Origin of the sequence: Phnomibacter sp. (assembly GCF_036803085.1) — a bacterium.
In the GTDB taxonomy this organism is placed as follows: domain Bacteria; phylum Bacteroidota; class Bacteroidia; order Chitinophagales; family Chitinophagaceae; genus Phnomibacter.
This window is the reverse complement of record NZ_DAIRUZ010000005.1, coordinates 114,495-229,837: the sequence shown is the minus strand read 5'-3', so window position 1 is coordinate 229,837 and position 115,343 is coordinate 114,495. Positions and strand designations below refer to the sequence as shown.

Annotated in this window: 94 protein-coding genes, 4 tRNA genes and 2 pseudogenes (2 of these 100 cut by a window edge); 42 read left to right on the top strand and 58 right to left on the bottom strand. The window is 45.9% G+C overall.

Features of this window, described 5'->3' with window-relative positions:
* The 5 genes from V7Q13_RS12005 to rplK form a co-directional block, all read right to left on the bottom strand.
* Positions 1-3,736, bottom strand: the 5' portion of a protein-coding gene (locus V7Q13_RS12005) for a PKD domain-containing protein (protein WP_333800918.1). 1,679 nt of this gene lie to the left of the window's left edge; 3,736 of the gene's 5,415 nt are visible here — the first part of the coding sequence; its start codon is at positions 3,734-3,736; its stop codon lies off the left edge, out of view.
* 265 nt (positions 3,737-4,001) lie between these two features.
* Positions 4,002-4,376, bottom strand: a complete 375-nt coding sequence (gene rplL, locus V7Q13_RS12000; protein ID WP_333800917.1) for a 50S ribosomal protein L7/L12 — start codon at positions 4,374-4,376, stop codon at positions 4,002-4,004.
* Positions 4,377-4,503: 127 nt separating this feature from the next.
* A complete protein-coding gene (gene rplJ / locus V7Q13_RS11995; protein WP_333800916.1) occupies positions 4,504-5,106 on the bottom strand; it encodes a 50S ribosomal protein L10 in 603 nt (200 codons plus the stop codon).
* Between the two features lie 77 nt (positions 5,107-5,183).
* A complete protein-coding gene (gene rplA / locus V7Q13_RS11990) occupies positions 5,184-5,876 on the bottom strand; it encodes a 50S ribosomal protein L1 (RefSeq protein WP_333800915.1) in 693 nt (230 codons plus the stop codon).
* Between the two features lie 28 nt (positions 5,877-5,904).
* Positions 5,905-6,348, bottom strand: coding sequence for a 50S ribosomal protein L11 (rplK, locus tag V7Q13_RS11985; protein WP_333800914.1), 444 nt, complete (start codon positions 6,346-6,348; stop codon positions 5,905-5,907).
* Positions 6,349-6,672: 324 nt separating this feature from the next.
* On the opposite strand from rplK, the gene V7Q13_RS11980 reads away from it, so the two are divergent.
* The gene (locus V7Q13_RS11980) at positions 6,673-7,500 is read left to right on the top strand and encodes a universal stress protein (protein ID WP_333800913.1); all 828 of its coding nucleotides are present in this window, start codon (positions 6,673-6,675) and stop codon (positions 7,498-7,500) included.
* 49 nt (positions 7,501-7,549) lie between these two features.
* Here V7Q13_RS11980 and V7Q13_RS11975 read toward each other — a convergent pair whose 3' ends face one another.
* Positions 7,550-7,936 (bottom strand): DUF423 domain-containing protein, encoded by a 387-nt coding sequence (locus tag V7Q13_RS11975; RefSeq protein ID WP_333800912.1) that lies wholly within the window; start codon positions 7,934-7,936, stop codon positions 7,550-7,552.
* Positions 7,933-8,475 carry a shikimate kinase gene (locus V7Q13_RS11970; RefSeq protein WP_333800911.1) on the bottom strand — a complete coding sequence of 181 codons (543 nt, stop codon included), beginning with the start codon at positions 8,473-8,475 and terminating at the stop codon, positions 7,933-7,935. The genes V7Q13_RS11975 and V7Q13_RS11970 overlap by 4 nt, the downstream gene beginning before the upstream one ends.
* A 266-nt stretch (positions 8,476-8,741) precedes the next feature.
* Here V7Q13_RS11970 and V7Q13_RS11965 point away from each other — a divergent pair, with 266 nt between their 5' ends.
* The 5 genes from V7Q13_RS11965 (at position 8,742) to V7Q13_RS11945 (ending at position 16,726) form a co-directional block, all read left to right on the top strand.
* Complete coding sequence (locus tag V7Q13_RS11965; protein ID WP_333800910.1) at positions 8,742-10,931, top strand: DUF4954 family protein; 2,190 nt, start codon at positions 8,742-8,744, stop codon at positions 10,929-10,931.
* A 68-nt stretch (positions 10,932-10,999) separates the two neighbouring features.
* On the top strand, positions 11,000-11,977 hold the full coding sequence (locus V7Q13_RS11960) for a Gfo/Idh/MocA family oxidoreductase (RefSeq protein ID WP_333800909.1): 978 nt from the start codon (positions 11,000-11,002) through the stop codon (positions 11,975-11,977).
* A gap of 6 nt (positions 11,978-11,983) precedes the next feature.
* Positions 11,984-13,405, top strand: a complete 1,422-nt coding sequence (locus V7Q13_RS11955) for a sugar transferase (protein ID WP_333800908.1) — start codon at positions 11,984-11,986, stop codon at positions 13,403-13,405.
* Positions 13,406-13,450: 45 nt separating this feature from the next.
* Positions 13,451-14,470 (top strand): dipeptide epimerase, encoded by a 1,020-nt coding sequence (locus tag V7Q13_RS11950; protein ID WP_333800907.1) that lies wholly within the window; start codon positions 13,451-13,453, stop codon positions 14,468-14,470.
* 6 nt (positions 14,471-14,476) lie between these two features.
* Positions 14,477-16,726 carry a patatin-like phospholipase family protein gene (locus V7Q13_RS11945; protein WP_333800906.1) on the top strand — a complete coding sequence of 750 codons (2,250 nt, stop codon included), beginning with the start codon at positions 14,477-14,479 and terminating at the stop codon, positions 16,724-16,726.
* 112 nt (positions 16,727-16,838) lie between these two features.
* On the opposite strand, the gene V7Q13_RS11940 is transcribed toward V7Q13_RS11945, so the two are convergent.
* The 6 genes from V7Q13_RS11940 to V7Q13_RS11915 form a co-directional block, all read right to left on the bottom strand.
* Positions 16,839-17,324 (bottom strand): hypothetical protein, encoded by a 486-nt coding sequence (locus tag V7Q13_RS11940; RefSeq protein WP_333800905.1) that lies wholly within the window; start codon positions 17,322-17,324, stop codon positions 16,839-16,841.
* A 266-nt stretch (positions 17,325-17,590) separates the two neighbouring features.
* On the bottom strand, positions 17,591-19,837 hold the full coding sequence (locus V7Q13_RS11935; RefSeq protein WP_333800904.1) for a Tex family protein: 2,247 nt from the start codon (positions 19,835-19,837) through the stop codon (positions 17,591-17,593).
* Positions 19,838-20,033: 196 nt separating this feature from the next.
* Positions 20,034-20,483, bottom strand: a complete 450-nt coding sequence (locus tag V7Q13_RS11930) for a c-type cytochrome (protein ID WP_333800903.1) — start codon at positions 20,481-20,483, stop codon at positions 20,034-20,036.
* 73 nt (positions 20,484-20,556) lie between these two features.
* Positions 20,557-20,973 carry a type II 3-dehydroquinate dehydratase gene (gene aroQ / locus V7Q13_RS11925; RefSeq protein WP_333800902.1) on the bottom strand — a complete coding sequence of 139 codons (417 nt, stop codon included), beginning with the start codon at positions 20,971-20,973 and terminating at the stop codon, positions 20,557-20,559.
* Positions 20,974-21,047: 74 nt separating this feature from the next.
* On the bottom strand, positions 21,048-22,139 hold the full coding sequence (gene carA, locus V7Q13_RS11920; protein WP_333800901.1) for a glutamine-hydrolyzing carbamoyl-phosphate synthase small subunit: 1,092 nt from the start codon (positions 22,137-22,139) through the stop codon (positions 21,048-21,050).
* Between the two features lie 92 nt (positions 22,140-22,231).
* Positions 22,232-23,467 (bottom strand): ROK family transcriptional regulator, encoded by a 1,236-nt coding sequence (locus V7Q13_RS11915; protein ID WP_333800900.1) that lies wholly within the window; start codon positions 23,465-23,467, stop codon positions 22,232-22,234.
* A 200-nt stretch (positions 23,468-23,667) separates the two neighbouring features.
* On the opposite strand from V7Q13_RS11915, the gene nagB reads away from it, so the two are divergent.
* Positions 23,668-25,566, top strand: coding sequence for a glucosamine-6-phosphate deaminase (gene nagB / locus V7Q13_RS11910; protein WP_333800899.1), 1,899 nt, complete (start codon positions 23,668-23,670; stop codon positions 25,564-25,566).
* Positions 25,567-25,691: 125 nt separating this feature from the next.
* A tRNA-Arg gene (locus tag V7Q13_RS11905) sits at positions 25,692-25,765 on the top strand.
* Between the two features lie 110 nt (positions 25,766-25,875).
* On the opposite strand, the gene V7Q13_RS11900 is transcribed toward V7Q13_RS11905, so the two are convergent.
* A complete protein-coding gene (locus V7Q13_RS11900; RefSeq protein ID WP_333800898.1) occupies positions 25,876-27,234 on the bottom strand; it encodes a pyridoxal-phosphate dependent enzyme in 1,359 nt (452 codons plus the stop codon).
* A 124-nt stretch (positions 27,235-27,358) separates the two neighbouring features.
* Here V7Q13_RS11900 and V7Q13_RS11895 point away from each other — a divergent pair, with 124 nt between their 5' ends.
* A complete protein-coding gene (locus tag V7Q13_RS11895) occupies positions 27,359-29,191 on the top strand; it encodes an ABC transporter ATP-binding protein (RefSeq protein WP_333800897.1) in 1,833 nt (610 codons plus the stop codon).
* A 4-nt stretch (positions 29,192-29,195) separates the two neighbouring features.
* Here the strand turns inward: V7Q13_RS11895 and V7Q13_RS11890 are convergent, their stop codons facing one another.
* The 5 genes from V7Q13_RS11890 to V7Q13_RS11870 all read right to left on the bottom strand — a co-directional run bounded on the left by V7Q13_RS11890 (position 29,196) and on the right by V7Q13_RS11870 (position 35,108).
* On the bottom strand, positions 29,196-30,914 hold the full coding sequence (locus V7Q13_RS11890) for a GMC family oxidoreductase (protein WP_333800896.1): 1,719 nt from the start codon (positions 30,912-30,914) through the stop codon (positions 29,196-29,198).
* Positions 30,915-30,920: 6 nt separating this feature from the next.
* A complete protein-coding gene (locus V7Q13_RS11885; protein WP_333800895.1) occupies positions 30,921-31,523 on the bottom strand; it encodes a gluconate 2-dehydrogenase subunit 3 family protein in 603 nt (200 codons plus the stop codon).
* A 234-nt stretch (positions 31,524-31,757) separates the two neighbouring features.
* Positions 31,758-32,201: a group I intron-associated PD-(D/E)XK endonuclease gene (locus V7Q13_RS11880; RefSeq protein ID WP_333800894.1), complete on the bottom strand. Its 444-nt coding sequence runs from the start codon at positions 32,199-32,201 to the stop codon at positions 31,758-31,760.
* 914 nt (positions 32,202-33,115) lie between these two features.
* Positions 33,116-33,940, bottom strand: a complete 825-nt coding sequence (locus V7Q13_RS11875; protein ID WP_333800893.1) for a glutaminyl-peptide cyclotransferase — start codon at positions 33,938-33,940, stop codon at positions 33,116-33,118.
* A 25-nt stretch (positions 33,941-33,965) separates the two neighbouring features.
* Complete coding sequence (locus V7Q13_RS11870; protein WP_333800892.1) at positions 33,966-35,108, bottom strand: NAD(P)/FAD-dependent oxidoreductase; 1,143 nt, start codon at positions 35,106-35,108, stop codon at positions 33,966-33,968.
* Between the two features lie 74 nt (positions 35,109-35,182).
* Here V7Q13_RS11870 and V7Q13_RS11865 point away from each other — a divergent pair, with 74 nt between their 5' ends.
* Positions 35,183-35,941, top strand: a complete 759-nt coding sequence (locus V7Q13_RS11865) for a DUF4197 domain-containing protein (RefSeq protein WP_333800891.1) — start codon at positions 35,183-35,185, stop codon at positions 35,939-35,941.
* Here the strand turns inward: V7Q13_RS11865 and V7Q13_RS11860 are convergent, their stop codons facing one another.
* Positions 35,942-36,337: a DUF1801 domain-containing protein gene (locus V7Q13_RS11860; RefSeq protein WP_333800890.1), complete on the bottom strand. Its 396-nt coding sequence runs from the start codon at positions 36,335-36,337 to the stop codon at positions 35,942-35,944.
* Between the two features lie 66 nt (positions 36,338-36,403).
* Here V7Q13_RS11860 and V7Q13_RS11855 point away from each other — a divergent pair, with 66 nt between their 5' ends.
* Entirely contained in the window at positions 36,404-37,273 is an 870-nt protein-coding gene (locus V7Q13_RS11855; protein WP_333800889.1) for a sugar phosphate isomerase/epimerase family protein, read from the top strand.
* A 75-nt stretch (positions 37,274-37,348) separates the two neighbouring features.
* On the opposite strand, the gene V7Q13_RS11850 is transcribed toward V7Q13_RS11855, so the two are convergent.
* The 11 genes from V7Q13_RS11850 to V7Q13_RS11800 form a co-directional block, all read right to left on the bottom strand.
* Positions 37,349-38,824, bottom strand: coding sequence for a RagB/SusD family nutrient uptake outer membrane protein (locus V7Q13_RS11850; RefSeq protein ID WP_333800888.1), 1,476 nt, complete (start codon positions 38,822-38,824; stop codon positions 37,349-37,351).
* 21 nt (positions 38,825-38,845) lie between these two features.
* Positions 38,846-39,214 (bottom strand): hypothetical protein, encoded by a 369-nt coding sequence (locus V7Q13_RS11845; protein WP_333800887.1) that lies wholly within the window; start codon positions 39,212-39,214, stop codon positions 38,846-38,848.
* Positions 39,211-42,042 (bottom strand): SusC/RagA family TonB-linked outer membrane protein, encoded by a 2,832-nt coding sequence (locus V7Q13_RS11840; RefSeq protein WP_333800886.1) that lies wholly within the window; start codon positions 42,040-42,042, stop codon positions 39,211-39,213. Before V7Q13_RS11840 ends, V7Q13_RS11845 begins: the two co-directional genes overlap by 4 nt.
* 289 nt (positions 42,043-42,331) lie before the next feature.
* The gene (locus tag V7Q13_RS11835; protein WP_333800885.1) at positions 42,332-43,018 is read right to left on the bottom strand and encodes a 3-keto-disaccharide hydrolase; all 687 of its coding nucleotides are present in this window, start codon (positions 43,016-43,018) and stop codon (positions 42,332-42,334) included.
* Between the two features lie 5 nt (positions 43,019-43,023).
* Positions 43,024-43,428, bottom strand: coding sequence for a c-type cytochrome (locus tag V7Q13_RS11830; RefSeq protein ID WP_333800884.1), 405 nt, complete (start codon positions 43,426-43,428; stop codon positions 43,024-43,026).
* 23 nt (positions 43,429-43,451) lie between these two features.
* A complete protein-coding gene (locus V7Q13_RS11825; RefSeq protein ID WP_333800883.1) occupies positions 43,452-44,507 on the bottom strand; it encodes a sugar phosphate isomerase/epimerase family protein in 1,056 nt (351 codons plus the stop codon).
* A gap of 35 nt (positions 44,508-44,542) precedes the next feature.
* Positions 44,543-44,914 (bottom strand): GxxExxY protein, encoded by a 372-nt coding sequence (locus V7Q13_RS11820; RefSeq protein ID WP_333800882.1) that lies wholly within the window; start codon positions 44,912-44,914, stop codon positions 44,543-44,545.
* Positions 44,915-44,991: 77 nt separating this feature from the next.
* Positions 44,992-46,152 carry a Gfo/Idh/MocA family protein gene (locus V7Q13_RS11815; protein WP_333800881.1) on the bottom strand — a complete coding sequence of 387 codons (1,161 nt, stop codon included), beginning with the start codon at positions 46,150-46,152 and terminating at the stop codon, positions 44,992-44,994.
* Positions 46,153-46,185: 33 nt separating this feature from the next.
* Positions 46,186-47,610 (bottom strand): Gfo/Idh/MocA family protein, encoded by a 1,425-nt coding sequence (locus V7Q13_RS11810; RefSeq protein WP_157478187.1) that lies wholly within the window; start codon positions 47,608-47,610, stop codon positions 46,186-46,188.
* Positions 47,611-47,655: 45 nt separating this feature from the next.
* On the bottom strand, positions 47,656-48,321 hold the full coding sequence (locus tag V7Q13_RS11805; protein ID WP_333800880.1) for a gluconate 2-dehydrogenase subunit 3 family protein: 666 nt from the start codon (positions 48,319-48,321) through the stop codon (positions 47,656-47,658).
* A 146-nt stretch (positions 48,322-48,467) separates the two neighbouring features.
* On the bottom strand, positions 48,468-50,207 hold the full coding sequence (locus V7Q13_RS11800) for a GMC family oxidoreductase (RefSeq protein ID WP_333800879.1): 1,740 nt from the start codon (positions 50,205-50,207) through the stop codon (positions 48,468-48,470).
* A gap of 202 nt (positions 50,208-50,409) precedes the next feature.
* Between V7Q13_RS11800 and V7Q13_RS11795 the strand changes: the two genes are divergently transcribed.
* The 5 genes and pseudogenes from V7Q13_RS11795 to V7Q13_RS11775 all read left to right on the top strand — a co-directional run bounded on the left by V7Q13_RS11795 (position 50,410) and on the right by V7Q13_RS11775 (position 56,621).
* Positions 50,410-51,678: an MFS transporter gene (locus V7Q13_RS11795; RefSeq protein ID WP_333800878.1), complete on the top strand. Its 1,269-nt coding sequence runs from the start codon at positions 50,410-50,412 to the stop codon at positions 51,676-51,678.
* 21 nt (positions 51,679-51,699) lie between these two features.
* A complete protein-coding gene (locus tag V7Q13_RS11790) occupies positions 51,700-52,572 on the top strand; it encodes a hydroxypyruvate isomerase family protein (RefSeq protein ID WP_333800877.1) in 873 nt (290 codons plus the stop codon).
* A 50-nt stretch (positions 52,573-52,622) separates the two neighbouring features.
* Positions 52,623-54,302, top strand: a pseudogene (locus V7Q13_RS11785) (GMC oxidoreductase).
* A gap of 36 nt (positions 54,303-54,338) precedes the next feature.
* Positions 54,339-56,015, top strand: a complete 1,677-nt coding sequence (locus V7Q13_RS11780; RefSeq protein WP_333800876.1) for a GMC family oxidoreductase — start codon at positions 54,339-54,341, stop codon at positions 56,013-56,015.
* Positions 56,016-56,054: 39 nt separating this feature from the next.
* Complete coding sequence (locus V7Q13_RS11775) at positions 56,055-56,621, top strand: gluconate 2-dehydrogenase subunit 3 family protein (RefSeq protein ID WP_333800875.1); 567 nt, start codon at positions 56,055-56,057, stop codon at positions 56,619-56,621.
* Positions 56,622-56,689: 68 nt separating this feature from the next.
* On the opposite strand, the gene V7Q13_RS11770 is transcribed toward V7Q13_RS11775, so the two are convergent.
* The 3 genes from V7Q13_RS11770 to V7Q13_RS11760 all read right to left on the bottom strand — a co-directional run bounded on the left by V7Q13_RS11770 (position 56,690) and on the right by V7Q13_RS11760 (position 57,231).
* Positions 56,690-56,775: transfer RNA gene (locus V7Q13_RS11770), tRNA-Leu, on the bottom strand.
* A gap of 72 nt (positions 56,776-56,847) precedes the next feature.
* Positions 56,848-56,920, bottom strand: a tRNA-Gly gene (locus V7Q13_RS11765).
* A gap of 98 nt (positions 56,921-57,018) precedes the next feature.
* The gene (locus V7Q13_RS11760; protein ID WP_333800874.1) at positions 57,019-57,231 is read right to left on the bottom strand and encodes a hypothetical protein; all 213 of its coding nucleotides are present in this window, start codon (positions 57,229-57,231) and stop codon (positions 57,019-57,021) included.
* 124 nt (positions 57,232-57,355) lie between these two features.
* On the opposite strand from V7Q13_RS11760, the gene V7Q13_RS11755 reads away from it, so the two are divergent.
* Positions 57,356-58,516, top strand: a complete 1,161-nt coding sequence (locus V7Q13_RS11755) for a sensor histidine kinase (protein ID WP_333800873.1) — start codon at positions 57,356-57,358, stop codon at positions 58,514-58,516.
* Positions 58,517-58,585: 69 nt separating this feature from the next.
* A tRNA-Leu gene (locus V7Q13_RS11750) sits at positions 58,586-58,669 on the top strand.
* 89 nt (positions 58,670-58,758) lie between these two features.
* Here V7Q13_RS11750 and V7Q13_RS11745 read toward each other — a convergent pair.
* From V7Q13_RS11745 to V7Q13_RS11715, 7 genes and pseudogenes are all read right to left on the bottom strand, one after another.
* Positions 58,759-59,556, bottom strand: a complete 798-nt coding sequence (locus tag V7Q13_RS11745; protein ID WP_333800872.1) for a polysaccharide deacetylase family protein — start codon at positions 59,554-59,556, stop codon at positions 58,759-58,761.
* Positions 59,553-61,226: a sialate O-acetylesterase gene (locus V7Q13_RS11740; RefSeq protein WP_333800871.1), complete on the bottom strand. Its 1,674-nt coding sequence runs from the start codon at positions 61,224-61,226 to the stop codon at positions 59,553-59,555. Before V7Q13_RS11740 ends, V7Q13_RS11745 begins: the two co-directional genes overlap by 4 nt.
* Positions 61,227-61,483: 257 nt before the next feature.
* A complete protein-coding gene (locus tag V7Q13_RS11735; RefSeq protein ID WP_333800870.1) occupies positions 61,484-62,521 on the bottom strand; it encodes a glycoside hydrolase family 43 protein in 1,038 nt (345 codons plus the stop codon).
* Positions 62,522-62,544: 23 nt separating this feature from the next.
* Positions 62,545-64,014 (bottom strand): MFS transporter, encoded by a 1,470-nt coding sequence (locus V7Q13_RS11730; protein WP_333800869.1) that lies wholly within the window; start codon positions 64,012-64,014, stop codon positions 62,545-62,547.
* 33 nt (positions 64,015-64,047) lie between these two features.
* Entirely contained in the window at positions 64,048-65,160 is a 1,113-nt protein-coding gene (locus V7Q13_RS11725; protein WP_333800868.1) for an endo-1,4-beta-xylanase, read from the bottom strand.
* 26 nt (positions 65,161-65,186) lie between these two features.
* Complete coding sequence (locus V7Q13_RS11720; protein ID WP_333800978.1) at positions 65,187-65,819, bottom strand: hypothetical protein; 633 nt, start codon at positions 65,817-65,819, stop codon at positions 65,187-65,189.
* A gap of 441 nt (positions 65,820-66,260) precedes the next feature.
* A pseudogene (locus tag V7Q13_RS11715) lies at positions 66,261-67,075 on the bottom strand (glycosyl hydrolase 115 family protein); the annotation flags it as partial.
* A 26-nt stretch (positions 67,076-67,101) separates the two neighbouring features.
* On the opposite strand from V7Q13_RS11715, the gene V7Q13_RS11710 reads away from it, so the two are divergent.
* The 8 genes from V7Q13_RS11710 to V7Q13_RS11675 all read left to right on the top strand — a co-directional run bounded on the left by V7Q13_RS11710 (position 67,102) and on the right by V7Q13_RS11675 (position 78,763).
* Positions 67,102-69,084, top strand: a complete 1,983-nt coding sequence (locus V7Q13_RS11710) for a SusC/RagA family TonB-linked outer membrane protein (RefSeq protein WP_333800867.1) — start codon at positions 67,102-67,104, stop codon at positions 69,082-69,084.
* Positions 69,085-69,102: 18 nt separating this feature from the next.
* Complete coding sequence (locus V7Q13_RS11705) at positions 69,103-70,914, top strand: RagB/SusD family nutrient uptake outer membrane protein (protein WP_333800866.1); 1,812 nt, start codon at positions 69,103-69,105, stop codon at positions 70,912-70,914.
* Positions 70,915-70,998: 84 nt separating this feature from the next.
* Positions 70,999-72,597, top strand: coding sequence for an endo-1,4-beta-xylanase (locus V7Q13_RS11700; protein WP_333800865.1), 1,599 nt, complete (start codon positions 70,999-71,001; stop codon positions 72,595-72,597).
* A gap of 118 nt (positions 72,598-72,715) precedes the next feature.
* Positions 72,716-74,044, top strand: a complete 1,329-nt coding sequence (xylA, locus tag V7Q13_RS11695; RefSeq protein ID WP_333800864.1) for a xylose isomerase — start codon at positions 72,716-72,718, stop codon at positions 74,042-74,044.
* Positions 74,045-74,234: 190 nt separating this feature from the next.
* Entirely contained in the window at positions 74,235-75,722 is a 1,488-nt protein-coding gene (locus tag V7Q13_RS11690) for a xylulokinase (RefSeq protein ID WP_333800863.1), read from the top strand.
* Between the two features lie 78 nt (positions 75,723-75,800).
* Positions 75,801-76,400, top strand: a complete 600-nt coding sequence (locus V7Q13_RS11685; protein WP_333800862.1) for a DUF6498-containing protein — start codon at positions 75,801-75,803, stop codon at positions 76,398-76,400.
* 10 nt (positions 76,401-76,410) lie between these two features.
* On the top strand, positions 76,411-77,640 hold the full coding sequence (locus V7Q13_RS11680) for a DUF2130 domain-containing protein (protein ID WP_333800861.1): 1,230 nt from the start codon (positions 76,411-76,413) through the stop codon (positions 77,638-77,640).
* Positions 77,641-77,686: 46 nt separating this feature from the next.
* Entirely contained in the window at positions 77,687-78,763 is a 1,077-nt protein-coding gene (locus V7Q13_RS11675; RefSeq protein WP_333800860.1) for a DUF4421 domain-containing protein, read from the top strand.
* On the opposite strand, the gene V7Q13_RS11670 is transcribed toward V7Q13_RS11675, so the two are convergent.
* Positions 78,744-79,373, bottom strand: coding sequence for a 4'-phosphopantetheinyl transferase family protein (locus V7Q13_RS11670; protein ID WP_333800859.1), 630 nt, complete (start codon positions 79,371-79,373; stop codon positions 78,744-78,746). The two genes, V7Q13_RS11675 and V7Q13_RS11670, sit on opposite strands and share 20 nt — an antisense overlap.
* Positions 79,374-79,423: 50 nt before the next feature.
* Here V7Q13_RS11670 and dcd point away from each other — a divergent pair, with 50 nt between their 5' ends.
* Positions 79,424-79,960: a dCTP deaminase gene (dcd, locus tag V7Q13_RS11665; RefSeq protein WP_333800858.1), complete on the top strand. Its 537-nt coding sequence runs from the start codon at positions 79,424-79,426 to the stop codon at positions 79,958-79,960.
* A 126-nt stretch (positions 79,961-80,086) separates the two neighbouring features.
* On the opposite strand, the gene V7Q13_RS11660 is transcribed toward dcd, so the two are convergent.
* A complete protein-coding gene (locus V7Q13_RS11660) occupies positions 80,087-80,809 on the bottom strand; it encodes a head GIN domain-containing protein (RefSeq protein ID WP_333800857.1) in 723 nt (240 codons plus the stop codon).
* Positions 80,810-81,025: 216 nt separating this feature from the next.
* Between V7Q13_RS11660 and V7Q13_RS11655 the strand changes: the two genes are divergently transcribed.
* Positions 81,026-81,745, top strand: a complete 720-nt coding sequence (locus V7Q13_RS11655) for a pyridoxine 5'-phosphate synthase (RefSeq protein WP_333800856.1) — start codon at positions 81,026-81,028, stop codon at positions 81,743-81,745.
* 27 nt (positions 81,746-81,772) lie between these two features.
* Entirely contained in the window at positions 81,773-82,510 is a 738-nt protein-coding gene (locus V7Q13_RS11650) for a DUF5995 family protein (RefSeq protein WP_333800855.1), read from the top strand.
* Positions 82,511-82,643: 133 nt separating this feature from the next.
* On the opposite strand, the gene lon is transcribed toward V7Q13_RS11650, so the two are convergent.
* The 4 genes from lon to V7Q13_RS11630 form a co-directional block, all read right to left on the bottom strand.
* Positions 82,644-85,049, bottom strand: a complete 2,406-nt coding sequence (gene lon / locus V7Q13_RS11645) for an endopeptidase La (RefSeq protein WP_333800854.1) — start codon at positions 85,047-85,049, stop codon at positions 82,644-82,646.
* 133 nt (positions 85,050-85,182) lie between these two features.
* Positions 85,183-85,770: an outer membrane beta-barrel protein gene (locus V7Q13_RS11640; RefSeq protein ID WP_333800853.1), complete on the bottom strand. Its 588-nt coding sequence runs from the start codon at positions 85,768-85,770 to the stop codon at positions 85,183-85,185.
* A gap of 57 nt (positions 85,771-85,827) precedes the next feature.
* On the bottom strand, positions 85,828-86,871 hold the full coding sequence (locus V7Q13_RS11635; RefSeq protein ID WP_157478151.1) for a hypothetical protein: 1,044 nt from the start codon (positions 86,869-86,871) through the stop codon (positions 85,828-85,830).
* A gap of 56 nt (positions 86,872-86,927) precedes the next feature.
* On the bottom strand, positions 86,928-88,172 hold the full coding sequence (locus tag V7Q13_RS11630; RefSeq protein WP_333800852.1) for a metallophosphoesterase: 1,245 nt from the start codon (positions 88,170-88,172) through the stop codon (positions 86,928-86,930).
* A 91-nt stretch (positions 88,173-88,263) separates the two neighbouring features.
* On the opposite strand from V7Q13_RS11630, the gene V7Q13_RS11625 reads away from it, so the two are divergent.
* From V7Q13_RS11625 to V7Q13_RS11585, 9 genes are all read left to right on the top strand, one after another.
* Positions 88,264-88,944 (top strand): metal-dependent hydrolase, encoded by a 681-nt coding sequence (locus V7Q13_RS11625; protein WP_333800851.1) that lies wholly within the window; start codon positions 88,264-88,266, stop codon positions 88,942-88,944.
* Between the two features lie 36 nt (positions 88,945-88,980).
* Positions 88,981-89,781, top strand: coding sequence for a ParA family protein (locus tag V7Q13_RS11620; RefSeq protein ID WP_157478145.1), 801 nt, complete (start codon positions 88,981-88,983; stop codon positions 89,779-89,781).
* Between the two features lie 75 nt (positions 89,782-89,856).
* Positions 89,857-90,780: a ParB/RepB/Spo0J family partition protein gene (locus tag V7Q13_RS11615; RefSeq protein WP_333800850.1), complete on the top strand. Its 924-nt coding sequence runs from the start codon at positions 89,857-89,859 to the stop codon at positions 90,778-90,780.
* A gap of 13 nt (positions 90,781-90,793) precedes the next feature.
* Positions 90,794-91,429: a DUF5683 domain-containing protein gene (locus V7Q13_RS11610; protein ID WP_333800849.1), complete on the top strand. Its 636-nt coding sequence runs from the start codon at positions 90,794-90,796 to the stop codon at positions 91,427-91,429.
* A 13-nt stretch (positions 91,430-91,442) separates the two neighbouring features.
* Entirely contained in the window at positions 91,443-92,159 is a 717-nt protein-coding gene (gene dapB, locus V7Q13_RS11605; RefSeq protein WP_333800848.1) for a 4-hydroxy-tetrahydrodipicolinate reductase, read from the top strand.
* A gap of 230 nt (positions 92,160-92,389) precedes the next feature.
* Positions 92,390-93,373, top strand: coding sequence for a 6-phosphofructokinase (gene pfkA, locus V7Q13_RS11600; RefSeq protein ID WP_333800847.1), 984 nt, complete (start codon positions 92,390-92,392; stop codon positions 93,371-93,373).
* 55 nt (positions 93,374-93,428) lie between these two features.
* Entirely contained in the window at positions 93,429-94,919 is a 1,491-nt protein-coding gene (gene pyk / locus V7Q13_RS11595; protein ID WP_333800846.1) for a pyruvate kinase, read from the top strand.
* 5 nt (positions 94,920-94,924) lie between these two features.
* A complete protein-coding gene (locus tag V7Q13_RS11590) occupies positions 94,925-95,617 on the top strand; it encodes a 2'-5' RNA ligase family protein (RefSeq protein ID WP_333800845.1) in 693 nt (230 codons plus the stop codon).
* An 83-nt stretch (positions 95,618-95,700) separates the two neighbouring features.
* Positions 95,701-97,620 (top strand): CocE/NonD family hydrolase, encoded by a 1,920-nt coding sequence (locus tag V7Q13_RS11585; RefSeq protein WP_333800844.1) that lies wholly within the window; start codon positions 95,701-95,703, stop codon positions 97,618-97,620.
* Between the two features lie 80 nt (positions 97,621-97,700).
* On the opposite strand, the gene V7Q13_RS11580 is transcribed toward V7Q13_RS11585, so the two are convergent.
* From V7Q13_RS11580 to rpsO, 6 genes are all read right to left on the bottom strand, one after another.
* Positions 97,701-98,144 carry a hypothetical protein gene (locus tag V7Q13_RS11580; RefSeq protein WP_333800843.1) on the bottom strand — a complete coding sequence of 148 codons (444 nt, stop codon included), beginning with the start codon at positions 98,142-98,144 and terminating at the stop codon, positions 97,701-97,703.
* 153 nt (positions 98,145-98,297) lie between these two features.
* On the bottom strand, positions 98,298-99,107 hold the full coding sequence (locus V7Q13_RS11575; protein WP_333800842.1) for a M48 family metallopeptidase: 810 nt from the start codon (positions 99,105-99,107) through the stop codon (positions 98,298-98,300).
* 101 nt (positions 99,108-99,208) lie between these two features.
* Positions 99,209-99,862, bottom strand: coding sequence for a glycerol-3-phosphate 1-O-acyltransferase PlsY (gene plsY / locus V7Q13_RS11570; RefSeq protein WP_333800841.1), 654 nt, complete (start codon positions 99,860-99,862; stop codon positions 99,209-99,211).
* 115 nt (positions 99,863-99,977) lie between these two features.
* Positions 99,978-100,814, bottom strand: coding sequence for a 50S ribosomal protein L11 methyltransferase (gene prmA, locus V7Q13_RS11565; protein WP_333800840.1), 837 nt, complete (start codon positions 100,812-100,814; stop codon positions 99,978-99,980).
* Between the two features lie 74 nt (positions 100,815-100,888).
* Entirely contained in the window at positions 100,889-103,045 is a 2,157-nt protein-coding gene (locus tag V7Q13_RS11560; protein WP_333800839.1) for a polyribonucleotide nucleotidyltransferase, read from the bottom strand.
* A gap of 174 nt (positions 103,046-103,219) precedes the next feature.
* A complete protein-coding gene (gene rpsO / locus V7Q13_RS11555; protein WP_157478125.1) occupies positions 103,220-103,492 on the bottom strand; it encodes a 30S ribosomal protein S15 in 273 nt (90 codons plus the stop codon).
* 123 nt (positions 103,493-103,615) lie between these two features.
* Between rpsO and V7Q13_RS11550 the strand changes: the two genes are divergently transcribed.
* Positions 103,616-104,782 (top strand): glycosyltransferase, encoded by a 1,167-nt coding sequence (locus V7Q13_RS11550; RefSeq protein ID WP_333800838.1) that lies wholly within the window; start codon positions 103,616-103,618, stop codon positions 104,780-104,782.
* 2 nt (positions 104,783-104,784) lie between these two features.
* On the top strand, positions 104,785-105,963 hold the full coding sequence (locus V7Q13_RS11545) for a glycosyltransferase (RefSeq protein WP_333800837.1): 1,179 nt from the start codon (positions 104,785-104,787) through the stop codon (positions 105,961-105,963).
* Between the two features lie 2 nt (positions 105,964-105,965).
* On the opposite strand, the gene V7Q13_RS11540 is transcribed toward V7Q13_RS11545, so the two are convergent.
* Together V7Q13_RS11540 and V7Q13_RS11535 are read right to left on the bottom strand one after the other, a co-directional pair.
* Entirely contained in the window at positions 105,966-106,661 is a 696-nt protein-coding gene (locus tag V7Q13_RS11540; protein WP_157478122.1) for a cell division ATP-binding protein FtsE, read from the bottom strand.
* Between the two features lie 61 nt (positions 106,662-106,722).
* The gene (locus tag V7Q13_RS11535; protein ID WP_333800836.1) at positions 106,723-107,889 is read right to left on the bottom strand and encodes an AIR synthase-related protein; all 1,167 of its coding nucleotides are present in this window, start codon (positions 107,887-107,889) and stop codon (positions 106,723-106,725) included.
* A gap of 68 nt (positions 107,890-107,957) precedes the next feature.
* Between V7Q13_RS11535 and V7Q13_RS11530 the strand changes: the two genes are divergently transcribed.
* Complete coding sequence (locus V7Q13_RS11530) at positions 107,958-108,905, top strand: bifunctional riboflavin kinase/FAD synthetase (RefSeq protein ID WP_333800835.1); 948 nt, start codon at positions 107,958-107,960, stop codon at positions 108,903-108,905.
* On the opposite strand, the gene holA is transcribed toward V7Q13_RS11530, so the two are convergent.
* Complete coding sequence (gene holA, locus V7Q13_RS11525; protein WP_333800834.1) at positions 108,902-109,918, bottom strand: DNA polymerase III subunit delta; 1,017 nt, start codon at positions 109,916-109,918, stop codon at positions 108,902-108,904. The genes V7Q13_RS11530 and holA overlap by 4 nt on opposite strands.
* Before the next feature lie 115 nt (positions 109,919-110,033).
* Between holA and V7Q13_RS11520 the strand changes: the two genes are divergently transcribed.
* A complete protein-coding gene (locus V7Q13_RS11520; RefSeq protein WP_333800833.1) occupies positions 110,034-111,008 on the top strand; it encodes a hypothetical protein in 975 nt (324 codons plus the stop codon).
* A 64-nt stretch (positions 111,009-111,072) separates the two neighbouring features.
* Here the strand turns inward: V7Q13_RS11520 and V7Q13_RS11515 are convergent, their stop codons facing one another.
* Positions 111,073-114,510 carry a hypothetical protein gene (locus V7Q13_RS11515; RefSeq protein WP_333800832.1) on the bottom strand — a complete coding sequence of 1,146 codons (3,438 nt, stop codon included), beginning with the start codon at positions 114,508-114,510 and terminating at the stop codon, positions 111,073-111,075.
* Positions 114,511-114,648: 138 nt separating this feature from the next.
* Positions 114,649-115,343 carry the 3' portion of an ABC-F family ATP-binding cassette domain-containing protein gene (locus V7Q13_RS11510; protein ID WP_333800831.1) on the bottom strand. Its footprint extends 931 nt past the window's final position, so 695 of the gene's 1,626 nt are visible here — the last part of the coding sequence; its start codon lies beyond the right edge, outside the window; its stop codon occupies positions 114,649-114,651.

The window sequence follows — 115,343 nt, the reverse complement described above, 5'->3', positions numbered from 1 at the left end:
TTGTATCATTTCCGGCATGGGCAATGGGCAGTTCATTGGCTGCTCTTCTCACTAATATAACCACCGTATCTCTGCTTACAGCAGATTGATTATCGGTTGCAGACAACTCGAACTGATAAGTACCAGGCTGTAAATTATTGACGATTGTATTTGCACTGGCAGGTGTAGTGATAGTAGCTGTTACAGGGCCGGCAACCTGCCGCCATGCAACACTGCTAATGCTGCCATCAGTATCAGTCGCAACTCCATTGAGCGTTACACTTGAATCTGGTGCAATGATTGTTTGATCAGCTCCTGCATTCACGATTGGGACAATATTGCCTTGCAAACAAAAACTGTCCAGTATTCTTTCGCCAACCACTCTTGTGTACAGTAAATGGTGACCCATATTATTTACGTGAACGCCATCTACATTATATGCATCTACAATGGTACCATCGGGGTTAGCCAGATCCGTCCAGAAATCAATGGCTTTATTGCCAAAGCGTTGGTAGGTCCAGTCACGAACTACCATCAGGTTATTTCGTTGTCCGGCATTTAACGCTGTTCGGGGTTGTGTAGTGGTCACCCACACAGTAATACCTGCAGCATCAGTCAAGGCAAGTGTTCTTTCATAATTGGCCTGTTGCTCTGCCAGCGTATAATTCAGGGCAACATCATTGCTTGGTAAATTGATGATGATGATATCGGGATTGTAGCTTAATGCTTTAGTAATGTTGCGCAAGGTATCCGGCACAGGTCGGCCCTCTGGTGGTACAAAACCGTTAGGGTTGAGTAAATGATAGGTAGTACGACTTGATGTAGCAATATTGATAACCTCGTTTGCGGGGTTAAAGCTGCGGACATATTTCCGAAACTTACTTACCCAGTTACTATCTGGCACACTGGCACCTGTGCCCATGGCCGTGCTCGAACCCATCACTACAATACGAACCTGTTTACCACAGTTCAATGAATCAATAACAGCAGGCGGGGCAAACGGATTGGTGCCAATGAGTACATACACAGAATCTCTGCCTGATAACCCATCATTATCGGTTACGGTTAACTCAAACCCATACCTGCCTGTCAACGGGTTTTCTACAGTGGCAATTGCCTGATTGGCATTTACGATAAAACTTCCAGCAGGACCTTCAAACTGCTCCCAATGATAGTTACTGATGGTGCCATCAACATCTGACGAAGCCGACCCATTGAGGGTAAATGAAGTCAATGGAAGAGTGAAAGCTGCGTCTGAACCTGCATTGGCTGTTGGCGCCAGCGGGTCTGGTGGAAATACTGTTACCTGCATGGTATCCAAATCAGCAGCGCCACTATTGTCAGTTACCATCAGCTGCATTTCATAAGTACCTGCTTCCAAATTGCTGATAACAGGATTAACGATATTGGGATTGCTGATGCTGAACGAAGCGGGACCAGAAATTTTAGACCAGGCATAATTGGTAATGCTTCCATCCTGATCGTAAGAGGAAGCTCCGCTTAAAGAAACACTATTGGTTGGCATTGCAATACTTGCATCGGGACCTGCATTAGCTACCGGTGCCAAATTGCCGGTGATAGCTGTTGTTTCGGTCAGCATAAATCCATTCAGGTAACTGTATGTATTTACCCGGGCAATGGTCACCGTTATGTTACCGTTGCTCGTTGTCAGGTTACTGAAAATGACCCTGTTGGTTTTGTTGCCATCAGTAAGTACGGTTTGCGTGGTACCGTTTATGGTAAAGCGAGTGGAATTGCCGGTATTATTCCGGCTTGCATACAACTCTAATGCATAGGTTTTACCAGCAGCTAATCCGCTAATGGTTAGTGTACGGGACACGGTAGCATACGTTGTATACCGCAATACCGCAGGCGGGCACATGGTGCCGCCATAGCTGGCCCCATTGTCAGAAACGGCTTCGCTGTAAGAAAGAGTAGCACCTACTGCACTGGATGTGCCATCAGCGTAGGTTAATGCACTAATGCTTCTGTTACTAACCTTAGAACCACCCACGTTCCAGTTGTTCCATCCCTCGGTGGTTTGTGGGTTGGTACCACCAAACAAATTCACTTTTATTTGCTTGGTAACAACAGGTGGCGGGGCATTTACTGTAACCCTGATGGTATCAAATGCAACAGCTGCGCTATCATCTGTAACCCTCAGCTCAAAGCGGTAACTACCCTGTAGCAAGTTGCTAATGCCGGTTTGCACAGCATTTGTATTGGCAATATTTGCTGTGCCCGGCCCATCTATCTGACGCCATTGGTATTGAGTGATTACGCCATCAATATCAGCGGAGGATGAACCATTTAACGTACTGGTAATTGTGGGAAGCGTCAGCACCTGATCGGCCCCTGCATTTGCTATCGGTGCCACATTAGGATTTAAATTGACAACGGTAATCAACACCACATCTTTACTCACTCCACCTTCATTGTCTGTTACAGTGAGCTCCATTTCATAAATACCCTTGCGTAACTGACTGATTTGTGGCGTGGCAGAATTAGCAGCACTTATGCTGTATGATGTTGGGCCAGATAATTTAGTCCACTGATAATTCACAATTACGCCATCATTATCACTCGAATTGGTAGCGTTGAGCTGATAAGTGCTTGCCGGATATTCTATGGTTGCATCAGCTCCTGCATTGGCTTGTGGCAACAGGTTCGGGTTGGGATTGGTTACGGTAACCCGAACGGTATCGCGGTCAAACAAACCAGCCGCATCGGTTACCGTAAGCATGAAATTGTAAGTGCCGGCAACAAAACCGTTTACAGTAGTTGTAGCAGCAGCGGGAGTAGCTATAGTTTGACTACCCGGGCCATTCAGCTTCTGCCAATTGAATGTGAGCGTAGTATTCTCCGGATCGGAAGAAGCTAAGCCATTTAAAGTAACAGATGTTGTGGGCAAACTGATAGCTAAATCCGCACCGGCATTAGCATCGGGCGGATAATTGCGCCGGTAGCGCAGCATCCATTCATAAATATTATATCCGCCAACCTTATAAGCAGGGTTGCTGGCAAATACACTACTGTTGTTATGGGTTACACCATCAAATCGGGTGAGTATCGCCGGTATTGCTGGGTTAAAACTATTGATCCTGTTTACAAAATTGACCGACCATGAAACTGGCGAAGATTGATCGGCATTGCTATGCAAACTCCAAAATGGCAAGGATGCATTGGCAATGTTGTTGGCTCCTGCATCGGTGTATGGATTGATGTAAGGTGCAATCGTAACCATACCCGCCAGCCTGTTGGAGTTGGCGAGGCTGTTGGTGGCGTACTTTATTATTTGATCGGCCCCCATGCTATAGCCCATCAGGTAAATGCGGCCAGCATCAATTTTATAATTCTGTGCCAGCAAATAATTAATAAGGCTATTGATATCGCTGACACTTGCATAATCTCGCCACTGAGGGCTAATGACAATAAAAGAACTAGTTTGCCCATTGACAGTAAAACTGCTTGGAAACTGATTATTGTTGATGTAATAAGCTGCATTTTCACGGAGCACCTCATTCAATTCAGTAGTACCATTACCGTAGCTGCCGGCACCATGAAAACTAATCAGTAAAGGAAATTTCTGGCTGCTGGTGGCATAGCCTGCAGGCAGGTATTCATAGTATCCGCCGCAGTTGGCATTTACTGTTACACTACGTGCAATGTGCGTTTGTGCTTGGGCGTGAAGTACGGTACTACAAAGGAGTAGCAACAACACAACACGGCTACTGATAAACCGTATGGTATTTTTCATGAAAAAGAGAACTGGTGATTGCTTTGGTAAAAAAATTGACTCTTTACCGTCAACGGGCTCAGGGTTGGGTAAGGGGTCTATCGGGCTCTAAATTAGTTGCTTCCCCCCTTAATCGGAAATGAAATTTACTTGTTGAGACACCGAAATGTGGAAACTGGTTTCAATATTCGGAATGATTATACTTTTTTACACTGATACCTGAAGCCAAATGAAAAGCCCCGCCAAATGGCAGGGCTCTTCATTATTGAAATGTCGTTTAAACGAATTAAGCGATTTCAACTTCTGCACCAGCTTCTTTCAGCTTAGCAGCGATGTCTTCGGCAGTAGCCTTGTCAACACCTTCTTTTACAGGCTTAGGAGCACCGTCAACCAGGTCCTTCGCTTCTTTCAGACCCAAGCCAGTCAGGTCTTTTACTACTTTCACAACGTTCAGCTTGCTAGCGCCAGCGCTTTTCAGGATTACGTCGAAAGAAGTCTTTTCTTCTGCAGCAGCAGCAGCGCCACCACCGTCAGCAGCTACTACAACTGCAGCAGCAGCAGGCTCAATGCCGTACTCGTCTTTCAGAATTTGGGCCAGTTCGTTAACCTCTTTTACAGTCAGGTTAACCAGTTGTTCTGCAAATGCTTTCAAATCTGCCATGGTTTCTAATTTTTTCCGCCTTCATTCCGTAATGGTCCGGCGGAGGTTTTAAAAAAATTGTTGTACCCTCTTATAGCCGGGGGCATGGCTTATTGCGTTTCCGATGTGGAAAAACAGTCTGGGAGAATTACTCAGCAGCTGGTGCTTCGGGAGCAGCTTCAGCAGCAGGAGCCTCAGGTGCAACTTCAGGAGCAGCAGCTTCAACAGCGGCAGGAGCTTCTTCGGCAGCAGCAGCGCCGTTGGCTTCGTCTTTGTTGAGCAATGCGCTGAGTACACGCTTGGCCGGGCTTTGCAACAGACCGATTACTTCACCAATCAATTCATTCTTCGTCTTGATTTTGGTGAGGGCAGCCAGTTGGTTGTCGCCTACATAAATATCACCGTTGATGAAAGCAGCTTTCAATACGGGCTTTTCGCCTTTAGAAGCAGAGCGGAATGAGCTGATGATAACGGCTGGCTCCTTAGGGTTCTCAGAGAACATCAGGGCAGTTACGTTGTTCAGCGCTTCGTACACACCGGCATACTTTTCAGCATCCAGCGATTCGAGAGCTTTCTTAATTAAGGTGTTTTTTGCCACTTTCATTTCTACCTGCTTGTCGAAGCATACGCGACGCAGCTGGCTAACCTGGGCAACAGTCAGGCTTTCTGTATTGGTTACGTAGAAGTTGTTGTACTGAGCGAACTTGTCTTTCAGTACCTCAATCACGTCGTTCTTTTGTTCTTTAGTCATGTCAATTCGTTTTGAGTGTTTTCTGTACAACACTCCTCTTTGGCCTTCCGCCTTATCGGAGAAGGTTCGGAGGGGCCTTAGTGAATGAACGTTTTAGTATCAACAGGAATGCCGGGGCTCATAGAGCTGGCCAGGCTAATGCCTTTCAGGTAAGTTCCTTTGGCAGTAGAAGGCTTCAACTTAATGAGGGCGTTAATCAGTTCGTTGGTGTTTTCTGTAATCTTTTCAGGAGAGAAAGACACACGACCGATAGAGGCGTGAATGATACCAGCTTTGTCCACCTTGAAGGCAATTTTACCACCTTTCAGATCATTTACGGCACCAGCTACATCGTTGGTTACAGTACCTGTCTTAGGGTTTGGCATCAGGTTACGAGGGCCGAGAATTTTACCCAGCTTACCAATTTTAGGCATTACTGAAGGCGTGGCCACAATAACGTCGATATCGGTCCAGCCACCTTCAATTTTCTGAATGAACTCATCCAGACCAACATGGTCGGCACCAGCGCCTTTAGCTTCTGCTTCCTTATCGGGAGTGCAAAGCACCAGTACACGCTTGGTTTTACCAGTACCATGAGGCAGGCTTACAGTACCACGGATAGCCTGATCGGCTTTCTTGGGGTCTACACCCAAACGAACGTGCAGGTCAACAGAGCTATCGAACTTGGTACAGTTAATTTCTTTTACCAGTGCAGCGGCTTCGCTCAGGCTGTAAATTTTATTTTTCTCAACCTTGGCTTCCGCCACTTTTCTTTTCTTAGTCAATTTCATGATTCAAATCTTTTGAGGTTGATGAAAATTAATTTTCCCAGGGAGCTTTACCTTCCACATTCAAACCCATGCTGCGGGCAGTACCGGCTACCATTTTCATGGCGCTTTCGATAGTGAAGCAGTTGAGGTCTGGCATTTTGTCTTTGGCAATTGCCTCCACTTGTTCCCAGGTTACCTTACCAGCCTTTACACGGTTGCTTTCCTTAGATCCTTTCTGAATCTTGGCGGCTTCCATCAGTTGGATAGATGCAGGGGCAGTCTTAATTACAAAATCAAAAGATTTGTCGTTGTAAACAGTAATCAACACGGGCAGCACCTTACCCATTTTATCTTGGGTACGGGCGTTGAATTGCTTACAAAATTCCATGATGTTCAGACCCTTTGAACCAAGGGCCGGGCCGATTGGCGGCGCAGGGTTGGCTTGTCCTCCTTTACACTGGAGCTTCACATAGCCGGTGATTTCTTTAGCCATTCTAAAAACGTTTTTGGTGATAGCGTATCAGCGTTATTGCCAATACTCCCAAATTCAAGATCCGCCGAAGCTTGCACTACAGACGGATGACAAAGAACTTTTTGGGGCCGCAAAAGTAGGCATCCCATGCGTTATGAACAACTAATTCACCAAAAAAACTTTGACAACTACCCGAAACGCTGTAAATAAGAGTACCCACATCCTTTCAATGGCTCATTTTATTTAAATGAAAATAAAACCAACCTGACGAAGGTCATGCAGACACACAAGCGAAGGTGCTAACTTTAATACAACAAGCAATCCCAACTATTTCAAAGCTTTGATATGAATAAGATAATTGCCCCTGTCGACTTTTCTGATGTTTCTATTAATGCCGTACAATATGCAGCACAACTGGCAGCAGCCCTCAATAAAACATTGGTAATCACACATGTAGTACAATTACCCGTAGTGTATGGCGATGTGCCAATGCCCGTGGGAGAATATGAATCGCTGGTGGAGGAAGCCAAAGAAAAAATGGACGATTTGGTAAAGGCTCTGGAACAAACCACCCAAGGCCAGGCCATAATTCATACCGAAGTAAAAGTGGGTAGCCCGGTTTACGAATTGGTGCATAGCTGCAAACCCGATCAGGTGTACTGCATTGTGATGGGCACACACGGAGCCGGCAGTGTTGAACGCTTCTTTTTGGGCTCCACTACCCAAAGTGTAATTGCCGAATCGAAGTGTCCGGTGCTGGTAATTCCACAACATTTTGCTTTCCGTAAGCCATTTAAAGTGGGTTTTGCCAGCGATTTGAAGCAAGTAGTAAAGTGTACGCCAGTCAAAAAAATACTGGAAGTACTGCGGCAATGGAATGCCAGCCTCGAAATATTACATGTAGACCCCGACTATGCCGAATTTGAACCTTCGGTGATGGAGGAAGGCCTGCTGCTGGAAACCATGTTTGAGGAAATAAAACCCAAGTTCCAGTTTTTGCACAGCGGCTATATTGAAGAAAGCATATTGAACTATGCCGCCGACAATGAACTGGACATGCTGATTGTAACGCCAAAATCGCATTCATTTCTGGCCTCGCTGTTTATGCACCAGCACACCGACGACTTTGTACGGCAAGCTACCGTACCGGTGCTTATTCTCAAAAATGATTAATCGTTTGTTTATAATGTTTGGTAAAACCCGGTCATAGTTTGGTCGGGTTTTATTTTTTGAGTGCCGATGCCCAGGCTATTTGCAGCCAACCAATAATAAATGCAATACCACCAACCGGTGTAATGGCCCCCAGCCAGCTCAGGTTCATACGTGTTATATGGCTCAGGGTCATGATATACAATGAACCCGAAAACAGCCCGATACCGAGGTAAAAAGCAATGATGGCGTTATCAATGCGTTTGTTGGGTTTCATTCGATTGTAAATGCCTGCTACTATAAGTGCCAGCGCATGATACATATGATATTGCACTCCGGTTTGAAAGGTAGCCAGTTGTGGCGCTTCCAGTCTTTGTTTTAAAAAGTGTGCACCAAAAGCGCCAAAAGCTACAGCCAATGCAGCCAGCACAGCTCCCCAAAATACCGTCTTAGTTATCATGATGTTTGGTTGTTTTCCATGTGTTTCCAGTGTTGCTCAATTGCTGCACTCAGGGCTGGCAAATCGAGCACCAAATCTGTAATAATAATATGCGCCTGCTGGTACCAGGGCATTCGCTTTTCCATCAAAGTAGTTACAATATTATATGCATCTTCTTTGCTGGCAGCATTGGCAATAAGTGGCCGTTTGTGTTTTACCCGCCAAATTCGTTCTGTTATTTCCGCAGCAGGCGGGTGTAGCCACACTACTACCCCATGCTGTTTCATCCAAGCCATGTTGTCGAAAAAACAAGGAGTGCCACCACCGCAAGAGAGCAGCAAATTTGTTTGCTGGCCGGCAAGTCGCAGCTGGCGGGCTTCGAGCTCCCGGAAGTACAGCTCGCCATGTTGGTCAAAAACAGCTGGAATAGATTGACCGGCTGCAGCTACAATTTCATCATCTAAATCCTGAAAGCGCAGCGACATGGCTTCAGCCAATAACTTACCCCACACTGTTTTTCCAGCGCCCATCATTCCTATAAAAAAAACAATACGGTTCATGTAAATATGCAGGGTTACAGAGCGGCATCAAGCCTGATGCAGCACAAACATACGTACTGTGGACATTGCTGCATTTCGAAGCGAAAAGAATATAATGCAGCGGTTATGCTTTTCAGGAATGCAAACAAGAATCTGGGAGTATTCATTAAGTTTTGAACTGATTGTCAATACACTTTTATTTCTAAAATAATTAAAGAACTACTTTTGAAACTTCTTTAAAAACTACTTTCAGTACCAGCAACCGGCACTGCAAACCGTATAGCTATATGAACAAAATTCGCAAAATTCCATTGGCGCAATTGGGCTACGATTTTATTGAACCCGCCTACTTGCCCGAGGATCAGGATGAATACTACCTGCGCAATTTACAAAACAGGAGCGGCATCAATTACCGCCAGCTGAGTGCCTACGAAATAGAGGTATTGGTGCGCAACCGCAACACCTGTGACAACTGGAATAACTTTCTGGTGAGTGATGCCTTCAACCCCGAACTGGTTAAAAACTGTAAGTTTTACGGGCTTGTACGCATTGGCAAACTGGAACCCTATTTTCTGGAATACAGCCAGCTGAAAATTGCCGTAGGCCTTTACAACAGCACCATCATCAGTTGCGACTTTGGCGACAATGTAGTGATAGATAATGTGAACTACCTGAGCCATTATATTATTGGCAGCGAAGTGATTATTGTAAACGTAAATGAATTGATGACAACACCGCATGCCAAGTTTGGCAATGGGGTACTGAAAGACGGAGAAAGCGAATCGGTAAGAATATGGATGGAACTCTGTAATGAAAATGCTGGCCGCAAAGTACTCCCCTTCAACGGTATGCAGGCAGGCGACGCATGGATGTGGAGCAAGTACCGCAACGACCATGTATTGCTGCAAAAATTTCAAGAGTTTACCGAAAAAAGATTCGATACCAAACGGGGCTACTATGGAAAAATTGGCGACCGTACGGTCATTAAAAACTGTGCCATCATTAAAGATGTTTGGGTAGGCAGCGATGCCTATTTGAAAGGTGCCAACAAACTCAAAAACCTCACCATCAACTCTCAGGAAAATGCAGCATCACAAATAGGTGAAGGCTGCGAATTGGTGAATGGCATTGTTGGTTTTGGATGCCGTATTTTTTATGGTGTAAAAGCCGTTCGCTTCGTTTTATCCAATCACTCACAGTTAAAATACGGCGCCCGGCTTATCAATTCATTTTTGGGCCCCAACTCTACCATCAGTTGTTGCGAAGTGTTGAACTCACTCATTTTTCCGGCACATGAACAGCACCACAACAACAGCTTTTTGTGTGCAGCCACCATAATGGGCCAAAGCAATATGGCTGCCGGCGCCACCATTGGCAGCAACCACAACAGCCGCAGCCCCGATGGTGAAATGCAGGCTGGCCGTGGCTTTTGGCCGGGCTTGTGTGTAAGTTTGAAACACAACAGCCGCTTTGCCAGTTTTACCATGATTGCCAAAGGCGATTACCAATTTGAGTTGGATATTCCTCTGCCCTTTTCGCTGGTGAGCCAAAATACCGCAACCGATTCATTGCAAATAATGCCGGCCTATTGGTTCATGCACAATATGTATGCCCTGGCCCGCAATGCCTGGAAATACACAGACCGTGATAAGCGCATCGATAAAACCCAACACCTCGAGTTCGATTATCTGGCACCCGATACCATCAATGAAATGTTTACAGCCATTGCTTTATTAGAGCAATGGACTGGTGCTGCCTGGTATGCCCAAAAAGGCACTGCTGCCGATGAAAAACAACAGCAACGTAATGGTGCACAACTATTACACAACAACGATCCGATTCTTAACGTACTTCGTATTGAAGCCACCGGACTGGAAAACAGTAAACGAAAAGTGATTATCCTAAAGGCCGCTCAAGCATGGCAGCAATACCGGAAAATGATTAGGCTATATGGCATTTCACATATAATTAATGCCGTTGAACAAGCCGGCACATATAGAAAAGCCGCTAACCAATGGAAAGGCAAATTGAAACGCAGCAACGTAATTAATGTAGGCGGGCAACTGATACCTGCACAAGAGCTGGATTTACTCATTCAACGCATTCACAAAGGCACGGTAGCTGACTGGAACGAGGTACATGCTTTTTACGCAGAACAAAAAGCTAAATATCCTTCTTTCAAGTTGCAGCATGCACTGGCCAGTTTTGAAGCTGTGGCCGGCATGAAAATAATAGACCTGAAAGAAGCAGATTTCAAACTGCTGGTGCAAGAATACCTGCAGATAAAAGCTGACTTGTGTAAACGCATTGAAACCAGCCGTGCCAAAGATTATAGCAATACCTTCAGGAAAATGATGTACAACAATGAGGCAGAAATGAACGAAGTAATTGGTAAGCTGGAAGACAATGCCTTCATTTTACAGGAGAAAAAGGGATTGGCTGCCGAAAAAAGGCGGCTAAAACCCTGGTTATCGTAAGATACCCACGTGTATTGGGGAGATGCAAGGGAAGCCTATTTTTGCAGTTGTCACTTAAATATTGCAGTATGCTAAAGGTTGGTGTTTTTGGAGTAGGTCATTTGGGCAAGTTTCATTTGAACAACTGGAAAGAAATAGAGGGCGTGGAACTGGTAGGGTTTTATGATCCTAATGAGGAAATAGCAGCTGCTGTAATCAGTCAGTACGGTTTGCAGCGATATACAAATGCAGAAGCACTCATGGATGCTGTGGATGCTGTAGACATTGTGGCGCCTACCAATTTCCACTACGACCTTTGTACCAAAGCACTCCGCCGGCAAAAGCACATTTTTGTAGAAAAGCCCCTGGCAGCTACCATAGATGAAGCGAGAGAAATAGTAAAGCTGGTAAAAGAAGCCAAAGTAAAACTGCAGGTAGGCCATGTAGAACGCTTCAACCCCGCCTACCAGGCTGCCCGCCGGTACACCACTCAACCCATGTTTATTGAAGTGCATCGCCTGGCACAGTTCAACCCACGTGGTACAGAAGTAAGTGTGATTCTCGACCTCATGATTCACGACCTCGACATTGTGTTGAGTTTGGTAAAAAGCCCTGTCAAAAATATTTACGCCAGCGGCGTAGCGGTTATGACAGACACACCAGACATTGCCAACGTACGTATTGAATTCAACAACGGCTGTGTGGCCAACCTTACCAGCAGCCGCATCAGCATGAAGAAAATGCGGAAGATTCGATTGTTTCAGAAAGATGCATACATCGGCATCGACTTTTTGGCCCGCAAAGCAGAAATCATCAAGATTAAACAAGACAGCGACGAGAATGCTTTTTCTTTTGATTTGGAAACGCCCAAGGGAAAGAAAACCATTGCCATTGCCAATCCTCCTATCGAAGAAAACAATCCCATCAAACAGGAGTTGGAAGCATTCCGCGACGCCATTATCAACAATACAGCAACGCCTGTTTCAGAAGTGGATGGATTTCTGGCTATGGAAGTGGCGCAGCAAATTCTCGATAGCATTTCTAACACGACTGTCTTCGAAGGATAAGCAGTCATGCCGTTTCACAAACCCATATCGGTTGCTTGGTATGTATTTTCCGACTGGCTTTTTTCGCTGGTGGCATGGGTATCCTTTTACATCATCCGCCGATTCTATCTGTTTCACCGGCTGGATGTAGAAGGCTTGGCCAATGAGTCCACTTTTTGGTTGGGCATGGCATTTATACCTGTTGGCTGGTTGCTGTTGTTTGGCGCTACAGGTAGCTATCAAAAAACATTGTACGAAAGGTCGCGGCTCAATGAGCTCACCAACACCGCCATGCTGAGCGTTGTAGGTGTACTCATGATTTTCTTCGGCTTCCTCATTGATGATATCCGCAACCCTTTTGATCTCTCCTATTACTACAAAGGGTTTGCTGGCTTGCTGCTGTTGCAGTTTGTGTTTGTATTTGCAGGCAGAGCACTCCTGCTCACCAAAGTGAAACAAGAGATTCGCAGTGGTAAAGCCGGCTTTCATGTATTGCTGGTTGGTACTGATGAACAAGTACGCAAACACCACAGCTACTTGCAACCATTGGAAAAAACCATTGGCTGGAAACTCCGTGGTTATTTGCTGCCCGAAGGCCACAAACCGTTGAGCAATTTTTCGCCGGCATTGTTGGGCCATATTGATGAGCTGGAACTAATCATCGATCAATATCAGATAGAAAAAATCATTCTGGCTTTTGGTAAAATGGATTCTTCACTCACCAAGTCGTTGCTCGACAAACTGGCGGGTAAAGATGTAGAAGTATACATCATTCCGCAGGTGATTGACATCCTGACTGGTATGGCCAAAACCAGCAACCTGTCCTCTGGTCCGTTTGTGAGCATTCACACCGGCCTGATAGCCGACTGGCAGCAAAACATCAAGCGCATTCTTGATGTAACCATTGCGCTGCTGGCCAGCATAGGCCTGAGTCCGTTATTTCTTTTTGTAGCGCTGCGGGTGAAACTTTCTTCTCCCGGCCCTGTCATTTACAAGCAGGAAAGAATGGGCTACAAAGGCAAACCGTTTTTCATTTACAAATTTCGCTCTATGTACGCCGATGCGGAGGCCAACGGCCCGGCACTGTCTTACGATTTCGATCCCCGCATTACCCGCTGGGGCCGCATCATGCGCAAGTGGCGCCTCGATGAACTGCCACAGCTCTGGAACATTTTGAAAGGAGAAATGAGCCTTGTAGGCCCAAGACCGGAACGCCGTTTTTATGCCGAGCAAATTACTGCCCGTGAGCCGGCCTACAAATACATCACCCGTGTAAAGCCTGGCCTTACCAGCTGGGGTATGGTGCAGTTTGGCTACGCCACTTCTGTAGATGACATGGTGGAACGAATGAAGTACGACCTCATTTATCTGGAAAACATTTCGCTACTGCTCGATTTCAAAATCATGATACATACTTTCCGCATCATCCTGATGGGAAAAGGGAAATAACGACTACACATTTACGTCAAAGCATCAACCTTCAATAACCAACTGATGAAAGTACAATTTACCACTTCAAACCTGCCTTTTAAATATCCGTTTACCATTTCGAAAGGTACCAAAACACATCAGCCGGCATTGATTGTACAACTGGAGCATGTAGGCTACCGGGGCATTGGCGAAGCACCAGCCATTGCATACTACAACATACCTGTAGAAAAGATGATAGCAGACCTGACGGCGAAAAAAATGTTTGTAGAAAAGTTTGCCTTCACCGAGCCCGACCGCTACTGGCATTACCTGCATCACCTGTTTCCGCAAAATGGTTTTTTGGTATGTGCACTGGATATTGCCGCATGGGATATGTATGGCAAAATGAAACGCCAGCCACTGTATAAATTCTGGACGAAGGAAGTGACAAAAATGCCCCTCACAGATTATACCATTGGCATTGACAGTATTGAAAAAATGGTAGAGAAAATGCAGGAGAAGCCATGGCCTGTGTACAAAATAAAACTCGGCACAGATAACGACATCGCCATTATGGAAGCGCTGCGCAAACACACCGATGCCAAGTTTCGCATTGATGCCAACGCTGGTTGGACCGTGGAGGAAGCCTTGGAAAAAATCAATGTATTCAAAGACATGGATGTGGAGTTTATTGAACAACCGCTGGCCAAAGATGACTGGGAAGGCATGAAGCGTTTGTACAATGAAAGTCCGCTCCCACTGTTTGCCGACGAAGCTTGTGTATTTGAAAAAGATGTGGCCCTGTGCGAAGGCCATTTTCATGGCATTAATATCAAGCTCACCAAATGCACAGGCATAACGCCAGCCCTCCGCATGATTGCTGATGCCCGCAACCGCAACATGCAGGTGATGGTGGGCAGCATGAATGAATGCAGCATTGGCTCGGCAGCCATCGTACACCTCATGCCGCTGGTAGACTATGTAGATGTAGATGGCCCGCTGCTGCTGGCAGAAGATTTGGCCACTGGTTTGGAGTACAATTTTGGTAAAGTAGCCCTGCCGCAAAATCCGGGATTAGGCATAACTTCCCATTTGTTCCAATAACTATACATGCAACCAATCTTAAGGAAAGCCATGCTGCTGCTCACAACTTTGTTGTGCGTTACCCACTACTCATTTGCCCAACACAAAAATCACGGCATTGGCCTTACCCTCAGTGGTGGTGGCGCCAAAGGCCTTGCCCATATTGGCATACTGAAAGCCATTGATTCTGCAGGCCTCAATATTGATTATCTCACTGGCACCAGCATGGGCAGCATTGTGGGCGGATTGTACGCCGCTGGTTATAGTGCAGATTCCATTGAAAAAATTGCCCGCTCAATTCACTGGGAAGATTTGCTGAGCAACAGCATTCCCATGAACCTCTACACCATGGAGGAGAAAAGTGAGTTTGGTAAATACGCCATCGAAATGCCATTTACCAAAGGCAGTATTGGCTTGCCTTCCGGCTTTTTAGAAAGCCAGGAACTATGGCTCACGTTAGAAAAATATTTCTTTCCTGTTGCTGCCACACATGATTTCAAAAAACTAAGCATTCCATTTACCTGCGTAGCGGTTGATTTATTGAGCACCGAACCTGTGGCGCATACTTCCGGCAGCATTGTCAATGCCATTCGTAGCAGCATGGCCATACCCGGCGCCTTTTCTCCGGTTGATATTAAAGGGCGTAGGTATGTGGATGGTGGTATCATTCGCAACCTGCCGGTGCAGGAATGTATCAACCTGGGTGCGAAGTACATGATTGGTGTATCGGTGAGTGCTCCGGTACAAAGCCTTGATGAATTGAATAGTGCCGTGCAGGTGTTGTCGCAGGTGATGTTTTTGAACGAAGCGAAAGACAGCAGAGAGCAGGCAGAACTGTGTCAGTCGTTTATAAGCGTACCCATGGGCACGTACAACTCCGCCAGTTTTAGCAGTGCTGAAGACATCATTGAACTGGGCATTACAGAAGGCAGAAAATATTATCCTTTGTTCAAGCATTTGGCAGATTCACTCAAAGCAATTGATGCAAACTATTCGTTTCGGAAAAACAGATTGCCCAATGTATCATCTTACAAAATTGCTGCCGTAAAAGTGGAAGGTTTGGGCAAGCATGGTGTAGAAACATTCTTGCGGCAAATTGAAGGAAGAAATGAGCAAAGCATCAATTACAGCAAATTGCAAAACAATACCAGAGATGCATTTGCCTACCGCATGTACAAAAGCATTGTGTATGATGTGGAGCCAACCAAAGACAGTAGTTATGTACTGCAATACAAAGTAAAACCGGAAAGCGCCACCATGCTGAAAGTAGGTTTGAGTGAAAACAGTTTTACCCGCTTTGCAGTCAACCTCAACCTTACCACCCGCAATCAGTTGTTGCCTTCCAGCCGAACGATGGTATCGCTCAACATTGGCGATAATTTCAGGGGCTTGTTTGAGCACCTGCAAATGTTTGGATACCGCCAGCCGTGGTCCAACAGGCTGCAGGTGTACACAGAGTTTCAAGACCTGCCAGCATACAATGATTTACGCCGCATTGGACTGTACAAATACAAGTACGTGAGCATTGATGATCGTTTTCAGTTGTCAGCGAAACGCAAGTCGGCCGGCGGTTTCGGCATGCAATGGGAAAGCATTGTGGCCAAACCACAAATTGAAACCGGTACTTATTTCGACGGCCGCAACAACTATTTTCAGGCCTATGCTTTTTGGCAATACAACAACCTGATTAAACCATTGTATGCGGATAAAGGAACGATTGCAGAATTCAAACTGGGATATGTATTTGCATTGCAACCCCGCATCAAAGCGTTCAACAACGGGCAATTGATTGGTGATGTAAATCCATCGTTGTTTACTTACGGCAACTACCCCAGACTGACAGCCAACCTACAGAGTACGGCACAAATGAGCAAGCGTTGGAGTTGGGTAACCAAAATGCAGGCAGGCTTCAACTTCAGCAAGAATATTTCGCTGCTGAATGAATTTGTTGCTGGTGGCATCACAAACACCATGCGCAATCAAATTCAGTTTGCCGGGTTGAGAGAAGGCGAGTTAGACTCTGAGAGTTTGGTGGCTGTACACACTGGCCCCCGGGTACGGCCATTTGGTAGTTTTTACCTGAGTATAAATGGTGCTATTGCTCATTATGATTTTGTACAAAAAACATCACAAACAGTAAAAGCCGGATGGCTCTATGGCACCGCCATTACAGCAGCGTACCTTACGCCCATTGGCCCTGCAGAACTGAGTGTGATGGCTTCTTCCAAATCTGAAGGACTACGATTGTATTTCAACTTTGGCTTTCCGTTTAAGTAAATAAAAAAGCTTTGGCAATAGCACACAAATGTCCGGACACAGTCCGGCGGATTTAATAGACACCAGTGGCCCGCTGAGGCGGAACACTGGCGCCATTGGGGGGAGTGATTGTCTAAACCGCCCCTTTATCCTTGCAATAGCATATAAATTCATCAAACACCTTGCAGAAATAATCAAAAGGAACAACAGCATCATTCACAGGCTCCCCAAAATCGTTGCGCCATATTAAGCGAAGTTGGGAATCCTTATATAACACTACGCTTGAGCTTTGCGTATTTGTAAATTGAGGTGCAAGAAATGCATGTCTTCCTAAATGCTTCGTTTCATCATACCGTCTTTCATCTTCATCAAGCCTGAAATTAAACTTTGTAGTGTATGCAAAAACCTCCTCTGTACCCATTAAGTCAAATACAGGGAGGTAAAGGCTTTCCTTCTTTTTTACTATAGTCTGATAGTCTGTAATAGTGTCAGCCAAGGGTGCGGACTTTTTAAAATTACCTTTGGGCATGCCTTTCAGCCAAAGCCGGAGGAAAAACTTTTTGGGATGTTTCGTTTCTCCCAGTTCTATTGCAAATATTTCTTTATCGCCAAAAATCATGTTGTCACTCTTTTAAGTTTATTATTTAATTACCCGTCTGGCGCAAGTGTTCTGCGCAGCAGGCCACTTGTGCCGCTCTAATTATGCCAGATTGTATCAGCATTTTTATTCATCTGCCATGTCAACTTTTTATGCGACCAAGTCACTTCACCAAGGTATCTTTTTTTGGGGCTCGTGTACCACAAACCAAGGCGGAGTTTTCCTTATAAGTAAAAAAAAGCTGTTGTAAGTAACAACAGCTTTTTCAATATGCATGAAATCAATCCTTATTTCTTGAACTTGTTTTTCAATGCAGCCAATGCATCATTGATGTCCAAACTGCTCAGGTCTTTTTGCTGTGGCTGTGGTTGGCGCTGTTGCTTGTTGCCACCCGTATGTCCGCTGCGCTGCTGCGGGCCATTGTTCGGTTCGGTTTGTTTTATGCTCAAGGCAATGCGCTTTCTGCTCAGGTCCACTTCCAGCACTTTTACTTTCACTTTTTGCCCCAGCTTCAATGCTTCCGAAGGATCGCTTATGTAGCGGTTGGCGATTTCACTTACGTGCACCAATCCGTCTTGCTTTACACCAATGTCTACAAAGGCGCCAAACTTGGTAAGGTTGGTAACATTGCCCGGCAACTCCATGCCTACCTGCACTTCTTCAATGCTGTAGATGTTGGCAAACTCAAAACTCTCGGCAGTAGAACGAGGGTCGAGACCAGGCTTCACCAACTCTTTCAAAATATCATTCACCCGGTGTTCGCCATAGCTGGCGTATTGTTTGGCATTCACTTGTTTTACTAGTGATTCATTGCCTACCAAATCTTTCACCGTTACGTTCAGGTCTTTGGCAATGTTGTTGACAATCTCGTAACTCTCCGGGTGCACGGCACTATTGTCCAGCGGATTATCGGCCTGTGGAATGCGTAAGAAACCGGCACATTGTTCAAAGGCTTTGTCTCCCAGGCGGGCAACTTTCTTCAATTCGTTGCGGCTTGTAAACATGCCGTTGGCTGAGCGATACTCCACAATGTTTTTGGCAATGGTTTCACCAATACCACTTACGTAACTCAGCAAGTGGCGGGATGCGGTATTCAAATTCACACCCACCAGGTTCACACAACTCTCTACCGTCTGATCGAGTTTTTCTTTCAGGCGTACTTGGTTTACGTCGTGTTGGTACTGACCCACTCCTATGCTTTTCGGATCAATTTTTACGAGCTCGGCCAGTGGGTCCATCAGGCGGCGGCCAATACTCACAGCGCCACGCACCGTTACATCTTCCTGCGGAAATTCTTCACGGGCCACTTCGCTGGCACTGTACACGCTGGCACCATCTTCATTTACCAAAAACACGGGCAAGCCAAGGTTCAATCCTTTGATGAATTTTTCCGTTTCACGGCCGGCAGTGCCATCGCCAATCGCAATCACTTCAATGCCGTATTTGGCTACCAACTGGCGTACAGTATGTTCTGCATCGTACAGGCGGTTGTTTTCGTGTACGTAAATAACTGTGTTGGTTTTAAGGTCGCCTTTGTTGTCGAGCACCACGGTTTTGCAACCGGTACGATAGCCCGGATCGATGGCCAGCAAATGCTTGCCACCCAGCGGACTACTCAGCAGCAATTGGCGTAAGTTATCAGCAAACACATTGATGGCTTCTTCGTCGCTGCGTGTTTTCATGGCCATGCGAAACTCACTTTCCAACGATGGCTGCAGCATGCGTTTCCAGGCATCTTTCAATGCCTTTTTTACATGCACGGTTTCGTTGTGCATGCCTTTTACTACATGCTGTTCCAGCATTTCTACTGCTTGTTCTTCCGCAGGTTCAATGCTGATGCGGAGGAAGCCTTCCATAAAACCACGCAGCACTGCCAATGCCCGGTGTGCAGGCACTTTGGTTACCAGTTCGCTGTAGTCAAAATAATCTTTGTATTTGGCCGCTTCGGTTTCTTTGCCACTCACCACTTTGCTGATGAGCAAGCCATCTGTTTCAAACAAGCGACGCATTTTGGTACGTACCACCGCGTCTTCATTTACCTGTTCGGCAATGATATCTCTGGCGCCTTGCAAGGCTTCATCAATGGAAGCCACTTTTTCGTTGATGTACTTATTGGCTTCCGCTTCAATATCAGCATCGGCTTGTGCTAAAAGTAAATTGGCCAAAGGTTCTAAGCCATTTTCACGGGCTGTTTGTGCCTTGGTTTTGCGCTTCGGTTTATATGGCAGGTAAATGTCTTCCAGTTCATTGAGGGTGCTGGCTTTGTCAAGCGACTTCATCAGCTGTTCAGTCATTTTGCCCTGCTCTTCAATGGTTTTGATGATAAAGGCTTTGCGTTCGCTAAACTCCTTTTGAAACTTGGCTTCTTCCTGAATGGCCTGAATTTGCACTTCATCCAGATTGCCGGTTTGGTCTTTGCGGTAGCGGGCAATGAATGGAATGGTAGCCCCCTCGCCCAGCAGGCGGAGCACGGCTTCTACACTGGCGGGTTTCAGGTTGAGTTTGGCACACACCGGCCCAACAAATTCGAGCATGATTCAATCAATTTTAGGGCAACGAATGTATCGGAGCCGGGGCAAAAAGAAAAGGAAAATAGTTTTGCACAAAGCACAACTGTAGCATGATTTTGCAACTGAAAATTTGCATTGTAACAAGTAGATAGCCATCAACTAAAAGCCGGCCTTGCTTCAAGCAAAAACCGGCTTTTTATCATTCTATTATTCAAAGGAGCTACTGAACTATTTTTTGCAATGGCCGCTGCAAACTGTCTGGCACAGCGGGTTTGGGCGCAAATACAGGATGCTCTTCGCCACGGTGGCAGGTGTAGCAGGTAATAGCCACTTTGGGATTAGGCTGCGTCATATCCACCCCAAAATAATTGCTGTTTAAATCGTTCGTCATTTTCATCATATCACGTGCTTCTTTCTTTTTGTGTTTGGTATCTGCGGCATAGTCCCATTCTTTTGTTTCATTGTTGCGTACATGGCAGTAACCGCATTTCACATTCAAAGCTGCATTAAATCCATCCATGATGGCTTTCAGGTTTTCTTTCGAAATGTCTTTGGGCAAAATCTGCAGATTCTTGTGCTCAGGTGCCGGAGTTACTTTTCGGCCAAGCAGGTTTACCGATGCTACCAGTACTAACAACAGTAAGGTAACCAACGTTTTTTTGTGGTGCATAATGATGGTGTTTTGATAAGGTTAGAAGCACGTCAATATACAGCCAAAAGTATTTGCCCGAACAATGAAAAATTTAAGTGGTTAAATATTGTAAGGCTAATTCGTACCCTTTTAAACCAAGGCCAATAATGGTGCCTTTACATTTTGCACTTACATGGCTGATATGCCTGAAAGTTTCACGGGCTGCAGTATTGCTGATATGTACCTCTACCACAGGGGCAGGTATAGCGGCAATAGCATCGCCCAACGCAACCGATGTATGTGTGTAGCCACCGGGGTTGATTACAATACCTTGCACAGTAAACCCAACTTCATGCAAATAATTGATGAGCTCTCCTTCTACATTGCTTTGAAAATACAACAACTCAATGCCGGGATATGCAGCTTGCAACTGAGTGAAATAAGAATCGAAACTTTCGCTTCCGTACACTCCGGGCTCACGTTTGCCCAGCAGGTTCAGGTTTGGTCCGTTGATGATGGCTATTTGCATGCCCGAATGTAAGTTGCGATAAGCATAAAAAAAATTGACTCCCGAAGGAGTCAATGATGTATGTAAAGAAGGGGTTACATCATACTTACAAATTCATCGAACAGGTAGCGGCTATCGTGTGGGCCTGGCGTTGCTTCAGGGTGATATTGCACACTAAAAAAGGGCTTGTTTTTTACCCGGATACCTTCAATGCTATCGTCGTTCAAATTCACGTGGGTGATTTCGATATGATCGGCTTTTCTTACGGCATCGGGGTCTACACCAAAGCCGTGGTTTTGCGTCGTGATTTCACTTTTACCCGTTAGCAGATTTTTTACCGGATGGTTCAATCCTCTGTGGCCATGGTGCATTTTGTACGTAGGAATATCGTGTGCCAGTGCCAGCAACTGGTGACCAAGGCAAATGCCAAACATGGGCTTTTCCGCTTTGGTCAATTCCTTAATGGTATCAATTGCGTAGTCCATTGCAGCAGGGTCGCCGGGGCCATTGCTGATAAAAATACCATCGGGGTTAAAGGCCAACACTTCGGCAGCCGGGGTTTTGGCAGGAAATACTTTGGCATACACCCCACGCTCTGCCATTGAATGAAGTATGTTTCGCTTGCAACCAAAGTCGAGCACCGAAACTTTTTTAGGCGCATCAGGATTGCCAATGAAATATGGCTCTTCAGTAGAAACTTTTGAAGCAAGCTCCAAGCCACCCATGTGCGGCACTGTTTCCATTATGGCTTTCAACTCCTCCACCGATTTGCCATCGCTACTAATAATGCAGTTCATGGCGCCTTGTGTACGGATGTAGGTAACCAATGCACGGGTATCCACGCCTTCAATACCTACAATATTATTTTTTTCGAGATAGCTCTGCAGAGTATCCTGCGCCATCATGCGGCTAAACAGCTCTTCGAGGTTGCGTCCAATCAGTCCCCTGATTTTTACGCTTTCGCTTTCCACATCGGTATCGAGCACACCATAGTTGCCTACGTGTACACTATTCATAATGAGCACCTGGCCGTAATAGCTGGGGTCAGTAAATACTTCCTGATAGCCGGTCATGCCTGTATTAAAGCATATTTCGCCAGAAGTGGTGCCCAATTTGCCAAAGGCATAGCCATGAAAAACGTGACCATCTTCCAGCAGAAGGATGGCAGGTTGTGAAGAATGACTCATGTTGAGGGAAAAGTTTGCTTGCGATTAATTGGCTGCAAAAGTAACGGTTTCCATCAGGCAGGAAATCCTGTTTTTTAACTTATGAGGAAAAATTACACCAGCCCTACAATTTTGTCGCGTACCAGCAGGCAAGCCCCCTGCAAACCGGCTTTTTCAAACATTTCGCTGAGTACCACCTGTGTATCGGAATTGACCAATGTAAGTGAGTGCTGAATAAGCGACGTTTTAACCGGGAGCAACAACGACTCTCCCACCTGGCTAAGACTGCCACTTAAAATTATGAGTTGCGGATTGAGCAGGTTGATGGTAACCGCAAGGCCACGGCCAATTTTACCGGCAATATTGCCTATGCCTTGTATGGCCAGATTGTCGCCTTTTTGAATGGCTTCCACCACATCTTCCAGCTCCAACAGTTTTTTCCGCTCCAATGTGCGGGTAAGAATGCTGTTGCTGCCGGCCTTCATTTCGGCCACCAGCCATTCAATAAGAGCACGGCCCGATGCCTCGGTTTCCATGCAGCCTTTTTTGCCACAGAAACAAATTTTTTCGTTATCGAACAGTGGAATATGGCCCAACTCGCCTGCATAGCCAGAGGTACCAAAAAGGGGCTTTCCATTTACAAACATGCCGAGTGCCAGTCCATAATCGAGGTTGAGTACCAGCACTTCTGAGTGGCCACCATATTTACCAAAATGATATTCACCATAGGCCATGGTTCGGCTGTCATTATCCAAATACACCGGCATGCCAAACTCCTGCTCAAGGGTCTGCTTTACAGGCGCATCAGAAAAATGGTAAATGGTAAGTATTTCGCCTGTGCGAACGTTGATGCGCCCCGAAATGGAAACGCCCATACCAATAATTTTTTCTTGTGGTATACCGGTAATTTGAATAAACTGCCGCACTTGCTGCACTATTTCGTTAAGTGCATCGTTGGCTTCTTCAAAAAAGAAAGGAATACCATAACTGGCTTTAATGATGGTTTTATCAAACCCCATAATGCCAATATTGAGCTTGTATTTTTTTATTTCCAACCCAATAAAATAGCAACTATCGGATGCCAGACCATAAAAAGTGGCTTTTCTTCCCGGGCCTTCCGAACGTTTTCCTTTTTCGCACACAAATCCTTCGTCGGCCAGTTCATTCAACAGTTCGGTAGCCTTGGGCACACTAATGTTTAGCGACTCGGCAATTTCATTTATCGTAATTTCCTGCACATTACTGAGTTCGGCTATAATGCGCTTACGCCTGCCATGATCTTTAAAAGCTACGCCGCTAAGCTGGCTGCCACTAAAATGGCTGAGTATTTTGTTTCGAACTGGTGCCAATGAAATGCGTTTTTATAATTGTAAAAATAATATCAAAGACCGGCTGATTAATAAATTATTTTATAAGAAATTATTTTATTAATTCATTTTATCGTAAAGTGTCAGCTGTTTTTTTCAAATTTGTGTGGCTAACAACCTATTCAAAATATTAGACGCTATAATGCGTACATCGTTCGCTGAAACTTTAATCATCATTTGCTATGGTTACTTCTTACGAAAAAGTTCCTGTTCACATTTTTGACACGCCTTTGCAAGGCTCTGTGTTTGCTGCCGCACAAATAGCTCAAATCATTCGGGAAAAACAGCAGTCCGGGCTTTCGTGTGTATTGGGATTAGCCACAGGCTCCACGCCCATTACACTGTACAAAGAACTGGTAAGGTTGCACAAGCAAGAAGGATTAAGCTTTGCCAATGTGATTACGTTTAACCTCGATGAATACTACCCGCTGGAGCAAGAAGCCGTACAGAGCTACTGGAGCTTCATGCACCGCAACCTGTTCGACCATGTAGATATACCTGCCGAAAACATTCACATTCCTAACGGCGAGTGGAAACAAGAAGACATTAAGCAACATTGCCTTGCTTACGAAGCACAAATTGATGCCCTTGGTGGTATTGATTTGCAAATACTTGGCATTGGTAACAACGGCCACATTGGTTTTAACGAACCAGGGTCTAGTATTTACAGCAAAACAAGATTGGTGAATCTGGAAAACAGCACCCGGATTGCCAACAGCAAAGACTTTCAAAACATCAGCAAAGTACCCCGGCTGGCCATTACCATGGGTATCAGTACCATATTAAAAGCCCGCAAAATCATATTGATGGCTTGGGGTTTTAAAGCGGGTATTGTGGCCCGCTCTGTGGAAGGCGGTGTAACAGAGCAAGTACCGGCAAGCCTGCTGCAGCAGCACAACGACTGCCTGTTTGTGATAGACGCTCAGGCCGCCAGCGAACTCACCCGCATTAAAAGTCCGTGGATGACAGGCGAAGTAGAATGGACGCCTAAAATGATACGCCGTGCGGTAATAAACATGGCCCTTAAACTGGGCAAACCTGTATTAAGTCTCACCAATCATGATTATACCGAAAATGGCCTGGGCGATTTGCTGGTAGAAAAAGGCGATGCCTACGAAATAAACCTACAGGTGTATTATTTACTCCGCGATAGCATTACCGGATGGCCCGGCGGCAAACCAAATGTGGTAATTCCGAACCATCCTGAACGTTCATCTCCCTACCCCAAACGCAGCCTCATTTTTTCGCCCCACCCCGATGATGACATCATTAGCATGGGTGGCACATTTATGCGCCTGCAAGACCAAGGGCATGAAGTACACGTAGCATACCAAACCAGCGGCAACATAGCAGTAACCGATGAATTTGTAACCCGCTTTTTAGATTTTGCAGTAGGCTTCGAAGAGTTGTTTGGCATCAACAGCGAAAAGTCGAAAGACATTATGCAGGATGCCCGGCAATACCTGGCACAGAAAAAACCGAGCCAAACAGATACTAGTGAAATCCGCCAAATTAAGGGACTGATTCGCCGCTGCGAAGCTGCCGCCACCTGTCGCTATGTAGGACTAAAGGAAGGACAATGGCATTTTCAGAACCTGCCTTTTTATGAAACCGGCACCATCCAGAAAAACCCTATGGGAGAAGCCGATGTGCTGCTGACTATGGAATTGCTGCGCAAAATTCAACCTCAACAGGTTTTTTGCGCCGGCGATCTGGCCGACCCCCACGGTACGCACAAAGTTTGTCTCGATGTTGTGTTCGAATCATTAAAACGGATTAAGGCCGAAGGAGATGCATGGATAAACGATTGCTGGGTATGGTTGTACAAAGGCGCCTGGCAAGAATGGGACATTACAGAAATTGAAATGGCTATACCCATGAGCCCCGATCAGGTCATGAAAAAACGCTTTGGCATTTTCATTCATCAGTCGCAAAAAGACATGGTGCCATTTCAGGGAAGTGATAGCCGTGAGTTTTGGCAAAGGGCCGAAGAAAGAAACAGCAACACGGCCAATTTATATGCCAAATTGGGACTTACCCAATACGCTGCCATGGAAGCTTTTGTACGTTGGCACTTTTAACAAATGAGCCAAAACACCTGCCAGCATTGATTTTCAATAATGTCAGAAAAAAGATTCGGCAGAAATTTGAATTAATTTTTGGTTGTTTTGGTTGACCCCTTATTTTTGCAACCCCAAACGGGATTGGCTGCGTAGCTCAACTGAATAGAGCATCTCACTACGGATGAGAAGGTTTTAGGTTTGAATCCTAACGCGGTCACAAAGAACCACCTCTTGCAGGTGGTTTTTTTGTGACCAAAAGCCACTACACGCAAAATAAAAAGCGGATATTTTCCAATACCCGCTTTCACACCAATACATGAAGAAATTTTATTTCGCTAAGCTATTGATGACATCGTACTTGGTAACGATGTGATAGCTACCCGCTTCGTCTTTCGACAATACAGCACCGTTTTCACGGGTGATTAAACTACTCAATCTTTCTACAGGCGTATCATAGGAAACTTCTGGATAAGGATGCTCCATCACAAACTCAACAGATTGGTTTTTCAAATCGGGATCGCTGAAAATTTTATTGAACAATCCTTGCTCACTGAGCGAACCAATGTTACGGTCGTTCTCCATCACAGGAATATTTTCAATATCGTATTGCTGCATCAGCGCTACAGCTGCAGCAACAGTATCGATTGGATGCACAGTTATCAAACGCTGGCGGCTACGGCCACTTACAATGTCTTTAAAGGTTTTTACATCCAGGAAACCACGTTCCATCATCCACTGATCGTTGTACACTTTACCCACATACCGGCTGCCATGGTCATGAAAAATACATACCACCAAATCATCTTTTTTCAAACGGTCTTTCAATTGCAGCAAGCCCTGAAAGCAACTGCCGGCACTGTATCCGCAAAACAAGCCTTCTTCACGTGCCAGTCGGCGGGCTTGCACGGCACCGTCTTTATCTGTCACCTGCTCAAAGTGATCTATCACACTCATGTCGTAGTTCTTAGGCACAAAATCTTCGCCAAAACCTTCGCTGATGTACGGATGTACTTCATTCATATCCACCTCACCAGTGCGGAAATATTTGGTAAGCAATGAACCGTACACATCAATGGCCCAAATCTGAATGTTGGGATTCTTTTCTTTTAAATATTTAGCAGTACCCACGATGGTACCACCGGTACCTGCTGTACAAACTAGGTGCGTAATCTTGCCTTCTGATTGTTCCCAAATTTCGGGGCCGGTGCTTTCGTAGTGTGCCTGCCTGTTCGACAAATTATCGTACTGGTTCATATACACACTGTTGGGGATTTCGGTTGCCAATCTTTTCGCTACGCTGTAATAACTCCGAGGATCTTCGGGCATCACATTGGTGGGGCACACAATTACTTCGGCGCCAACTGCCTTTAGAATGTCGGCCTTTTCTTTACTCTGTTTATCAGTCGTTACAAAAATGCATTTGTATCCTTTTACACAAGCGGCCAAAGCAAGGCCCATGCCCGTATTGCCACTGGTACCTTCTACAATGGTACCACCGGGTTTCAGCCGGCCGTCGGCTTCGGCATCTTCCACCATTTTCAATGCCATACGGTCTTTGATACTGTTGCCAGGGTTGAAATAATCAACCTTGGCCAGCACCGTACAAGGAAAGTCTTTCACCACCTTGTTCAGCTGAATCATCGGGGTATTACCAATTGTTTCGAGAATGTTTTTTTTCCAGGCCATAGCAAGCAATTTTTTCGTTCTGAGGGAAGGGCAAATGTAGGTTTTCGCATCTAAGTGGCAGCAGCTGGTTGAACACAGCGGGTTTTCAAATCGTTAACACCGGCACCAATACCTTTACGCCCTCATGAAGCACCTGAAAGCCGTCAATAAATATTTCTGGAAGTACCGCAACCGATTGTTGGCTGGTGTGCTGTTCATCATCATTTCCAACTATTTTGCCATTCTGGCGCCACAGATTACGGCGTACGTGGTAGATAAAGTGCAGCTGCTGCTGCCCGGTGCTACGGCCCGTCCGCTCAGCCGCCAAACCGATCCGTTGGTCAACATTTTCACCGATTGGATGGAAGGGCTTAACTGGAGTTTTGGCAGCATCGTCACCATGTGCGGCGTCACCATTTTGGTGCTGGCACTCATACGTGGTGTGTTCATGTTTTTCATGCGGCAAACCATCATTGTGATGAGTCGCCACATTGAATTTGATCAGAAAAATGAAGTGTTTCAACATTACCAAACACTGGATGCCGGCTTCTTTAAAAAACATACAGTTGGCGACCTGATGAGCCGCATGGCCGAAGACGTAAGCCGGGTAAGAATGTACACCGGGCCGGCTATCATGTACCTCATCAACCTTATCACGATTATTGTATTTGCGCTGTACAATATGCTGGCCAAAAATGCCGAGCTCACTTTGTACACGCTGGCTCCGCTGCCCATTCTGGCGTTTGTGATTTATTATGTCAACACCATCATTCACAACAAGAGTGAAAAAATACAATCGCTATTGGGCGACCTCACCAGCAATGCCCAACAATCGTACAGCGGCATTCGGGTCATCAAGAGTTACGTGCAGGAAAAACAGATGGCAGGTTTCTTCAATCGCAACAGCGAATTGTACCGCGACCAGGCCATTGGATTAGCTAAAGTGGAAGCCGTGTACTACCCTTCTATTCAACTGCTCATTGGCCTCAGCACCTTGCTCACCATCATGATTGGCGGCTTGTATTTCCTCAACGGAAAAATTAGCGAAGTAGGCATCATTGTTGAGTTTGTGTTGTATGTAAACATGCTCACGTTTCCCGTAAGTGCCATTGGCTGGGTAGCCAGTATGATACAACGGGCATCCGCTTCGCAAAAGCGATTGAATGAATTGCTCCAATACAAATCGAACATTGCCGAAGGCCATGATGAAAACATTGCCACTGCTGCGGTGGATGTGGAATTCAAGAATGTTTCTTTTCGCTATGAACATACCGGCATTCAAGCCATCCAATCATTTAACCTGCATATTAAAGCTGGTGAAAAAGTGGCCATCATTGGCAAAACAGGAAGTGGTAAAAGCAGTTTGGCGGCGCTGCTGTTTCGCATGTTTGATGCCAACGAAGGCGAAGTACTGCTGAATGGAAAAAATGTAAAAGACTATACGCTGGAAGCCTTACGAAAGCAAATCAGTTATGTGCCGCAGGAAGTATTTTTGTTTAGCGATACCGTGGCCAACAACATTCGATTTGGCAACAATGAAGCCAGCCTGGACGATGTGAAAAATGCGGCCCGCATGGCAGTGATTGATACCGAAATTGATCGCTTCGAAAAGCAGTACGACACCGTGGTTGGCGAACGTGGCGTTACCTTAAGTGGTGGACAAAAGCAACGCATTTCTATTGCCAGAGCATTGCTTAAACCAGCATCACTCATTGTACTCGATGACTGCCTGAGTGCCGTAGATGCCAGCACTGAACAAGCTATTCAGCAAAACCTGCAGCAATATCTTTCAGATAAAACAGCCATCGTCATTACCCACCGCATATTCAGCCTGTTCAGCTTCGATAAAATTGTGGTAATAGATGATGGCCGTGTGGTGGAAATCGGCACACATGAGGACTTACTAAACAACAATGGCGCATATGCTGACATGTACCGGCAACAGCAACTCCACGAAAAATCAGATTTGATAGCTTAAGGCATTACAACTTTCCGGCCTTCATTTGCTGCACTGCATAGTCGCAAGCACGTGCCGTTAGTGCCATGTAGGTCAGCGATGGGTTTTGCCATGCAGAAGAAGTCATGCAAGAGCCATCGGTGATAAACACATTGGGTACATCATGCATTTGATTGAATGCATTGAGGGCAGATGTTTTGGCATCGCGACCCATCCGTACCGTACCCATTTCGTGCACACAAGCACCACCGGGTGAGTTGTAATCAAATTCATGAATGTTTTTGAAACCCGCTGCCGACAACATGTCTGCTGCACTCGCCTTCATGTCTTTGCGCATGGCCAACTCATTGCTTCCAAATTCAAAATGAATACGCACCAATGGCAAACCCCACTGGTCTTTTTCAGTGCTATCCAAAGCCACGGTGTTGGTTTCTTGTGGCAATGTTTCGCCCCAAGCCCCCAACCACATGGTCCACAAACCAGGGGTACTCAGTTGTTGTTTGAAAGCTGCACCAAAGCCCGGCAAACCCGGCAGTTTGTCTTTCCAACCCTGCCGTTCGCCATCACCCTGATAGCCGTACCCCCTGATAAAATCAGCATGTTTGGTAGCGGGGTCAGGCAAGTTGCGAAAGCGAGGTATGTAAATACCGTTGGGCCGGCGGCCTTTGTAGTAGCGGTCTGCAAAACCATCAAACTGTGCTTCTGCTCCCACTCTGAAATGATGGTCCATTAGATACTTGCCAACTACACCACTGCTGTTGCCCAAGCCTGTAGGAAAAGCAGCACTGGTGCTACGCAATAAAATTGCAGTAGTAGCAATCGTTGATGCATTCAGGAAAATAATGCGGGCAAAAAACGCTTCCGTTTTGTTGGTTTCAGTATCAATAATGCGAACGCCGGTAGCCTTTCCGGCTTTGGTATCATACAACACTTCCTGCACAATGGCATTGGGGCGCATGGTTAAATTGCCAGTTGCTGCTGCGGCCGGTAACGTTGCTGCATTGCTGCTGAAGTAGCCTCCAAAAGGACAACCCCGCATACACAAGTTTCGGTATTGGCACGGGCCGCGGCCTTCCCAACCTTTGGTAAGATTGGCACTACGACCAATGGTAACAAACCTTTCAGAATAACGCTTTTGTATTTGCGCTTTGAAATGTTTTTCCAGCACATTCATTTCCATGGCGGGCAAAAACACCCCGTCGGGTAAATGTGGAATGCCTTCGGCTTGGCCGCTGATGCCGGCAAAGGCTTCTACATAATCATACCACGGAGCCAGGTCTTTGTAGCGAATAGGCCAGTCTACCGCAATGCCATCTTTAGCATTGGCATCAAAGTCCAAATCACTAAGACGGTAGCACTGTCGGCCCCAGGTAATACTGCGGCCGCCAACCTGATAGCCCCGTACCCAATGAAATGGCTTTTCCTGAATGTAGGGATGCTCTTTTTCGTTGACAAAAAACTGGCGGGTGCTTTCATCAAACTGACCGCTTTGAATGGGATTTTCTTCGCGGTCAGTGTTTGTCAAATTGAGCCGGTGCGTAAACTCCCAAGGGCTCATGGAAGCAGTGGAATAATCGCGGATATGTTGCACATCGCGGCCTCTTTCGAGTACGAGTGTTCGCAATCCTTTTTGGCACAGTTCTTTAGCAGCCCAGCCGCCGCTGATGCCGCTGCCAACCACAATAGCATCGAAATACCTGTCTGAATTGACAGTGCCTTTATTGATGTGTAACGTGTCGCCCATAAAAAATTATTGAGTAGCCCAGGAATGTTGCCCCGGTTGCAAGGGTGCATCTGCGATGTAAGCTCCGGGAATATAATCGTACGCCAGGCCTTGTGTGGCACCAACTTTGCTAGTGCACCAAGCCGTAACCGTTAGGTTTTTGAGTGTGGTAAAAAATGAATCGCCCATGAGTTTGCGCTGCGCTTTGCCCAACATGCCAGCAGCTGGTTTACCCTTGGCTTCAAAATGCTGTAGTACGGCAATTCTTCTTTCTACCGATAGCGCTTCAAATGGCGTATCATATTGGCTTTGGCAGTAATCTTTCAAAGCGTCGAGCCCATCGATAAAACGGTTTTGAGATGAACGATCTGTGCAGTCTTTGATGAGGATGGCAATGATGGCTCCGCAACCGGCAGCTTTGGCCCCGGGCGTATCTGTTTGCGGAATTATGGTTTCGGCTAACTCATCGAGCAGGGGTATTTGCGCATCGATGGAAGAGAGTTTGGGATGCTTGCGGATTTGGTAAACCGTAAAGCCTCCCCATGCTGCGGCTAAGCCTGCAATACCAAGCGATAACCGTTTCACAAATACACGGCGGTTACCGGTAGCTGTTTTGTTGGGTGTAAGCATGTGGTGTAGGATTATCAGGTGTACAGTATGCAATTTACGCCATGCTGCTGATACTGCATGGACATAAAAAAACCACCCGGTTGGGGTGGTTTTGTACAACATGTGATCCGGATTGGATTCGAACCAATGACCTACTGCTTAGCTTACCTGCTACAGCTTTCGCTGCCCACACCATGGGTGCGGTTTGGGGTCTGGACTATATCTTCACCATTGCAGGTGTACCACGTATAGTCTCTACGGAACCTTTTTAAAATCATCAGCCAGGTGTGTTCCTTTTTGCTGATGATTCACAGATGCATTTACCCTCAAAGCAATTGACTCTCCATATTCAAGTGGATTGAAATAATAGCAAGTATCTGTTTGCGGACAATAAACGGCATAGATTGACACCAATGCTTTATTGACTTTTTTAGTATTTACTCCCTTTGCAGTGCTGTAAGAATTACGAAACGGAATTTCGATAACTCCTCGTTTGTTTACAGCCCTGTACTTCACCTGAACCGTTTTGAATTCACCATTTTTATAAATGGCCAAATCAAAAGGTGCATGTTCGGTTTCGGGTACCAATACCAGATATCCTTGCAGGAAGAGATCAAGCTTTGCCTTCAATACACCGAGATCGCCTTTGTTTTTAGTGTGATGGGTTATCATCTTTCCAAAATACAAAGTGAAACTCAAGTTTCCTCGGGGTTGGCATGATGACGAATCATCGAAGCGTTCACCGATACAGTGGTATCCACTTACGGAGTTTTGTTTCCTACCGTAAGGCTCCTATTCATTAAAGGCAGTTGCTCTATCCAGCTGAGCTACCGGACCATATTGTAAAGAACTATTGAAACGGCCTTCGCTGTTTCGGGTGCAAATAAAATGGATTTTGCTGAAAGGGGGCTATTGGGACGCGGATTTTCACAGAGAGGAACGGAGGAGCACAGATATTTTTTGTTGGGGACACGGATTTTGCGGATGAAAACGGAGTAACACGGATTTTGATACAAAAGATGAATACTCCAAAGCCCTGAAAGGGCGACGATATTACAGCCGCGGGTGGAGCCCGTGGGATAAAAGCATCACACAACCATCAAAGCCCTGAAGGAACGATATAATTTCAGTAGCCTTTTTTAGAAATGGAGTAACTCATCGTCACAGGCCGGGAGGCCTGCGACAGACGCGGATTTTGCGGATGAAAACGGAGTAACACGGATTTTGATACAAAAGATGAATACTCCAAAGCCCTGAAAGGGCGACGATATTACAGCCACGGGTGGAGCCCGTGGGATAAATGCATCACACAACCATCAAAGCCCTGAAGGGGCGATAATAATTCAGTAGCCTTTTGTTGTGATAGAGTAACGTATAGTCACAGGCCGGGAGGCCTGCGACAGAGGCCATTTTTTTATGCGGCCGCAGATGCACGGATTTATTGAACGTGTGGGAATGCCAGGATGTATACAGTAGCTGATGGGCTGCCCGATGGTAGCGGTAGCTGCCCCGCTGCTGACGATTGCACCTTAAACCTGCCTTGCGGGGCACTACAAGCGGACAGCGGGAACTGTAGCCGATGCTTGTACAGTTGCTGACAGCCCCTCGCCTGCTTACTGCAATTTGATTTCGAAGAGCTTGGGCCAGTATTTGCCGGTGATGAAGAGGCGCTGACCGGCAGAATCGTAAGCGATGCCATTGAGCACGTCGGGGGCCTTTGCATCCATGGGATTGCTGGTAATGCCCGACTTGCTTTTGAGATCGGAAAAGTTGAGCCGGCCCACAATTTGCCCGCTGTTGGGGTCAATTTTTACGATATCATCCGTCTGCCAAATGTTGGCGTACACAAAGCCATTGATGTATTCCAGCTCGTTAAGATTTCCCCTGGGCCCCATGGCATCGGCCACGCCAATGCGTTTGGTTTCCTGAAAAGTGGCAGGATTGAGAAAGTACAAATTGCTGGAACCATCGCTGACGATAAGCTCGGTACCGTTGTGGGTAATACCCCAACCTTCGGTTTTGAGCGGAAATTCTTGCAACAACTTGAGGGTGGAAACGTCGTACACAAACGCTTTCTTGTTTTGCCAGGTGAGCTGGTAAATTTTTCCGTTGAGAATGGTGATGCCTTCGCCAAAAATATCGGCGGCATTTTTCACTTCCTTGCTCACTTTGCCTGTGGCCAGGTCTACATGGCGAATGTTGCTTTCGCCGAGTTGGCCTGTGCCTTCTACCAAATGATTATTGTACCACACAAGGCCTTGGGTAAATGCACCGGCATCATGCGGATAAGTATTGATAAGTTGGTAGTTGATGATGGCTGGCGCATTGTCGGCCACAGCAGGCTCAGTGCTGGTGCCGGTATTCGCATCGGGGTTGGCACAGGCTGCCAGCAGCACCAAAGCTGCAGCAGTAGTACGACGAAAGAAAGCATTGTTCATGTGGTAAAATTAAGAAGTAGCTGCATCAAGCGTTTGTTAAGAGGCTGCGAACTACTTGAGCGGCAAACACAGGGGTAATAGCCACGCCCATGCCATTGCAACTCATAGCGCCCCAAACATTGGGTGCCAGTGCCTGCAACACAGGCTGTTTGCTTTCGTTCATGGCCATGAGTCCACCCCAACGGTAATCGATTTGTGACAGGATATTTTCTGCTGTAAAATATTGTGGTAAATGCCGAATCAGGAATTGTTCAAGCTGCTGTTGAATGACCTCACTGGTGCCGGTATCGAGGGTTTCTTCGCCGGCAAAATCGGCATTGCGGGCTCCGCCTAGTAAAATGCGATTGCCCAAATGCCGCCAGTAATAAAAGCCCTCATCGAAGTGGAAGGTGCCATGCATTTTCAAACCATCTAATGGTTTAGACACCAGCACTTGTCCACGGGCAGGCTTAATGCCCAGCTGTGGCAGCATGCTGCTTAAATACGCGTTGGTGGCAATCACCAATTGATGAAACGGCATGCTGCCAATGGCTGTTTCCAACACGTTGTGCTGCCCGGGTTGCCAACCCTGATGCTGCAGGCCATACAAACATTGAACGCCTTTTTCTTGCGCCAGTTGTAGCATGGCTTGTACCAGTTTGCCACTGTGGACCGCCCCTTCCAGCAGGTTGCCAGCCATGCCAGCAAAACCTTGCAACTGCATGCTGTGCATGTGTTGGTGCATGGGTGCAAAAGCTTGTGGCGTACCCATGATGGGTGCCAGCCAACCATTCAATTCATGCAGTTTGTCGTCAAAATCATCGGGCCATTCGGTGTAGCATTCAAAGCCGCCACATAGCTCCAGCCCAATGCGTTCATCGCCTAGTCTACTGCGCAAATGTTGTATGCCTTTGTAGCGCATTTCCACTACTTGCAGCATGGCATCGGCGCCATTGAGTTGCGCATCGTAGAGCATTTCGCTGGGGCTGCCAAAGCAGGCAAAACCGGCATTGCGGGTGCTGGCACCAGTGGGTATGGGAGCATGATCGATGAGTATCACCCGCTTGGCAGGTTGCTGTTGTTTGTATTGAATGGCCATCCATAAACCGAGCAAGCCACCACCCAAAATGAGTACATCGGCTGGTTGTAACCAGGTATCTTTTTCCCAAAAGGACACGGCATGTGGCATACGTGCAAATTTCGTTAAAGTAACAGCAAGGCTGTAAACCAATGCGCATATTTACGTTTCAAACAAGAAAAAACATGCGGCAAATTTTGACACTGTTGATGATGGGCATTTTGGTGAGTACACAACTGCCAGCACAAAAACTAAAAGACCTGCTGAAAAAACCAACCAGTGACAGCAGCAAACAAACGGTAGAAAGCCTGCTGAAAAAAGTAACCGGCAGCAAGGATAGCCTGACTACAACCGATGTGGTGAGTGGATTGAAACAAGCACTGGAAATAGGGTCGCAAAAAAGCAGCAACCTGCTTAGTAAAACAGATGGTTTTTTTGCCAATGCCGCCGTAAAAATATTGCTGCCCGAAGAAGCCCGGAAGGTGGAAAAAACATTGCGCAATTTGGGCATGGGCAAGCTGGCCGACGATGCCATTTTGAGCATGAACCGTGCCGCAGAAGATGCTGCCAAATCTGCCGCTCCTATTTTTAAACAGGCCATTGTAAACATGAGCTGGCAAGATGCATGGGGCATATTGCGAGGCAGCGATACGGCCGCAACTGCTTACCTGCGAGGCAGCACCAGCAGTGCATTAACGGAAGCATTCCGACCAGTAATTGCACAATCCATCGACAAAGTGGGTGCTACCAAACATTGGAATACGTTGTTTACCAACTACAACAAATTTGCCAGCAAAAAAATCAATCCCGACCTCACAGCGTATGTAACCGAACAGGCTTTGCGGGGCATTTTCATACAACTGGCGCAGGAAGAAAAAGACATTCGCAAAAACCCGGCAGCAAGAACAACTGAGTTGTTGCGAAAAGTATTTGGTAGTAAATAGTCAGAAATGTTTGTTGCGTAAAAAACTGCGCTTTTGTTGCCATGCTTCTACCTGCCAGGCGGCAGCGGCATGCAACACTTCTGACACCGACTTGCGTTGAATATCTTTCATCTCAAACAGGGAAATACCAGCGACCATATTGCGGCCGTTTTGTTGCAGTTGCGGATAAGCCAGCAACAAATCTTTGCCACGGCAAAAGCACAATTCTATGCCACCGGTTTTGCGCAGGTAATTGATGTAACAGAACATGCCGTGATAATGATAAAACGGAATCTTGAAACTGAACTTTTCCTGTACCTGCGGCATTGCTGTACAGATGAGTGACCGCAGCTCAGCAGCTAATGCAGACTCCACTTCGGGCAGTGATTCGATGTATGAGGAAACTTTGTATTCCATTTTTTGAGTGACTTCGGTGTGGCTCCCTTAATTTTAAAAGTATAAAACCTCGAAAACAACGGCCATATGAACAGAAGAAAATTTGTACAGACCACCGCGTTGGCATCCTTCGCCTTTGGATTGTCTGATGCATTGGCATTTGCCCCTAAAAAAATGAAAATCGGCATTCAACTCTACAGTGTGCGGGATGAGTTGAAAGCTGGTCTCGACAGTGTGATTGGCAGACTGGCCGGCATGGGTTATCAGCAAATAGAAATGTTTGGCTATAATGATGGCAAATATTTTGGCAACGACATGAAAGCCACTGCTGCCATTCTAAAAAAGTATGGTGTCACCAGCCCCAGTGCACACATTGGCCTGGCGGATTTCTTACATAAAGGCAACGACGATGTATGGAAGAAAGCGGTGGATGATGCCAAGCTGATTGGCAACGATTATTTGGTAGTACCCTGGCTGGAGGAGCAATACCGCAAAACACCTGATGATTATAAAAAGCTGGCAGCCCGTTTGAACCGTGGTGCTGAATTGTGCAAAGCAGGTGGTCTCAAATTTGCCTACCACAATCATGCTTTTGAGTTTGACACTTTGCCCGGTGGTGGTAATGGCTATGATATTATCCTGAATGAAACCGATGCATCCATGGTAAAAATGGAGCTCGATTTATACTGGGTGAAAAATGCCGGCAAAGATCCGATTGCCATGTTTGATGCACAGCCCGGCCGCTATGTAATGTGGCATGTAAAAGACATGGACAAAAACAACAAAGACAAACAAACCGAAGTAGGCAACGGCAGCATCGACTTCAAAGCCATTTTTGCTAAAGCCAAACAATCGGGATTGGAATACTTTTTTGTAGAGCAAGAAAACTACGCCGTGTCTCCCTACGACAGCGTAGAAAAATGCATCCGCTATGTAAAAGGCAATCTGGTGAAATAGTTTTTATTTCTTGTTCCATCAACAAAAAGTGTCGCCCCAAACGGAGCGACACTTTTTTGTTGATGCAAGTAATGATTACAACGGATTTTGTTCCAATGCTTTGTTGGCATTGATTTCATCCTGAGGGAACAAAAATTCCCATTGTACATCACCCACCGGAACTGTCTGAATTTGAATCAGTGCAATCAAATGGTTTGGAATACCAACTCGGCTCATAGGCAAATTCAAACGCTTCAAATCTGTAAATCGGAAACCTTCGCCCCACAATTCTACCCGACGATTGAACATGATTTCATCAATCAATGTCTGACCTGTACTGGTAGATTTAACGTAGGCTGCATCTCTGTTTTTAACGAGAGTGAACAATGCATCTTGTGCCAGTCCGTCTTGTCCTGCACGGGCACGTGCCTCTGCTTCGATCAGATACATTTCAGCGGCACGCATGTACACCACATCGCCATTGCTGGTAGAACTACTTTGTGCCAGATACTTTTTATTTTGATAAGGCACCCGAGCACCACCGGGAGGAATAGGTACAGTAGCACCTGTCAAATCCCAACACTGCTTACGAATATCAGTGGTAGGTATTTGGTTCCACAGATTGGCGTTGATAGCACGGGGCTGAGTACGCAAAACGGTAGAATTAAAGTTAGCACTCATGTAAGCGAAATAGCTGTAGAAGAAAGTGTTGTGGTCATCTATCTGACGGCTACCCCACAACCACTCCTGGTTGTTTACATTGTTGAAACCAGACAAGTATTCAGCATTCGTCATCAATGGGAAACCAACACGTGCTGCAGCAGCGTTTGTTGCAGCTTCGGCCCACTTGCCTTGTGTAAGGGCAACACGGGCTTTTAAACCTTTTACCACGTTTACATTGAAGTTGCTTTTAGCAGCAGAACCTGTACGAACATAACCGGCCAGCAATGTTTCAGCATCATTCAAATCTTTATTGATTTGTGTATACACTTCTTCAACAGTTGCTCTTGGCTGTCCTTCCAAAGTGTTTGTCAGCAACAAAGGCACACCCGGTTGAGTATTGTTACCTGCCGCATTGTAGCGCTTGCCCCACAACTGCACCAACTGGTAATGTGCCCATGCACGGTAGGCCAATGCCTGACCTTTGATGGGGTTCTTATCAACGTCGGCGCCTGGCACCTGATCCATGCCATTGATGAGTACGTTGGCGTTAGAAATAATACGGTAGTAATAACGATATACATAACGCAGGAATCCATCGTTGGCATTGCGGTGCGTCGTCCAACGCAACCAACCGATTAAACCGGTTGATCCATTCGCCAGCGGATACACAATGTCTTCTCCCAGCAAATCGCGGAAGATGTTGTTTGACCCTTCGCCAGCCTGGCCTTGAGCGTCATACTGCACATACATAATGCGGTGAATACCGTTGAGAGCAGCTCGGGCGTTTTGCACACTTGCCAACGCATCATCAGCACTTACTGCTGTAGTTGGAAAAGTGTCCAAGTATTCTTTTTTACAAGCGGTGAGGCCAATAGATGCAGCCAGCACTGCCGTAGCTATATATTTCATGTGTTTCATATACAGTACGAATTAGAGGTTAAGAGAAATACCAGCAGAAATGATGCGGGCTGGAGGATAAGCATTAGATGTAACGCCGCTGAAAGCTTGCTGGTTGTTCATACCTACACGCTTCGAGCTGAAGAATACATTTTCTGCAGTTGCAAATACCGTAGCACTTGAGATTCCTGCTTTGCTCATCAATGATGCGGGCAGTTGGTAGCTCAGGTTGATGTTGCGCAGGTTGATGAAAGAAGCATCAGTTAACCAACGGGTAGAAGCTGCATTGAAATCGGTACCACGGCCTGCATCCATACGAGGCACATTGGTTACGTCGCCGGGCTTCTGCCAACGCTTCAACGCATCTACATGCAATGCACCACCGTAGTTGCTTACACTCATAATAGAAGCATAGAGCTGATCATACGTTTGGCCACCAACCTGATAGCTGAACAATGCACTAAGGGTAATGCCTTTGTAAGTAAAGCTGGTATTGAAGCTTCCATAGAAATCAGGTACGGCTGTACCACTATACTCAATCGAGCATTGTTTACGTTGGTCGTTACGGTATCTACACCGCCACTTTTGTTAGCAATATAACGCATGGTGTTGGCGGGTGTACCAGTAGTACTGATAGGCAGGTACAATGCAGAACCATCAGTAGGATCTACACCATAGTACTGACGCAGCCAGTAGTCATAACGAGACTTGCCAGCCATCAACTTCTTAGTACCGTCAATAATTTCGGTTTGACCAACTGGCATTTTAGTGATTTCATTGTTGATGGTTGTGATGTTGAATGTCACACTCCAGTTGAAATCTTTCTTACGAATTACATCGGCATTCAATTGCAATTCAATACCCTTGTTCACCATGGTGGCTGTGTTCTGCGTTACAGACAATGCACCACTACTCAAGGGCTGAGGTACGGCATACAGCAAGTCGCTTGATACACGATTGTAGTATTCGATAGAACCACTGATGCGGTTTTTAAACAATCCGAAATCGAGACCGAGATCAAATTGCTTGTTTACTTCCCATGTCAAATTTGGATTGAGGAAAGATGTTTGGCTTTGCACAATACCGGGCTCGTTAGCGTTATTGGCAAAAACATACAAACCTTGGTAAGCATAGTAACCAATACCATCTGCATTACCTACCACACCATAAGATCCACGGAGTTTCAGGTTGTTTACCGGTGTAATGTTGGCCATGAATTTTTCGCGGCTGATGTTCCAACCACCGCCAACTGACCAGAACGTACCCCAGCGGGCATTACGTGCAAAGCGAGAGTTACCATCGCGGCGGAGGCTACCAGTGAGGTAATATTTTCCTGCATAGTCATAAGACAAGCGAGAAAAATAACTTTCGATACGATAACGGTCAAATGCCGATGTCAATGAGTTGATAGTAGTAAAGTTGTTCAATTCAGTATTGCCAGAAAGGCTTTGCCCCTGCTTAAATCCGTTCAAATCTGTTATTTGCTGATTGTAGCTTTCATGACCGGCCAATACATCTACTTTGTGCTCACCAAACTGCTTATTGTAGTTGAGCAACTGGCTGGCTACAACAGCCAAGTTGGTGCCGCTTTGACGGCGGCTACGACCAGCTGGAGCACCATCACCCACTACAGTATTGTCGAATGACGCATCAGTTTGGTTTTGCAAATCCACCGCAAAGTTGTTGGTAAACTTCAGGTCCTTAGTAATGATGATGTCTACATAGTTACGGGCACTGAAAGCAGAACGACGGAAGAACTGATCGTTCAATTGTGTTTCTGCCAATGCATGACGACCAGCGAAGCCGCCACTCGGACGGTTAGGAATACCTAAGCCACTACTACCGAGGTTACCCAAATCCCAAAAACGGTTGCCAGTTGCATCCAGCAGGTATTCACCTGTGGTCATGTTGTGAGCAAATACCGGATAGATGGGGCCAATGTTGCGGCTAAAGAAGAATGGGTTTACAAAGCTGGTGCTTCCATCATCACGGGCAGTGTTGCTTTCTGTGTAGTTACCAGAAAAGTTCAAACCAGTTTTAATCCACTTCAACGGCTGCACATTTACGTTGGCACGAAGAGTGTAACGTTCAAAGTTTGTCTTCAAGGTATAACCGTCTTCACGCAAATAGCCCATACTTACGAGGTAATCGGCTTTATCTGCACCACCGCTAATATTGAGGCTATAATCCCGACGGGTACCACGACGCATTAGGTCTTTGGTCCAATCCAAATCGTCGCCATAAATCAGCGATGCGTTAGGATTGATCAAACCATCTGTTCCTACAATTTGGTTAGCTGCTACGTTGAAGGGATTGTACGCTAGCAAACCGGCAATGCTTGTACGACTGGTTAATCCAGAAGCTACACGACTGGCAGAATCGACAGAAATACCAGTGCCAGTAGCCGGATAAACTAAGGAGTTACGGTATGATTCCCACATCAAAGGATAGTACTGAAATGCATTCACCATTTCATACTCTTTCAAACCACGGGAAGCAACGCCTTCCATAGCACGGAGGCTGATTTTGGCTGCGCCTTTTTTACCTTTTTTAGTGGTAATGATGATTACACCATTTGCTGCACGTGAACCGTACAATGAAGTGGATGATGCATCTTTCAATACAGAAATGCTTTCAATATCATCGGGGTTGAGGTTGCTGGTACCGCCAATGTAAGGCACACCGTCAATCACGTACAATGGATCAGACGATGCAGACAAAGAGCCGAAACCACGTACACGAATGGCTACACCGCTACCGGGCTGACCATTGGCAGATGTAGTAATCAAACCAGGCACATTGCCTTCCAAAGCACCAGTGGCATTGGTGATGGGACGACGTTCAATTTGCTTGGCACCGATGGTAACTACAGAACCTGTGAGTGCTTCTTTTTTAGTGGTACCATAGGCTACAACCACTACCTCATCGAGGTCACGTGTTTGTGCTTGCAGTGTCACCATAAATGCATCTTTACCTGCGAGGCTTACTTCCATATCGGCAAAGCCAACGGAACTAATAACAATAGTCTTGGCAGTTGCAGGAACACTTAAGCTAAAGTTTCCTTCTGCATCAGTCGATGTTCCTCCCTTCGTTCCTTTAACTGTAACAGTTGCACCTGCAATGGGTGCACCTTCTGTACCGGTTACTTTACCGGTAATTGTTCTGCTTTGTGCTATGGCCGATACCGTAAGTATGGCAAAGCCTAACAGAAGCACCAGGTACTTTCTCATAAGTTTGATTTTTTGGTTAACGATAATTTTCTCTACACACTACAAAACAAAGCATGCCACTACTTTGCCATTGCATCAACCTTCAAAATAAAGCATTAAGACGATTTAATAATCAGCTTCTTTCGTTGAACGGCTTACGATTGTTGAAAAAAACAGGTTTGTCAACAACTATCTGTAACAAATTGGAATAGTAATATAAACAACAGCTATACAAATAAGTTTTTTCAGGTATATTAAAAGAGTCTGACGCCCTTCGGTGCCAGACTCTTATAATTATTTCGATGATGATTTACAGTTGCCTTATCTGAATATTTCTGAACCACACCAAATCGCCGTGGTCTTGCAGGCCTATTTTACCTTGGGTAAATGAGCCGAAGCCAGGCATGTTTTTAAACTTACTGTTCGCAATCATTTGTGCCCATGATGCATCATTGTATGTGGTTTCAACAATTACCACAGCATTCAGCTTGAAGGTAAGTTTGCCTTTGTTGCAAATAATTTCTGCAAGGTTCCACTCGCCTACTGCTTTTACCGGTTCAGATGAAGAGGCAATCATATCATACAAATCACCGGCACGGTGCTTGTGAATTTTGGCATCGGCATGACGGTCGTTGTCGAGCACCTGCATTTCAGGCCCCGTTTTCCACGGATGACTGTACTGTTCTCCTTCCTGTACAAAAAACATAATGCCGCTATTACTTCCTTCGGCTACTTTCCATTCCAGTTTGAGGTGAAAGTTTTCGTAAGCATTATCAGTAACAATATCGCCGCCATCTTTTGCAGCAGGGTCGAGCATTAATACACCATCTTTTGCTTGCCAGCCTTTGCCAATGGTACCGGGCTTATTGAATTTGTGCCAGCCATTGGTGGTTGTGCCATCAAATAAAAGCTTGAAACCCTTGTCGGCCTTGGGTTGTGCATACATACTCAGCTGCAAGCACAGCAAAGAGAATAATGTGGTGGTGATTTTTTTCATGTAGTTTATTTATTGAGCAGCAGTACGTATTTCACCATCTGCTTGGCATCGTCGATTGAAACGGTAGGGTGCGGCGTCATAGGAATTTGGCCCCAGTTACCCGATCCGCCTTTGATGATTTTTTCGGCCAACATGGTTACGGTTGCATCGTCAGCATTAGCATATTTTGCAGCTACTTCTTTGTAAGAAGGACCGGTTGATGTTTCGCTTACTTTATGACAGGTAAGGCAATCAGATTTTGCCACCAAAGCCAAACCGTTTTTGTAATCGGGATTTGAAGAAAGATCATTGGCCGCAGGAGCTGAAGCTTCGGGTTTTGCAGCGGTTGTCGTTGTTGTATTGCTGTTTTCATTACCACCACAGGCTGTCATCAAAGCAGCCACTCCTGCTACAAAAAGTATTTTTTTCATCGTGAAATTTTTAGGGTTTAAAATTAACTCAATCCGAGGATTGAACGGTTTAATTGTTCGTTGGCACCGGTTCCTGCAAAATCATCAAAGGCTTTATCTGTTACCCGGATAATATGGTCTTGAATAAAGATGGCTCCTTCTCTGGCACCATCTTCCGGATGCTTGATGGCACACTCCCATTCCATTACTGCCCAGCCTTTGTAATCGTAAGCAGCCAGCTTGCTGAAAATGCTTTTGAAATCAACCTGACCATCGCCCAAACTGCGGAAACGGCCCGCCCTGTTGATCCAGCTTTGATAACCACCATATACGCCTTGCTTACCGGTAGGGTTAAACTCGGCATCTTTCACATGAAACATTTTGATGCGTTCATGATAGTGATCAATATAGCTGAGATAGTCGAGACACTGCAACACAAAATGCGACGGATCGTAGAGCAAACAAGCCCTTTGGTGATTGCCCGTGGCTTCTAAAAACATTTCATAAGAAACACCATCGTGCAAATCTTCACCCGGATGAATTTCGTAGCAGAGATCAACACCCTGTGCATCAAACTCGTTGAGGATAGGCAGCCAACGATTGGCCAGTTCTTTGAAGCCTGTTTCTACCAAACCTGCAGGTCGTTGTGGCCATGGGTATACCGTGTGCCACAACAATGCACCGCTGAATGTGGCATGTGCATTCAACCCTAAATTGGCCGATGCTTTGGCTGCGTATTTCAATTGCTGAATGGCCCACTCAGTTCTGGCTTTGCTGTTGCCCCGCACCGATTCAGGTGCAAAGCCATCAAACATCGCATCATAAGCAGGATGCACTGCTACCAATTGGCCTTGCAAATGCGTACTGAGTTCTGTAATCTCCAGGCCACATTCGTTTACAAGCCCCTTGATTTCATCGGCGTAGGTTTTGCTTTCGGCAGCTCGTTGCAAATCAATACAACGGCTATCCCAACTCGGAATTTGTACGCCCACAAAACCCAAACTTTTTGCCCATTGGCAAATGCTTTTCAAATCATTAAACGGCGCCACATCGCCCATAAACTGAGCCAGAAAAATGGCCGGTCCTTTAATCGTTGTCATAGAGTTTCTCGCACAGAGGCACAGAGAAATTGCTATCAGTTCTTGAGCCTCTTGATACCTTGTTTTAAAAGTTCTTCATTGAAGTTGATGAGTAATCCTGTATTTATACTTGTCAATTTGAGGTAGGTCAAAAGCTGTTTAGCATGTACAGGAAGGAGTGTTTCGATAGACTTAATTTCAACAATCACTTGTTGGTCAATAATTAAATCTGCTCTAAATCCAATACCCATTTTTATGCCATCTAAGTAAACAGGAATTTCTTTTTGTCTTTCTATAAATAAGCCAAGTTGATTGAGTTTATACCACAACATCTCTTCGTAAACAGATTCAAACAAACCTGGTCCGGTTTTTCGATGAATGTCTATGGCCTGTTCAATGATGAGTGCAGTAAGATCATTTGTTTCCATGACCTAATTGTGTGTTTGTGTTTATACAAAAAAACTCTGTGCCTCTGTGCGAAACATAAGTTCTGTGCGAAAAATCATCACACTTCAAACACCGTCCACTTCTGTTCACTTTGCGAGGAAGCCACCACATTTTCAATGAAAGCCATGCCACGTACCCCTTCGGTAGTACTGGGGAAATCAAGACATTCTGCAGCTGGTGTCACGCCATCCACATCCGCTTGCACGGTGAGGGCAAAGTTGCGGTAGAGGTTGGCAAATGCTTCCAGATAGCCTTCCGGATGGCCTGCAGGAATGCGGGTGTTATGCTTGGCAAAGCTACCGTTGTAGCCAGCACCTGTACGGTAAATTTCAGCCGGTTTATCCAGCCATTTCACCAGCAAAGTATTGGCATCTTCCTGTTTCCATTCCACCCCCCCGAGCTCACCATACACCCGAATTTTAACGGCGTTTTCTTCGCCGGCAGCCACCTGCGATGCCATGAGCACCGCACTGGCACCATTGTTCATTTTCATCAGCACGGCACCATCATCATCCAACAAGCGGCCTTCTACCAAAGTGTTGAGGTCTGCACAAATATGTGTGGTTTGCAAACCGCTCACATACTCTGCCAAATTGAATGCATGGGTACCAATATCGCCCATGGCACCTGCCTTACCCGACCGCTTAGGATCGGTACGCCAGCTGGCTTGTGCCTGACCCGTTTTTTCCAGCAAGGTACTCAGCCAACCCTGCGGATATTCCACATAAATTTTACGCACTTTACCCAAAGCGCCACTGGCCACCAGTTGTCGAGCCTGCTTCACCATAGGATAACCGGTGTAGGTATGACAGAGCAACAAACGCTTGCCGGTTTCCTGCACTTTTTGCTGCAGCTGCTTGGCTTGTTCCAGCGTAAATGTGATGGGCTTTTCAATTACTACATGAAAGCCTTTTTCTAACGCCATTATGGCGGGATCAAAATGCACGAAATTGGGTGTAACAATGCTCACAAAATCAATGCGGCCTTCGGCTTCGGTTTTGGCTGCTTCGGTTTCCAGCATCACTTTGTAATCGGTATAAATTCTATTAGGCTGCAGGTACAGCATTTTACCCGATTCGATGGCCACATCTGGATTCACACTCAAAGCACCCGCAACTAACTCCACCTGACCATCCATGTTCATAGCCAAACGATGCACGGCACCAATAAAGGCATCTTTACCACCGCCAATCATGGCCATTCTTAATTTTCTATTCATATCTACGATAGCTTAAATGAATGAACGTTATACTTATAAACTCCAGCCGGCACGGTATTCTCTTTTCACAAACTGGTTGGCTGGCTCAAAGTTGGTGATGCGCATATTGGCAGCATCCCAGAGCAATTTCTTGCGGCCGAGGTATTTGTCTTCCCAACCTTTGGCAGCAGGGTTCTTCATCATCCAACTACGGATAGCTAGGTTGGCAATGAGTACACTTTCGGTAAATGGTCCGGCAAAGTCGAAATGTGAACTGGTTTGTGCATTGCCGTAGCCCGCAATACATGCATTCACCCACTGTTGATAATGGCCTTCGGGCACACGGGCAATGGTAGACGCTGGCAGCTGAATGTCTTTCATTTTTTGAGTAGGCAACAAACGCGGATTGGCGCCATAACAATCGGCCAGAATCTTTCCTTTGGTGCCTTCGAAAATGATACCGCCATCCCAGTTGCCCATGGGTTCATCAGGCAATAATTCTTTGGGTCTTTCTGGCAGTAAACCACCATCCATCCAGGTTACTTTGATTTCACCTTTACCATCTGTTCTGGGGTAGTTGATGTGAATGATGGAAGACGGCGGACAGCTATCTACATAGCCGGCTTCTTTCCATGCATCTACAAATTGGTTGGGCACGGAGCATTCTACTTCGTTGGGAAAAAGAATGGGCAAAATGCGGTAAGCCGGATCCAGAATATGACAGGCCATATCGCCCAAAGCACCGGTACCAAAGGCCCACCAGCCACGCCAGTTGAAAGGATGATACGCAGGATTGTAGTCTGTCCACTGAGCAGGTCCTAGCCACAAATCCCATTTCATATCTGCAGGTACATCGTGCTTGCCACTGGGTGTTGGCATGCCTTGTGGCCACACAGGACGGTTGGTCCAGGCATATACTTTGGTTACCTCTCCTATCAAACCAGACTGGTACATTTCCTGCATACGACGAACGCCATCGCCACTGCCGCCCTGGTTACCCATCTGTGTAACGACCTTGTATTTACGTGCTGCTTCAGTAAGCATACGGGCTTCGTAAATATCATGGGTCAATGGCTTTTGTACATATACATGCTTGCCCATTTTAATGGCAGCCATGGTGGCTACAGCATGGGTATTATCGGGTGTTGATACTGAAACAGCATCAATGTTCTTACCTTCCTTCTCCAGCATTTCTCGGTAGTCAAAGTAAAACTTCGCCTGCGGAAAACGCTTTACAGAACCTGCAGCCTGCTTCACATCTACATCGGCAAATGCTACAATGTTGGCCCGGCCACCTTTGGCAAACTCAGATAAATCGCTGGCCCCTTTGCCACCAGCGCCAATGCCGGCAATGTTGAGTTTATCGCTGGGCGCTACATAGCCACGGCCTAGCACATGACGAGGCACAATCATAAATCCTGCACCGGCTACGGCCGTGTTGCGGATAAAATTTCTTCTGGATGATTTTTTGGAAGACATGCGGTTATTTAAAGCTGTTTGGAGTTATGTAATTTACAATCGTTGTTATGTTGTGGTAAAACTGATGCACTCTTTGAGTTCCTTTTCTGTGTATGCCAATCCGTATTGTTTCAACACATCGTCGGGTACGCCATTCCATTGGTTGGGTTGATTGCCCACATAGCCAATGTCTTTTACACCTATTTCAGAAGTGTAAAAACCTGTAGCTGTGAGATTACGCATCAGGTTAAAAAATGCTACCCCTTGTGCCATGGCAGGTTTGGCTTTGTTTGGATACGCTATGGCATCCACCACTTCAATTTGTTGTGAGCTGCTGCATTCCACAAATGGTTTTTCATAGGTCTTGAGGCAATGCAAATCGAGCCAGCGCAATCCACCCCGCATGGGCGTTTGATGCTGCGGCATGTCTTTTACAATAAACTCAATAAACGCAGGTACACCGGCTTGCGATGCACTGCCGCTTACTTCATCGGCAGGTATAATTATATCGGCCAGCACCGTGATGGTTTTCAACTCATGATCGGTAAAAAACTTTTCCTTCATGAGCTGTTCATCGTGTGCCTTTTCTTCCTTCATTCTGTCGTAGGTAAATGTGCCTACGGCAGTGGCATTATCCGCTGCTTTTCTATCAGCAGGCTTGCAGGCATCAATCAGCACGGCGGTGCTCAGCGAACCAATGGCCAATGCTTTGAGTGATTTTCTTCTATCCATGATGTTGATGTTAGATGTTGGATGGCTGATGTCTGATTTTCGTTTGTTGTTGAGCGTTTGCGTTCTTGATGTTCGTTTACTTGTTTTCCAAGTTTGCAAATGCATCAAATCAATTCCTGTATTCCTTTAGCACATTAGCCAATTGCTTACAGGTTTTGCTTTTTCATTTCATCAATAATGTATTCGCTGGCCCGCATGCTCAGGGCAAGAATAGTCCACGTAATGTTTTTATCGGCTTGTGAGGTAAAGGCGGCACCATCTACCACAAACAGATTTTTACAATCGTGTGCCTGGTTCCATTTGTTCAGCGCAGAGCTCTTGGCATCTGCACCCATGCGGGCCGTGCCAGCTTCGTGAATGATTTTACCCGGCGTTTCCAAACCCCAATTATTGCTTTCATCGTCATCGGCTCCCCAAGTAATCACAGCACCCATGTTGTGCATGATTTCCTTAAAGGTTTCCTTCATGTGCTTGGCTTGCTTTATTTCATGCTCACTCCATTTCACATTAAACTTCAATACGGGAATACCATATTTATCTACCACGCTGTTATCTATCTCACAGTAGTTGTCGTAGCGTGGAATGGCTTCCCCACGGCCAGCCATGCCTACGCCTGCACCATAGAAAAAGCGGAAATCTTCTTTCAGACTTTTGCCATAACCACCGGCTTCTTTCTGTACACCTTTCACAGCAAATTTTCCGTTCATGCCTTCGATGCCAAAGCCAAAACCGTATGCGGGTTGCTGCATGCCGCCCCAGTATTCAATGTGATAACCACGTGGAAAATCAAGCTTCTTGTTGTCGCCCCACCAAGGACTGTACACATGCATGCCACCTACACCATCTTCATTGTAGCGTTTGCGATCAAACAATGAGGGCAACACACCACCCATGGCAGCACCAGTACTATCGTGCAAATAGCGACCTACTACACCGCTGCTGTTGGCCAAGCCATTCGGGTGACGATCGCTTTTAGAGTTGAGCAGCAACCGAGAACTTTCGCAGGCACTGGCGGCGAGTATCACCACACGGCCATTCACCTGATATTCTTGCAAGGTTTCTTTGTCTACATAACTAATGCCCGTAGCCAATCCTTCTTTATTAGTAAGTACTTCACGGGCCATGGCATTTACCACCATGTCTACATTGCCTGTTTCAACTGCAGGCTTCACTAATACAGAAGAAGAAGAGAAATCTCCATGCACGGTACAACCACGGTTGCACTGAGCACAATAAAAACAGGCACCACGCTTGTCATTGACTTTTTTGGTGAGGATAGACAAACGAGATGGAATAACCGGCACGCCTGCACTACCTGCAGCTTTCTTCAGCATCAATTCGTGCAGGCGGGGTTTCGGTGGTGGAAGAAAAATACCATCCGGGTCATTTTCCAAACCTTCGTTGGTACCAAAAATGCCGAGTAGTTTATCAATCCTGTCGTAAAAAGGTTTCACGTCTTCGTAGCCTATTGGCCAATCATCGCCCAAGCCATCAATGCTTTTTCGTTTAAAATCTCTTGGGCCAAAACGCAGCGAAATGCGCCCCCAGTGATTGGTACGGCCACCCACCATGCGGGCCCGCCACCAGTCCCAGCTGGTGCCGTTGGCTTTTGTGTAGGGTTCTCCATCTATTTCCCAACCCCAGTAGCTGGCATCAAAATCGCCGAATGGACGAAACTTGGTACTGGCACCACGGCGTGGACTCTCCCATGGGTTCTTGAGTTGTGTTACATTTTTTGCAGGATCGTAATCAGGGCCGGCTTCGAGCAAACACACTTTCAATCCGGCATTGGCCAGCACATAAGCAGCCATGCCGCCACCTGCACCTGAGCCTACAATCACTACATCATATTCTTTTGCAGATTTCTTAATCTGTAATTCTCCCATGGCTTCTGTTTATTAATCGTCGAACTAAAATAGGTATTTAGGGTAATGCCGATTGTTAACGAAAAAAATTAATTATCGCGGCTGGCAGAAAAGAAGGACCGAAAAGGTTTGCAGAAAAAACTGTGGAAAGCTCATAACAGATGGTTTTCAATAATCCCTATTTTTAGCACTTCACGATTCCATCTCATCGCAACGATTCATTATGCCTACCACCATTCAAAAACAGCAACTTTTTGTTGCCAGTTGTTTAGCATTACTTGTTACGTCTTTATCCTTTGGCATTCGGGCCGGTATTTTAGGTCAACTTGGTACCGAGTTTCAACTCAATGCATCTGAACTTTCCACTATTGCCGCCACTGCCTTTTGGGGCTTTCCGCTGGCAGTAATTGTGGGTGGTTTTGTAGTAGATATTATTGGCATGAAGAAATTGCTGGTAGCAGCTTTTGTGTTTCATCTCGCAGGTATTTTGCTAACCATTTTTGCCGGCGGATTTTGGAGTCTCTTCATTTCTACGTTGCTAATTGGCATTGCCAACGGCACAGTAGAAGCAGCCTGTAACCCGCTGGTAGCAGCCATTTACCCCGATAATAAAACCACCAAGCTCAACCACTTTCACCTCTGGTTTCCTGGTGGCATTGTCATTGGCACCCTCATTGTATTCTTCCTTAGCAAAGCGGGTATTGGTTGGCACATACAGGTAGGCCTCATGATTATTCCGACATTATTATATGGTTTCCTGTTTTCAAAACTGCAGTTCCCTGTTACTGAAAGAGTAGCCAGTGGCGTAAGCACTGCCGATATGTATAAGGCCTTGCTCAATCCGTTGTTTTTGTTCATGATGGTATGCATGCTTGGCACAGCCATCACCGAACTCTTTACCGGCCAGTGGATTGAAGTGCTGTTGAAAAACGTAACGGACAATGCATTACTGATTCTCACCATCACCTCGGGTGTAATGGTAGTGGGCCGCGGCTTGGCCGAACCTGTAGTACACAAATTATCACCCACAGGCGTGTTGCTCATATCTGCCATTCTTGCCACAGCAGGCCTGTATTTGCTGGGCCACAGTGCGGGTAACATGGTATATGCTGGCGCTTTGGTATTTGGTATGGGTGTTTGCTATTTCTGGCCCACCATGCTTGGTTTTGTAGCAGAATATTTACCCAAAACAGGAGCTGTTGGCCTTAACCTCATGGGTGGCGCCGGCATGTTTGCTGTATCTATGTATACCATGGTAATGGGCAGCAAATACGACAGCCTGTTGTTGCAAAAACTACCTGCTGGCAGTTCCCTCGCCGATTATACCGCCGCCCCTGCAGGCAGTGAAATGGCCAATGCATTGGTAGCTGCAAAAACCGCCGCCGGCCCTGAAATCATCAACCTTACTTTGATGATTCCAGTAGCACTGGTCATTGCTTTTGCAGGCTTGTTTATTTATATGCGGGGCAAAAGCAAGCCTTCACTTTCTTAAGCTTTTTCAACATCTTGTATCATGAGCAGTCGCAGATCTGTTATTAAAAACATTGTTGCCGGCACGGCAGGTATTGGCCTGCTCGGCGCTTCGAAGCAAGCATTGGCCAAAGCCATGGAAGACCAACCACTCAAAGGCAATATCAACCACAGTGTGTGCCGCTGGACATATGATTTTTTATCGCTGGAAGAGTTGTGCCTACTAGCCAAAGAAATCGGTATTAAAGCCATTGATTTGATTGGCCCTAAAGATTGGCACATCCTCAAAAAGCACGGCCTCGACAGCAGCATGTGCAATGGTGCCGAAATCAATCTGGTAGATGGTTGGAACAATAAAGACAATCACGCCAAGCTTATTCAGAGCTACACCGAACATATTGAACTGGTGTCGAAAGCCGGTTACAAAAACCTCATCTTCTTTACCGGCAACCGCCGTGGCATGGATGATGAAACAGGCTTGCAAAACACAGTAGAAGGCCTTAAGAAAATTGTGGGCCTTGCCGAAAAGAAAGGCGTGGTGTTGCAGTTGGAATTGTTCAACAGTAAAATCAACCACAAAGACTACATGGCCGACAAAAGCGCCTGGGGTGTAGACATGTGCAAACGTATTGGCAGCGAAAACATAAAGCTGTTGTACGATATCTACCACATGCAAATCAATGAAGGCGATGTCATTCGTACCATTCAGGACTTCCATCCCTACTTCGGTCATTATCATACTGCAGGCGTACCGGGCCGTCATGAAATTGACGATACACAGGAACTGAACTATCCTGCCATTATGCAAGCCATTGTAAAAACGGGTTACAAAGGCTATGTAGCACAGGAGTTCATTCCTGTAGCTACAGATAAAATTGCTTCGCTGAAAGACGCCATCCGGCGTTGCGACGTGTAAACTCATCCATCAGAAAAACTCATCCAGAAACCATAAACAGTAAAACGGACATGGCAGAAAATACCTACGATGCAATTGTAGTGGGCAGCGGAATCAGCGGCGGCTGGGCAGCCAAAGAACTCACCGAAAAAGGATTAAAAGTGATTATGTTGGAGCGTGGCCGCAATGTGGAACACGTGAAAGATTATGTAAACACCAATAAAGATCCGTGGGAGTTTCCGCACCGCGGTGGTCGTACACAGGAAATGGTAGACAACTACCCTGTGCTAAAACGTGATTACCCGCTCAACGAAATGAACCTCGATTTTTGGGCTAACGAAAAAGATTGCCCTTATGTAGAAATCAAACGTTTCGATTGGTTTCGGGGGTATCATGTTGGAGGCCGTTCTCTTACCTAGGGCCGCCAGAGCTATCGCCTGGGCGATTTAGATTTTGAAGCCAATGCCAAAGATGGCCATGGTGTTGATTGGCCCATTCGGTACAAAGACATTGCTCCATGGTACAGCTATGCCGAAAAGTTTGCCGGCATTAATGGCAACCGCGATGGCTTTCACACCCTGCCCGATGGCGACTACCTGCCCGCCATGGAAATGAACTGTGTAGAAAAAGACGTTGCTGCAAGAATTAAAGACCACTACAAAGGCCAACGGGCATTTATCATGGGCCGTAGTGCTAACCTCACGGCGCCACATAATAATCGCACCAATTGCCAGTATCGCAACAAATGCTGGCTGGGTTGTCCGTTTGGTGCTTACTTCAGCACCCAAAGTGCTACCCTGCCAGCAGCCATGGCAACGGGCAATCTCACCCTTCGTCCGTACAGTATTGTTACCCGCATTTTGTACGACAAAGACACGCAGAAAGCAAAAGGTGTAGAAGTACTGGATGCTGAAACCAACAAAACTTATGAGTACTATGCAAAAGTTGTTTTTGTGTGTGCATCAGCATTTAACAGTACCTGGATACTCATGAATTCTGCAACTGACATTTGGCAGGGCGGCCTTGGCAGTAGTAGTGGAGAACTTGGTCACAATGTAATGGATCATCACCTACGTGCTGGCGCCGGTGGCCGGGTAGAAGGCTACGAGGATAAATATTATTTTGGTAAAAGGCCGAATGGCATTTATGTTCCCCGATATCAAAACGTAAATGGTGACAAACGTGCTTACCTGCGTGGCTTTGGCTACCAGGGCGGCGCCAGCCGCAGTGGCTGGAGCCGCGAGGTGGCCGAACTCAACATTGGTGCCGCCTTTAAAGATGCACTCTGCGAACCCGGCAACTGGAGCATGGGTATTGGTGGCTTCGGAGAAATTTTGCCATACCACGAAAACCGCATTTTCCTCGATAAAAATGTGAAAGACAAATGGGGCTTACCTGTATTGGCATTCGACGTTGAGCTGAAAGAAAACGAATTGAAAATGCGGGAAGACATGAAAAATGATGCCGTAGAAATGTTGGAAGCCGCTGGCGTAAAAGACGTAAAAGGCTACAATGGTGATTATGGCTTTGGCATGGGCATACATGAAATGGGTACAGCCCGCATGGGCCGCGACCCCAAAACAAGTGTGCTCAATGGCAACAACCAGGTATGGGATGCCAAGAACGTGTTTGTAACGGATGGTGCATGTATGACCAGCGCAGGTTGTGTAAACCCATCACTCACATACATGGCACTCACAGCCCGTGCTGCTGACTTTGCTGTAAACGAACTAAAAAAAGGCAACCTGTAAATATTCAAGTTCTATACTCATCACTCATTTGCATTTATGCCAGAACAATACGACGCCATAGTAGTAGGAAGCGGCATCAGCGGAGGCTGGGCGGCTAAAGAGCTCTGCGAAAAAGGGCTGAAAGTATTGTTGCTGGAGAGAGGCCGCGATTTTAAGCATGTAGAAGATTACAAAACAGCAAATAAAGACCCATGGGATTTTGAACACCGCGGCCGCACTACGCAAGAGCAACGCGAAGGCTACCCTGTTTTACATCGAGGCTGGGCTGCTTCGGAAGCAGTGATGGATATGTGGGCCAATGAAAAAGATTGCCCGTATGTTGAGGACAAACCATTTACCTGGTGGCGGTCATACCAAATGGGCGGTCGTTCGATTTTGTGGGGGCGGCAGAGTTATCGCCTCAGCGATGTAGACTTTGAAGCCAACGCCAAAGATGGCATTGCCATCGACTGGCCCATTCGTTACAAAGACCTTGCCCCCTGGTACGATTATGTAGAAACATTTGCCGGCATTAGCGGTAGCAAAGAAGGCCTGCCGCATTTGCCAGATGGCCAGTTTTTACCTCCCATGGAGCTGAACTGTGTAGAGAAAGACGTGGCTTCAAGATTGAAGGATTTTTACAAAGGCAACCGCCACTTAATCATTGGCAGAACCGCCAACTTAACTGCACCAATACAAGGCCGTACACAATGCCAGTTTAGAAACCGTTGCTGGGAAGGCTGCCCATTCGGTGGCTATTTCTCCACCCAATCTTCTACCCTTCCTGCTGCTGTAAAAACGGGCAATCTTACGGTGCGGCCTTGGTCTATTGTAACCAAAGTGCTGTACAATAAAGACACCCAAAAAGCAACGGGTGTAGAGGTAATGGATGCTGAAACCAATCAAACAGTTGAGTTCAAATCGAAGCTGGTATTTCTGTGTGCTTCGGCACTAAACAGTACTTGGGTATTGTTTAACTCAGCTACTGATGTATGGCCCGGTGGCCTTGGCAGCAGCAGCGGCGAACTGGGCCACAACGTAATGGATCATCATTACAACCTTGGCGCCAGCGGCTCAGTAGAAGGCTTCGAAGACAAATATTACTATGGCCGACGAGCCAATGGTTTTTACATTCCCCGTTTCACCAACCTTAACAGCGATACACGCAAATATCTGCGTGGCTTTGGCTATCAGGGTGCCACCAGCCGCAGTGGTTGGAGCCGCGAAATAGCGGAGCTCAACATAGGAGCCGGCTTTAAAGAGGCATTGTTGGAGCCGGGTGGCTGGAACATAGGCATGACAGGCTTTGGAGAAATTTTGCCCGACCACCGCAACCGCATTTATCTGCATAAAGAAAAGAAGGATAAATGGGGCTTACCCGTACTGGCCATGGATGCAGAAGTACAACAAAATGAGCTGGACATGCGCAAAGACATGGTAGCAGAGGCCAAGGCCATGCTGGAAGCAGCCGGAGTGAAAAATGTACATGGTTGGAACAACGGTCATGCTATGGGGCACGGCATACATGAAATGGGTACAGCCCGCATGGGCCGCGATGCCAAAACAAGTGTGCTCAACGAATGGAACCAGGTGTGGGACTGTAAAAATGTATTTGTAACGGATGGCGCAGCTATGACATCGAGTGCCTGCCAAAATCCATCACTCACTTACATGGCTCTTACTGCAAGAGCTGCCAAATATGCCTTTGAAGAATTAAAAAAAGGAAACCTCTGATTTAACATTCATCTCTACAAAACAATAAACAATTTTTATATGGACAGAAGACAAGCCCTTCAAAATGTAGCCCTGCTGCTCGGTGGTACCATTGTAGGTGGTAGTTTGTTTTTGCAAGGCTGCAAAACTGAAACCACAAGTACTGATGGAGCCCTGCTCTCAGATGAGCAGATCAAATACCTCGATGAAGTAGCAGAAACCATTTTACCCAAAACAAATACACCGGGCGCCAAAGAAGCCGCTGTAGGTGCATTTATGGCAGTAATGGTGAAAGATTGCTACACCAAAGCACAACAAGATGTATTTGTGAAAGGGCTGGCTGATATTGAAAAACGAAGTGAAGCTGAATTTAAAAATGGCTTCCTGAAAATTACACCTGAACAACGTACAACACTGCTCACTGCATTGGATAAAGAGCAGAAAGACTATCAGGAGAAAAAAGAAAAAGATGCGCCTTCGCATTATTTCCGGATGATGAAAGAACTGACCCTTCTCGGCTTTTTCACCAGCAAACCTGGTGCAACCCAAGCATTGCGCTACATAGCAGTGCCCGGCAAATATGAAGGCTGTGTAGACTACAAAAAAGGAGACAGAGCCTGGGCATAGTCATGCTGCAGATAAAGCATAAGTATAAAACGAAAAAAGCCTTCCACAATGGAAGGCTTTTACGTTTGTGCCCCAGACGGGAATCGAACCCGTACTCGCTTTTCGGCGAACAGGATTTTAAGTCCTGCGTGTCTACCAGTTCCACCACCAGGGCGTGGTGTTTGTTTTTTAGAAGTACAATTGTACGCTAAAAAAAACACCCCGCAGTTGCGAGGTGAAAAAAAAGAGCGGAAGACGAGATTCGAACCCGCGACCCTCACCTTGGCAAGGTGATGCTCTACCAGCTGAGCTACTTCCGCATATTGCATTTCACTTTCGTGAGGTGCTTTTTAAGAACTGTCCCGTTGTTTTTGGGAGTGCAAAAATAGGAGTCTGACTATTTCTGCCAAATTTTTTTTTACGACTTATACTTTGGCGTGTACTGGGTGCTTTCAGGAATTTCTACACGTGGCTTTCCCTTATAACTTGTAGAATACATATAACCGCTGCAACCAGCTACAAAAGCCAGCAAAGTTGCTACTTGCAGGTAAAACAAAAAGCGGGAAGACTTTACCCAGTTGGTACCAAATTCCTTATCGCTTGAAGCCTGATGCTCTTGGTGATGCGCCATAGTTGATTCGATTTCGGTTGCAAAAATAAGGGGGTGATTGTGAAATTCGAACAAGGATATTCACTTATGCACAGTAAATATTTTCCAGCCCTGTGCCACCTGCATTTACAATTATCTTAGGCCCATGATTAACCGGTTACTCAATTGGCGCATTTTCTTTTTTGTGGTAGCCATGGTTATTGTGGGCGTTACTGTTTTTTACACCCGCTACCTGGCCAATAAAATATTGCTGGAAGAACGGCAACGGGTAGAAGAATGGGTGCAGGCTAACCGAACCATGCAGCAAAGCGATGCACCGGGTTCCATTGCATTAGCCAACATGGTGATCATCAACAATGAAGACATGCCGCTGATTGCAACAGATGAGAACGGCAATATTGTAGATCATCGAAATCTCGATTCCATTCAACTGCAGCGCAACCCCGGCTACCTGAAACAGCAGTTGGCCAAGCTAAAAGCCGAACACTTACCCATTGATTGGGAAATAAGCGATACCCCGCAAGTGGTTTATAAAGTATACTTCGGCAATACAGCTTTGTTAAATGAAGTGCAGTACTATCCACTGGTACAGTTATTGGTGGTGGCATTATTCATCATTTTATTGGTGGTGTTGCTCAATACGCACAGCCGCAGTACGCAAAACCAATTGTGGGCCGGCATGGCTAAAGAAACGGCGCATCAGATGGGCACGCCTATTACGAGCTTGCGGGGTTGGGTAGAAATGCTGAAAGAATCGGAAGTAAACCCTGAAGTGGTACAGGAGTTGGAAAAAGATGTAGAACGGTTGAAACTGGTGAGTGACCGTTTCAGTAAAATTGGCTCTCAACCCAAACTTGAAACCACCAACCTGGTGGCTTTGCTGGAAGAAATGGTGAGCTACATGAAACGCAGGGCCCCGGGTAAAGTGCAGTTTGAATTCATTAGTCCATCAAAAGAAATTTTAGTGCAGGCATCTCCTACCCTTATCAATTGGGTGATGGAAAACCTGCTGAAAAATGCCCTCGATGCCATGGATGGTACAGGCTCCATACGGGTACACATACAAGAGCAACCGCAGCAAGTAATAGTTGATGTAACGGATAGTGGAAAAGGCATTAGTGCGGCTAACCTGTCCCGTGTATTTGCCCCGGGTTTTACTACCAAAAAGCGTGGCTGGGGACTTGGCCTTACGCTCAGCAAACGCATAGTAGACCAATACCACAAAGGTAATTTGCACGTAAAACAATCGGAGCCGGGCGTTGGCACCACTTTTCGGATGGTGCTACCCAAAGGACTCGCTGAATGATGCCGGAAAAAATTCTGCAAAATCATTTTGGATGATATTGCGGCTACACTGATATTTGCAGCCCGAATTGCCCAGGTGTTGAAATTGGTAGACAAGCCACTTTGAGGTGGTGGTGCCCGCAAGGGCGTGCTGGTTCGAATCCAGTCTTGGGCACATAAAAAGTCTGTACTACTTGTACGGACTTTTTTCTTTTAGGTGATTAAGACTATCCGTACATATTTCAGGTTGTTTTATTAGTTGTATTACTGCTCATTTTGTTTTTTGATAAATGCTGCTACCTCTATGAGCGGCGCTACCCACAACTGCTTTTCTTGTTGCTTTAGGTACGAGAGAAATTCCCTGTGGGCAAGCAACGAAACATCTAAGTTGTTTCCACCCCCAACTCCATGAAATAAAATCACCAGCAAACCCTGTTTTTCGATGGCTTCATCTACCCATTCTTTCATTGAAGTAGCCGAATGGTTATTTACCATGTAGCAATCAATATTGTACACATCTATTGCATGAAGAGGATGAATAGCATGCCGTACTGCCCTTGCTGCAACAAAATCTTGCTGCATTCCTTGTAAAAAAAGTGAATCGCCAATTTTCATATCGCCACAAGTGAAAGCAAAGGTTCGCTCCTTTTTCCCATCAATGGCATGCAAAAAAGTATTGGTCATTCGAAGTTCGTCCTGCATTCTTTTTATGCTATACTGGCTAAGGTCATATTCTTTGGGCACCCATTCTCTACCAGAGGTGTTGCCTACACAAGGATGAAATAATGCATGATTGCCCAGTTCGTGCCCCGTGCTTGCAACACGCCTCCACTCTTGCAGTCGATTGGCAACACAGGCAGACCCTGCAGTTATATAAAAAGTTGCCTTCAGCCCTAATGAATCCAACACCGGCAATGCATTATCGAGGTGTTGATCAATTGCATCATCATAGGTAATCACAACAGCAGCACGTTTACCCTTCCATGCAGTTTGTGCAAAAGCAGCTGGAAATTGTAAGATTGTTATACAAACAATGCTGAAAAATGCAATCATTTTATTCATTGCAATTCAATTTGAAACGGTGAAGCCGGCAATCCTTCCTTGTTATACAATACTGCACCAGTTGGATTATCTGCGTAGGCATAAAAAACCTTTTGGGCATTGTTCACATCTACACCTGTTAATACAACTTTTCTGCCCACTATAGAAGCCGTTGCCTTTGTTATTGTTCCCGACTTGCTTTGTACAAAAAAATGAGGCGAATCATTTCCATTGAACAACAAACCACTACCCGTAGACTCAAATTGCAACCTGATGTTTTTCTTTTTTCGAATTGCCTTTTGTATTAATGGGCCTGTTGCAACTAAATGCTTTTCTTGATAAAAGTTCTTTCTGGCCTGTAAGGCTAAACGTATTCCTACATCCGCTTTATTCTCCGGATGTATATCATTCCATTCACCTAAGTCAATTGTAACAACCATTGCAGTTTGGGCAATGCTTCGCAAATTCAATTGCTGCTGTCGTAATCCAGCCCATTCACTCCGAAGCTGTACAGTATCGGCAGCCTCCATGAAATTTGGTAACTGTACAATTAAAAATGGAAGCCTGTTGTGATTGAATGTATTTCTCCAATCATGAATAAGTGCCTTCATCAGCAAACCATATTGCTCAAAAGCAGAAGCGTTACTTTCTCCTTGATACCAAACCACTCCCTTAAGGCCATAACGCTGCAAGGGTGCTATCATTGCATTGTATAAACCACCGGGCTTCCAACGAACCTGAGTAACTGGAGGTGCTGGCTGCGATGCTGTAGCACCAATCCTGTATTTCCATTCTCCGTTGAGTTCTATGGTGTCATAAGCTGTTGTTAATTGATACACTTTATCAGGCACAAAGCCCCCTAATTTGCCGTTGCAATGCACCCTTATGGTTATTTCATTTCGACCAATCCTTAGCACATTTGCAGGAAGCTCATACCGCCTTGCAGGATATTGATAGGTGGTGTTTCCAACAAATAAACCATTGACAAAAACAGAGTCAGCATCTATCATCCTTCCCAACTCCAGCTTAGATGGTTGTGCCATCATTGAAGCAGGCACTTCAATTTCTTTTTTACACCAAACAACTCCGGGCAACTTACCCGGCATAATTTCATGCCAATAGCCAGGCACTATAACCGTGTTCCATTCATGATTGATTGCAGCATGTTGCCAATTATTCTTTAGACCTTCATCTGCTTGTGTTAATGCTTCATTCCATTGTCGTAAAGCCAGTTGTTCCTTTTGTTCTAACCCTGATACATACGAAGCATTTTTAAATTGCTGTAACTCATTCCATGCATTTGGAAAAGATTGTAGTGCATTTTCACTTATCCATGCTTCTGCAGGTGTACCGCCCATTGCGGCATTGATGATGCCAACAGGCACATTATACTGCTGATATAAAGACTTTGCAAAAGAATACCCGACAGCAGTAAACTCCTGCAGGTGTGAAGGCGTCGCACTCACCCAGTTTCCCGTTGGAAAATCATTCCAAGGCCTATCGAATGCATAGTTATCCGGCACTAAAAAATGGCGAATAAAAGGAAAGCTATCATGTGCAATTTCTTGAGCATACCGGTATTTTAACCGGCCGCTCATGCTTTGCTCCATATTGCTTTGACCGATACACAACCACACATCGCCTACGAGTACATCCTTTATCAAAATTTCATTTTCCCCTTTAATATACATACTGAAAGGGCCACCTGCTTGCTGTGCAGGCAATACTATTTCCCATTTGCCAGCCGCACTAGTAGTAGTTTGAAATGTACGATTGTTGAAAGTAACAGCAACAGCTTCTCCTGCATTGGCCCAACCCCAAATATTGAGTGGTGCGTCTCGTTGCAAAACCATACTGTTGCTAATTAAACGTGGCAGTTTAATAGCAGCATTTACTGTTGAGATAAAAAAACCAAACAGTAAGAACATTAACCATCGTTTTTTCATTTTCAGGATTTATGGTATGGATGAATCGTTTTGATAAAGCCAAGTTCATCATACTGTAGTTCAGCCACTTTTACACAACGCAAATGTGTTACCCCTTTACTCAAAATACTGTCATGGTAAAACAAATACCACTTACCATTGAAAGAAACGATAGAATGATGTGAAGTCCAGCCAACTACTGGTTCCAAAATACGGCCGGCATAAGTAAACGGGCCGTAGGGATTATCACCAATAGTGTAACACAACAAATGTGTATCACCGGTTGAATAAGAAAAATAGTAGTGGCCGTTGTATTTGTGCATCCATGAAGCTTCAAAGAATCGCCTTTCATTATCGCCAGCCAAAAGGGGTGTACCATTTTCATCAAGAATAACAACATCTTTCGGCTGCTCTGCAAATGATAACAAATCATCACCAAGCCGGGCAATTTTGCCACATAAAGCTGGCTCATTATCTTTTGGCAAGTATGCAAAAGGACCCGCCACTTCGTACAAAAAAACACCCGTTTGCCAACGCTGCAACTGACCACCCCAAATACCACCAAAGTACATATACGCACTTCCATCATCATCAATAAAAACTGCAGGGTCAATTGAATAGCTCCCTTTAATTGGACAGGGCTCAGCAACAAATGGGCCTTCAGGCGCAGAACTCCTTGCAACACCTATTCTGAATATACCTTCTTTGTCTTTTGCAGGAAAAAAAAGATAATAAACACCGTCCTTTTCATTAGCGTCAGGTGCCCATAATTGTTTGTCAGCCCACGGCACATCTTTCAAGTGCAAAGCCACGCCATGATCGGTAGCCTTGCCATGCGGATCATCCATGGACAACACATGATAATCTTCCATCGCAAAATGACTACCCAAATCATCAAATGGAATATCGTTTTCTACATCATGCGAAGGATAGATATAAATTCTACCATTAAAAACATGTGCGGAAGGATCGGCCGTAAAAATATGCTCCACGACTGGTTGTGAAATTGCTTCAGCATTTAGTTTGTTAAAATCAATATGATCAATTGTTGCTTCTGGCATAAAATAAATTTACTTGAATACAATCAGGCTTTTTCTCTTTTCAGTTTCAAATCACTTTCAATTTTAGCTTCCATGGCTTTGTTAATTTCATATCCGAACAACAAAACTGCACCAACAATAAAAATAAATGCAGGTATTACACTTACCATGAGCTTAATACCATGTACTGCATCATTGGTTTGCGCTTCAGCGTCTGCTACATAACCGAAAATATCGAGCAACCAAGTGGAAATAGCGCCACCAATACTAAGACCTACTTTTAATCCGAATATCATAGCAGAAAAAATAATTGCTGTTGCACGTCGTCCATTTTTCCACTCACTGTAATCTGCTACATCTGCAATCATTGCCCATAGCAAAGGGATGGTAATGCCGTAAATAAAACCATGCGCTGTTTGTGCCACAAAAACGGCTGCAACAGCAGTATTTGAAAAGAAATAAATGACAAAAATGCACATGGCAGACAGCGCCAGAAAAATACCGTACACATTTCGTTTTCCTAGCTTATCAGCCAACGACTTTGAAAAAAGAATGCCAATAATCATGGCAATAGTACTGGCTGCACCCGTAAGACTGGCAGCAGCAAACGGAGCACTGCCCGGCTTTTGAAACTCTTCAAATGCAGTTGGGGTGAAAACATTACCTAACCAATGAATGAGTTGTTGAAACCCCATGTTGTTCAAAAAACTAACCTGACTCTCCTCCGACAGGTAATACCGGAAGAAGTAAATATTCATACCACCTTTAAGTGCAAGTGTTATAAATACGAGTATGGTTAATGCAAGCATTATTAACCAAGGCTTGTTACGCAATAAATCACTCAAGTCTTGTGTAAGTGGAGTTTTCTGTTCTTGCGGCGGCACAATTCTTTCACGTGTGGTGAGAAAAGTAATCAGAAAACAAAAAACACCAGTGATGGCAAACACCAACATCACTTTCTGAAAGCCAGCAGCTTTATCGCCATCGCCTACTGATAATGCAATAGGCAGCAATAAAACCTGTATGATAAACTGTGCTACCATTACCGCTACAAAGCGATAAGAAGATAAGCTGTTGCGATCTTTCATATCTCCGGTGAGCACTCCACTCAATGCAGAGTATGGAAGATTGTTGGCGCTATAAATTATCACCAACAACAAATAGGTAATTAAAGCATAAACCACTTTGCCACTTTCATCAAAATCAGGTGTAGAAAATGCCAGTAAAGAAATAATACCAAACGGAATTGCCGTCCACAATACCCACGGGCGAAACTTACCCCAACGGGTACTCGTTCTATCAGCAATGGCACCCATGATGATATTGAAAAAAGCACCCACAATACCTCCCACCAACATAACGATACTGGCTTTTGATGCAGGGATTTTATAAATATCAGTATAGAAAAAAGCCAGAAATGCCATGAGTGTTTGAAAGATGAGGTTGGCAGCCAAATCTCCAAGGCTATAGCCTATTTTTTCCAGTACGGACAATTTTTGCGGTTGAGCAGTCATATGGTGCTTTTACAAGGTGGAGTAATGTGCTACTTAATGCTTAAGAGATAATACTGCTTCAAATGCAGGTTTGGGTGTAAGCGTTCTATCAAAAAGCAAAGGATAGTTTGTGCGTCCTCTCACTGGCCAATCATTTAGCCAACTTTGCCCATCATCTACACCCCAAAGCGTAACGCGGGTTACTTTGTCTTTATGCTTTAAAAACAATCGAAATAAATTCTCGTAATCCTTTGCCTGCTGTACCAACACATTTGCTGGTATTCCATTTGCATACGGATTGAGAGAAGGATCTGTCGCCATGCGCTGGTTTACATCGGCACCTTGAAAATTGCGGGGCAATACTTCGATATCTAATTCGGTAAACATCACTTTCACGCCTAAAGCAGCGTAGGCCTCAATACTTTCTTCAATTTCTTTCAAAGGCACTTTTCCAACATGCCAATGTCCTTGAATGCCCACACCATCAATTCTAACACCTGCTGCCTGAATTTTTTTAATGAGCTGAATGCATCCATTGCGTTTAGCCGGTTGCTCATTGTTATAATCATTATAATACAACTCAGTATTGGGTGCCGCTTGCTGGGCCAATCTGAATGCCTCCGTCACATAGTCTTCGCCAAGTTTCTCCAAAAAAACAGACTTCCGCATAGTACCATCTTCATTCAATGCTTCATTCACTACATCCCATGAAAATATTTTTTTATCGTATCTGGACGCAATAGTTGCAATGTAATTCGTAAAGAATGTGCGAAATGAATCAACACTATTTATTTTTCTGGCAAAGGGTGAGAGCTGACTATGCCATATCAAAGTATGACCGTTTAACTCCATTTTATTCTTATGTGCAAAGGCCACGAGCTTGTCTGCTACCGTAAAGTCATAGGTATCCCATGCCGGGTGTATTACTTCACTTTTCATTACATTTTCCGGCGTAAGTGCATTAAACTGCTGCTTGATTAATGCTGTCATCTTTGGATCTCGTTCTTCTATCTGAGCTGTATTCAAGGCAGCGCCAATCTTAAATTCATTCTTATACGCATCCTTCAGAGTAAGCGAGTCACTTGTGCTTTTTTTGCTGCTACTGCATTGAAGAAAAATAATTGAAAGAGGTGCAAAAAAAAAGATTCTGCAGAAGCTCATTTTCATAGCAAGATATTTTTAGTAGTGAGTTTTTAATTATTGATTGTTTCTGGTGGGCCAAGAAAAGAAGGTTTCTGTCCGCCGAAGTCGAGCACCAATTGTTGCACAACAATACCTGGGTGAAGCACTTTCAATTTCACAACTTGCTTTCCGGCTTTTTCTACAAGGTGTTGTGTTTGCTTCACTATAATGTTATTGGCTACCCATTTCTCCCAAGTTTTTGTAACGGCGTCATCTTTGTTAATACTGATTATCTGCGGAACTTCATTGTTTATGCTTACTGCAATTTGCAGGCCTTCTGGCAAGTGCCAATAATTAAGCGAAGGCGAGAGGTAAGTATTCAGGCACAGGTTACCAGTATCATAAGTATAAAATTCATACTCAACTGTTGGAGCCGGTGCCATAGAAAACGAAGCATGTGCTACCGGAAAGGTAGTTATTGCATTACCCACTCTGCCATGGTTAGGAAGAACTTTCCAGCTTACACCTTTCGGCGAGGCTGATCTGGAAAAATGGTCTGCCTGAATTGATACAACACCATCCTTCTCATAGAAGGCCCTTCCTCTTACATCGGCTGGTACGCTTGCTTTTCGAACGTTGACATCATTTGGTTTTGCTAAAGAAACAGACACCGATTCATCCAATACTGTTTCAACAAAAGGCATTTTATTCACAGGTGGTTGTTGCCAATAGGTGTAACCAATATGTGTTTGGCTCATCATGTGTTTCCACTTTCCATTTTTAAGATGATGGTATTCTTCAGTAATCAATGAGTCATTTTCAAAGCGACGTTTTGCTTCCGTAGCATAGCCATTTGCTTTTACATCATTCAACTTTGCCAATTGCTTATTTCGGGCCACTGCGTAATACATTTGATATAAGTTTTCAGAAGCCTTTATAGGATGCAGCACCAACTGATAGTATGCATCTCTTAAAGAAGGAGCTATTAAATAGTGAACCTGCTCTGCCTGCTTCAATAAACTACTATAGTTGGAAACCATTCGCTCCCATTCATTGTAATGAAAAGAAAAAGTATTTTCATCTAGTAACTCAGGCTTACGAAGGCTGTTCATTTTGGTATAACCGTCTATAAGTGCTCCAATTTCTAAAACCTGCGATTTACCAAATTGTGCTGCACTCCAATTGCAGGTATTTTGCTGTAAATCATCAGCACCAATGGCATCGGGGTTCCATGCATAATCCAAAAAAAAGGATATCGGGAACTCCATGGGTTTGATATCGCCGACATTTACAATCCAAATTTGGCGGGCATTGTACACCCATGCAAGGTGCATTTGCTCCCATATACGGGTAATGTGATTTGTATTTATCCATTTATAATTACGAGGCCCACCTACATAATCGAAATGATAGTAGATGCCATAACCACCTGCACGTTTTTTTCATTTGTTGAAGGCAGGCGACGAATGTTTCCCCAATTATCATCGCATAACAACAACGTTACATCATCGGGAACCCGCATACCTTGGTCGTAATAGTCTTGCACTTCTTTGTACAGTGCCCACAATTGAGGTGTTTGCATTGCCGGCTTTCCACTTACATCAGCAATAATTTCTCGTTGATCGGCTACAATTTTTTCCAAGAGTGCAGTTGCAGTTTCACAGCTCATGGGTTCATCTCCATCACCACGCATGCCCAGGGTTATTATTTTTTCATTCCAGGCACGTTGCACCCCCTTTCGCCAAAAATCTTTCAAGTCTGCTTCTGTACTATCATAATTCCATTTTTTTCCCTTGCCGTACCTCCGCCATTCATCATGAGCTCTCATCAATGGTTCATGATGAGATGTACCTATAACAATGCCATATTCATCAGCCGCTTTAATATTGAGGCTATCATCATCATAAAAAGCGTTACCCCACATAGTCGGCCATAGATAGTTGGCCTTTAATCTCAACATCAATTCAAATACATGACTATAAAATTTTGGTTTCACCGTACGATTCATTAGGCAATATTGTACCTACGCCATGGGGAAATATTGATGACATCAATGCTAGTGGCCGTTACAGCCCACTGTACCTTAAGACAAACAACCCAGAATGGGTAGACAGGGTTCGTCGTTTACGCACTTTCAATAGTGTGTATGCAGAAGTAGAAATTTTGACAGGATTGAAGTACAGAGCTAATCTGGGTTTGAGTTTTGCACAACAGCACAATGCGCAATTTCAGCCAGAAGATTTGCCCGGCAAACCAAGCTTTTTCCGGGCTGTACAAGGCAATATTGCCTCTGTACAAAATGGCGAAACTTGGGGCTATACACTCGAAAACTTACTGACTTACGACAAGCTGATTAAAGACAAACACAAAATTAACTTCACAGGTTTGTACAGTATTCAAGAGAATCAATCGTTCGACAACTTTGTACAAAAAGATTCTATCGCTGATAACTTTGTGCAGTTCTACAATTTGGCATTGTCTACCCCTATCAACTCCAACAACACCGCATTGGGTGGTGGCGAAAATCGTTGGGCACTCATCTCCTACATGGGTCGTTTGAATTACGCTTTCAACAATAAGTATTTGGTTACTTTAACTTATCGCCGTGATGGTTCATCACGCCTTGCAGCGGGCAACCAGTGGTTTAACTATTGGGCAGGCAGTGTAGGCTGGAACATTATTGACGAACGCTTCATGGAACGATTCCGTAATATCAATAACCTAAAACTTCGTTTGAGCTATGGTACTACCTCTAACCAAGCTATCAACCCCTATCAGTCGTTGGGCTTGGTAAATAACTCAAACGGAATTGGCGGCAACGCAGGTATTACCCGGTATAATTTTGGCCCAACTATCGTTTCGGGTTACAACATTATAAACCTGCCCAACCCCAACCTGAGCTGGGAATTTACCAATGTGTTCAACGTAGGTGTTGACTACGGATTTTTCAACAATCGTATTTCTGGTTCAATTGAAGCATACTGGTCTAAAACCAACGACATTCTGTATGGCATCAACCTGCCCGTTACTTCTGGTGTTGCAGGTTCTTACCTTACCAATATTGGTCAAATGGAAAACAATGGTTTTGAATTCAGCCTTTCTTCGCTCAACGTAAAATCTAAATCAGGCTTCACTTTTTCTACAGATCTCAACTTGTTTGTAAATAATAACAAGCTTCTGAGACTCAACGGCAGCATTACAGAGCAGCCCGGTAGTCAGCTTTTTGTAGGCCATAGCATGACAGCCATTTGGGACTACAACAAACTGGGCATTTGGCAGTCTAATGAAGCTACTGAAGCTGCCCGATTTGGAGCCCAACCCGGCCAACTTAAATTGCTGGACCGTGCAGGTGCCGCTGATGGCAAACCCGATGGCCGCATTACCATTGCCGACAAGTACGTTCTGGGCGACCAGGATGCAGATTTGCAAGGCGGCCTCACATTGCGCTTTGGCTACAAAGGCTTCGATTTATCGAGTGTGATTTTTGCCCGTTTTGGTGGTACACTTATCAGTCAGCTTCACCAGCCAAACGGCGCATTCCTCACTATTTTGGACGGTCGCAGAAACAGTATTAAGGTAGATTACTGGACGCCAACCAACCCTACTAACTGGTTTCCAATGCCTCAAACCCAAATCAGTAATGTAAGCGATGCGTGGAGTACCCTCGGTTATTACGATGCTTCTTTTGTAAAAATGAGGAGCATCAACCTTGGTTACAGCTTTGGCAAGCAAGCCCTGAAACGCTTGGGCGCACAGAGTGTTCGCCTGTATTTTTCTGTAGACAATGTGGCGATTTTGCATTCACCCTTCTACCGCCAAACCGGCGTAGACCCAGAAGGTACAGGTACCGGCAACCAGGGCGTGGGCAATCCGGGTAATATTCGAGCCGGCAACAACGGCACCATTACACTGGGCCTGGCTACACCTCCCCGCCGCACATTTACCATGGGTGCTAACATCAGTTTGTAATCTCCAAAAACTAATCAGATGAAATCGACATATTCATTACTAATACTGGCACTTATAGCTACCGCTTTTGGGTGCAATAAAAAATTGGAAGAGCAACCCTTCACAGTTTTTTCCGTAGACTATTATAAAACTCCCAGCGGATTTGAAAACGGTGTAAATGCACTGTACTCGGGAATGCGCTTTGTATTTGGCCCCGAAGGCGCCGTAGGCCTTGGTACAGTAGGTACCGATGAATTTACTTTTGCCGAACAGCCTCGTAACGGTGCCGGTGGTACACAAGACTTTTTGGTAATGGGCCGCTACACACTCGACCCTGCAGTGGGCTCTATTCTTACACCATGGAACCGAAGTTTCAACAGCATCAACCTGGCCAATGGATTGCTGGAGTTTGCTCCGGACGTACCGCTTGCCAGCGACCGCCGCACTACTTTTACTGCTGAAATAAGATTTCTGCGGGCTTTTTACTACCTCAACCTCATTCAATATTTTGGGGCTGTGCCGGTAGATTTGGGCAGCGGCGATCTGCGTTTTAACCAACAACCATTTCAGGGCTTTAACCGTAAGGATACAGTGGCACTGCTAAAGCGGAACTATGAAGTGGTGATTGAAGACCTCGATTTTGCCAGTAAAAACCTACCCGACCGCAGACCGGCAAGTGCGTTTCGTTTTTCAAAAGCCGTGGCTTTTCACATGCTGGCCAAAGCACACATTCACCGTGCCTACAGCTCTGCACGGCAAGGCGATGATTTTGCCAAAGGCTACGCAGCTGCAATGGAGGTAATCAATAACCTGGGTAAATACGGCACCGCTTTGCAAACATTTTATGCGGATGTACACCGGCCTCGCAATGATTACAACAGCGAAATATTATGGTCGATAGAACGCATACCCGGAAACTTCATTGCCAATGAAATCAGTAACCCATCGGGCATTGGTGGCAATACCAAAGGAGTGGATGCAGCCAACGATTTTTGTGGTGATTACACCAATGTAAGAGCTCCATTGAACACCAGTGCTACTCAACCTGTTTCTACCCGCACTGTACTGTATGGTCGCCCTATCCGTCGTTTCTGCCCTACTCCTTGGTTATACAATGTTGCTTTTGCCGACAAAGTAAACGACAGCCGTTATGAAGGCTCTTTCCGTACGGTATATATTGCTTCCACAACAGGTGGTGGCTTCACCGCCGGTACTGACACTGCGTTCATTATGGCGTTTACCAACCGTATTGCTGATTCGCTCAATGGCATAGCCCCATCTGGCCCAAGGCTGAAACCTTACCGGGTGATTGCACCACGTGAATTTTATTTTATAGGTGGAAGTATAGATGGTACGCTTACCAGAAACATGTACCCCAGCATCAGCAAGTACGAAGACCCCGATAAAATTGAAGCCAATAACCAAGGCACACGTCCTTTTGTTGTGGCCAAACTAAGCGAAACCTATCTGCTGGCTGCAGAGGCTGCCCTAGCTTCCGGCAACCCTTCTGCTGCTATGGATCTAATCAATGTGTTGAAGCGCCGTGCAGTAAACCGCCCCGAACTATCCGAGCCTCAGCGTGTGGCCCGTTACGACCTCATCAAACTCACCAGCACCTCTCAAGTAACACTCGATTTTATTTTGGATGAACGTACCCGTGAGTTGGCTGGCGAATGCAGCCGTTGGCCCGACCTGGCAGTACGCAACAAACTGGTAGAAAGAGTACGCCTGTATAATAGCGATGGAGCTCCTAACGTGAAAGATTTTCATGTGCGTCGGCCCATACCGCAAAGCCAGTTAAACAACACCGTTGACCCCAATCCGCAACAGTTCCAAAATACAGGATACTAAGCCTGACATATGGTTGCCTGCTGGTACCATCAACAGGCAACCATCACTTACTTTTTATTCATTTTCCAAACAGCATACATGCATATGAAAACCAACAAAACCATAAAAGCAATAGCCGGTACCACACTGGCTGCTGCACTGCTGGTAGCATGCACCAAAGACATTAAAACCGGTGTTTTGTCTACCGGAAATTTTACTGATACAAGTGCTGCACTTAAGTCAGTAGTATCTTACCCGGTTGGTGTTGCCGTAAGCAATGCCATGAATTCAGATCCTGCCTATGCCAGCATTGTAAAGCGGGATTTTAACTGGGTAACTTTTGAAAACGACATGAAGCACAGCAGCATCGTTCAAAGCAATGGCACGTTCAACTTTACCAATGCCGACAATTTGATGAATGCTGTAACAGGTATGGATGTGTATGGCCATGTGCTTGGCTGGCACTCTCAGCAAAATGCCGGCTACCTGAAATCCTTTGCAGGCATTACCATACCCGCAGCGGTTGAGCTGGCCACCAATCCAGGCTTCGAATCGGGCCTGTCAGGATGGAGTGTTTTTAATACCGGAAACCCAACAGGAACCTCAACTGTAACTGCAACCAATATTGCATCGGAAATACATACCGGCACCAGCGCCATGAAGGTGGTAAACCCAATAGGCTATGCCGGTAGCCAGTGGCGGGTGCAGGTGAGCAGTGCGGCCTTCCCTACCGAAGTAGGCAAGCAGTACACTATCTCTTACTGGGTACGGGCAACAGCAGCTGGCGGTTCTATCCGGCTCAGTACCGGGCCATCGAGCCCACAGTACCAGGGCGATCAAAACATTGGCACTGCATGGCAGCAAGTATCTTGGACGATTACTGCACAATTAAGTTCTACTACGTTCTTATTCGATCTTGGCCAGGCTGCTAATACTTACCTGATAGATGATGTAAGTGTAAAAGAAGTGGTAGCAGCACCAAGTGGTGCGCAGGTGGCCAACAAACTTGATGAGGCTCTCAACCGCTGGATTACAGCCATTGTAACCCGCTACAAAGGCAAAGTGATAGCATGGGATGTCATCAACGAACTGTTTACAGAAAATGGTGAAATCCGCAACAATGCCAACACCGATATTACGCCTTCGCATGTGCTGGTATGGAGCAACTACATGGGTAGAGATTATGCACTCAAAGCATTCAACTATGCCCGTGCTGCCGACCCTGCCGCTGAGTTATACATCAACGATTTTAATTTGGAAATCAGCAGCCGTAAATTGGATTCACTCATTACATTTGTAGGCGAACTGAAGGCCAAGGGTGCAAAAGTGGATGGCATTGGTACCCAAATGCACATAGCATGGAACACTAATAAAGCCGGCATTGAAAGCATGTTTCAAAAACTGGGCGCTACCGGTTTAAAAATCCGCATAACAGAGTTGGATATCAGAACCATGCTGAATAGTGCCGCTGCGGCACCTACACCACAGCTGATGGCTTACCAGGCCGATATGGCCCGCTTTGTAGTAGAAACGTACTACAAGTATGTACCACCTGCACAACGTGGTGGTATCACGCTGTGGGGCGTTATCGATAGACTGAGCTGGCTGTACAACAATGGCCGTGAGTTCCCGCTGTTTTACGACACTAATTATCAGCGGAAACCATCATACGCCGGATTACTGAAAGGTATGCGCAGCAACTAAAAAATCACAAGCAAGCAGTAATATCCGAAGGGGCGATTTCGCCTCGCCCTTTCCTTCTCACTTGCTGCAATAAAGGTAAATGCATTACTGAATTTTAAACGCATAAATGATACAACAAATGAAAGTGTTAAGTACCGTTACTGATTATTTTAAACACATACCAAGTATAGCGTATGAAGGCCCTGGCACCGATAATCCGCTAGCCTTTGAGTACTACGATGAAAACCGTGTGGTTGCTGGTAAAACCATGAAGGATCACCTTCGTTTTGCCTGTGCTTACTGGCATTCTTTCTGCGGCGATGGCAGCGATCCGTTTGGCGGCCCCACCCATCTTTTTCCATGGCTGCAAATTGCCGACCCAGTAGAAAGAGCCAAGCGAAAAATGGATGCCGCATTCGAATTCATTACCAAACTCCAACTGCCCTACTACTGCTTTCACGATGTAGATGTGGTAGACTTTGGCAATGATGTGGCAGAAAACGAACGCCGCCTGCATGCACTGGTAGATTATGCACAAATAAAACAACAAGCCACCGGCGTAAAATTGCTGTGGGGCACTGCTAACCTTTTTTCGCACCAGCGATACATGAATGGTGCCAGTACCAACCCCGACTTTGCAGTAGTAGCACATGCCGGTGCTCAGGTAAAAGCCGCCATTGATGCAACCATTGCCTTGGGTGGTGAAAACTATGTTTTTTGGGGCGGCAGAGAAGGCTATATGAGCCTGCTGAACACCAACATGAAACGGGAAAAAGAACACCTGGCCCGCTTTCTGCACATGGCAAAAGATTATGCCCGCAGCAATGGCTTTACCGGTACATTTTTTATTGAACCAAAGCCTTGCGAACCCAGCAAACATCAGTACGATTACGATTCAGAAACGGTTATCGGTTTTTTGCGCCAATACGATTTGCTCAACGATTTTAAACTGAATATTGAAGTAAACCACGCCACACTGGCCGGCCACACGTTCCAACACGAATTGCAGGTAGCTGCCGATGCCGGCATGCTCGGCAGCATTGATGCTAACCGGGGCGATTATCAAAACGGTTGGGATACCGATCAATTTCCCAACAACATCAACGAGCTTACAGAAGCCATGCTGGTAATATTGGAAGCTGGTGGCTTTGGAGGTGGCGGCATCAACTTCGATGCAAAAATCCGGCGCAATTCTACCGACGTGGCCGATTTGTTTTATGCCCACATTGGCGGCATGGATACATTTGCCAGAGCACTGCTCACTGCCGATAAAGTATTGACTTCTTCTGCCTACAAGCAGCTTCGTGCAGAGCGTTATGCATCATTCGACAGTGGCAATGGCGCTGCTTTTGAAGCTGGCCAACTCTCACTGCACGATTTGCGCAACATTGCTGCCCAAGCCGGAGAGCCAAACATCATCAGCGGCAAGCAAGAGTTGTACGAAATGATTATCAACAGGGCCATTTAATGATACATCTGAAACCGGGGCCACGCTCCGGTTTCTTTTTCACACACAGTGTAAGTTCATTTTCTGTATCCTCATTTTATATTCCGGGTACTTTTTTACAGTAGTACAAGCGGCGGTTCTCTTCTGGGTTTTATCAGCATTAATCTCACTCAGCCAGCGTACTTTGCCGCTCTGCAAAATATTAGTCGTTATGTTGTTGTTAGGCATAGATCTTGGCACTTCTGCCATCAAAGTTTCTGTAGTAGATACCCATACTCAACATGTGGTGGCCTCGGCGCAATATCCTGAAAACGAATCGCCGATTATATCCTTGCAAACCGGCTGGGCCGAGCAAGATCCCGAGCAGTGGTGGTACGATATTCGCCAGTGCATCATTAAAGCAAATGCCTCAGGAAAATATAACCCAGCTGATATTGCTGCCATTGGTATTGCATATCAAATGCATGGGTTGGTAGTAACTGATGTTGATGGAAAAGTGCTACGCAACAGCATCATCTGGTGTGATAGCCGTGCCGTGCCCTACGGCGATAAAGCTTTCGACAGCATTGGCCATGCCGAAAGTTTGAACAGCCTGCTCAACTCACCCGGTAATTTTACTGCCGCAAAACTTGCCTGGGTAAAAGAAAACGAACCTGCCCTGTTTGCACAAATAGCACACGTAATGCTGCCCGGCGACTTTGTTGCCTTCAAATTCAGTGGCCAGCTTACTACTACTCCATCAGCACTTTCCGAAGGTATTTTCTGGGATTTTTCTACTAACAGCGTTTCTGCAAAAGTCCTTGATCATTTTGGGTTCGATGCCAGCATCATTCCTGAAATCCGTGATGTATTTACCAGCCATGGAGAAGTAAATGCAGCCGTGGCACGTGAACTTCAATTGAGGCCCGGCATACCGGTTACCTACAAAGCCGGCGACCAGCCAAATAATGCGCTTTCACTAAATGTAATGCGCCCCGGAGAAGTAGCCACAACGGCTGGCACCAGCGGCGTTATTTACGGCGTTGCCGATGCCATAGCCCCCGATCCGCAATCGCGGCTCAATTGTTTTGCCCATGTAAACCACAGAAGCACAGCCCAACGAATAGGTTTGTTGTTGTGCATCAATGGTTGTGGCATTATGAATAAAATAATACGCCAATGGATGGCCCCGCAAATGAGCTACGCCGCTATTGATGCCAATGCCGCCGAAGTGGCTCCGGGCAGTGAAGGCATCAGCATTTTACCATTTGGTAATGGCGCCGAACGGATGCTGGGCAATGAACTGGTGGGGGCTCAAATAATGAATCTCGACCTCAACAGACATTCGGTGGCGCATTTTTTCAGGGCCACGCAAGAAGGCATCGCATTCTCCTTTCGCTACGGCTTAGATATTATGCGGAGCATGGGCATGCATCCATCGCTTATAAAAGCTGGCAAAGCCAATATGTTTCAAAGTCAAGTATTTACTGATGTATTTGTAAACGTAACCGGAGTACCGGTTGAACTGTATAATACAGACGGTGCCACCGGGGCTGCACTGGGTGCCGGTGTGGGGCTTGGCGTAATTGCAGAAGGCGATCTGGGCAAAGGTTTGGAAAAACAAGCACTGATAGAGCCCAATAAACAACAGTCATACGAAACACACTACCAACGCTGGCTGCAGTACCTGCAGCAATGTATGGCTGCAGAAAAAATATAGGATGCCTTTTTTGTATTAAATAAATCGTAGCTAAAGTGTAAGCGCTTACTATGCCTGCTTTCCTTAGTTTTATTCTTCATGAAACAACTATTGAAAAACAGCATGGGGCTATGGCTGCTCATTAGCTTCAACATTTACTTCATTTGGTATTACCGGCAGCACCCCGAATCTTTCAGAACCTTGCTGCTGCTGTATTGGCTGCAAAGCGCAGCCATGGGCTTATTCACCTTTATTCAATTACTCACTGTTCCTATCAATCAGGTTGAGATTGTAGAAAACAATGGAAAACCCATGTCTGCGGCTTCCAGCAGAGGTTGCAACAGTTTCTTCTTTTTGTTCCATTATGGCACTTTTCATATCGTTTATCTCATTATGCTTTGGGTACGTAGCGAGGGTAAAGTAGATGTTGGTTTTTTGAAGATTTCGTTCTTTATCATACTCATAGCCGAGTTTATGGACTTTGTGCGCAAAAGGCAAGCCACTGCCACAGCCCCTGTACGGGCTGGTTACATTTTCTTTTTGCCGTATTTACGTATAGTTCCTATGCACCTCATGCTGGTTGGTGCCAGCTTTTCGGGCTGGTCAGATATAACCATATTTCTGGTACTGAAAACCATTGCCGATGTAGCCATGCATTTGCTCACCAACCGATTGTATTTTCGCAGCTTAGCCAAATAACTTTTTTAGTATGCCCCAGGTAGTTTGCCCCAATTGCAGCCACAAGTTTGAACCCACCGATGCCATGCGGGAGGAATTGCGCAACCAAATGAAAGATTGGCAGCAAAAAAAAGATGACGAATACCGACAGCGGGAAAATCAATTAAAAACACAGCTGGAACAAAAAGACCGTGAAGCAGCGCTGCAACTGGAGCAAGAGAAAAAGAAACTGGCAGAAATGCTGGAAGAAAACCTGCGCAAACAACTATCCGGTGATTATGAAGTACAAATGAAATTGCTGAAAGAGCAACTGGCCAATAATGATGAAAAGCTGAAAGAAGCCCGCCAAAAAGAACTAAACTTTTTGAAGAAAGAACAAGAACTGCTGAACAAAGAGCAAGAGCTGGAAATACAACTGCAAAAAATGCTGATAGAAGAACGCAGCAAACTCAGTGACGTTATTCGCCAAGAAGAGATAGAAAAAAACCGCAACAAGGAGAGTGAATACCAGCTGAAGTTGAAAGAGCTGGAAGAGAAATTTGAGCAGCAAAAAAAGCTGGCTGAAGAAATGAAACGCAAGGCAGAGCAAGGCAGCATGCAAACTCAGGGCGAAGTACAGGAACTGATGTTGGAAGAAATGCTCCGAAATGCTTTTCCGTATGACGTAATAAGCGAGGTAGCAAAGGGTGTTCGAGGAGCAGATTGCATACAAACCGTACGCAACAGGTTTGGCCAAGACTGCGGAAAAATCATTTTTGAAAGTAAAAGAACACAAGCCTTTAGCACCGAGTGGATTGAAAAGCTCAAAGCAGACATGCGCAGCCAAGGTGCTGATGTAGCGGTGATTGTAACACAAACACTACCCAAAGATTTGGAGCGCTTTGGTGAGAAAGACGGCGTATGGATTTGCACATTTGCCGAAGCCAAAGCCCTGGTACATGTATTGCGGGAAGGTATTATTAAAGTAGCCACTGCACTAAAAAGCGAAGAGAACAAGGGCGACAAAATGCACATGTTGTACGCCTATCTCACCAGCAACGAATTTGGCGAACAGTGGCGGGCTATCCGGGAAGGGTTTTTATCGATGCGTCAATCTATAGTACGTGAAAGAGATGCCATGGAAAAACTGTGGAAGGCCAGAGAAAAACAACTGGAAAAAGTAATGCTCAACATGACGCATTTCAAAGGTTCGATTGAAGGTATTGCCGGTCAGGATTTTGAATTGAATCTGCTGGAGGACGGCGATGAAACTACTGCTTAATCACCAACGCAAGAAGGTAATACAGCGATGCAGAATATCCACCGGCATGCTGTTGCGATGTTTATCATTGCTATTGCTGCTGTTTTCTTTTTCTGCTTCTTACGCTCAGCAAGACAGTTTACAGGCCAATGTGCATGACACTACTTTTTTTAAAACATTCGACGGCTATTTTACCGGCCGTTTTTATTTCAGCAACAAGTTTGTAACGCCAGATTTTATTCCTTCAGCCAACAAACAACAGCTTATTGCTTACCGGCCAAACACTCCTGTAACAATGGGTATTGGCGCTACCTATCAGTGGCTTACGCTCAACCTGGCTTACGGTTTTAAATTTATCAATCAGTTTCAAAATGATAGAGGCAAAACACGCTACCTCGATTTGCAATCGCACAGCTATGGAAGAAGAAGTGTAATAGATTTTTACGGGCAATTTTATAAAGGTTTTTACCTGCAATCTGCTACATCAACTCCCGGTAAATATTACGTTCGACCCGACATGGGCATTTCACAAATTGGTGGACAGTACGAACATATTTTCAATTGGCGCAAATTTTCGTACAGAGCGGCCATGTTGCAAAGCGAACGCCAGCTAAAATCTGCAGGCAGCCTTACCGCAGGCTTCGAAGCCAACTACAGCATCATTTCTGCCGACAGCAGTTTTGTACCAACCGATCCGTTGTATACAGGATTACCTGCACTCAACCGCATACGGCATATAGAATTTGGCCCATCGTTGGGTTACGCATACACGTTGGTGCTGTTTCGCAATGTATTTGTACATGCCAACGCCAGCAGCTATCTCGATTTGAATTTTACAAAATCAAGTACGCCTTTTGGCAATCAAAACAGCGTAACAGTTCGGCCCGATTTTGCGTATCGTTTTGCCGCAGGCATCAATCGCCCACAATGGACGGCTGCCATTACCTGGATCAACAATCAGTTGAATGCACCGGTACAAGATTTTCGCTATCGCCAAACATCGGGTTTGCTGCGCCTCACGTTCAACTACCGGTTGCCAGTTGGGCCCAAACTAAAAAAATGGGTTCGGCCTGTAGATTACTTCAACGAAAAAGTATTTAGCCGCATCAGCAATAAACAGGAAACTATACCGCCAGCCAACTAAGCACCAAATTTGGCCAGCATTTAAAAGGCAACTGCAATGGCTGTTCATCAAACTTCATAAATGCAGCGTTGATATGTCCGCTATCGGGTTTATCAAAATTGAGTTCGTAAATGCGGAGGTGTTGTTTGAAATCAACTTCCCCATGGCCGTACCATTTAAACATAGCTTCTTTGGCACTCCATAAAATTGTAGCTACATGCACCAACTGATCGAGGGCATGCGGCTCGGCCAACATGCGTTCGTTGGTATGCAAATATTTCGGCATCAGGTGTAGCAACCTGTCCGTGGGAATTTCTATATCAATCCCTACCCTGTCTACCGTGCTTACAATGGCGGCGGCATAATTGCCACAATGTGATATGCTAAAATGGTGCGACTCCTGAGGCAAAAAAGGTTTTTTGGTAGTGGCCACTTGAATAAGTGACAGTGGAAAATCGGGAAACAAATGCTGCAACAAAAAACGGCCAGCCAGGTGTTGCAAGCGTTTTTGCGGATGTGTAATCTGGCGGCTAACGGGCACAAATTCCAGGAAATAGTCTTCCGGCTCTGTAATTTCCCAAACACCCAGGCGGGTAAATTCGTCGATAGTTTGTGTATAAAAAAGCGGCATAAAACAAGGGGCAATCCGCAATTTGCGGAACGCCTATAAAGTTACAACACATGATACTGAGCGACAAAAGGATATTGGAAGAAATAGACAAAGGCACCATTAAAATTGAGCCTTACGACCGGCAGTGCCTTGGTAGCAACAGCTACGATGTACACCTCGGCGCTACGCTGGCTACCTATAAAAACCATTTGCTGGATGCCAAGCAACACAACGAGATTGAATATTTCGATATTCCGGATGATGGTTTTGTATTGTACCCCCATGTTTTTTACCTGGGTGTAACATTGGAATATACCGAAACACATGCGCATGTTCCTTTTTTGGAAGGCAAGAGCAGCACGGGCCGCCTCGGTATCGACATTCATGCCACGGCGGGCAAAGGTGATGTAGGTTTTTGCGGCAACTGGACTTTGGAAATTTCGGTAAAACAACCCGTGAAAATTTACAAAGGCATGCCCATTGGTCAGCTCATTTATTTTCCGGTAGACGGCGAAATTGAAGTGAAGTACAATCAAAAAGCAAATGCCAAATACAGCGGCCAGCCTAACAAGCCCATTGAAAGCATGATGTGGCGAAATCAATTTTAGCAGCCGAAAATATTTTTTACAACAACAAAGGGAGCACGGTGTAAACCTGCTCCCTTTGTTGCTAAACTACACTAATGAAACAACCGTGTGTGGTGATGTGTTTGTGTGTGGCTGAGTGAAAGAATATTAATCGGCTTTACGCACTTTGCCACTGCCCGAAGTTTTTACAGAAACACTGGCGTTGCCTTTGTAATACACGCTGCCACTGCCACTGATGGCCGCATCCAGTTTGTTGCTGGCATAAGCTTGCACATCGCCACTGCCGGCTATTTGTACAGAAGCTTCGTTGGCAGTAAGCTGGTATCCTTTGAAGCTGCCGCTACCAGAAATCACCACATGCAAATCTTCTGTTTTGCCGGCCAGTACAATGTTGCCACTGCCTGCAATCGTTGCATCCACCTTGGTGGCTGTAGTTTGTACATCTACACTACCGCTGCCCGAAATGGTGGCTGAAAAATTGCCATTGCTATTAAGCTGATTGCTGCTACGAATGCTGCCGCTTCCGGCAATACTGGCGGCGTTCAACTTCGGCATGCGCACCAAAACTTTTACTGCTTTGTGGCTATTGATCGATACGCCATTTTTAAATTTTACCTGTAAGCGATTGCCTTTTACTTCGGTTACAATGTATTCCTGCAAATTGTCTTCGGCCTGCACCTGTACACCAATAGCTGGCGCAGCCGTTACTTCTACCTGCATGCTTCCCGATACAACAATTTCACTGAATGTTCCCGTTTCTCGGGTTTGCGTAACTACGTTTCCGTTACCGCTAATGCGTTTCCATTGGGCCAGTGCTACGCCGGCACTCAGGGTTACTACTGTCAACAGCAGCAGGTGCAACTTTTTCATACTCGAATGATGTTTTGAATGATGGTTAAAACAGCAGTGAGCAGGGTATTGCAGCAGCTGCCGTGTGTGAATGTTGGAAGTGTGACGACTGCCCTATTCAAATGTTACAGAAACATGAAAAGTTTTTTTCTTGCCCCTTTCATACAAATGCTTGACGGCGCAGGACGCCACGGCCCTGTTGGTTTTTGTACATTTGCCGCCCAGCAAAAGCCTGCTATGACCAAGTTATCTGTCAACATCAATAAGATTGCCACCCTGCGCAACAGCCGTGGCGGCAATAATCCCGACGTCATTCAAACGGCGAAAGACATTGAACGTTTTGGTGCCGAAGGCATCACGGTGCATCCCCGCCCCGACGAACGCCACATTCGCTATGCCGATGTGCGGGCCCTGAAACAAATCGTAACGACAGAGTTCAACATTGAAGGCAACCCCAGAGAGCAAAAATTTGTAGACCTGGTGCTGGAAGTAAAACCGCATCAGGTAACACTGGTGCCCGATGCCGATGGCCAGCTCACCAGCGATCATGGCTGGGACACCATTGCCCACAAAGATTATCTGGTAGATATCATTGGCCGTTTTCAATCAGCGGGAATCCGGGTATCCATTTTTGTAGACCCTGTAGAAGCCATGGTAGAAGGCGCTGCTGCTGCTGGCACCAACCGCATTGAACTGTATACCGAAAGTTATGCCCACCTCTACGCCGAAGGCAAAAAAGAGGACGCTGTTGCGCCTTATGTACAAGCCGCAACACTGGCGCATCAACTGGGTTTGGGATTGAATGCCGGTCATGATTTGGACATGCACAACCTGGCTTTTTTGAAACAACACATTCCCATGCTCGATGAGGTTTCGATTGGTCATGCCCTCATCTGCGATGCGTTGTATTTAGGTTTGGAAAATACAGTACAGTTGTACAAACGGCAGTTGCAATAAATACAAGGCGGCGGTTATCTTTAAGGCATGCAAACCATCGCCGAAGTCATCGCCCAACTCGATCACATTATTGCACACAGCGTAGCCCAATCTTCTCGCCAGGCTTATTTTGCCAGCCTATACCGGCAAATGACGGTGGCAGTACAACAGGGTATTCAGCAACAAGTATTTGAAGATGCTGCCCGCATGGAAAAGCTGGATGTATTTTTTGCACAGCGCTACATTGATGCGTGGCATCAATACCAACAACATGGTACACTTACCCAAAGCTGGCATCATGTATTTGATAGTACACAACAACCGTACACGGTGATTCAGCATTTGCTGATGGGCATCAATACCCACATCAACCTCGACCTCGCTATTGCTGCGGCACTCACTGCTCCCGGCGAATCTATATGGCAATTGCAAAAAGATTTCGATACAATAAACAGCCAGATTGCTACACTGGCAGTGGAAGTGCAGCGCAAACTCGAAGCCATTTGCTGGCCCATGAAACTGCTTAGCCGCATAAGTGAGGGCAAAGAAAAAGCCGTGCTCAATTTTAGTATTGAAAAAGCCCGGCAAGCTGCCTGGGCCAATGCAGTGGCGCTGGCGCTGATGCCTGAGCCAGAACGTGCAGCCTACATTCTTCAAATAGATAAAACAGTATTGAGCATTTCTCAAAAGATAGCCAAACCCGGTGCGGTAGCTGGTTGGATGCTCACTCCTATCCGATGGTTTGAAGAGAAAAATGTGCAGCAGGTAGCAGCTTTATTGGCATAAAAAAAATCCTCCTGCGACCAGGAGGATTACTTTAACCCTTAAAACAACCAACATGAAAAATTTCTTGTCAGCAATATTAACAGGGCATGATTTCTTTTTGTTGAGTGATCTTATAGATTTTTATAACCATGTTTTATACCAATGCCAAATCGAGCACTTGTTGCATTGTTTTAACATAGTGGAAGGTCATTCCACCAATAAATGAGGGATCGATTTCCTTCACATCTTTTTCATTTTGCCAGCACAAAATCACTTCTTTTAAACCAGCTCTTTTGGCGGCCAATATTTTTTCTTTGATACCACCAACGGGTAGCACCTGTCCACGCAACGTAATTTCACCGGTCATGGCCAGGTAGGGCTTTACCCTGCGGCCTGTAAACACAGATGTAAGCGCTGTAAGCATGGTGACACCAGCACTTGGGCCATCTTTAGGTACAGCACCTTCGGGCACGTGTATGTGTATGCTACGCTTGTTGAATAGCTCCGCATCAACACCAATCTTTTTGGCATTGGCTTGCAAATATGTCAATGCAGTGCTGGCGCTTTCTTTCATTACATTGCCCAGGTTGCCGGTGAGTTTCAATTCACCTTTGCCTTCGCTCAGCAGTGCTTCAATAAACAGAATGTCTCCGCCAACATAGGTCCATGCCAAGCCAACTGCCACGCCTGGTTGGTTCACGGTTTTATACATATCGTTGCTGTAGCGGGGCACTCCCAAAATCTTCTCAACATCTTTCGCCAACACCTGTGTTTTCATTTTGCCATTCGTAGCAAACTCACGGGCCTTGTACCGCATCACCGAAGCCACTTGTCTGTCGAGTTCCCGCACTCCACTTTCACGGGTGTACGACTCTACTATTTTTTCAATCACCGGATCGGCAATTTTCAGGTTTTGCTTGGCCAAACCATGTGCTTCCTGTTGTTTGGGAATGAGGTGTCGCTTCGCAATCTCCACTTTCTCTTCAATGGCATAGCCAGAAAGATCGATGATTTCCAAACGGTCGCGAAGTGCTGGCTGAATGCTCTGCAAACTGTTGGCCGTGGCAATGAACAACACTTTGCTCAGGTCGTATTCCAGTTCGAGATAGTTGTCGTAAAAAGTATTGTTCTGTTCTGGATCCAGCACTTCGAGCAATGCACTGGAAGGATCGCCACGATGGTCGTTGCCCACCTTGTCAATCTCATCCAAAATCATCACCGGATTGCTGGTTTTTACCTTACGCAGGTTTTGCAAAATGCGTCCTGGCATGGCACCAATGTATGTTTTGCGGTGCCCACGAATTTCGCTTTCATCGTGCAGGCCACCGAGGCTCAGGCGTACATACTTACGGCCGATGGCATGAGCAATGCTACGGCCCAATGAAGTTTTACCAATACCCGGAGGACCAACAAAACACAGGATGGGACTTTTCATGTCGCCCTTCAGTTTCAACACGGCCAGGTATTCTAAAATACGCTCCTTGATTTTGTGCATGCCATAATGATCGGCATCCAGTACTTTCTTGGCGTTTTTCAGATCGTAATTGTCTTCGGTAGTTTCATCCCAAGGCAGGTCCAGCATCAAATCGAGGTGGTTGTACACCACGCTGTAATCAGGTGTGCTGGGGTGCATACGTTCGAGTTTTTCAATGCCCGTGCTAAAAGCTTGCTTGGCAGCAGCCGGCCATTTTTTGCCTTCTGCTTTCTGGCGCATTTGGTTTACCTCGGCTACATTATCGGTACCCAACTCTTCTTTGATGCTCTTAAGTTGCTGCTGCAAAAAATACTCCCGCTGCTGCTTGTCTATTTCGGTGCGGGTTTTATTCGTCACCTGATCTTTCAGCTGCGCAAATTGGAGTTCCCGGTGCAGCAGGCGGTTCAGTTCTTCGGCACGTTTATCAATGTCGTTCAGCTCCAGTATTTGCTGCTTCTCTTTTACATCGGTATTCATATTTCCCGCCACAAAGTGGATGAGGAAAGATGGGTTCTCTATGTTTTTGAGAATGATGGCCGCTTCGCTGGGAATGTTGGGCGAGAGCTGAATGATTTGCGTGGCCAGTTCTTTAATGTTGCTCACCAACGCATCAAAATTCTGATCCTTGGGTTGCTCCGTTTCCTGCAGGTATTCTACACTGGCCTTGAAATACGGGTCTTGCTCCAAAATGTTCAGCAAACGAAAACGGCGCTTACCCTGCAAAATCACCGTAGTGCCGCCATCGGGCATTTTAATGAGTTTGATGATTTTTGCCACAGTACCAATCTCCACCAAATCTTCCGGCGAAGGCTCTTCTACGCTGCTGTCTTTTTGCGCCAAAACGGCAATCAGTTTGTCACCTTTGTACGCATCATTTACGGCTTTTATGCTTTTATCGCGGCCCACCGTAATGGGTATAACTACGCCTGGAAACAATACGGTATTGCGCAAAGGCAGCACCGGCACCACATCAGGATATACTATGCTTTTTTCTTCTTCCTGCTCTCCTTCCGTAATGGGAATGATGGGCATGAAGTCTACATCGTCTTCACTATTCATAAAAAAAGGCTGCTGCGATCTACTCATATATTTTACTTGAAACGATTGTCAAAATACTACACAACGTGCAGGAGAAAGAATGGACCAATATTAATGCCAAAGGGGCCAACCTTGCCGATATGGCGCAATTGACCCCTTGAGCAGTGGAATATATGACAGGTTAGAAGACGAAGCCAACGCCCAACTGAATGGTTTGTTGCTTCCACGGATCCTGCCCGTCTACATTGTTCATTTCTTTGATGCCCCAGCCATAGCGGGCACTTAACCGCAGTTTGCTCAGCATCACATTGGCGCCGGCTACAAAAGCTATATCGCCATCGCTGAAAGCCGATTTGGCATTGTTGAACAGCCCCTCACCTTTTTTCATATTGATGCTGAACTGCGGCCCTGCCGAAAACGAGAGGATATTGGCCACCCTCCAGTTGAGTGTTACAGGTATCACCAATGCCTGCAGCTTAATGCTGGTGAGGGTGTCGGGTATCAACAGGTTTTGGTAAATGCTGTTGAAATTACTGCTGGTGCTCAGGTTGGTTTCTGTAAACAATACTTCGGGTTGCAGGTAAAATTTCTTGCCCAGTTTTACTTCGGCAAAGGCACCGGCAAAATAGCCCAGCTGAAAACTTTCCTTGAAAGATTTGCCTTCCATTTTCACCAGATTGGCGCCAGCCTTGGGTCCAATTTTTATGAACTGTGCAAAGGAAGTTGCAGACAACAACAGCAATAAACATAAAGTACCAAATACTCGCATAGATGAATGATTTTTTCAAAAACGAATGAATACAGTAAAATGATACAAGCCGACCCTTTAAAAACTTACACCAGTGGTGAGGTTAAAGAATGTATTCCAACGGCTTTGCGCCTTAGGAATAATGTACGACAACGTAAGCTGGCCCTGAAGGTAAAAGGCACCCACACCTAACATGGCTGCATTGGTGATGTTGAAATTTTGCAACGCAAAACTGGTAGAGGGTGGCGTAAAAGCATCGCCATATAAGCTTTGGAAATACTGCACATTGGTAAGATTGGTCATACGTGGGCCGTTCAATGAATTGAGTGGCGTATTGGAACCATAAGTAGCCGTGCCGCCCAATACCAGCAAGCTGGGTGTATAGCGGAAGAATAATTTCGGATGCTTTTCGGAAGTATGAATGAAGTCGTGCCGTACGCTGAACATAATGCTGAAATCACTCACATTGGCAATACGTTGCTGACGGCTGAGGTAGCGTACAATGGGTGCAAAACGACGATACCGAACCGTGTCAATAAATTTCAAGCCTTCCAATTCATCGTACTGGCCCCAGGCGTAATCCAATGCCAGCTTGGGTTGCAGCCACGACTTCTTCAACACAGTATATGCATACAATTCATTTACCAACGGTGAAATGTAAAAATCAACATCCTTTTTATTGAAGTAGTGGAAATAAGAAATGCCGGCTGCTACTTTTTTATTTCTGAAGTCAAATGCCGGCGATATGTATTGCTGATATACACTCAGCGAACCATTGCTATTGGTAAAGTTGGCCCCTGCTGATAATGACAAACCCGACTTGTGGTAATACCCCAAACCGGCATTGTAAAAAATGTGGTTGGTGCTTACATCGAAGCTGGCATTTTGCAACGCAAATGTGCCATTGCCCATGCCCACGTTTACATCGAAATAACTTTTTTGGGAAGCACCCGCCAACCCCAGCATCCGCAGTTCATTGAGCAATGAATCATACAGTGCAGTTGTGTCTACTCCCAATGCGGCGTAGTCAATGGCAGTGTCTTGCTGGGCTTTTGCCGCAGGCGAAAAAAGAAGGCATACAGCAATGATGCCTGTCACAAAAAGCGAACGAAGTGTATTCATAAAGCAGCATAAAGGTATGGGGCTATGACCTGAAAGATGCTGCTGAGTTTAACCGTTTACACCAATTCTATCACGGTTATTTCTGGCAAAATGCCCACCCGGCCGGGGTAGCCTATAAAACCGAAGCCACGGTTGACGTACAATTTTTGTGTACCCGTTTCATACAAGCCGGCCCATTGTTTGTACATCCACTTTACGGGGCTCCACCGGAAGCCGGGAATTTCAACCCCAAACTGCATGCCATGGGTATGGCCGCTTAAAGTGAGGTCAATGTTCGGATGGTCTTTTACCACTTCTGCATCCCAATGGCTGGGATCGTGGCTCATGAGAATATTGAACGATGTATCGGGCTTGTTGTGCAGGGCTTTTGCCAAACTGCCATAGCTGTGAAAGTTGCCTTTGCCGCTGATGTTCTGTACACCAATCAACCCAATTTGTGCGTCCTCTTTTTGAAGCACCACATGTTCATCCCACAACAGGCGCCAGCCCAATTCGGCATGCACTTTGCGCAGCGCAGCCTGGTTGGCCAGTTTTTCTTCATCGGTTTTCCAACGTACATAATCGCCGTAGTCGTGATTACCAAACGTGCTGTACACACCTTGCTTGGCCTGCACCCGGCTAAACACATCCATGAAAGGTTCCATTTCCGTAGCCCGGTCGTTTACCATATCGCCGGTGAACAGCACCACGTCGGCTGCCTGCTCATTGATGAGCTGCACTCCCCTCAGCACGGCTTCTTTATCGGTAAAGCTACCGCTATGAATATCGCTGATGTGCACCAGCTTAAACCCTTTGAAAGCCTTGGGCAAATTGGGGTACGCCAATTGTATTTTTCTTACCTGATAGTTGTATTTGTTTTTAAAACCATACAGTAGCGACCCAAACAAACCGCCACCAATGCCCAGGCCCAGCCAGCTCAAAAACACACTCCGGCTGATGCCTTCACCCGCTTCGATACCAGCAGCTTTTTTAGCTACAAAAAATCCGGCGCCCCACTGAAACAACCGGCGGATATCATCCATCAGAAAGAAAGGAATGCTCACCAGTTGAGCCAGAAAAAAGCCCACCGGAATGGCAAACAAATACGTACGAACTGCCTTTGGCCAGGTATCAAACTGTATGTAGGGCAGGCTGGCCATGAGGGCAAAGCCAAGACCGCAAATGAGCCAGTAGATACTGTACACAATGATTCTTGTACGGCCGGTCCAGTTGACAGAAACGGTTTTCAATGCCTGGAAAACATACCAGTTGACCAGTAATAGAACGAGTAAAAAAATAATAGAGCCGCTGGCGCTACGCATAATGTGGGTTGCTGTTATAATTGCAGGCCGCAAGTTGCATATTTGCAGCGCAATTCATTTGGGTATACAGAAAAATGTAAAAAAATTAGCAATGAAACTCACTTACTACGGTCATTCATGCTTTTTGGTTGAAACAGCAGGCAAAAAACTGTTGTTCGATCCGTTTATCCGGTACAACGAGCTGGCGGCTTCGGTAAATGTAGCCTCTATCAAGGCCGACTACATTTTGCTGTCGCATGCCCATCAAGACCATGTGGCCGATGCCGTAGAAATAGCCAAGGCCAACAATGCCACCGTCATTTGTGCCTATGAACTGATGGGTTGGCTCAACCAACAGGGTCATGACAATGTTCACCCTATGAACACCGGCGGCCAGCGTCAGTTTGATTTCGGAACTGTAAAATGTGTGGTGGCGCACCACAGCAGTAGCCTGCCCGATGGCAGCTATGGTGGCAATCCCATGGGTTTTGTCATCAACAGCACCGAAGGAGATTTTTATTACAGCGGCGATACGGCCCTCACCATGGACATGCAGTTGATACCCCTATGGGGAAAAATCAAATTTGCCGTGCTTCCCATCGGCGATAATTTCACCATGGGTGCCGGTGATGCAGCCATTGCTGCGGAGTGGGTAAAAACCACGCAGGTGGTAGGGGTGCATTATGATACCTTTGGCTACATTGTGGTAGACAAAGCGGCAGCCACACAGGCTTTCGCCAGCAAAAACATCACACTCACCCTGCCAGCAATTGGCGAAACAATTGAACTTTAATATCAACAGCAATAAGCAAGGAAGAGGCGGATTACAATGGCAAGAACGATTGGTATAGCAAATCAGAAAGGCGGTGTTGGTAAAACCACCACGGCCATCAACCTGGCGGCCAGCCTGGCCGTATTGGAATACAGAACATTGTTGGTGGATGCCGACCCACAGGCCAACAGCACCACGGGTGTAGGCTTCGATTTGCAAAACATCAACCTGAGCCTGTATGACTGTCTGGTGAACAATGTGCCCGCAGCCGACGTGGTGCTCAAAACAGACATTCCCAATCTCGACCTCATTCCATCACACATCGATCTGGTGGGTGCCGAAATAGAAATGATCAACCACCCCAACCGCGAAAATGTGCTAAAGCAATTGCTGCAGCCCTTGCAGGAAAAATATGACCTCATCGTTATCGACTGCTCCCCTTCGCTGGGCCTTATCACTGTAAATGCATTGGTGGCTGCCGATTCAGTGGCCATCCCCGTTCAAACAGAATTTTTTGCCCTCGAAGGTTTGGGCAAGCTCCTCAATACCATTAAGATTGTACAAAACCGCCTCAATCCGCAGTTGGAAATTGAAGGCATTTTGATGACCATGTACGATGGCCGCCTACGCCTGTGCAACCAAGTGGTCAGCGAAGTTCGCCGTCACTTTGAGTCACTCGTTTTCGAAACCATCATTCACCGCAACACCCGCTTGAGCGAAGCCCCCAGCGTAGGCAAGCCGGTGATTTTGTACGATGCCGAAAGCAAAGGCGCCAACAATTACCTCAATCTGGCCAAGGAAGTGTTGCAGAAAAACAACATGACCAAAATTTCGGAAGAAGACCGCTACATTCTGTAGTCTTTTACCCGGATATTTTATAGCGGCACAAACCCTTTGTGGCCGTACTTTTGCCGTCCCCCAAGAGTATACAACATGAGTAAGACAGATCAGAAAGCCATGATTGGCAAAGGCCTGCGCAGCCTGCTGAGCAATATCGATTCCGACCTGAAAACCAAAGACGGCCATCTGAAGGAAGAAGTGGTGCAAAAGTCCACTGGCATTACTCGTATACCCCTGGCAGATATTGAGGTAAACCCCAAGCAGCCCCGCCGCGATTTTGATGAGCAGGCCTTGCAGGAGTTGGCGGCCAGCATCAAAATTCATGATATCATACAGCCGCTGACTGTAGCTAAAATGGCCGGTCCGGGCAATAAATACCGCCTCATTGCCGGCGAACGTCGTTTCAGGGCGTCAAAAATTGCGGGCCTGACTGATGTGCCCGTGTACGTTCGTGAAGGCAACGACAAGCAACTGCTCGAACTATCGCTGTTAGAAAACCTGCAGCGGGAAGACCTGAACGCCATCGAAATAGCCCTGAGCTACAAGCGACTGATGGATGAGCTGCATTACACGCAGGAAGAAGTGGCCGAACGCATGGGTAAAGAACGGAGCACCGTGGCCAACTATGTTCGCCTGCTGAAACTCCCACCCGATTTGCAAGTGGCGGTACGTACCAGCGTCATTAGCATGGGTCACGCCAGAGCCTTGGTAAATGTGGATGAAGTAGACAAGCAGTTGTTCATTTTTAAAGAAGTGGCCGCCAAAGGTTTGTCTGTAAGGCAAACAGAAGAATTAGTACGCAACATTTACAAAAACGCCAAGCCGGCTGTTAAAGCTGCTGCAAAAAACAATCTGCCTCCGGCGTACAAAAGATTGGAAGATAACTTAGCCTCTCATTTCGGAACCAAAGTGATGATGAAGCATGCCAAATCTGGTGTTGGAGCCATTACCATCGAATATTATTCGCTTCAGGAGCTCAATAAAATCCTCGACCTTGTTGGCGTTAAGGTTCAATAAACACTTTGGAGTGATGCTCCTGTTGCTTTTTTGTGCATTTGGCACAAGAGCTCAGCAAAAAAAACTACCGGTAAAAGTATCGGCAGATAGCCTGCAACCTGCACCTGCTGTCATTGCGCCTCCGGTTATCGATTCTGCAAAACTGGCCGATTCGCTACGCAAAAAACAAATCAGAAGCGTTACACGCCGTGCGGCCATTCTTCCTGGTTGGGGTCAAATTTCAAACCGCCAGGCTTGGAAACTGCCTTTTGTGTATGCCGCAATTGGTATACCTGCTTATCTTTTTTTCGACAACAGAAATCAGTACAAATCATTGCGGGAAGCGTACATCCTGAAAACTGATAACGACCCAACCAACGACCAGTTGATTCCCGAAAATTTCAAGGCATTATCCGCCAACTCCCTCAAATTTTACCGCGACCAGTTTCGTAGAAACGTAGACTACAGTGTGGTTGCATTTATTGCAGCATGGGGCCTCAACGTGGTAGATGCCACGGTATTTGCCAACCTGAGAGGTTTTGATGTAAGTGATGACTTGAGCCTGAAGATTGCGCCGCAATACAATCCGTTACTTCGTTCGGCTGGTGTGCAGTTGGTGATAAAACCCAAACACCAAACACCGAAAATCAGCCACATAATTACAAGATAAAAACACAATTCGTATGAAGGTAGCACTCATCGGTTATGGCAAAATGGGCAAAACCATTGAGCAAATTTTGAAAGAAAGAGAGCATGAAGTAGTGCTTATCATCGATAAAGAAAATGCAGCAGACCTCACCAATGCCAACCTGCAAAAAGCGGATGTAGCGATAGAATTTTCCAATCCGGAAAGTGCGGTTCAAAACATGATGGCTTGCTTTGAAGCTGGCACGCCGGTAGTGTGTGGGTCCACTGGCTGGCTGGCCCGCAAGCAAGAAGTGGAAGCTGCTTGCACAAGTAGTAACGGTGGGTTGATTTATGCCAGCAATTTTAGCCTGGGCGTCAATCTCTTTTTTGAACTCAACCGCTACTTGGCCAAGCTCATGCATCCGCATACATCATACGATGTTAGTCTTACTGAAATTCATCATACCGCCAAGTTGGACGCACCCAGTGGCACCGCTATTTCTTTGGCAGAGCAGGTACTGGAAACCTATACCGAAAAAAAGGGATGGGTAAACAATACTGACAGCAATCCGGAAGCGTTGGCTATAGAAAGCCTGCGCATCGATCCTGCACCCGGTACGCACACCATTACTTACCGCTCTGCGGTGGATGATATTGCCATCACACACACCGCACACAACCGGCAGGGCTTTGCTTTGGGCGCAGTTTTGGCAGCGGAGTTTTTGGCTGGCAAAAAAGGGATATACAATATGCGACAGGTTTTGGGCTTATAGCCCCCTATCCTGCCCGCTTGTAAGCTGTATTTTCGATGGCAAAAAAGAACCGGCAAGGTTTTCAGTACACACAAAGCAGCCTATCCCATTAAGTTTTCAGCTATTGTGCATAGTTTCATTACACATGCCCCCTTGGTAATCCGGCGTTAAGCTGGCAAAATCCTATTTTTGTCTGCCTTTGTGTAGAAGCTACACAAAGCAAACATTTATCACAAGCGATCGAAATAGTTATGAATAAAAAAGTTACAAAAATCGGGGTGCTTACTTCCGGTGGCGATAGCCCGGGAATGAACGCCGCTATACGGGCAGTTGTTCGTACCGGTTTGCATTATGGTCTTGAAGTATTTGGTATTCACCGTGGCTACGCCGGCATGCTGGAAGATGATATCGAACCCATGAATAGCCGCAGTGTGGCTAATATCATTCAGCGGGGCGGCACCATTTTAAAAACGGCCCGTTGTAAAGAATTTATGACGCCCGAAGGCCGCAAAATTGCTTACGACAATTTGCGTAAGCATGGCATAGACGGACTAGTGATTATAGGCGGCGATGGTAGTTTCCGCGGTGCACAAATTTTCAGCAACGAATTTGATATTCCTTGCATTGGCATACCCGGCACCATTGATAAAGACATGGCCGGTACTGATTTTACCATTGGTTTTGATACAGCTGTAAACACCGCCGTTCGTGCCATTGATAAAATTCGTGATACAGCAGATGCTCACGACCGGTTGTTTATAGTAGAAGTTATGGGCCGCGATGCCGGCTATATTGCTTTGCACAGCGGCATTGCCACAGGTGCAGAGCACATTCTCATACCAGAAACAAAAACAAACCTCGAAGAAATTATTGCCGGACTTACAGAAAAAGAAAAGCGGCGTAAACTCGTAAACCTGATTGTGGTGGCTGAAGGCGACGACACAGGTGGCGGCGATGAAGTAGGCAGACTGGTAAAAGAACGCCTGCCAAACGCCGATGTCCGGGTATGTATTTTGGGGCATATTCAAAGGGGCGGCTCTCCTACCTGCCTCGACCGTTTGATAGCCAGCCGCATGGGCTATCACGCAGTGGAAAGCCTTATGGAAGGCCGCAACAATGTAATGGTTGGTATTGTAAACAATAGGATGCATTATCTTCCGCTCGACAATGCCGTGAAAGCAAAAGAACGTTTTAATAAAGAGTGGTTGAGGATTACAAAAATTCTTGCCAGCTAATCAACCCATCACATCCGATTTAAACCATCAGTGCTAATAAATTCCAACGAATCAAATGAGCAGACACAGTGAGAAATATGCCTATACCGGCAAAGACAAACAAATAGGTATTGAGCATAGCACAAAGCGAACAAAAATTGTAGCCACCGTAGGCCCGGCTTCTAACAGTTACGAAACCATGCTACGCCTTGCACAAGCTGGCGTAAATGTTTTCAGGCTCAACTTTTCGCATGGCAGCCACGAAGACAAAAAAGAAATCATCGACAATATTCGCCGCATCAACAGTGAACAACCTTTCGAAATTGCCATCCTCGGCGATTTGCAAGGACCAAAGCTGCGTGTAGGTGAAATTGAAAACAATGCGTTACCGATTAAACCAGGCGATGTACTCACATTTACCAACGAAAAATGCGTAGGTACAATGGAGAAGATTTATGTGAGCTACCCCAACCTTGCTGGCGATGTAAGCATCGGCAACAAAATCATGATTGATGATGGTAAGCTTGAAGTAATTGTAAAAGGCATTGAACGCAATGGCGATGTAAAAGTGGAAGTAACCATTGGTGGCGTACTCTCCAGCAAAAAAGGCATCAACCTACCCGATACCAAAATTTCTTTGCCTGCACTTACAGATAAAGATTTGGCTGACCTAGAATTTATTATTGAGCAACAACTAGATTGGGTGGCGCTTTCGTTTGTACGCAGTGTAAAAGACCTGGTGATTTTACGCAGCAAACTCGACGAGAAAAAAAGCAAGACCAAAATCATTGCCAAAATTGAAAAGCCAGAAGCCATCACCAATATCCGTGACATCATTTTAGAAAGTGATGCTATCATGATTGCCCGTGGCGATTTGGGTGTAGAAATGCCGGTGGAAAAAGTTCCAATGATCCAGAAGGATCTCATCAGAAAGTGTATGCACAGAGCTAAGCCCGTTATTGTGGCTACACAAATGATGGAAAGCATGATAGACCGTGTAAAACCAAACCGTAGCGAGATTACCGACGTAGCAAACGCTGTATTAGAAGGCGCCGATGCGGTAATGCTGAGCGGCGAAACTGCTACCGGCGAACATCCTGTGCTGGTGGTAGAAACCATGACCAAGATTATCAAAGAAATTGAAGCAACGGCATATCAGTACGACCGTGAGGAAATGATGAAACCGCAGCCGCATTCACCATCTTTTTTGAGTGATGCCATTTGCTACAACGCTTGTAAAATGGCCTTGGATGTAAATGCCGATGCTCTCTTGGGAATGACCCAAAGTGGCTACACAGCATTTATGCTAAGTAGCTATCGCCCAAAGGCGCAGCTGTTTATTTTCACAAAAGAAAAAAGCTTGGTTCCACAACTCAGCCTGAGCTGGGGTGTACGGGCTTTTTACTATGCTGAAGAAGAAAGTCTTGATGATATCATCAACGATCAGATAGATATCTTAAAACAACGTGGCTATATCAAAAATGGAGATGTAGTGATTAATACCGGCAGTACACCGGTAGACCTGCACCTGCCAACCAACGTAATTAAAGTAACCAGAGTAAGCTAAAGGACATGTATAACAATAACAGAGGCAACAGGGGCGGCGGCAGTGGATATGGCCGTGATAATAACAGAGGTGGCGGCGGTGGCCGTGGTGGATATGGAAATCGTGGAGGTGGCGGCGGATTTAGAAGAGGCCCCCAGCATGATAATGGTCCACGTCGCAATCCGCTCCCCGAAGGATTTGCGCTTTTCTACATGGCCATCATTTGCCCGGAAGACATAAACAACCAACTGAGAGACTACAAAGAGCATATGTTTCAACGCTATGGTTGTAAGGCAGCTGGCAAATCGCCTGCACATATTACCATTGTGCCCCCATTTAGAGCAGAAGAAGACCTGATGCCAAACCTGCTCGATTTTGTAACCACATTCAACATTGGTATTGCGCCATTCAACATCGACCTTACAGGGTATGGTAACTTTGGTGACCGTGTGTTGTTTGTAGACGTAGCACCTAACCAATCTTTGCTGCAGTTGGAACAAGAATGTATGCAGGAGTTTGCAGAAAAATTTCCTTCCATCATTTTTGGCATGAAGCCTCCCTTCAATCCACATGTAACTATTGCAACCCGTGATATTCCGGAAGGAAAACTGCAGGAAGCAAAAGATTATTTTGAAGCCAATCATCCATTTGCCCAACAGTTTGAAGCCAAAGAATTACGGCTGGTAAAACTGGACCACGGCAACTGGAATGTTGTATAACGAACGTCAGAAAACCGGACTTGTTCCGGTTTTTTTTATGCACCGGCGGCAGGTATTAAATCCAGCTTTATCTTAACCACGATATGAGAAAACACTACATGATACTGTTGCTGCTGTGCCTTGCAGCTAACGCTTGGGCCCAGCCTTTTATGGCTGACTCTGCCTTTATTGCCAACAACTATGTGAAGCAGGAAAAGATGATTCCCATGCGGGATGGCATTCGCCTGTTCACTGCTATTTACATTCCCAAAGATTCGGCAGAGCAGCACCCTATTTTGCTTACCCGCACACCGTATAGTTGCGCCCCTTATGGCGTAGATAAGTTTCGGGCCATCTGGAACACCAACCACGGCTTGTATGCCATGAAAAAATACATTCTTGTTTTTCAGGATGTGCGTGGCCGCTTCATGAGCGAAGGCCAGTTTGAAGATGTACGACCATTTAACCCCAATAAAAAGGGAGAAGAAACTGATGAAGCCAGCGATACCTACGATGCCATAGACTGGCTGGTAAAATACTTGCCGGGCAACAATGGCAAAGTGGGTGTTTTCGGCATTTCTTACCCGGGCTTTTACAGCACCATGGCTGCAGCTAGTCATCACCCTGCCTTGAAAGCCGTTTCTCCGCAGGCACCGGTAACCGATTGGTTTATGGGCGACGATTTTCATCACAACGGAGCCTTTATGCTCATGGATGGTTTCGAATTTTACAAAGGCTTTGGTGTACCTCGCCCCCAACCCACCACCCGCTACAATCCAGGCTACCAGCGTACCGAAAGAAACGCTTACAAATTTTACCTCGAAACCGGTCCACTACCAGCATTCAACAACCGCTATTTGGGCGACAGCATAGCCTTTTGGAATACACTGATGAAACAGCCGGTGTACAACGAATTTTGGCAGGCACGAGATGCACGAAAGGCTGTCAATAATTTGCAGCCTGCCATACTGGTTGTAGGCGGCACTTACGATGCCGAAGACTGCTTTGGTGCCTGGAATTTGTACAAGGCGATAGAAACTGCCAACCCCGGGCATTACAACAAAATAACCATGGGGCCGTGGTTTCATGGTGCATGGGGGGGGCGTAGCAACGGCAGCTATCTTGGTGCGGCAAAGTTTGGTAGCAATACCGCGTATTGGTATCAGCAAAATGTGGAGCTGCCTTTCTTTGAACACTTCCTCAACAACAAACCTGCTACTGATATTGCAGAGGCCACTGTTTTCTTTAGCGGTAGCAATGAATGGAAACATTACAATGAATGGCCGGTAAAGCAAATGAAAGAGCAACCGCTTTTCTTTTTACCTGGCGGCAAATTGTCGTTTAAACGCCCGACAGCACTGAAACCCACAGAGAAGCCTGAAGGCAGAAAAGCATACACGAGCTATGTAAGTGATCCAGCCAATCCGGTGCCCCATGAAGGTTCTACCGTAATTGAAAGTAGAACCCGTGAGTATATGACCAGCGACCAACGCTTTGCCAGTGCCCGCAAAGACGTACTCACTTTTAAAACTGAGGTACTCAAAGAAAGCCTGACGCTTGGTGGGCCTGTATACGCCGATCTGATGGTGAGCACAGATGCTACCGATATCGATTTGGTTGTCAAAATCATTGATGAGTTTCCCAACAATGTAAGTAAAGCTACCACAGGCGCCGATACTGTTTACAAAGGATTGGATGATATGAACGGCTACCAAATGCTTGTACGGGGAGAAATTATGCGAGGCAAGTTTCGCAACAGTTTTGAAGAACCCGAGCCATTTGTGCCTAACAAAATTACCAGGGTGAAATTTTATCTGCCAGATGTGGCGCATGTTTTCCAAAAAGGCCATCGGTTGGTTATTCAGGTGCAAAGCAGCTGGTTCCCGTTGGTTGACCGCAATCCGCAAACCTTTACCAATATTTACGAGGCCAAGCCGGAAGATTTTAAGAAAGCAACCATTCAACTGTACCATACAGAAGGTGTAGCAAGCCGCATATTGTTGCCTGTTATTTCCAATGAATAATTTGAATAAGTAACCTAAAACAAAATGGCGACCGCAAATGCAGTCGCCATTTTGTTTATGTGGTTTGTCTGTAAAAGAAACTATCCTTTTGCTTCGGCAGCGGCAGCTTCCATTTCAGCCATTTCGCTTTCATCTAAACCGCCACATTTCCACCAGATAGCACTCCACACATGGTCGAGGGCCACTTCTTCTACCCCTTCGTATCCGGTGCAGGTAAGGCATCCCCAGGCCCCTTCTCTGTTGAGGTCACTCACAATTTTAGAAGTGGTTTTGGGATAGGCTACCCACAGTTTGCCTCCTTCTCTTAAGGCAGGCATCACGTCTTTCAGAATGTTCCTCAGTTGGTTTTCATTTACTGCAAATACCAGTGCCCAGTCAATCTTTCTTGACTTCAACAATGGGGTTACATTTTTGGCAAATGAAAGCTTGGCAAATTGCTTTTCAATAGAGGAAGGAAGTCCCTGAATTAGCAGGTTTTTCTCATCTGTCAAACGAAGTTTCTCTACAATGCTTGGCTGCGACATGTCTCTTCAAAACTGTTTGATAAAGAATAAAGGTTAAAGTACCGAGGGTGCAAAGGTAAAAAAAATATCTAATACTTAGCCTAAGCTTGCTACATAATTTCGAAAGAATACGTATTATCCGGCCAAAATTCCGGGTACTTGTATAAAAACAGCTTACTTCCGTTTAGCTTGCTCGTACAGCTTTTTAGCTTCGGGCATTTGCTTTTGCAATGCTGCTATTCTCGTTTCTTCTGCAGGGTGAGTACTGGCAAATTCCGGAGGCTTATTGCCTGCACTCAATGCACCCATCCGCTGCCAGAGTGGTATTGCTTCCTCAGGATTGTAGCCTGCCATGGCAGCAAATTGCAAACCAAGTGCATCGGCCTCAAGCTCTTGCTTGCGACTGAAAGGCAAAATTACCCCCAGCGTAGAAGCAGCACCAAAAGCCGTCATAAACGCAGCCTGTGTTTGCTGAGGCTTACCGGCCATCATCCCCTGCAATCCCAGAGAAACCAGCTCAGTACCCAATTGCTGATGAATACGCTGCTTTCCATGCTCTGCCAACGCATGTGCTACCTCGTGGCCCATTACCACTGCCAATGCATCATCGTTTTTTGTTACGGGCAGCAAGCCGGTGTAAACAGCAATTTTTCCACCCGGCATACACCAGGCATTTACTTCTTTACTGTCTATCAAATTGTACTCCCATTTGTAGGTAGCCATTTCTGCCTGCATCCCTTTTGCATTGTAGTATTGAGTTACGGCTGCAGCAATACGTTTACCAATATCTGTTACTTTTCTGGCGTCTGCCGTTGCAGTGAGCACTTTGCTTTTAGAAAGTACCTCTTTGTATTGTGTGTCTGACAGAGACATCATTTGCTCCGAAGAAATGATGTTCAATTGTTTTTTACCAGTCACTTTATTGGTGGTACAAGCATATACCAAAATCAACCCTCCAATTAAGGGCATCCATATTTGTTTCATGTGGTAGTTTTTAATTCAGGTTGAAAATTCGTGCCTGAAATTGTTGCTGAATTACTAATAATAATTCGGCCAATGCAGAAACTTATTTGAAAAAGTTTGCCTTATGCTTCTTCTCTGCGGCTTTTTCGTCTGTCGCGATAGGTAAAAATGCGGGCTTTACTTTCATTGCCATTGAGCAAACGACCAATGTTTTTTTGGTGAGTTACAATCACCAGCAAAGCCACGGCAATAGCAAAAATGCGGTACAGTAATTCTGGCTCGTTGAACACTACGAGGATAAGCACCGGCAATGCCAGACTTGCCAAAATAGAACTCAGCGAAACAAAACGGGTGAGATACAATACCAGTAAAAACACCAGTACCACTGCAATTGCAACCAACGGTTGAATGGCAATGACCATGCCGAATACCGTAGCCACGCCTTTGCCGCCTTTGAAGCCAGCCCAAATAGGAAAAATATGACCGAGTACAGCTGCCAAACCAAGGCCAATCATGAAATTGGTACGGTCGAGCTGGTTGGTAAGGTAATAAGGAAGTAATAAGTAAAGGAATGATGCCAGCACACCTTTGAGAATATCAACCACCATTACAAACGAGCCCCAGGAAGTACCCAGCACACGAAATGTATTGGTAGCTCCGGCGTTGCCGCTTCCATAATCACGAATATCAATGCCGAAGAAAAATTTACTTACCCAAACGGCTGTAGGGATGGAGCCTATCATGTAGGCTACCACAATCAACAAAAATTCCTGCATTCTAACTAACTGCTTTCTGTTTTATAATACGCTCCCGGGTGTGGCGGTGTGGTTTCTTCTTACAGAAAAGTCAAAGCTAACACTATGGCTAAAATAGGGAATTCAACATTAACAATCAAACACCTGTGTCAGCAAAGCGCATCGAAATCCAGCCATCCTTGTGTAAAGTATGCTGCCATTGCAGACCCATGGCCTCTACTGCAGTTCTTACATCGGCTTCATCTGTTGTAAGCAACCCGCTGAGTAACCAGGTGCCCCCCTTCTCAGTGATGGCTTTCATGGCCGCCAAATGCGCCATAATTACGTGCTTGTTGATGTTGGCCAACACAATGGGATAAGTTTTTCCTCCCGGAACCTGATCGGCCAGTTGCAGTTCAATGCCAGCCACAGCATTTACCGCTACATTCTCAATCGCATTGTCGATGCTCCAGCTATCGTTATCGATAGCAAAAACATGCGTGGCGCCCAGCTTGGCAGCCAAAATGGCCAAAACACCCGTGCCAGTACCAAAGTCAAATACAGTTTTGCCCGAAAAATCCAAAGTCGACATTTCCTTGACCATCAACCAGGTGGTAGCATGGTGGCCGGTGCCAAAGCTCATTTTCGGAGTGATGATGAGCTCATGAAGAACCGTTGTTACAGGCGCATGAAAAGAAGCACGGACGGCTGCAAAATCTTCAATCAACACTGGCTCAAAAGATGACTCCCACAGCGCATTCCAGTTTTGCTGGGCCACCTCGGCCACGGTAAATGTTAATCCCTGATTTTTTAACAGCAACTCGATTGCTGCTGCGTCGGTTTCCTCTTTTTTGCCAGAGGCGGTCAACTGGGTCTCTCCTTCTTCAAAGCCTTCGATACCCAGCAGCGAAAGTTCTGCTATCAACAAATCAGCTGCATCAGTGCCGGGCTCAATCTGAATCTGGTATTGCAGGTAAATGAGTGGTTCTTGCATATTGGTAAAGCAAAAGGCTGTTCCCATTGTTGGGGTTGCCAACTTTGGAAACAGCCTATAGTTAAATCATTGAATTATTGTTGATCGGCGGGGCCTTGTTCTGGGCGGTTTTGACCTTCAGGCTTGGGCAGCATCACCTTGCGGCTCAGCTTAAACTTGCCTGTTTTAGGATCTGTACCGGTGAGTTTTACTTTGACCATATCGCCTTCGCGGAGGATGCCTTCGAGTGTTTCAAGGCGCTTCCAGCTTACTTCACTGATGTGCAGCAAACCTTGCTTGCCAGGCAGGAATTCTACGAATGCTCCGTAAGGCATGATGCTCTTCACTGTGGCTTCGTACACATCGCCAACTGTTGGTACAGCCACAATGCCTTTCACCCAACGCTCGGCACGGTCAACACCTTCTTTGTTGGTACCAAAGATGCTTACCTCACCCATATTGTTCTTCTCTTCGATGGTGATAGTGGTACCGGTTTCTTTCTGAATTTCCTGTACTACTTTACCCTGTGGTCCAATCACTGCGCCAATGAATTCTTTCTCAATGAACATCTTCACCATGCGTGGAGAATGAGGCTTCACTTCTTCACGGGCTGCAGGAATTGCAGCGTACATAGCATCCAGAATGTGCATACGGCCGTCACGGGCTTGTGCCAGTGCTTCACGCATTACATCCATGCTCAGGCCATCAATTTTGATGTCCATCTGCACACCACAAATACCATCACGGGTACCGGTTACTTTAAAGTCCATGTCACCCAGATGATCTTCGTCGCCGAGGATATCTGTGAGGATGGCGTACTTACCATCTTTCCGGGTAATGAGGCCCATAGCCACACCACTTACGTGCTTGGCAAAAGGTACACCAGCATCCATCAGCGCCAAAGAACCGGCACAAACAGTAGCCATTGAGCTCGAACCATTCGATTCAAGAATATCACTCACCACACGAACGGTGTAAGGATATTCGTTGCCGGGCATTATTTGCTTCAGGCTGCGCATAGCCAGGTTGCCATGGCCTACTTCACGACGGCCAGGACCACGCATGGGCTTGGTTTCGCCGGTGCTGAATGGCGGGAAGTTATAGTGCAAAATGAATTTTACATAGTCGCTGGTAGCAGCTGTTTCAATCAACAGCTCATCATTTGGCGTACCGAGTGTAACAGTGGTCAGCGATTGAGTTTCACCACGGGTAAACAGGGCGCAACCATGTGGTGAAGGCAGTACATCTACCATCATATCCAAAGGACGAACAGTGGTGAGGTTACGGCCATCGAGACGAATGCGGTCATCGAGCATCATATCACGAACAACATAATACTGCAGTTCGCCGAGGTAGTGGCCTACCAGCGGTTGGTCTTCTTCGGGCAATTCGCCGAGGGCTTCTTTTACCTCATCAAAAAGTTTGCTGAAAGCTTCACTGCGTTCATGCTTGGCAGAGGCGCTTTTAGCGATCTCATACATTTTGGCACGGCCGAGTTCAGCAATCTTGTTTTCGAGTGCTTCATTGCGGTAAGGCTTGGTGTACTCCCGTTTGCCGGTTACACCAACCTGCGTACGTAGGTCTTCCTGAGCAGTAATTTGCTTGCGGATAGCTTCGTGAGCCAGTTCCAACGCTTTTACCAAATCTTCTTCCTGGCACTCTTTGGCTTCACCTTCTACCATCATCATGTTTTTGGCTGTAGCCGCAATGATGAAGTCCATATCGCAAGACTGCAACTGGGTACGGGTGGGGTTAATCAGGTATTCGCCATTCTGACGGCCAATGCGTACTTCAGAAATTACTTCCTGAACGGGCACATCACTTACGGCCAAAGCAGCAGATGCCGCCAGGCAAGCCAGGGCATCGGGCATTACTTCGGGGTCGCTAGACAAAAGGGTAACCAGCACCTGAACGTCGCAGAAGTAATCTTCGGGGAAAAGCGGACGCAGGGCACGGTCTATCAAACGGCTGATGAGTACTTCGTAGTCGCTCAGCTTGCCTTCACGCTTAAAAAATGAACCGGGGATACGACCGGCAGAAGCGAATTTCTCCTGATAGTCTACAGTCAATGGGAAGAAAGACTGCCCGGGGCGGGGTTCTTTGCTGGCGCAAACGGTGGCCAGCAGGTAGCAATTGCCGCACTGCAACAGGGCAGCGCCATCGGCCTGGCGGGCAAGCCGGCCTGTGCTGATAGTAATGGGCTTACAATTGGGGCCCATGTCTATCACAACGGAATGTGGTTGTGTCAACATAAATAAGAATTTGCGAAAACCTTGATTTTAGATTCGGTATGATGCAACAAAACGCCCTGCCACAATGGGGCACGACGCGACGGGTAAAAAAAGCGGTAATGAGGTTGTAAAGAAATATGAGAACCCCAATCAGCCAGGCTAATTGGGGTTTATATCGTTAATGCAACCGCATGATTACTTTCTGAGACCCAGTTTTTCAATCAGTTGGCGGTATCCCTGCAAGTTGTGCTTGCTGAGGTAGGTAAGCAGGCGCTTACGCTGACCAACCATCTTCATGAGACCACGGTGAGTGCTGAAATCTTTTTTGTTTTGCTGCAGGTGAGCAGACAAAGCAGAAATACGCTCAGTCAATAAAGCGATCTGGCCTTCGATAGAACCAGTGTTTTTAGCGCTGCCACCATAAGTTTCGAAAATCTTGGCTTTCTTTTCTACAGTTAAATAAGGCATCCGATTATGCGTTTTTTGTTATCCGATTAAATCATCCAATTTTATGGGCGGCAAAAGTAGGGCAAAAAAAGATATCAGGGAAATATTATCGAAAGGATTTTAGATTGCGCCCCCAATTAGCACATGCAGCCGCAAGATTATCATATTTATTGCACGGTTACCAACGACCTGAGTTTTGATCAGCGGATGCAGCGCATTTGCGGTTCGATGGCCCGGGCAGGCTATCAGGTTACCCTGGTAGGCCGCACCACTGCCAACAGTTTACCCCTTGATCATCAGCCTTTTGAGCAAGTACGCCTCAATGTTTCGCCCGAAAGAGGGAAGCGGTTTTACTGGGCCTACAACAAAGCCCTGTATCGTTTTTTACAAACAAAAGCCAAGGCACACCAGCAGCCCGGAGCCACCCACATGGCCATTTGCGCCATCGACCTTGACAGCATTGTGCCTTGCCTGCTCATCAGCAAAAAGTACCAGCTCCCCCGCCTGTACGATGCCCACGAGCTCTTCACTGAGCTCACGGAAGTGAAGAGAAGACCATGGATTGCCGCCATTTGGAAAGCCATCGAGGCTTGGTGTGTGCCCCAGTTTCAAAACGGATATACCGTCAATCAGTTTATAGCGGATGAGTTCAGCCGGCGGTATAAAGTAAAGTATGCCGTTGTGAGAAACATGCCGATGCCTGCCGGCAATACTTTCTTTGAAGCTCTGCCAGCGGCACTTTCATTGCCAGAACGATTTTTCTTGTACCAGGGAGCGGTAAACGAGGGCCGGGCTTTTGATGAGCTGATTGCTGCCATGAAAGAAACCTCACTCCCGCTGGTGATTGCCGGCGATGGCAATTACATGGAGCAAGTGAAAAGTTTAATTGCTGCTCACGGTGTGGCAGACAAGGTTTTTTTAACGGGTCATCTGAAACCAGCCGTGTTGCGAGTCCTTACCCAACGGGCATTTGCAGGCATTACATTGTTTAACAATAGCGGCCTCAATCAATACTATTCTTTAGCCAATCGTTTTTTTGATTATGTGCAGGCGGGTAAGCCGCAGGTTTGTGTGCGGTATCCCGAATACGAGCATTTAAATCAGCAACATGAAGTAGCAGTACTGGTAAATGAGGTAGCTCCCGGTGAAATATCTCAGGCCATGAACCTTTTAGCAAAGGATGCTGTTTTGTACGAAACATTGGCCGGGCAAAGCACCGTTGCAGCAACAGTTTGGAACTGGACTGAAGAAGAAAAAAACATGTTACAGGTTTGGGCTAATTGCCTGCAAGAGCCTCTTAAGCAATATTGATTTTGGCAGAAAAGCATTTACATATCGTTTGTTTAGACGTACCCTATCCGGTGGATTATGGTGGCGTTTTTGATTTGTTTTACAAGATTAAAGCCCTGAGCGAAGCGGGTGTAAAAATTCATTTGCACTGTTTTGAATACGGCCGTGGTCAGCAGCCCGTGCTCAACCAATATTGCGAAGAAGTACACTACTACGAACGGGTGACACCGCTCAAAAGCCTGGCTACCAGTGTGCCCTACATTGTAGCCAGCCGGGCCAATGATGCATTGCTCAAACGCCTGAAACAAGACGATTACCCTGTGCTGATGGAAGGGATGCACTGTACCTATTTTGCATACAGCGGCGATTTGCCCGCCAACCGCTGTTTTGTACGGCTGCACAATGTGGAATATGAATATTACCGCCAGCTTTCTGAAACCAGTGGCAGCATGTTCAAAAAACTCTTTTTCAAAAGAGAAAGTGCCCTGCTGAAAAAGTACGAAGCGGCAATGGCAGGCAAAGCTACTTTTTGGACCGTCACTGAAAAAGACCTGGAAGTTTTTAACCGTGAATTGGGCTACAACAATGTAGACTTTTTACCACTTTACCTGCCCGAGTTTGCACCCGAATGGTACGGCTCACACGGTAGTTTTTGCCTGTATCATGGCAACCTGAGTGTGCCCGAAAATGAATATGCCGCCACCTGGCTGCTAGAAGAAATTTTCAGCAAGCTGGAAATACCTTTCGTAGTGGCAGGTAAAAATCCTTCTGCAAAACTGGAAAAGCTGGCCCACAGTTTTCCGCATACCTGTATTGTGGCCAACCCCGAACAGACCGAAATGGAAGAGCTGATAAAGAAGGCGCAGGTGAATATTTTGCCATCATTTAATAGCACTGGCATCAAACTGAAATTGATAAATGCCCTTTATTTTGGAAGACACTGCGTGGTGAATGAAGCTGGCGTAGAAGGTAGTGGCCTCAACGGTTGTTGCATAATTGCCAACAGTACAGCCAGCATGAAATATGCCATAGCCAAGGCTTTTGACCAGCCTTATCATTTGCACAACTTTGAAGACCGTATGCAGGTGATGCAATCTTTATTCAACAACGAAAGAAATGCCCGGCAGATGATTCGCTGGATATTTGAACAGGAACCAACCGTGCCGGGCAAAGTAGCAGAACGCTTAAAGCTTTCTGCCTGATATTAATTTTCAGCGTACTGATTGGCGCTGTCGTACACTTTTCCTTTTTCGGTACGCAAAATTCTTGCAGGAAATTTATTGATAACCATGTAATCATGCGTAGCCATAATGACGGCCATGCCATAGTCTTTGCTAAGGTTCATCAGCAGGCCCATTATTTCGTCGCTGGTTTCGGGGTCGAGGTTGCCTGTAGGTTCATCGGCCAGCAGCAAGCGGGGTGAGTTGAGCAATGCACGGGCAATATCAATGCGTTGTTGTTCGCCACCACTCATTTCAAAAGGCATTTTAAAACCCTTGCTTTTGAGGCCTACTTTTTCCAGCACATCATCAATTTTTGCATTGATCATGTTTTCATCTTTCCAGCCGGTGGCTTTCAATACAAACTTGAGGTTCTCTTTCACATTGCGGTCGGTGAGCAATTGAAAATCCTGAAATACCACACCGAGGTCGCGGCGCAAAAACGGAATGGTTTTCCAGGTTTGATTGCGCAGGTCGTGTCCTACCACTTTGCCCTCACCTTCTTTCAGTGCTAATTCGCCATACAAGGTTTTGAGCAAAGAAGATTTGCCGGTGCCGGTTTTACCTACGAGGTATACAAATTCGCCACGACGCACTTCGAGGTTTACACCTTTCAAAATTTGTACGTCGCCCTGATAAATATTGACCTGTTTGAGTTGTACTACTATTTCTTCAGCCATGGAGTAAGAATATGCAAGGAGTAGCGAAGCTCATCCTTTGGGTGATGAATCAATAACTGATTTATTCAAAAATAATTGTTTCGCCGGCATGCTCAATCGTCAACATTTTTTTATCTGACGCTTCTACACGGCCAATGATTTGTGCATCAATGCCAAAAGCTTTTGCCGTATCAATCATGGTTGCTGCATTGGCTTCACTACAATAAATTTCGAGGCGGCAACCCATGTTGAATACCTGCATCATTTCCCGCATATCAGCACCGCTACATTGTTGTATCAGTTCGAAAATATACGGCGTAGCAAACAGGTTGTCTTTTACCACTCGTACGCCTTCTGGCACAAACTTCATGCACTTGGTTTGGCCACCACCACTGCAGTGCACCAATCCATGAATCTGATCGAAGTTTTCGGTGAGCAGTTTTTTCAACACCGGTGCATAGGTACGGGTGGGGCTCAGCAGCAATTGCCCCACGTTATGTCCTTCGTCCATCACTATATCCGTCATGCGGTGCTTGCCGATGTACACCACATCATCGCTGAGCGTAGGTTCATAGGTCATGGGGAAATGCTCCGCATAGTATTTACTCAGCACATCGTGGCGGGCACTTGTTAAACCATTGCTACCAATGCCGCTGTTGTAGCTTGATTCGTACACGCTTTGGCCATAAGAAGCCAAGCCCACAATCACATCACCTGCAGCAATATTTTCATTGGTCACAATCTTCGATTTTGGCCAACGAACACTCATGGTGCCATTCACCGCCACAGTACGCACTACATCGCCCACGTCGGCCGTTTCGCCGCCGAGGTAGGCAATGTTTACCCCAAAATCAGCCAGTGTATCAAACAGCTCCTGTGAGCCGCTGATGACCTGTTCCAACACTTCGCCCGGTATGAGCAGCTTGTTGCGGTCGATGGTAGAATTGAAAACGATATTATCGTGAATGCCCACACAAAGCAGGTCATCAAGGTTCATCACAATGGCATCTTGTGCAATGCCTTTCCACACACTAATGTCGCCGGTTTCTTTCCAGTACAAATAGGCCAGAATACTTTTGGTACCGGCACCATCGGCATGCATCACATTTACCCAGTCGGCATCGCCACCGAGCAAATCGGGATATACTTTACAAAATGCTTTGGGAAACAGCCCCTGATCTAAGTGTTGGGTGGCTGCATGCACCTCTTCTTTTTGCGCCGAAACGCCTCGCTTTGCATATAAAGACATGCTGCAAAAATAGGCGGCTGCGGCAGAGATTTGGAAATTGGCCATTACTAATTCAAATTTGCCGGCCCATGCAGGTACACAAGCACATCGACCGACTTCCAAAATTCCGCAATGCCGTGGTTACCATAGGCACGTTTGATGGTGTGCATAATGGTCACCGCATCATTACCAAACAGTTGACTGAAAAGGCTGCGGCCATCAATGGCGAAAGTGTCATCATCACCTTCAACCCGCACCCACGGCGCATTGTAGGCAATCAACAGTCAGAAATTAGGCTTATCAATACCATTGCTGAAAAAATAGAATTGCTCGAAAAACAAGGCATCGACCATTTGGTAATTGTTCCTTTTACCAGCGAATTTGCCGAGCAAACAGCACTCGAATATGTGGAGCAGTTCCTGGTAGCTCATTTTCACCCCCGCTGTATTGTAATTGGTTACGACCATCGTTTTGGTAAAAACCGCGAAGGCAACTATCAATTGCTGGAAGCGCTGAAAAGCAAACATGGCTATGAGTTGATGGAAATTCCTGCCGAAGTACTCAATGACAATACCATCAGCAGTACCCGCATCCGTACTTCTGTTATCAATAGCCATATTGCTGCTGCCAATAGCTACCTTGGTTATGCCTACTTTTTTGAAGGCACCGTGGTAGAAGGCAATAAGCTTGGCCGCACCATTGGCTACCCTACAGCCAACATCCGCATGAATGATACTGAAAAGCTGATGCCGGGCAACGGTGTGTATGCGGTGCGTGTAAAACGCATGCAGCAAAACGGTGCATGGATGAAAGGCATGATGAACATTGGCGTTCGCCCAACCGTGGATGGTACCCGCCAAACGGTGGAAGTAAACATCTTTGATTTTGATGCCGACATTTATGGCGAAACGCTTCGCATAGAAGTGATTTGCCACCTGCGTGGTGAGCAAAAATTCAGCGGACTGGATAGTTTGAAAGCGCAGTTGCAAAAAGACAAGGATGCATCGCAACTCTTGCTGCAGGCCTATGAAAGTTAATCGACCGTTGGCGTAATCATTTTCACCACCATTTCTTTCAACAGATTTGCGTCTGAAACATTAGATGCATGAATACCAATGCTTTTGAGGTTGTATTCGTGCAGCAATAAAATTGCTTGCTCTACTCCTTTTTGCCGGTAGTTTTTGGCGCAGCTGATAATATCTTTTACATATGGGCTCGGGCCTTTGTACCCGAGATATTGAATCAGCTGGTATTCATCGTTGGTGCCGGCCCCAAACACCATGTATGCCTTACTGAAAAAGGAATAAAGCGTGGGGAGCAATTGCATAATAGGCAATGCTTTTGGGTTGGCTTCGAAATATTGAATGATTTGCAAACAACGGGTCATGTTGCGCTGGGTGAGTGCATGCTGCAATTCAAACACGTTATACTCCTTACTGATGCCCACATAGTTTTCAATATCATCTTCGGTAATCTCTTTGCGCTGGTGCAGATTGATTTGCACTTTTTCCAACTCATTGGCCAGCCTCGACAAATCATTACCAATATGATCCACCAGTAAATACACCGCCTTTTGCGATATAGTGAAGCCATCTGCTTTTAAATGATTCACCACCCAGTTGGGCAAATCGCTATCGTATATTTTTTTGGTGGTTAGTACCTCTCCCTTTTGCTTCAGCAGTTTGGCCAGCTTGCTACGGCCATCTACTTTTTTTTGTTTGTAGCCCACCACCAACACTGTACTGCTGAGCGGATTTTCGATGTAGCCTTCCAGCTTTTCGATATCCTTCATGTATTGTGCCTCTTTCAGCAACACCACCTGGCGCTGCGATTGCATGGGGTAGCGGCGGCAAGCATTCACCACGGCCGACCAATCGGCATCACGACCGTAAAACACCGACAAATTGAAACTTGCTTCGGCATCTGTCAGAATGTTTTTTTCTGCATAGCCCAATACCTGATCTATAAAGAAAGGTTCCTCACCTTCCAACCAGTACACTGATTTGAAAGCACCTTTTTTCCAATCAAGAATGATTTTATCCACCGCCACGTAACAAAGCAATGAAACTTTAAAAAGGGTGTATTAGAAAGTTTTTAACAGCGTTGAAAAGTTGGTCTGGCACGGTGTTGGCATACCTTGTAATTGAACTAAAAACACGAAGCATATGGAAGACATGAAATTGAATGAGTACAACAGCACTACTCCAAAAAAAGACAACCGTACGTTGATCTATAGTGGCCTTGCCGCTGCTTTGTTGCTTTCCTGGGGTTATATTATTTATGAAAAGAACAAAAGCCAGGAGCAAGTAGGTACACTTACCAGCCAGAACACACTGGTAACCAGCGAAAGAGACCAGGTACGTAACCTGTACACTGAATCGCTGGGCCGCCTCGATAGCCTGATGGGTGAAAACCAAACCATGGCAGACAATTTGGATACACGGAATCAGGAAATAGCCCGGCTGCGCAATGAAATCCGCAAGGTGGTAAATAATAAAAATGCCACTGCAGCCGATTTGGCCCGTGCCCGTCAGATGATTAACCAACTGAATGGTACGATTGAAACACTGGCTGCAGATGTACGCCGCCTGGAAGGTGAAAACCAAACGCTTGTAGCCAACAATCAGCAACTGACTACAGAAAAGCAACAGGTAGAAGCTGACCTTGAAGCTACACGTAATGAAAAGCAAAGCATTCAGAAAACACTGGATGAAACAGCCGACGTTGCCAGCACCCTAAAGGCTTCTAACATCAGCATAGCAGCGCTAAACGAAAAAGGCTCCGGCAAAGAAAAAGAAACAGCTACCGCCAAACGTGCCGACAAATTGCGCATTGCTTTTCAGCTGGATGAAAACCGCCTTGCAAAAAGTGGTGAAAAAGAAATTTACATCACCGTAACCGCTCCTGATGGCAGCCCGATTGCCAGCAACACCGTATTCACCACCCGTGAAGAAGGCGACAAGCCCTACACTTCTAAGGTGCAGGTGCAGTACGAAAGCGGCAAGAAAACACCTGTAAGTTTTGACTGGAAAAGCGATAAAGGCTTCCAAACCGGTAATTACAAAATTGAAATCTACCACAACGGATTCAAAATTGGCGAAGGCGTTCGCACCTTGAAGAAAGGTGGTTTGTTTGGATAATATGTAAATCCCACCCATAAATGAGCAAAGGTCAGTTCTGAAAAGAGCTGACCTTTTGCGTTTGTTACAACACGGCTCTCAATGAAGCCCGGCCTACATGCACCGTTCGGCTCTCTCCTGCTTTGCGGCCTTCGTATTGAAAACTTATTTCCAACGCATTGGCCAGCCGCTTGGTGAAATCTACATTCCACAAAAAGTTTTTGCCCGGTTGCAAACCATCGAGCATGAAGTAAGAAACGGTAGAATTGGATGTACCTGTAAAATCGATAGACGAATAGGTAAGCTTACCTGTGAACACACCGCTTTGCACCAGATTGTATTTACTTTCTACCTGCAAACTATTGGTGGTACTCAGTTGCGGAATGCTGTTGGCATTCCCTTTTTTCTCATTCCATTTATACAAAGTAGTTGCCCTGAATTTGGCACCCAAAGTGTAGGTAATGGATGGCATCAATTCGTAGTACGTGACTGCATAGTTCCTGTTATCAAATTTTGGATTGGGGGTTTGCAATTCATTGCTGCCCCGCTTGCCCTGAATGGCAAAGGTCCATTGTCTTCCGGCATTTTTTCGCCAGCGGAGCGACACATCATTCAACGTTCTTATTTCTACTCCATACGTCAGCAAAGCCTTGCTGCTGTTGCGAACCTGCGTCAGGTCTACACCCCAGGAAGTGCTGTATCGGTTAAATGAAATCGTGTTGGCGATATTGGTATTGGCCATGATGATGGCTGTATCGCTGATGGTACCCGCAAAAGGATTGAATGGAAAACCGCCATCATCTTTTCGCTTGCTGGTGGTTTGCAAACTGCTTTGGGCATTCCACTTGGCCAGAAAGCGCTTGAGCTGCGATGAATCTCTACGCCACACATTGGCTGGACTCAATTGAATACTCGCATTAAGGGTGTTGTACGCAGCTTTTACAAACCGGTTGGTAGGTGTAAATATGCGGATGTATTTTGCCTGATCCTGAAACTGCGCCAACTCAAACTCGTTGAGTTGTGGTACGGCATCACCATTGTAATCAATCCATGCATATTCACCACGACCGGCGGGCACTTCAATATAACTGAAGTCGCGTTGCTGCTCTTGCCCGGCGCCTATTTCATACAACACATTGCCAGTGATGGCGCCCTTAGCTAGTTGAGTCAAATATTCAGCACGGCCCAGCAAAGTATTGTCTGATTGCTGGTTGTTGATGCCGGCCGTTTTTACTTTCAACATGCGGTAGCCCGTATTCAACCGAAACTGGTGCTGTTTGCTTTTGGTGAGCTCTACCTGTATCGAAAAATTATCGTTCACATCCTGCGGTACAAAACCATTAGCCGATGCAAACTGGTTGCTTCTTCTAAACCACTGCAGCGACCAACGATTGCGCTGTTGCTGATTGCTGCGTATATGCACCCGCCAATCGGTAAAAGAAAAACTGTTAGCTTGTAAAGTATCAGTAACTGATGATTTTACCTGGTTGTGTTCCAACTGATATTGTGCCCCTATCTCCAGTGCGTTAATCTTGTTGAATGTTTTATTGATAGCAATGGATGGCCTTAGAAAATAGCCATTGATGCCCAAGCCATCAAACGAAGTATATCGCAACACATCATTGACCACCCAGCCCTGCTGTTGTAACCGATGCTCAATACTGTGGCGGTTACCGCTATACGCATTGCCCCTTTTGTAACCACTGTAATCGTATTGTATGCTGTGCTGTTTGTTGTTACTCAATGTCATGGTAAAGCCCGGCAATTGCTCTTTGGCAAAACCTGCATCAAAAGGCAAGCCCCAATCCCGCAAAAATTCAATGCTTCGCAAACGTTCCAACGGTCGAAAGTTTTCATCCACTTGCTCAAACCTGGCCTCTGTTGAAAGCAGCTTGCTTGATTTTCCCAACTGTACAGACCTTTCATCTTTCAACTGCAACTTGATGCCTAAGCCGCCATCATTGCTTTTGTCTTTGCTGGCAAATGTGTTGATGTCTGTCACACTATAACCTGCTTCTGCCAACAGCTTTGTGTTTTTACCCAAACTGTATTTTATACCTGCCGTAAACAGCTGTTGTTTTTTGGGCGTCACCAGCAAAGCCACCGGCTCATAGTTACCTTGTGCTACGCCATTCACCGGTGCCACCCATTGAAACACTTTTCCATTGGCGCCATTTAGCAGCAGTGTATAGTTGCCTTTACCGGTACCGACTTCGCTAAACGCCAGACTATACATGGCCGTATCGTAAATGTTTTGGTAGCGGTAAAAAGTATAGGGTTGGCCGGCAACCGTCGTGTCTATTTTGATGTACAATACTTTCGCCGCATCAAAACTATCCCGCACAGCTACGGGATAAAATGCCTGATTGATGCTGTCGCCAATACTGCTTAAAAACTGGCGCTGCACATTGTCCAGCGTTTGATTGATGGGTGAGTTTTTGGCATCGGCATTGGAGTACATGCCAATGTTCACTTCCAGCTTTTCACCCACTTTCAATGCGTTGCCAGCATACAGCAATGAGTTGAGGTAATTGCGATCGGCATATTCAAATTCTACCTGTATCCTCTTGTCTCTGCTAATGAGTTGTTTGGGTGTAAAACTGATTTCTGCCGTGTTGTAATTGATGACATAATCCTGGTCTTCGCCACGTTGTAATTGTACTCCATCAATAAACACTCTTTCTGTACCGGCCAGTATCACAAAGAAGAGCTCGTTATTGGCACCCCGCAACCGGTATGGGCCTTGGTTGCCCTCCTGCCCGTTGAACACATTGCGGGTAAATTTTCCTTTAGCAATGGCCGCACTAACAAAACTCGTGTTGCTAGTTTGCTTGCCAAGCCTTTGTGTAGTTTCAAAAGCAATGCCTTGCTGCCGTTTAAAATAGCTGAGAAAATAGGTGGGCTGCTGCCGCACATCAATATCGCCCAAACTCAACGTCCAGTTGCGTTTTTTAAACTGCAGCCAAATGCGGTCAAACTCATTGAGCTGTTGTGTATTGCCATCAGGTTGTATTGGTATGTTGTTGTCGGTAATGGCAGCAGCAATTTCAATACTGTCGCCCAGCATGCCATTTACCTGTAGGTTAAAGAGTGAATTGACCACAGCATCCTGTGCATTACCAAAACTCAGGCTGCGGCCAAAACTGCCAGTGTAATTGAGCTTGCCAAATCCCTGCTGATTGTTGCTGGTATTCTTTCGCTTCGGCACGGGCATAGCTTTAAAAAAGTTGGCCACACTATCATATTGGTAGCGGTACACTTTGTTGGCAAAACCAAACGGAAACACCCGGTAACTCACCCATACACTATCTATATTGGGCAACTTCAACCATTGCAATGTGGCCCGCACATCATCCCACACATATTGCAGGCTGTCGGCACCCGTTATGCGAAAACTGCCCGGCACAACACTCAAGCTATCCAACTGTACCGGCGCTGCTTGCACAGCAATTTTTTTCACCCGAAAGTTGGAGCTCACTTGTGCCCATGCGGTATTGTTTGCCAGCAGGCAAACAATACACATCGCTATGAAGCAAAAAAATTTCAACAGTGAAGCACAGTTAGTGGTTGCAATATAATGAACGCCTATCCGCAGCATTTGGTATGCACAAAAAAGACGGCCAGTAGCTGACCGTCTTTTACACAAATTGTTCGTAGCTGCTTACGCATACAATTCTTCCCGAAGCTGATGCACCCGCTCATCTTCCAGGTATTCATCAAAAGTCATCAGTCTGTCGATGATACCTTTTGGTGTCAACTCAATTACCCGGTTAGCCGTGGTTTCCATAAATGTATGGTCGTGGCTGGTGAGCAGCACAATGCCTTTGAATTCTACGCACTGTTCGTTAAATGCCTGAATGCTTTCCAGATCGAGGTGGTTGGTTGGCTGGTCGAGTACCACGCAGTTGGGGTTTTGCAACATCATGCGGCTCAGCATGCAGCGTACTTTTTCGCCACCACTCAGCACGTTTACTTTTTTCATAATGTCGTCGCCGCTAAACAGCATTTTACCCAAAAAGCCCCGCAGAAATGGTTCATCAGCATCGGTTACATGCTCAGGCACAAACTGACGCAGCCAGTCCATCATGGGCAGGCCTTCTTTGAAGAACTCTCCGTTTTCTAATGGCAGGTAAGCTTTGGTAATAGTGGTACCCCACTCCAGTTTACCAGCATCAGCCGTGGCATTGCCGTTTATGATTTCAAAAAACTGTGTCACCGCCAATGGGTCGCGGCTGTAAAAGGCAATCTTCTCACCCTTCTGCACACTAAAAGTAACTTTATCAAACAGCTTACGGCCGTCCACCGTTTTCGACAAACCTTCCACGTTCAAAATCTGGTTGCCCACCTCCCGCAATG

Excerpts from the sequence above, each read along its gene's own strand:
- rplL (WP_333800917.1), bottom strand. The coding sequence starts at position 4,376 with ATGGCAGATTTGAAAGCATTTGCAGAACAACTGGTTAACCTGACTGTA.
- rplJ (WP_333800916.1), bottom strand. The coding sequence starts at position 5,106 with ATGACTAAAGAACAAAAGAACGACGTGATTGAGGTACTGAAAGACAAG.
- rplA (WP_333800915.1), bottom strand. The coding sequence starts at position 5,876 with ATGAAATTGACTAAGAAAAGAAAAGTGGCGGAAGCCAAGGTTGAGAAA.
- rplK (WP_333800914.1), bottom strand. The coding sequence starts at position 6,348 with ATGGCTAAAGAAATCACCGGCTATGTGAAGCTCCAGTGTAAAGGAGGA.
- V7Q13_RS11980 (WP_333800913.1), top strand. The coding sequence starts at position 6,673 with ATGAATAAGATAATTGCCCCTGTCGACTTTTCTGATGTTTCTATTAAT.
- V7Q13_RS11975 (WP_333800912.1), bottom strand. The coding sequence starts at position 7,936 with ATGATAACTAAGACGGTATTTTGGGGAGCTGTGCTGGCTGCATTGGCT.
- V7Q13_RS11970 (WP_333800911.1), bottom strand. The coding sequence starts at position 8,475 with ATGAACCGTATTGTTTTTTTTATAGGAATGATGGGCGCTGGAAAAACA.
- V7Q13_RS11965 (WP_333800910.1), top strand. The coding sequence starts at position 8,742 with ATGAACAAAATTCGCAAAATTCCATTGGCGCAATTGGGCTACGATTTT.
- V7Q13_RS11960 (WP_333800909.1), top strand. The coding sequence starts at position 11,000 with ATGCTAAAGGTTGGTGTTTTTGGAGTAGGTCATTTGGGCAAGTTTCAT.
- V7Q13_RS11955 (WP_333800908.1), top strand. The coding sequence starts at position 11,984 with ATGCCGTTTCACAAACCCATATCGGTTGCTTGGTATGTATTTTCCGAC.
- V7Q13_RS11950 (WP_333800907.1), top strand. The coding sequence starts at position 13,451 with ATGAAAGTACAATTTACCACTTCAAACCTGCCTTTTAAATATCCGTTT.
- V7Q13_RS11945 (WP_333800906.1), top strand. The coding sequence starts at position 14,477 with ATGCAACCAATCTTAAGGAAAGCCATGCTGCTGCTCACAACTTTGTTG.
- V7Q13_RS11940 (WP_333800905.1), bottom strand. The coding sequence starts at position 17,324 with ATGATTTTTGGCGATAAAGAAATATTTGCAATAGAACTGGGAGAAACG.
- V7Q13_RS11935 (WP_333800904.1), bottom strand. The coding sequence starts at position 19,837 with ATGCTCGAATTTGTTGGGCCGGTGTGTGCCAAACTCAACCTGAAACCC.
- V7Q13_RS11930 (WP_333800903.1), bottom strand. The coding sequence starts at position 20,483 with ATGCACCACAAAAAAACGTTGGTTACCTTACTGTTGTTAGTACTGGTA.
- aroQ (WP_333800902.1), bottom strand. The coding sequence starts at position 20,973 with ATGCAAATAGCCATCATCAACGGACCAAACCTGAACCTGCTGGGCAAA.
- carA (WP_333800901.1), bottom strand. The coding sequence starts at position 22,139 with ATGAGTCATTCTTCACAACCTGCCATCCTTCTGCTGGAAGATGGTCAC.
- nagB (WP_333800899.1), top strand. The coding sequence starts at position 23,668 with ATGGTTACTTCTTACGAAAAAGTTCCTGTTCACATTTTTGACACGCCT.
- V7Q13_RS11900 (WP_333800898.1), bottom strand. The coding sequence starts at position 27,234 with ATGGCCTGGAAAAAAAACATTCTCGAAACAATTGGTAATACCCCGATG.
- V7Q13_RS11895 (WP_333800897.1), top strand. The coding sequence starts at position 27,359 with ATGAAGCACCTGAAAGCCGTCAATAAATATTTCTGGAAGTACCGCAAC.
- V7Q13_RS11890 (WP_333800896.1), bottom strand. The coding sequence starts at position 30,914 with ATGGGCGACACGTTACACATCAATAAAGGCACTGTCAATTCAGACAGG.
- V7Q13_RS11885 (WP_333800895.1), bottom strand. The coding sequence starts at position 31,523 with ATGCTTACACCCAACAAAACAGCTACCGGTAACCGCCGTGTATTTGTG.
- V7Q13_RS11875 (WP_333800893.1), bottom strand. The coding sequence starts at position 33,940 with ATGAACAATGCTTTCTTTCGTCGTACTACTGCTGCAGCTTTGGTGCTG.
- V7Q13_RS11870 (WP_333800892.1), bottom strand. The coding sequence starts at position 35,108 with ATGCCACATGCCGTGTCCTTTTGGGAAAAAGATACCTGGTTACAACCA.
- V7Q13_RS11865 (WP_333800891.1), top strand. The coding sequence starts at position 35,183 with ATGCGGCAAATTTTGACACTGTTGATGATGGGCATTTTGGTGAGTACA.
- V7Q13_RS11860 (WP_333800890.1), bottom strand. The coding sequence starts at position 36,337 with ATGGAATACAAAGTTTCCTCATACATCGAATCACTGCCCGAAGTGGAG.
- V7Q13_RS11855 (WP_333800889.1), top strand. The coding sequence starts at position 36,404 with ATGAACAGAAGAAAATTTGTACAGACCACCGCGTTGGCATCCTTCGCC.
- V7Q13_RS11850 (WP_333800888.1), bottom strand. The coding sequence starts at position 38,824 with ATGAAATATATAGCTACGGCAGTGCTGGCTGCATCTATTGGCCTCACC.
- V7Q13_RS11845 (WP_333800887.1), bottom strand. The coding sequence starts at position 39,214 with ATGAGTGTAAGCAACTACGGTGGTGCATTGCATGTAGATGCGTTGAAG.
- V7Q13_RS11840 (WP_333800886.1), bottom strand. The coding sequence starts at position 42,042 with ATGAGAAAGTACCTGGTGCTTCTGTTAGGCTTTGCCATACTTACGGTA.
- V7Q13_RS11835 (WP_333800885.1), bottom strand. The coding sequence starts at position 43,018 with ATGAAAAAAATCACCACCACATTATTCTCTTTGCTGTGCTTGCAGCTG.
- V7Q13_RS11830 (WP_333800884.1), bottom strand. The coding sequence starts at position 43,428 with ATGAAAAAAATACTTTTTGTAGCAGGAGTGGCTGCTTTGATGACAGCC.
- V7Q13_RS11825 (WP_333800883.1), bottom strand. The coding sequence starts at position 44,507 with ATGACAACGATTAAAGGACCGGCCATTTTTCTGGCTCAGTTTATGGGC.
- V7Q13_RS11820 (WP_333800882.1), bottom strand. The coding sequence starts at position 44,914 with ATGGAAACAAATGATCTTACTGCACTCATCATTGAACAGGCCATAGAC.
- V7Q13_RS11815 (WP_333800881.1), bottom strand. The coding sequence starts at position 46,152 with ATGAATAGAAAATTAAGAATGGCCATGATTGGCGGTGGTAAAGATGCC.
- V7Q13_RS11810 (WP_157478187.1), bottom strand. The coding sequence starts at position 47,610 with ATGTCTTCCAAAAAATCATCCAGAAGAAATTTTATCCGCAACACGGCC.
- V7Q13_RS11805 (WP_333800880.1), bottom strand. The coding sequence starts at position 48,321 with ATGGATAGAAGAAAATCACTCAAAGCATTGGCCATTGGTTCGCTGAGC.
- V7Q13_RS11800 (WP_333800879.1), bottom strand. The coding sequence starts at position 50,207 with ATGGGAGAATTACAGATTAAGAAATCTGCAAAAGAATATGATGTAGTG.
- V7Q13_RS11795 (WP_333800878.1), top strand. The coding sequence starts at position 50,410 with ATGCCTACCACCATTCAAAAACAGCAACTTTTTGTTGCCAGTTGTTTA.
- V7Q13_RS11790 (WP_333800877.1), top strand. The coding sequence starts at position 51,700 with ATGAGCAGTCGCAGATCTGTTATTAAAAACATTGTTGCCGGCACGGCA.
- V7Q13_RS11780 (WP_333800876.1), top strand. The coding sequence starts at position 54,339 with ATGCCAGAACAATACGACGCCATAGTAGTAGGAAGCGGCATCAGCGGA.
- V7Q13_RS11775 (WP_333800875.1), top strand. The coding sequence starts at position 56,055 with ATGGACAGAAGACAAGCCCTTCAAAATGTAGCCCTGCTGCTCGGTGGT.
- V7Q13_RS11760 (WP_333800874.1), bottom strand. The coding sequence starts at position 57,231 with ATGGCGCATCACCAAGAGCATCAGGCTTCAAGCGATAAGGAATTTGGT.
- V7Q13_RS11755 (WP_333800873.1), top strand. The coding sequence starts at position 57,356 with ATGATTAACCGGTTACTCAATTGGCGCATTTTCTTTTTTGTGGTAGCC.
- V7Q13_RS11745 (WP_333800872.1), bottom strand. The coding sequence starts at position 59,556 with ATGAATAAAATGATTGCATTTTTCAGCATTGTTTGTATAACAATCTTA.
- V7Q13_RS11740 (WP_333800871.1), bottom strand. The coding sequence starts at position 61,226 with ATGTATATTAAAGGGGAAAATGAAATTTTGATAAAGGATGTACTCGTA.
- V7Q13_RS11735 (WP_333800870.1), bottom strand. The coding sequence starts at position 62,521 with ATGCCAGAAGCAACAATTGATCATATTGATTTTAACAAACTAAATGCT.
- V7Q13_RS11730 (WP_333800869.1), bottom strand. The coding sequence starts at position 64,014 with ATGACTGCTCAACCGCAAAAATTGTCCGTACTGGAAAAAATAGGCTAT.
- V7Q13_RS11725 (WP_333800868.1), bottom strand. The coding sequence starts at position 65,160 with ATGAAAATGAGCTTCTGCAGAATCTTTTTTTTTGCACCTCTTTCAATT.
- V7Q13_RS11720 (WP_333800978.1), bottom strand. The coding sequence starts at position 65,819 with ATGCCTTTTGTTGAAACAGTATTGGATGAATCGGTGTCTGTTTCTTTA.
- V7Q13_RS11705 (WP_333800866.1), top strand. The coding sequence starts at position 69,103 with ATGAAATCGACATATTCATTACTAATACTGGCACTTATAGCTACCGCT.
- V7Q13_RS11700 (WP_333800865.1), top strand. The coding sequence starts at position 70,999 with ATGAAAACCAACAAAACCATAAAAGCAATAGCCGGTACCACACTGGCT.
- xylA (WP_333800864.1), top strand. The coding sequence starts at position 72,716 with ATGAAAGTGTTAAGTACCGTTACTGATTATTTTAAACACATACCAAGT.
- V7Q13_RS11690 (WP_333800863.1), top strand. The coding sequence starts at position 74,235 with ATGTTGTTGTTAGGCATAGATCTTGGCACTTCTGCCATCAAAGTTTCT.
- V7Q13_RS11685 (WP_333800862.1), top strand. The coding sequence starts at position 75,801 with ATGAAACAACTATTGAAAAACAGCATGGGGCTATGGCTGCTCATTAGC.
- V7Q13_RS11680 (WP_333800861.1), top strand. The coding sequence starts at position 76,411 with ATGCCCCAGGTAGTTTGCCCCAATTGCAGCCACAAGTTTGAACCCACC.
- V7Q13_RS11675 (WP_333800860.1), top strand. The coding sequence starts at position 77,687 with ATGCTGTTGCGATGTTTATCATTGCTATTGCTGCTGTTTTCTTTTTCT.
- V7Q13_RS11670 (WP_333800859.1), bottom strand. The coding sequence starts at position 79,373 with ATGCCGCTTTTTTATACACAAACTATCGACGAATTTACCCGCCTGGGT.
- dcd (WP_333800858.1), top strand. The coding sequence starts at position 79,424 with ATGATACTGAGCGACAAAAGGATATTGGAAGAAATAGACAAAGGCACC.
- V7Q13_RS11660 (WP_333800857.1), bottom strand. The coding sequence starts at position 80,809 with ATGAAAAAGTTGCACCTGCTGCTGTTGACAGTAGTAACCCTGAGTGCC.
- V7Q13_RS11655 (WP_333800856.1), top strand. The coding sequence starts at position 81,026 with ATGACCAAGTTATCTGTCAACATCAATAAGATTGCCACCCTGCGCAAC.
- V7Q13_RS11650 (WP_333800855.1), top strand. The coding sequence starts at position 81,773 with ATGCAAACCATCGCCGAAGTCATCGCCCAACTCGATCACATTATTGCA.
- lon (WP_333800854.1), bottom strand. The coding sequence starts at position 85,049 with ATGAGTAGATCGCAGCAGCCTTTTTTTATGAATAGTGAAGACGATGTA.
- V7Q13_RS11640 (WP_333800853.1), bottom strand. The coding sequence starts at position 85,770 with ATGCGAGTATTTGGTACTTTATGTTTATTGCTGTTGTTGTCTGCAACT.
- V7Q13_RS11635 (WP_157478151.1), bottom strand. The coding sequence starts at position 86,871 with ATGAATACACTTCGTTCGCTTTTTGTGACAGGCATCATTGCTGTATGC.
- V7Q13_RS11630 (WP_333800852.1), bottom strand. The coding sequence starts at position 88,172 with ATGCGTAGCGCCAGCGGCTCTATTATTTTTTTACTCGTTCTATTACTG.
- V7Q13_RS11625 (WP_333800851.1), top strand. The coding sequence starts at position 88,264 with ATGAAACTCACTTACTACGGTCATTCATGCTTTTTGGTTGAAACAGCA.
- V7Q13_RS11620 (WP_157478145.1), top strand. The coding sequence starts at position 88,981 with ATGGCAAGAACGATTGGTATAGCAAATCAGAAAGGCGGTGTTGGTAAA.
- V7Q13_RS11615 (WP_333800850.1), top strand. The coding sequence starts at position 89,857 with ATGAGTAAGACAGATCAGAAAGCCATGATTGGCAAAGGCCTGCGCAGC.
- V7Q13_RS11610 (WP_333800849.1), top strand. The coding sequence starts at position 90,794 with ATGCTCCTGTTGCTTTTTTGTGCATTTGGCACAAGAGCTCAGCAAAAA.
- dapB (WP_333800848.1), top strand. The coding sequence starts at position 91,443 with ATGAAGGTAGCACTCATCGGTTATGGCAAAATGGGCAAAACCATTGAG.
- pfkA (WP_333800847.1), top strand. The coding sequence starts at position 92,390 with ATGAATAAAAAAGTTACAAAAATCGGGGTGCTTACTTCCGGTGGCGAT.
- pyk (WP_333800846.1), top strand. The coding sequence starts at position 93,429 with ATGAGCAGACACAGTGAGAAATATGCCTATACCGGCAAAGACAAACAA.
- V7Q13_RS11590 (WP_333800845.1), top strand. The coding sequence starts at position 94,925 with ATGTATAACAATAACAGAGGCAACAGGGGCGGCGGCAGTGGATATGGC.
- V7Q13_RS11585 (WP_333800844.1), top strand. The coding sequence starts at position 95,701 with ATGAGAAAACACTACATGATACTGTTGCTGCTGTGCCTTGCAGCTAAC.
- V7Q13_RS11580 (WP_333800843.1), bottom strand. The coding sequence starts at position 98,144 with ATGTCGCAGCCAAGCATTGTAGAGAAACTTCGTTTGACAGATGAGAAA.
- V7Q13_RS11575 (WP_333800842.1), bottom strand. The coding sequence starts at position 99,107 with ATGAAACAAATATGGATGCCCTTAATTGGAGGGTTGATTTTGGTATAT.
- plsY (WP_333800841.1), bottom strand. The coding sequence starts at position 99,862 with ATGCAGGAATTTTTGTTGATTGTGGTAGCCTACATGATAGGCTCCATC.
- prmA (WP_333800840.1), bottom strand. The coding sequence starts at position 100,814 with ATGCAAGAACCACTCATTTACCTGCAATACCAGATTCAGATTGAGCCC.
- V7Q13_RS11560 (WP_333800839.1), bottom strand. The coding sequence starts at position 103,045 with ATGTTGACACAACCACATTCCGTTGTGATAGACATGGGCCCCAATTGT.
- rpsO (WP_157478125.1), bottom strand. The coding sequence starts at position 103,492 with ATGCCTTATTTAACTGTAGAAAAGAAAGCCAAGATTTTCGAAACTTAT.
- V7Q13_RS11550 (WP_333800838.1), top strand. The coding sequence starts at position 103,616 with ATGCAGCCGCAAGATTATCATATTTATTGCACGGTTACCAACGACCTG.
- V7Q13_RS11540 (WP_157478122.1), bottom strand. The coding sequence starts at position 106,661 with ATGGCTGAAGAAATAGTAGTACAACTCAAACAGGTCAATATTTATCAG.
- V7Q13_RS11535 (WP_333800836.1), bottom strand. The coding sequence starts at position 107,889 with ATGTCTTTATATGCAAAGCGAGGCGTTTCGGCGCAAAAAGAAGAGGTG.
- V7Q13_RS11530 (WP_333800835.1), top strand. The coding sequence starts at position 107,958 with ATGCAGGTACACAAGCACATCGACCGACTTCCAAAATTCCGCAATGCC.
- V7Q13_RS11520 (WP_333800833.1), top strand. The coding sequence starts at position 110,034 with ATGGAAGACATGAAATTGAATGAGTACAACAGCACTACTCCAAAAAAA.
- V7Q13_RS11515 (WP_333800832.1), bottom strand. The coding sequence starts at position 114,510 with ATGTGTATTGTTTGCCTGCTGGCAAACAATACCGCATGGGCACAAGTG.